We start from the raw sequence: 115,343 nt of genomic DNA, 5'->3' as shown, positions 1-115,343 counted from the left end.
TGCTTTCACGGGCAATGATGCGTGCACCAATAGCCGCCTGAATCGGCACCTCAAACTGCTGGCGCGGGATGAGTTCACGGAGCTTGCCGGTCATCATGACACCGTAGGCGTAAGCCTTCTCGCGGTGGGTGATGGCGGAGAATGCGTCCACTTGCTCACCCTGAAGCAGGATGTCGACCTTGACCAGATCGGCGACCTGATCGCCGTCGGCCTTCCAATCAAGGGAACCGTAGCCCCGAGTCTTGGACTTCAAGATGTCAAAGAAGTCGAAAACAATCTCAGCCAGCGGCAGGCGGTAGCGGATCTCGACGCGATCCTCGGAAAGGTAGTCCATGCCGCCAAGGATTCCTCGGCGGGTCTGGCATAGCTCCATGATGGCGCCAACAAACTCGGTGGGAGCCAGGATGGTTGCCGCAACCATGGGCTCGCGTACTTCGGCAATCTTGCCCGAGGGGTATTCACTGGGGTTGGTAACGTGCACAACCTTTTTGTCTTCCAAAGTGACCTCGTACTCCACGTTGGGAGCTGTGGAGATCAAGTCCAGGTTGTGTTCGCGTTCCAGACGTTCACGGGTGATTTCCAGGTGCAGCAGACCCAAGAAGCCAACACGGAAGCCGAAGCCCAAGGCTGCGGAGGTCTCGGGTTCGTAAATGAGTGCAGCGTCGTTGAGCATGAGCTTCTCGAGCGCATCACGGAGCACCGGGTAATCGGTGCCGTCCATCGGGTACAGGCCGGAGAAGACCATGGGCTTGGCGTCGTGGTAACCGGCCAATGCCTCGGTGGCCGGCTTGTTGAAGGTGGTGACGGTATCGCCCACCTTGGACAGTCGAACGTCCTTCACACCCGTGATGAGGTAACCCACCTCGCCAACGCCCAGGCCGGAGGAGGGCTTGGGCTCCGGGGAGCTGACACCAATTTCCAGCAGCTCGTGGGTAGCGCGGGTGGACATCATCTGAATTTTTTCGCGCGGGCTCAGGCTGCCGTCAATAACTCGGACGTAGGTGACCACGCCGCGGTACGTGTCATAGACGGAGTCAAAGATCATGGCGCGGGCCGGGGCGTTGGGGTCACCCTTGGGAGCCGGCAGATCACGGACAATCTGATCCAACAGCTCTTCAACGCCCGCACCGGTCTTACCGGAAACCATCAGCACATCTTCGGGCTTGCCGCCGATGAGGTTAGCGAGCTCGGCAGCATACTTCTCGGGCTGCGCGGCCGGGAGATCAATCTTGTTCAACACCGGGATGATGGTCAAGTTGTTTTCCATGGCGAGGTACAAGTTCGCCAGGGTCTGCGCTTCAATGCCCTGAGCGGCGTCAACCAGCAGGATGGCACCTTCACAGGCGGCCAGGGAACGGGAAACTTCATACGTGAAGTCAACGTGGCCCGGGGTGTCGATCATGTTCAGGCAGTATGCCGTGCCATCAACTTCCCATGGGATACGAACAGCCTGGGACTTGATGGTGATGCCGCGTTCGCGCTCAATGTCCATGCGGTCAAGGTACTGTGCCTTCATGTCACGCTGCTGAACCACTCCGGTGAGCTGGAGCATCCTATCGGCCAGGGTGGACTTGCCGTGGTCGATGTGGGCGATGATGCAGAAGTTCCTGATGATCGCCGGATCGGTCTGGGCGGGCACCGGGGCAGTGCGGGCCATGGGTGACACTAGGGTTCCTTACTGTTGCATGAACGCAGGGATTGCGGCTGATGCGCCGAACCGTGCAGGGTTGTGACCGCGCGTTGCACGGGCGGACACTCATTGCCATCAAGTCTCCCACGTTTACCGCGCCACGAGAGAACGCACCACATATAAGCACCCTCCTATTCGTTACCCTAGAAACCATGGCATCGACTTCCGAGCACATTTTCAAGTTCCTCCGGTCTCTGGCGGGCGCACTCTTCAGCCCTGGGAAAACCTCCCAGCCAAGGAATAACGCACCCAAAACCAGGCCCGGCAACAAACCCTCTGGGTCCAAACCCTCGGCTTCCTCCAGCGGCAGGCCAGCGTCCCGCTCCACAAACCGTCCGACGTCGGGTACCCCCACCAGCGGGCTCAGCGCACCCTATCCGGGAGACTTCCGCGGCACGGCGACTGTGGCGTATTCCCCCAAGCCCGACGGCGCGGCGGACCCTGGCGAAATTGTGTGGACGTTGGTGCCGTATGAGGAAGACCACAGCCAAGGCAAGGACCGCCCCGTGCTCATTGTGGGCAAAACAGGGAAATATCTGCTGGCACTGATGATGACCAGCAAAGATCACAGCGATGATCATCGCGGCGACAACGACTACATCGACATTGGCACGGGCTCCTGGGACAAACAAGGCCGTGACAGTGAAGTGAAACTGGACCGGGTTCTGCAGGTCTCCGCCGCGGACCTGCGCCGTGAAGGAGCTGTTCTCGATAAGAAGCGTTTCGGCGCCGTGGCCACCGGCCTACAACGGCGACACGGCTGGAAGTAGTCCGAACCAGGGCCGCGCCGCTGATCTGATAAACTTTTGACTGTGTGTATCCGTGCAGGTCGGCGGATGCAACAGCTTGGCCCGACGTTCACCATAATTCGAGCATCCCCACGCCGCTGTCGACGGCCAAGCTACGCCCTCTACGACCGAATTTACGTATCAAAAGAGAGTTATACATCGTGGCTAATATCAAGTCTCAGAAGAAGCGCATCCTGACCAACGAGAAGTCGCGTCAGCGCAACCTCGCCGTTCGTTCAGGCGTCAAGACTGCTGTCCGTGCAGTAAACGTGGCAGTAATCGCAGGCGACAAGGATGCAGCAGTAGCCGCACTGGTGAATGCCGGCCGCAAGCTGGACAAGGCTGTCAGCAAGGGCGTCTTGCACGCCAACAACGCTGCCAACCGCAAGTCAGGTCTCGCTGCGAAGGTTAACGCCCTCTAAGCTAAGCTGACCCGCTTCGCAACTCAAATGAAGGACCCTCGCCATTATGGCGAGGGTCCTTCATTGTTTAATTGGCCCTGGCGTGGGCTTGCGGGCCAAGTACTCATTGGCCCCGGTGTCAGTGCAAGAATCCTGGATGGCCTGGCGCCGGGGGCATGACAGTGGTAATTGAGCTGAGGTAAGCCACCTCGGTTTTGAAGTCGATCAGGAACTTGGCAGCCATATCCAGTGAAAGATCGCTACGCACCACAATGCGTTGCACCGTCAGTGACGCCAAACCGTCGGGCATCGGGTAGGCAGGGACAATCCAGCCCTGGGTGCGGAGCCGGTCTGCAAGATGATAGAGATCCCAGTTAGCGGTGTAGCCGGTTTTCAGCGACCAGGCAAAGACGGGGATGTCGGTGCCGTCATTCCACAACTCGAACGGCCCCAGTGCAGCAATCGAGCGCGAGAGCATCACTGCAACATCTTGGGATCCTTGCTGCATCTCGGTGTAGCCATCCACACCCAACCGCAAGAACATGTAGTACTGCAACAACACTTGGGCCCCAGGCCGTGAGAAGTTAAGCGCAAAGGTGGGCATGTCTCCGCCCAAATAGCTCACCCGCATGATGAGATCTTCCGGCAACCACTTCTCATCCCGCCAGACCACCCAACCCAGACCGGGGTATACCCCGCCGTATTTATGGCCCGACGTCGAAATCGAGTGCACCCGCCCCAACCGGAAATCCCATTCTAGATCGGGTTGCAGGAAGGGTGCGATCATGGCCCCCGAAGCCCCATCCACGTGAATCGGAATATCCAAGCCGGTGGTTTGTTCAATCTCGTCGAGTTTTGCTGCGATCTCGCGCACCGGTTCGTACATGCCGGTGTAAGTCACTCCCATAATGGCGACAACCCCGATGGTGTTCTCATCGATGTAATTCTCGAGGTCATGCCCGTCAAGCACGCGGTGTTCTTCGCTAATGGGGACCAGACGCATCTCAACGTCCCAATAATTGCAGAATTTCTCCCAGCAGACCTGTACGGCGCTGGACATCACTAAGTTAGGTTTCTGGGTGCTTTTTCCAGCGGCACGGCGCTGGTGCTGCCAACGCCGTTTGAAGGCAAGCCCACCCAACATGCAGGCTTCGCTGGATCCCGTTGTTGAGGTACCGATCGCCGAAGTCACATCTGGAGCATTCCAGAGCCCGGCAAGGATCTTCCAGCAGTGGTCCTCGACCGCCGCAGTGGAGGGGTACTCATCTTTGTCGATCATGTTCCTATCGAACGTCTCGGCATAGAGCCGATTCGCGTGATCGTCCATCCATGTTGTCACGAAGGTGGCAAGGTTGAGCCGTGGATTTCCGTCTAGGAGCGCTTCGTCGTGCACCAGTTGATAAGCAGTCTCAGGCAACAAGGAGCCGACCCCCAGCCGGTTACGCACGGCAGCAGTGGCGCGTGGTCCACGGTCAAAAACGGGCGTCAATTCATTGTCAATCATTGAGTCCCGTTCCTAGGTTGAAGCTTCACCCACCACGCCGCCAAGTTCCGACTGCCATTGGCAGGAAACGGGTTGAATGGTCCTTTAGGTCAGTGTGTCAGAGCGGACACGCGCTCCACAAGACCCGCCTCCACTTCAGCGACTCCACGGCCAAGCCGTGCCCTCCCCAGTGCTGGGTACCACGGATTTCCTCCTACGGGTTAGTGGTTTAGCGCCTAGCTGCCGTGGCAATCACAATCACGGCGCGTTCCACCGCGTACACCGGATCCTTCGCCTCACCCTTAACCTGCGCGTCGGCTTCGGCCAGCACCTTGATGGCAGTCACCAGCGCCGGTCCACTCCAATGTCCGGCATCGCGGCGTGCCGAATCAACCTGCCAAGGGCTCATCCCGAGCTGCCCGGCGAGCTGGGCGGAACTGCCACGGAGCGAAAATACCTTGGCGACCTGCCGAACCTTCATGGCCAGCGCTCCCACCAGAGGCACCGGGTCAACACCTGTGGCGAGGGCATGTCTGAGAGTGGACAGTGCCACGGGGGCGTTGCCGGCGAGGGCAGCATCCGCCACGCGGAAGGCTGTGGCTTCCACACGACCACCGTAGTACTTGTCGACGTCGTCGGTGCTGACCATGCCAGTGGTGTCAGCGATCAGCTGCGAACAGGCTGCCGCCAATTCCGAAAGGCTAGCGCCAACGGCTGCGACCAGGGCCCGGACGGCCTGCGCATCGATTCTGCGCTTGTTCAGTGAGAACTCTGCGCTGACAAATTGTGACTTCTCCGCATCTTTCTTCAACGGCAAGCATTCAATGCGAGGAGCACCGAGCGCCTTCAAGGCGTCCAGGAGCTTCTTCCCGCGGGTACCACCGCTGTGCACCAACAGCAGTGTGACATCCGGGGCAGGGTCCTTGATGTAGGCCAGCACATCCTGCAGGAAATCGTCATTCATGGTCGCCAAGGCCGTGGCTTCAATGAGCTTAGGTTCGCTAAAGAGGGACGGGCTCGCCACCATCCCCAACTGCCCTGCCGTGTACTGGGCAGCGTCGATAGAGGTAAGTTCAATAGCCGGGTCCTGTGCCCGCAACTTCCGGCGAACATCGTCGGTGGCTCGGCTGGCGATGAAGTCCTCAGGACCAAAGAGCAGCACCACGGGAGCCAAGGGAACATCCCGCCAATCGGAGCCTCCGGAAGGCCGCTGGGAAGTTCTGGGTGCGGGGCTCACTGAAGGCTTCCTGTCCATGCATTATTCACACCATCTACTGTGCCACTGACCGCTGTGATTCCCAAGCGGTGCGGCGGCGCCCAACTCACATGCCGCTGCACGGCAGGATTCGCCTCAGAGCGTTTGAGCGTCACTGCAGCCCGCCGGCCCTGGCGTCCCCTCTTCATAGTTGCAGTACCGCCGCGCTCCACCATGCTGTTGTTCCGGCAGCCAGAACCACCGCGATCATAAACCAGTGATCTCGCCAACCGGCCGGTAACAACGAACGCAATTTTAGCGCCACGGTCATGGCGCGTTGCCGCTCCACCATGACAAACAGAGCCGCGAGCAGCGCGGCATTCAACAGCGACATCAGCACCACCCCCTGCACCCCGGAAGGCCAGGGCAGACTCGCAGCTGGCAGCGTCGACATGGTGCGAGCCACCGCCGCCACCCACCAGGCACCTGCCCCGCTGATTGCCGCACACACCGCAGCCAGCGGCGGGATCACAGCGGCCACCACCATGCCGAGTGTGCCCACAGTGGTCACGAGAGCCACGACTGGGGCCGCCAACATATTGGCCGGAATGGTGTAGGGCGTCAGTCTGGCTTGCAGCAGCACAATGACAGGGGCGCAGAACAGCTGAGCAGCGAGGGGAATGGCAATTGCCTGTGCGAGCCACAGCGGCAGCATGACAGCCAGCCACTGTACGCAACGTTGGCCCACCAAGTGCAGCCCCAACGTGGCCAGAACCGAGAGAATGAAGGCGTAATCTGAGGCGAGCCAGGGATCACCGAGCAACAGCACCACGACGGAAAGTGACAGGAGAGCCCCCACTCGTTTGGGGCGGCCACCCAACACGGCCATGGCGCCAATGATCCCCATGACAGCAGCTCGCAAGACGCTGGGGTCCGGGCCAACCACCATAACAAATCCCAGCAGCCCTGCACCCGAGGCGGCAAAGGCAATGCCACGCGGCACGCGCAGCGACCGCAGCCCCAGCATGAGCGATGCCAAAACCAGCGTACAGTTCGCGCCACTGACGGCAGTTAAATGTGTGAGACCAACAGTTTTCATGGCCCCATCAAGACTTTTGTCCATGCCGGCACGGTCACCCATAACCATCCCGGGCAGGAGCCCGGCTGTGTCGCTGGAGCCTTTGTCCCACACTTCATGGACGGCGGAGATCCAGGACGTGCGAATGGCTGCGACCGCCGCTTGCGAACCTCCCTCGGCGGCTTTCACGGCCTGCGGAACAGTGGACGGCCGAAGAAGTCCGGCAACTGAATCGCGCTCACCGGCAGGGACAATGATGCCTGCGGTGACAGCCCTGTCGCCTGCTTGCAGGCTCGCCCACGCCATGGACGCCACAACCCGGACGGGCAGTCTGCCAGCCATGAGCTGCCCCTTGGCGCTGGCCGTGAGCACCACCGCATCGAAGGCCACCCGCTGCGGACCGTTTTCCATGCCCAGTGGCCGGGGTGAGTTCTTCAGGCTCAAGGTGAGCACCATGTCCTGGCCCCGCGCCATGGCCTGCTCAAGAGGCGACTCCGCAGTACTCCACGAGCGCAGGGCCACCGATGCCAGCACCGCCACAATGCAGACCGTGGTGAGCACTAGCGTGGGAGCAGCTGCCAGCAGCAGAGCGGACGCACTGCCACAACGGCTGACTCTGCACCTGCCGGGGCGGTTACGGCCTGTCCATCCACCGGGAGATTGCTGGCCAGCTCGCAGCCCAAAGCTGCGCCGTATCCTGACCACCGAGAATCCTGCCAACAAAACTGCAACGAGCAACACCGCACAGCCAACAAGCATCTCCCCCGGCAAGACCACGGCTACGGCTGCTGCGGCCCAGGTCCCAACCACTGCTGGCAGAAGCCGGGCGTCAGGCCTGCGATGCACAGCGACCTCTGCTTGGCCGACTTGCGCCTCGGCAATCCGTCGGCGCAAATCCGCAAGGTGTAGCCGCAAGCGCAGGTGAAGTGGTTTGGGCGCCGCGGGCTCTACCTCACCCACGGCTGCTCTGGCGAAACGAGCCCAGCGCGGTTCCCGGACTCTCATGACACTGTTACCAGATCACGGAGACTCGCCATCATTTTCGCCCCAATTCCGGACACTGCATCCAGGGCGTCCACCGAAGCAAAGGGCCCGTGATCGGTGCGCCAGGTAACGATCCGTTCGGCCAATACCGGGCCCACCCCCGGAAGCGCGTCCAGCTCTGCTGCCGATGCGGTGTTGAGATTGAGCAGCCCGTTCCCAGGGTGAGAATTCGCCGCTGATCCGGGCACGGAATCCGGCGCTAACACGGCACCGGGATGCGGCACCATCTTTGCGGCCTCTTCCTTGGTGGGCACAAACACCTGCAGACCGTCGGCCAAGGGGGCCGCCAGATTCAAGGCGGCCAATTCCGCCGCGGGCAAGGCTCCCCCCGCCGCGTTCACAGCGTCAAAGACTCGGCTGCCCGGTCCTACTCTGTACACTCCCGGGTTCTTGACCGCTCCTGCCACGTGCACCACAAGCACTCCCTGAGTTACTGTGGCGCTGGATGGCAAAGCCCCATTGGCTGGCGGAGTAGGCGCTCCTGGTGAGGACATCTCCGGCGGATCGGGGCTACCGTGGCCAGACGGTTGGGTTCCAGCGGAGGCCTCCAGTGGCGGAACTGCCACCTTGCCGCCTGTTTCGATGGCAAGTTGCGCCGACGCATTCTGGACTCCCGCCGATTCAATCCATAAGACACCCAATGCGGCAGCCACCATAGCTAGGACCACCACCAAGGACCGCACCGGAACAACCCATCGGGGCCCCAGCCAGCTGGCTGGGCCACGGCGGCCGGCAGCGCTAGGGCGGGCAGCACTGGCGACAACGCTCTGCGCACCACCTGGGCCGCCGTCGAACCTTCCGGGGCTATCAGCACCACCGCCACTGCGGGCGCTTCCACCTAAGGATTCCCACCGCTGATTTGCTGCATTGCGCTCTTTCATGGCCCAACCGTAGGCCTCATAGCACCCGCAAGCACGGCCGTTAGGGCCTTCTGTGGCGAGTCAGAGCTCCGGGTCCGGCTGTGGAGGAACAACCGCATCTGAAACCACTACCACCAGCACGCCCAGACCCGCGTGAGCAGCCAGGACGGCAGGCAGCCGGGTCAAGGTGGCATCTGCTAGTCCCGGCGCGCCGGCTTCCAAGGCCCGACCGAGGGCCCGGGCCTGGTCCGCGTTGCCGAAGTGGTGCAGGCTGATCCTTGTCCCGGCGGCCCCCCGAGCCGTAATGTCGGCCGCGGCCAAAGCCTGAAGCCGGGCGATGGCTTTGGCTGCCGTGCGCACCTTTTCGAGCGGGACGATGGCACCATCCTTGATCCCGAGGATGGGTTTGATGTCCAGGACTGTCCCAAACCAGGACGAGGCAAGGCTGATGCGTCCACCCCGGCGCAATTGCTCAAGGCTTGGCACATAGAAGTAGACGGCTGTGGCCGCAAAGGCCGTGGTGGCTGCGGCAATAACGGCTGGGGCATCATCGCCACGCAGCGACGATTCCACTGCAGCCTGGACTCCCCTGCCCTGCCCCATACCCACCGTTGCAGAGTCCACCACGTGCACGGGGATCGGGGACCGGTCTGCCGCCAGCTGGGCTGCTTCCAGTGTTCCCGAGAGTTTCTTTGACAGGTGTAGCGAAACGATCTGCGCGAATCCGGCATCGGCCGCAGCCTTGTAGGCGCGTTCAAACTGGCCAGGAGACGGTCGCGAAGTTTTGATGGGTTTGCCGGATGCCAGCGCCAGCGATATGTGAACTTCCAGTTCCGCATCATCATCGGAATACACGTTCTCGCCGATAATGACCGGGATGGGCACCACGGTGAGCACCCCGGAGTCGGCAATTTCGCCAATCCATTCCGGCGGGAGTGCTGCCGCGGAATCGGTGACAATGGCGACGCTGGGCGCAGGCGGGGCTACCGGCTCTGGCGAAAGCCCAGTTTTTTTAGGGTTTAAGGGGTTGCTGGGCTTGGGGCGTATTCGGCCAACCTGATTCCTTAGCCAGTTCAGAGCAGTCGGTGTGTCATTCACTGCAGTCATCCCCTTCACGAATGCACCTTCAAAAAAGCATGCCGGCCGACAACACAAAAGTGCCCTGCCCCGGTGAGGGCGAGGGCACTTTTACGCTGTGATGCTAAGCGCAGTGACTCTTCGCTAATTAGGCAGGAACAATATTGACCAGCTTAGGCGCACGCACGATCACAGTGCGGATGCCACGGCCATCAAGTGCTTTTTGAACGGCGGCAGAGCCCAAAGCCAGTTCACGCAACTCCTCTTCGGTGATGTCCGGGGACACCTCGAGACGGTCCTTGACCTTGCCTTGGATCTGAACGATCGCGGTGATGCTCTGTTCCACCAGCAATGCCTCATCGACGGCAGGGAAGCCCGCGTTGGCAACCGAGGCCGGGTGGCCCAAGGTGTCCCACATGTCTTCTGCCGTGTACGGCGCAAACAGGCTCAGGACAATGGCCACTGCCTCGGCAGCTTCACGCACCGCAGGATCGGAAGCGCCGGCACCGGAGTCAATGACCTTACGGGTCGCATTGACCAATTCCATGAGCTTGGCGACCACAACGTTGAACTTGTGGCCTTCCAGCAAGACCTTGGTGTCGTGAACCGTGCGGTGCGTCAGGGAACGCAGTGCGGCGTCGCCGCTGGTGGCCGGGGCGCCCGGTTCACTGGCTACATCGCGGGCCAGACGCCATGCGCGGGCCAGGAACTTGGCCGAGCCGGACGGCGAAACATCCGCCCAGTCGACGTCGTCCTCGGGAGGCCCAGCAAAGACCATGGTGAGGCGAATGGCATCCACCCCGTACTTATCCAACTGCTGCCCCAGATCAACACCGTTGCCAAGGGACTTGCTCATGGCCTTGCCGCCGTTGAGTACCTGGCCCTGGTTCAGCAGCGCGCTGAAGGGTTCGGTGGCTTCGAGCAGGCCCAGATCGTGGATGACCTTGGTGAAGAAGCGGGCGTAGAGCAGGTGCAAAATAGCGTGCTCAACGCCACCCACGTACTGGCCTACGGGCATCCAGTCGTTGACCTTGGCCGGATCGAACGGGCCCTCGGTGTAGTCCGGCGAGGTGAAGCGCAGGAAGTACCAGGATGAGTCCACGAACGTGTCCATGGTGTCGGTGTCGCGCTTTGCGGGCTTGCCACAGGAGGGGCACTCAACATTGACCCAGTCCGCGGCGGCAGCCAACGGTGAGGTGCCCTTCGGGGACAGATCCTCGCCGCGCAGATTATCCGGCAGGCGGACGGGCAGCTGATCGTCTGGAACCGGGACCTCGCCACAGTCGGCACAGTGAATGATCGGGATGGGTGTGCCCCAGAAACGCTGCCGGGACAGCAGCCAGTCACGCAGGCGGAAGTTGATGAACTTCTCGCCCGTGCCCAACTTTTCCAGAACTTCAATCGCGGCAGGGATTCCCTCGGCCTTGGACAGGCCGTTCAACTCGCCGGAGTTGATGAGCGTGCCTTCGCCTGTGGAGGCGATGCCGGTCTCGGCGGGATCTTCCATGCCGGTGTCCAGCACTGCGCGGATGGGCAGGTCGAAGGCCTTGGCGAAATCGAGGTCGCGCTGATCGTGAGCAGGCACGGCCATAATGGCGCCGGTGCCGTAATCGGCCAGCACGTAATCGGCGGCCCAGACGGGCAGCTTCTCACCGGTCAGCGGGTTGACGGCGTAACGGCCGGTGAAGATACCCGACTTGGGGCGGTCGGTGGACTGGCGTTCAATGTCGCTCAGAGCCTTGACCTGCTCGCGGTAATCGCTCAGCGCTTCAGCGTGCTCGGCAGTCACCAGCTCCAGTGCCAGGGGCGCGTCGGCGGCGACCACGAAGAACGTTGCTCCGTACAGGGTGTCCGGACGGGTGGTGAAGACTGTCAGTTCCTGCTGTGCCTTCTCTTCTCCAGCTGCTTCAATCACGAACGTGACGTGGGCGCCTTCGGAGCGGCCAATCCAGTTCTTCTGCATGGCCAGCACGCGGTCCGGCCAGTGGCCCTTGAGTGCGTCCATGTCGTCCAGCAGGCGGTCGGCGTAGTCGGTGATCTTGAAGTACCACTGGTTCAGGGACTTCTTGGTGACAATGGTGCCGCAGCGTTCGCAGGCGCCGTTGACAACCTGTTCATTGGCCAGCACTGTCTGGTCCGTGGGGCACCAGTTCACGGGTGAGTTTTTGCGGTATGCCAGGCCCTTCTCGTGGAAGCGCTTGAACAGCCACTGCGTCCACCGGTAGTACTCGGGGTCTGAGGTCTGCAAACGGCGTGACCAGTCCACGGAAATGGCGTAGCGCTTGAACGACTCCGCCTGCGTGTCAATGTTGGCGTACGTCCACTCGCTGGGGTGCGCATTGCGCTTGATGGCAGCATTCTCAGCGGGCAAGCCGAAGGAGTCCCAGCCAATCGGGTGCAGCACGTCGTAGCCCAGCTGGCGCCAGTAACGCGAGACAACGTCTCCCATGGCAAACGCCTCGGCGTGGCCCATGTGCAAGTCGCCCGAGGGGTACGGGAACATGTCCAAGACGTAGCGGCGTTCTTTCGAGCCGTCGTCGAGGGGGGTGAAGACCTTGAGCTCGTCCCAGATGGCCGGCCATTTGGCTTCCATCGAGGCGAAACTGTAGACGCCTTCTTCGCTGTTCTCTTCAGTCTGAGACTGCACGCTCACGTACCCTGCCTTTTCAATCATTGTTGGCTTCTTGATCCTTCTGACCGTTTACACACAAAAGCCCCTCGACATGGCAAGGGGCGCACCGCTTTATAAATTGCGGCTAAATAAGAAGGAGAAATGTATGCACCCCTTTACTTTACCGCACTTAAAAAACTAAGTACCAAGGCTGAAACGTGGTGTTCGACGCCGGACTGCTCCCCTATGCGCCGAACCCGCCGTGGGTTTTGTGCATGTTGTCCACTGGCGCCGAACTCATGTCCAGTTGTGCGCAGCACAGAAGTTAAAAGCACGACGGCGGGACACCACAGTTACGTGGCGCCCCGCCGTCAAGCATTTAATGCCGTTGCCCCGTATTAGAGGACGTCCTCGTCAACCCAGTCCATGGACTTGGTGACGGCCTTCTTCCAGAGGCGCATCTGGCGATCGCGCTCAGCGGCCTCCATCTGCGGTTCCCAACGCTTGTCCTCGGACCAGTTGTTGGACAACTCGCCCAGGTCCTTCCAGAAGCCCACGGCCAGACCGGCTGCATACGCTGCACCCAAGGCTGTGGTTTCGGTGACCTTAGGACGGATAACCGGGACACCGAGGATGTCAGCCTGGAACTGCATGAGCGCGTCATTGGCGACCATGCCGCCGTCGACCTTGAGCTCAGTTAGGTCAACACCGGAGTCGGCGTTGACGGCGTCCAGCACCTCGCGGGTCTGGAACGCAGTGGCTTCCAAGGCGGCCCGGGCAATGTGGTTCTTATTCACAAAGCGGGTCAGACCCACGATGGCACCGCGGGCATCCGCACGCCAGTACGGTGCAAACAGGCCCGAGAATGCGGGGACGATGTAGACGCCACCGTTGTTCTCGACCGCTGCGGCCAGCTCCTCAACTTCGGGAGCGGACTTAATCATGCCGATGTTGTCGCGCAACCACTGGATGAGTGAACCGGTGACGGCTATGGAGCCTTCCAACGCGTAGTGCGGAGCGGCGTCGCCAAGCTTGTAACCGAGGGTGGTCAGCAGCCCGTTCTTCGAGTGGACAATTTCTTCACCCGTGTTGAAGATCAGGAAGCAGCCGGTGCCATAGGTGTTCTTGGCTTCGCCCTGGTTGAATGCAGCCTGACCGAACGTTGCAGCCTGCTGGTCACCCAAGATGCCGGCAACGGGAACTTCGCGCAGCAGCTGGCTGCCGTGCACGTGGCCGTAGACCTCGGAGGAGGACTTGATCTCCGGCATCATGGACTTCGGCACACCGAAGATGCCCAGGATTTCTTCGTCCCATGTGAGGCTTTCCAGATCCATGAACATGGTGCGCGAGGCATTGGTGACATCGGTGATGTGCACGCCGCCATCGGTTCCACCGGTCAGGTTCCAGGTCACCCAGGAATCGGTGTTACCAAAGAGCAGATCGCCAGCTTCCGCCTTTTCACGGGCACCTTCGACGTTGTCCAGAATCCATTTAATTTTGGTTCCGGAGAAGTACGTGGCCAGCGGCAGGCCGACCTTGGCCTTGAAGCGCTCCACGCCACCATCTGCGGCCAGTTCATCCACAATGCTCTGCGTGCGGGTATCCTGCCACACGATGGCGTTGTAGACCGGCACACCGGTGTTCTTGTCCCAGACCACGGCTGTTTCACGCTGGTTGGTGATGCCCACGCCCACAATATCGTGGCGTGTCAGGTTGGCCTGGGCCAGCGCGGTGCCAATCACCTCGCGGGTGTTGTTCCAGATCTCGGTTGCGTTGTGCTCAACCCAGCCAGCCTTCGGGAAAATCTGCTCATGCTCCAGCTGTCCGGTGGAGACAATGTTGCCGTCATGGTCAAACACGATGGCGCGGCTGCTGGTGGTTCCCTGGTCAATGGCAATTACATACTGAGACATCTTTGTTTCCTTTTCTTTGGCACTTTCTTTGGCACTTCAGAAGCGAGCAGAAGTTAAGCGACGGCAGCAATCAGATCAGGCATCCATTGGCTCATCAGACCAGCCAAGGCACCACCAAGAAGGGGACCAACAACCGGAACCCACGCGTAGCTCCAGTCGCTGGAACCCTTGCCCTTGATGGGCAACAAAGCATGTGCAATACGCGGGCCAAGGTCACGGGCCGGGTTGATGGCGTAACCGGTGGGCCCACCAAGTGAGGCACCAATACCTACAACGAGCAGTGCTACGGGCAGCGGGCCAAGTGCGGCCGGACCATTGGAAAAGTGCAAGATCACGAAGACCAGGACAAAGGTGCCGATGACTTCAGTGACGACATTCCAGCCATAGCTGCGAATGGCCGGGCCAGTGGAGAATACGCCCAGCTTGGTAGCTGCATCGGGTTCGCCATCGAAGTGCTGCTTGTATGCCAACCAGCACACCACGGCACCGATAATGGCACCCACCATTTCCGCACCAAAGTACGTCATGGTTGACGCGAAGTTCACGGCCACGCCGGGTGCGTACTCGGCCTTGCCGTTGGCCAGCAGACCCACTGTCACTGCAGGGTTCAGGTGTGCACCCGATTTAGCGGCAACGAAGACACCGGCAAAGACTGCCAAGCCCCAGCCCCAGTTGACCAGTAGAAAACCGCCGGAATTGCCTTTGGTTCCCTTGAGTGCGACGTTTGCAACAACACCACAACCCAACAGAGTGAGCAGCATTGTTCCCATCACCTCGGACAGGAACACTATTCCAAGAGACATCTTTGACTCCAATTGGTTAGTTTTTACGAGAAGGGCCAGCCATTTTGGCTGGCCCTCTTGAGCCCCCTTCGCCCCCCTAGGGCTTAGGCAATCAAGCTTTGTACCTGGACGCCATGGAAGCGTGCCAGAATATCTACGCTGTGGCCGATCTCTTGCGCCACCTTTGCCTCATTCCATCCCAGCAACCCTGCCAGCACAGCAGCGGTCTCGGCCAGCAGCTCACTGGTGACCAGGCCTCGGAAGGCCAGGGAGGTGCGGCGGATCATGACGTCGATGAGGTGTCCGATTTGTTCGTTCTCCACCATGAAGGCAACCTCACGGTCGCTGAGTTCATTGGTTGAATCGAACACCGTGTCTTTTCCTTCGGCAAGGTAGGCCATGACGGTCTCGGCGCGCGTTCCGTAGCGGGTCAGCAGGACCCCAGCCCGGGCGGCGTCGACCGTTCCGCTCGTGTGTGAGGAAATCCAGGCTTCGATGCCGGCATTGGTGGCGGGGAAGTTCACGCCGCCACCAATGGCCAGCTTGGCCGTGGACGTCTTGCGGGGTGCGCCCAAGATCGCCAGCACGTCGTTCGTCATGTGCTCAGACAAGGCGCGGAATGTGGTCCACTTGCCGCCAACCAGGCTCAGCACAGGAACGGAGGCCCCGGCAATGGTGCGTTCGGCGCGCTCAATCCTGTAGTCGCGGGAAACGAATCCCGGAGCCGTTGCGTCGTGGCGCGGCAACGGGCGAACACCGGCGAAGCTGTAAACAATCTCGTCGCGGGTCACCAAGATGTTGGGGAAAACATGGCCAACGAGGTCGAAGAAGTAGTCAATCTCTTCCTCGGTGCAGACCGCATCTTGGGTCATGTCAGCGTTGACGTCGGTGGTGCCAACCAGAACCCTGTCACCCATGGGGTAAATCAGGACGATCCGCCCATCGGTGTGTTCGAAGAAGATTTCGCGGCCGTTGCACGCTGCCAGCAGCCCGGGGTGATCCAAGACGATATGTGAGCCCTTGGTGCCGCCCATGAACTGGGTGGCTGCCCCCATGACGCTATTTGTCATATCCACCCAGGCGCCTGTGGTGTTGACAATGACGTCGGCCTTGAACGTGAACGTCTCACCCGTGAGCTGATCGGTGAGTTCAACGCCGTCGTCCGTGACGGCAGTAGCGGCCAGGTAGTTGGTGGCACGAGCCTTGGCATCGGCGGCGGTGACGGACTGCGCGGCACCAGCCAAGCCGGCCTTCTCGCCGTCCTGGAGGACATCCAAGGTCAGACGCTCCGGGTTGTGCACGGAAGCATCGTAGTACGTGGCTGCGTATTTGAGATTCGAGGGCAGCTGGGGCAACTCGGCAAGCGCCTTCTTGCGACCCTTGAAATCGTGGCGCGGAACAGTACCGCCGTCTCGTGAGAAGGCATCGTAGAGGGTCAGGCCGACCTTGATCAAGAACGCGCCGCGCTCCTGTGGCTTTCCCTGCTTGTGTGTCAGGAACCGCATGGGGGCGCTGAGGATGCCGGAGAAGGTGCTGAAGATGGGGATGGTGGTCTGCAGCGGCTTGACGTAATGGGGGGCGATCTTCAGCAGCCCGTTGCGCTCAACGACCGATTCCTTGACGAGGCGGAACTCGCCATTTTCAAGGTAGCGGATGCCGCCGTGGATCATGTGGGAGGACGCCCCGGAGGCGCCTTGGCAGTAGTCGCCGCGCTCTACGAGTGCCACATCCACGCCCTGAAGGGCCAAGTCACGGAACGTTCCAACACCGTTGATGCCACCACCAATGATCAAAACACTGGCGCGCGGGCGCTCCTTCAGGGCCTCAACTTGAGCTCGCACAACCGTTGGGTTTTGGTCCGCTGAATTGTTCTTGCCTGCGTTGCCTAGGAGTCCCACGACGACCTCTTTCGAGTCCAGATTAATTGCGCTCTATGCGCTTCTTCCCTTTATTGTTGGAGCAAGTGGAAATTTTAGTCAACATGTTTGCACGAACGTGCAGAAAGGGTCAATGAACCGTGAGTTCCAAGCGAACAAAACAGCAAGATGCCCTCCGAGCTGCACAAATGTACTACTTGCAGGATCAGACCATGGATGCCATTGCCAGGGAGCTCCGGACCTCCCGGTCCACGGTGTCCAGACTGCTCTCAATGGCCCGTGACAGCGGCCTGGTACAGATTCAAATCAAGACACCATCGGATCGGGCACCGGAATTGGAACGCGCCATCCGCAAGCGCTACCAAGTAGAGGTCCATGTTGTTCCGGTCTCCGACATGCTTAGTGAAGTTGAAGTCCTCGACAGGGTCAGCATGCAGGCCGCACGCACCATTGGCCCGCTGGTGGACTCCAATGCCGTGATCGGCGTGGCCTGGGGCTCCACTGTCAGCACCGTCAGCCGCCACCTGACCCGCAAGACAACCCACGGCAGCACCATTGTCCAACTCAACGGGGCAGGCAACACCCAAACTTCCGGCATTACCTACGCCTCAGAGATCATCCGCCGCTTTGGCACGGCGTACGGAGCCAAGGTGGAGCAGTTTCCCGTGCCAGCCTTCTTTGACCACGCCGAGACCAAGAACCTGATGTGGCAGGAACGCAGCGTCCGGCGCATCCTTGACCTGCAGGAACGAATGACCATTGCCATATTCGGTGTCGGCTCCATGGATGCCGAAATCCCCAGCCACGTCTACAGCGGCGGCTACCTCGATTCCACCGATCTCGATGCCCTAGAAGCCAGCGGTGTGGCAGGAGATGTGGCCACTGTCTTCTTCCGCTCGGACGGAAGTGACGACGGCATTGTGCTCAACTCTCGCTCCAGCGGTCCGGACCTAAAAAGCCTTCGCAAGATCCGGCGTCGTATCTGTGTCGTCTCTGGCACCAAGAAAATCACGGGACTGCGCGGCGCACTCGCCGCTGGCCTGGTCACGGATCTGATTCTGGATGAAACCACGGCGCGGGAACTGGTGGAATTGTCCAGCCCCTCCAGCGACCCGATTTTTGGCTTCCTCAATGGCTTGGACGGGCTCTAACCTCAGACTGGGTAAAGTTGTTGGTATGCAACGCTCCCCCAAATACACGCTCAACAACGGTGTCGACATTGATGTGCTCGGCTACGGCGTCTACAAAGTTCCCTCCGCGGACTGCGCAGACCTGGTCTCCACCGCCCTGGACACCGGCTACCGGACCGTGGATACCGCCGCCCTGTACGGCAATGAGGAAGGCGTGGGCACCGCGATCCGCAACGCCGTCGCCGCTGGCACGCCGCGCACGGACTTGTTCGTCACCTCCAAGGTTTGGAACACCGAGCACGGCTACGATTCCACGTTGGCTGCCTTTGACGCCAGCATGGAGCGCTTGGGGCTGGACTTTGTGGACATGTTCCTCATTCATTGGCCGTGCCCCGAGAAGAACTTGTTCATCCCCACCTACAAGGCGTTGGAATCCCTCTATCACGAGGGCCGCGTGCGTGCCATCGGTGTCAGCAACTTCGAGCCGGAGCATCTGGAACAGCTCCTGGATGCCACCGACGTGGTGCCAGCCGTGAACCAGATTGAGCTCCATCCGTGGCTGGCCCAGCACAGCTTGCGCGCCCTTCACGCGGAGCTCGGCATCGCCACTCAGGCGTGGAGCCCCTTGGCCCGCGGCGCACTGTTGAGCGATCCAGTGCTGCTCGCGCTGGCGGCGGAGACCGGCAAATCGGTGGCTCAGCTGGTGCTGCGCTGGCATGTCCAGTCCGGTCATTTGGTGATCCCCAAGGCCAGCTCGGCAGCCCGAATCGCTGAAAACCTGAACGTTTTCGACTTTTCACTCTCTGATACGCAGTTCACTGCCATCGATGGCTTGGATCAGGACCGCCGTTCTGGCTCAAATCCGAATGTTGTGAACTGACATGTCTGCCAAGAACAGTACGACGGCGCCCACCTCACCCATCGCTGTTGATGTGGCGGACCGGGTCAGTGCCCATGTCCTGAATGTTGCGGGCACCCCTGTTCATTACTGGGAGTACGCCGCCACCGAGCCGTCCGCTGTCAGCCGGACCATTGTCATGGTGCATGGTTTCCGTGGCGACCACCATGGGCTTGAGCGTGTGGTGGAGTTACTGCCGGAGCACCGGATCATCATGGCGGACCTTCCTGGTTTTGGAATCTCCCCAGCGTTTGCTTCCGGCCAGCATGATATTCCCGGATATGTGGCGTTCCTTGCCTCTTTCCTGGACGCGCTGGATCTTGGACCGGACACCGTCCTGTTGGGACATTCCTTTGGGTCTATTGTGGTCAGCCACTTTGTGGCCGCTCACCCGGACCGGGTCTATCCGCTCATCTTGGTGAACCCGATCGCCTCCCCCGCTTTAGAGGGGCCCAAGGGCATCATGACCAAGCTCGCGGTCTTTTATTACTGGGCATCGGCCAAGCTCCCGGCGCCGCTGGGCAATACCCTCTTGCGCAGCAAGCTCATTGTGCACGTCATGAGTGTGACCATGGCCAAGACGCGGGACAAGGCGTTGCTGGCTTTCATCCATGGGCAACACCACGCGTATTTCAGCGGCTTTGCCAATCGGGACATGCTGCTGGAGTCATTTCAAGCCTCCGTCAGTGGCACCGTGCGTGAAGTGGCTACTGCTCTCACGCTCCCCACCTTGCTGATTGCCGGAGCACAGGATGAAATCGCCACCCTTCCCAACCAGCACAAACTGCTGGAGATCCTCCCCCAGGGCGAACTTCTCGTCATTGACGGGGTGGGCCACCTCATTCACTACGAAACACCCCAGCCGGCAGCAATCGCCATCACAGCATTTCTTGAAAGGCACCCCGCCCCTTGAGCACCCCCACCGCGGCCAACACGCCAGAATCGTCCGGCTATCAGGGCACGTCAGCTAAACCCAAGATCGTCATGGATGCCCGCTTCACGCGCATGGATCACCACGACGGGATCAGCCGTTACGGCGCAAGCCTCATGGCCGCCGTCGCACCTTATGCGCAGGTAACGATGCTCATCCATGACGAACGCCAACTGGCACTGCTGCCGGATTTGCCGTGGGTGAAGATCAATTCGCCGCTGAGCCCGTTGGAGCTGTTCGTGTCCCGGCACGTCAATAAACTGGGAGCCGATCTGGTGTTTTGCCCCATGCAAACCATGGGCAGCTGGGGACGGAAATACCCCCTCGTCCTGACGCTGCATGACCTGATTTACTACGAGCACCCGGCACCTCCCGGATTTCTACCGGCGCCGGTGCGCGTGCTGTGGCGGCTGTACCACAAGGCGTATTGGCCGCAGCGGATGCTGTTGAATCGCGCTAACGTGGTGGCCACCATCAGCAACACCACGCTTTCACTGATGCGCCAGCACAAACTCACCAAGCGGCCGGTGCGGATCATTGGCAACGCTCCGCAGGGCGAGAGGACGCCGCGGGATCCTGGGGTGACACCGGAGAAAACGCTGACCTACATGGGCTCGTTCATGCCCTATAAGAACGTCGAAACGCTAATCCGTGGCATGGCCGAACTGCCTGATTTCACGCTTAACCTACTCAGCCGGATCACGCCTGAGCGGCGCGCGGAGTTGGCGGCGCTGGTGCCTGCGGGTGCGTCGGTGGTGTTCCATAACGGCGTAACCGATGCCGAATATGATGAGCTGCTGCTGCGCACTACGGCCCTTGTCACACTGTCCAAAGCCGAAGGCTACGGACTACCGTTGGTGGAGGCCATGGCACTGGGAACACCCGTGGTGGTGGCTGATACCGCGATTTTCCGCGAAGTGGGCGGTAAGGCAGCACAGTATGTGCCAGCCGATTCAGCGCACGACTTTGCCGTTGCCGTGCGCTCCTTGGCTGACCCCGCTGAATGGGCTGCTTGTTCGAGCGCGTCCGTGGCCCAGGCGGCCACGTTCAGTTGGGATTCCTCCGCCCAGGAACTGCTTGCCATTGCGCAGGAGCTGAGCCCGCCACGATGACACCACCGCTGATCCGGATCCATAAGAAGCCCCGTTTCGGCTTTCCTTGGCTGGCTCTTCTGCTGGGAATCGGAACAGTTTTCTTTACTGTCCAGGGCTACCAAGCAATCACCGCAACTCCCACCGCCCAGCTCGAGATTGTGGTTGAAGGCCAGCACGGTCTCAACATTTCCCAGGCGAGTGTGAACGCAGTTGTGGGCGAAGGCATCAAAACCTGGCAGCCGATGCGAATACTCGTCACACCCCGGATTCTGAGCCACGACGAGAAGAAGGGCCGCCAGGACCTAGGCGCTGACGTCATCTTGTCGACCATCATCGACGACGACCCGACTACGAGCATCAATAATCGCCGGTTTGCAGGCGTTGGGATCTATCCTGCCAGCGGCGACAATGGCAAAGACCTGCACAACACCTTAGAGATCCGCAACGCCTTCATGGACAACGTGGGCCTTGGTCACGGCCCCAAAGCGGTGGCTGCGGCGGCACAGCGTGCGGCCGAGGTTCTCGATAAAGGGCCTCTTCAATCCCCTCTGTTCTGGCTCATGGGAGTGGTCATCGGTTTTGGCTTAACGATCATTGCCTTGGCATTCTCACTCTCCCGGCGTCAACGGCGTGAATTGATCTTCCGCAGGCTGACCAAAGCCCAGCGGAAACTGGCAAAGGTGGTCCTTGAACTGGAGGCGCTGGAGGTGAGCTATCTCGCCACCCCCATGGAGCAGCGCACGGCTGGGTTTACCTCATCGTGGCGCGTGGTTCGGGACGCATCGCTGCAGCTGGCCCGAACAGAAAACGCTGTCATCGATGCGGTCTACAGCGCCAAATCCGCGCTGCAGCCTGCCACGGCCAGCCTCGTCGCATCTTTCGAAGCCGAAGCCGCGCGTTTGGTGGTTCAAGCAAATGCCCTCATGTCCGCGGGCGCCGTCTTGGGAACTCTTTCAGGACGCCAGCGTGTCTTGGACCGTTTGGCGGCCCCCATGATCTTCGCTACCAGGGAGCTGCTGGCCCGGCTGAGCACACGGTCGCCAGGTGCCGTCGCCGAAAAACGCGTGCGCCGCCTCAATGACGCGCTGGAATCGCTGCTGCGTATTCTCACCAACGATCATGGAAACCCCGAAACCATTCAGGCCTGGCGGTCAGCGGAGAACGAGCTGGAAAAGAGTGCACTGGCCGTGGACCGGTCACTCCGCCGGCATCGAACGGCACGTGTCTGGATGCCTGAGCCTGATAAGAAAATTGACGAGTACTCGGCCTTGCGGTCAGGGTTGGGGCTCTCGCCCACAGGTTCAAAACGAACCTTAACAGCCCTGCGAGATGCCAACGCTGCGGCCCACGCACTGTGCGGACCCTTGCCCGGGACCACGGAATTACCTGTGCCGGCTCCACGAGAATTCAGTTGGCTGATGCTTGTTCCGAAGCCTTCCACCCTACTGTGGGCTGCCAGGAGCACCCCCTGGCTTTTCCGAGGTGTTGGAATTGTGCTAGTCGCAGTCATCGCCAGTGCAGTAGTTGTTGGAAACTTGCCGTCACGGAACAGCAACGAGCTCAACGGCAAACTGCCTCTGCATTCCCTGGTTTTCGACGGGGAAACCACTGGCTTGGACGAAGCTCAAATACGCCGGCATTTTGACGACAAGTTCACGCAGCAAGTGGACATCACCGTTGCAGTCCGCAGCGCTACTGACTATTTGGGTATCCAGCAGGAAATACTGGCAGGCGATTCCGCCTTCGTTCAGAACCAGGACCCCCAAGTCTTGGTGGATGCCTTGTGGCGGGTGAAGGCAGAATTCCCGCAACTTCTGGAGCAGTCAACGGCAGAGCTCGGGGAGAACCATGTCATCATTCCGGTATGGAAGTTGGGCGAGGACCACTTTTCCATCCCGACGCCGATAACTGGTGCCGTGGCAGAGGGAGAATTCAATAGCCTGGGCAACAAGACTTGGGACCACGGCAGTTACTACTTCTCCGGCATTGGTGACATTACCGTGGCGCGGACCATCGAGAATCTAGCTCTGGGGATCCAAGACAATGGTTATCTGCAACCGGCAGTAAATGCCTTCTGGCTCTTTGTATTGCTGGCCTTGACTATTGCCTTGGGCAGCGTCACCTTAATCATGGCGATCAGCTACGGCGGAGTCATGTCCACGAAGCTTGGACGTTTTGGCCGCAATTCAGCAACGCTGCGACATGTGCGCACCCAACTCAATGAGCTCGCCTTGGGATTGGATGATTCGCGGCTAAACGCCGTGGCAATGCTCGGTTCGGGATCGGCGGCCACATCTGCCGAATCTGATCAGCGTATTTTTGAAGGCGCACTGGCCATGGCGTGGCGTATGGCCGATGACCTGGCCGCACGTTCTCTGTCACAGCGCCTTGGTGAGGAGTATGTGGCCGACGTCAAGAAACTCGAACTCCTGGTGAAGATGCTGTCCATTCGCGACACTGACGTCAACCGGCGTACAAGGGCCCTGCTTGATGCAACACTTGGTCGAAATCCAACCAAGTAGGCAACCAATGAAGCGGGTTAGCTTGCTGATTTTTTGGTGGTTTTGTTGATGAGGTTTTTGAGCCATTTGGGGTACTCAGGCCGCTCGGGTTCGGTATTCAGCGGTGGCCGGTACCTGCCACCAGGGGTGATCCAACCGATCCGCCCATCCGGGGTAGCTTGCGGTGTCCAGCCACGGAGCTTGATCCCGTGCCGTTCAGGCTCATCGATACACCGCCGGCGCCCACGCCGGTTCTTATCATCCTTGAAGTGCTTCATCAGGTGATGGCGTTTACACGCCGGGCGAAGATTCGCCATCACCGAGGCCCCACCAAATTCAAAAGCCCGTAAATGATCCAACTCCGTATCCAACACCGGATGAGGACAATTCGGTACATAACAACACCCAGCAAGGCCCTGCAAGACCGCTCGTTCCGCCGCCCGCAAAATATAGCGTTGCGGCTCCAACGGCAACGCCTCCCCCGTGATCGGATCAGTCAAGACCCGCAAGAACGAAGAACAATTCTTCAACAACTTCCTCGCCACGTCCTCCGGAATAGGACCACTCTGAGGCCCCACCAACTCTGCTGGTTCATCCGTGATCCCCAACAACCCCAAGAACGGGACCTTGACCAACACCAACGCATCCGGCAGCGGCGGATCAACCATCACACCATGAGCCGCCAACTCCACTAACTGCCGCTCATAATCCGCCTGCGGATCCTCGACCAACCCATCCACCACATCACCCACCAACCCAGAACCATCCCCCACCAACCCGACCACATCAACAGCATCAACCGGGTCAATAAGGTCAGCCGGGTCAATAAGGTTTCGACCATCTGAATCCACAGGATCAGCAGGATCATCATCGCTGGTGAAATAGAGGGCGGTGGCAGCAGCCGCGGAAACTATTCCTGCGGCGGGGGCGTGGGCGGTGGCAGCATCCGCGGAAACTATTCCTGCGGTGGGATCGGTTGCGGGGGCGGCAGGGCTGGTGGTGGGCAGTGGTGTCCCCTCACCACCGCCCCTGCTAGACAAGACTCCCCCAGCCGCAACACCACCGGGTGAAGCACCACTGGGTGAGGTACCGCTAGTAGGAGTTGGTCTTGTGGCCCAGACAGGAACGTCGTCCAGGTCAAGAACACTGCCACCCATACCCCCGGTGGCATCAGACGTGATAACGACACCAGTACTGGTGCCAGTGGTGTCAGAAGTTATGTCGACATCAGGATTTGTGGCGGTATCAGCTAGGGGCGCATGCTTACCGAAGCAAGGCGGTACATCAGGCTCAGGATCTTTTCCGTCGCGGCGCACCGTGGCTCGGAAAGCAGACCCCTGCCCACCCAACCCGCCAACAACACCAGACCCGGACCCAGCTCCAGCCCCACAATCAACACCAGTGCTCTGGCTGGTTGAATTCCCGGCACCAGTGCTCGTGCCACCCTTCGCGCCCCGTTCTGCGCGCCGGTCAGATGACATTCCGGTGCCCGTGCTCGTGCCAGCCCTGGTTCCGGGGTTGGTTTCTGGGTTGGCCGGGTTGTTGGTGGGCAGGGTAGCTTCGGCGTCGTTGAGTAACTGTGTGGCAGATTCCGGAAGGTTTTGGCCCAGTAGCAGGATCGCGGCAACATCGGCCCGTAACTGCGCCAGTGTCCTATGCTCACGACAATCCTGACCCGTCCCAGCAGCATCAGCCACAGCTTGAGCACGGACCCCATCAGCTTTAATCGCCCGCGCCAATCGAGTACACCGCGTATAAATCCCGGAGGCACTCACCGCCGGCATGTGCAACCCCAACCACGCCATCCCATCAGCACCCAGCGAACACACCAACTTCCGCTTCGCGAACGCTTCCTTAACCCGGACCGGGATACTCTCCGGAAACATCTTCTCCCGCGCCCGACGAGCCTTACCCAGAAACGAAAACGCTGTGGTCCCCGGCGCGAGAAACAACAACCGCCCTTCCAACACCGCCACATCGGCGGCCGTGGCACTACCCATAGACCCTAAAGTCGCGATCTCATCATTAATACTCACCGCATGCCGCCAAGAAAGCTCCCCCGCTTCCAGAGCATCCAACACCGCGGGACGTTCACTCAGCAACACCACACTGTGCTCCAGCAACGACGCCGCGCTCGGCTCAGGAATCCCCAACGCGAACGCGACCTCTGTAGCCAACCCCGCCGAGGCAACCCCACGCTGAAACCCATCTAAAGCCCACACAGATGCCTCAACCGCAGCCGCACCCACAACCCTAGCCACCAACCGTGCCTTACACCCCGCCACAGCATCCTCAAGACGCTTCAACTCCACCAACGCCGCAACCCCAGCATCACGAACCCCCTCAGCAACAGACAGCACCGACGGTGACTCCACAACCAGCCCCAATTCCGACCCCGGCTCCGGGAGCGGGTACAACGCCAGTGCCGGCAACCCCACCAGCTCAGCATTGTCAGACCCAAAAGGTTCAATAGAAGGAAGAGTAATCCCAGCCAGCAGCGACGCTACATCCTGTGTAGCCTCACCGCCCCGGTCCCCGGGGAACACCTCCCGAATACTCATACAACAAGCCTAAACCCACCGATATACAACCGCAATACTTACTAGAAAGTAACTTCTAATAAGTGTGGTATGAAAGTGCTTAGAGCAGGTGTTGCGTGGTGTTTTAGAGAACGTCCAAACCATCGCATCGCACCTGGACGGGCGAGCCCATCCTGCGGGCAGCGTTGGACGCTTTCAACGCCCGCATACTGGCCGTGACGGTCGCCGCCATGGAGTACGGAAAGAGCAAGATGGTCCGGTAATCGGGGGCATCCTCAGCATCGGCACCACCAGCGCTCGAAGCACTCAGGTGCGCGGCCGCAACGGGCGCGGGTCCGATGCGGCGCACAGCATCCGGCAACTTCAATGCAGCCACAAAAGCCTCCACATCGCTTTCTTGCCCCGTCAACGAGGCCAGCCTCATGGCCGGCGGCAACCCGAGTTGATGACGCAGCGCGAACTCTCGTTCTGCGTGCCCAGCGGGATCCCAGCGCACCAGCGCAGCCACTTCAGGAGACTCATCTGCGGTGACAACCACGATTCCGCCGTCCTTGGCGGAGCGGACCAGGGCGGCCGCGTTCATCCACCGACGCAGCGTTTCCTCGCCCGCACGCAACGACTCCCGCCGAAGCATGGAATCACCATCGAGTAACAGCGCAGCCGCGTAGCCGTGTGGAGCCACCGGCTCGGCCCCAATGGTGGCCACCACAATGGCCGGTTTATCCGGAACCATAGTTTTAATGTTGTCCCCAGAGGAGGAAATAACAGGCACCGATGGGAATGCCCGGCCCAGCTCCTCGGCAGTGCGCAAGGCACCTACCGAGATAGCCCGCAGCTGATTGAACCCGCAGGTGTTGCAGCTGAAAGCGTTCTCGGGCTGCCCACACCACTTGCAGGTCACCGCGACGGAGGCTGAACCAGCTGCACGGCTCTGCATGAGCGGGCCGGTGCAGTGCTGGCAACGGGCCACTTCACGGCAGCGCTGACAGGCAAGTGCCGGCGCATATCCGGTCCGGGCCACCTGAACCAGCACCGGCCCAAACTTCAGAGCCGCTTTAGCCGTCTCCCAAGCCCGGTGAGGTAGACGCGCCATGGCCGCCGCAGGATCGCGCTCTTGCTCGAAGGAGTCTGAGGTGCTGATGACCCTGGCCGTGGCCTTACGAACCTCAGGGCGGGCGGCGACAAGGTCCTGCGCCCAGCCAGTCGCAACGAGACGTTGCGACTCGCTACTTCTGCTGTGCCCGGCCATCAAGACCGCAGCATCTTCAATACCTGAGCGAAGTAGGAGTACATCGCGGCTGTGCTGGTAAGGGGCGCGGCGTTCAACGTGGAGCTCATCGCCGTCATCCCAACAACAAACCAGGCCCAGATCCGCCACTGGTGCATAGGCAGCCGAGCGCGTGCCAATCACAATCTTTACGTCACCTGACAGGACGCGGAGGAAGTTGGCATAGCGGAGACTAGGACCGTCGTCGGCCGTTAGCTTGACGAAACTGCCCTCTGGTAGCACCTGGGCGAAGGCGTGGTCCAACAGTTCAAGGTCCCGCAGGTCCGGTACCACCACGATGGCTCCCCGACCCGAGAGCTGACAATAGGCCACCACCTGAGCAAGCTGCCGGTGCCACGACACGGGGCCGAATCCGTGCAGGGTCCCTAAAACGGCCTTGGGGGAATCCCCCATGGCAAGCCGGGTCAGGAAGTCCTCTGCATGCGGGTAATCACCGAACAGAGAATGACCCGGCTTGGCAGCAGCAGGTGGCTCTAGGAGAGGTTCCAGATGGGGATCGTGAGCCACGGCTCCCCCGATTCGGCTAGCCCCAGAGTCTGCGCCAGCCCCTGCGGCCACTGTCAAAGCAGCATCAGCCGCCCGTTCGGCAGCCTTCTTCAGGTACACCTTCTCCAGGCTGGCCACCCGGGGAGGAACGGCAACACGAAGCACATCTGCAACCGTGCCGCAGTAACGGGCCGCCACCTGATGTGCCAGTTCCAGCACCTGCGGAGCCAGCACGGGAACAGCGGAATACACGCGGCTGAGCGGAACTAAGCGCTCGCTCTCGGATACTGCCACGCGAGCCACGAGGAAACCATTGAGGTCTTGGCCGGAGAATTTAACGCGCACCCGCACGCCCGGCTGCGCCTCGGCGTCGAGCTCTAAGGGAACGGAGTAGTCAAAGATCCGGTCAAGGTGCGGTAGTGGAGAGTCAATGACAACGTGTGCCACGGGCAGAACAGGGGCCAGCACCACGCCGCTATGCGGATCAGCCACGCGCTCCTTGGCCACAAAGCCACTGAGCAGGCTCAGCTGCACGCCCTCGCCTGGGCCATCATGGTGAGCTGAATCAGCCATGGCATCCTCCTGCGATTGGTGCGGCAAACCCGCCTGGCTAAACCGCAAGGGCTCACCCGAGTGGGTTTACCCCTGGGGGCTTGAAAGTTCGGCCGGAAAATTCGGCCTAAAACAAGCTAAGCACAGGCCACTGACAAAGTAGTCGGCGGGCTGTGCTCAGCTGTGGATAACAGAAACGATTAGGCGTTGAAGTAGGCCTTCAAAGCATCGACGCGATCGAGGTTTTCCCAGGTGAAATCGGGGTCGTCGCGGCCGAAGTGACCGTGGGCGGCCGTCTTGGCGTAGATGGGACGCTTGAGGTCAAGGCTGTCGATGATGGCCATGGGGCGCAGATCAAAGATGGCCGCAATGGCATCCTCGATGCGGCGCGGATCCACGGTTTCGGTGCCGAAGGTCTCAACGTAGACACCCACCGGGCGGGCCACGCCAATGGCATAACCGACCTGGATTTCCGCGCGTGAGGCCAGTCCTGCAGCCACCACATTCTTGGCAACCCAGCGCATGGCGTAGGCGGCCGAACGGTCAACCTTTGACGGGTCCTTGCCGGAGAATGCGCCGCCACCGTGACGGGCCATTCCGCCATAGGTGTCAACGATGATCTTGCGACCGGTCAAACCGGCATCGCCCACAGGACCGCCCACCACGAACGGGCCGGCCGGGTTCAGGTACGTCTTCAGGCCGGAAACATCCAGACCGGAGGCTTCCATGACCGGAGCAATAACAAATTCAGCCAGATCGGCGCGCAGCTTATCCAGCATGGTGCCTTCGGCGTGCTGACTGGAGATGACAACGGTGTCTACAGAGACGGGCTTTTCGCCGTCATACCCGATGGTCACCTGAGTCTTGCCATCCGGGCGCAGGTATTCCAGCAAACCGGACTTGCGCACATCGGTGAGGCGCTCGGAGAGCCGGTGTGCCAAGAAGATCGGAGTGGGCATATAGGAGGCGGTCTCATTGCTGGCGTAGCCGAACATGAGGCCCTGATCGCCGGCACCCTGGGAGTCGTACTTGTCCACGGCGGTGCCTTCGCGGACCTCCAGAGCGTTGAAAACGCCGTCGGAGATGTCCTGCGATTGCTGACCGATCGAGACGGACACGCCGCAGCGGGCGCCGTCGAAGCCGTTGGCTGAGGAATCGTAGCCAATGTCCAAGATGGTGTTGCGGACAATGGCCGGGATTTCCACATAGGCGTTGGTGGTCACCTCGCCAGCCACATGGACCAGGCCGGTGGTGGCCATGGTCTCAACGGCGACGCGGGAGTCCGGGTCTTCGGCCAGTAGCGCGTCAAGAATGGCGTCGCTGATCTGGTCGCAAATTTTATCGGGGTGGCCTGCCGTCACGGATTCGGACGTAAATAGGCGCAGGGGGTTCACTGAAGTCACTGTTCTACTTTACTTTGGGATAGCGCGCCACCCATTGCTGTGAGACACGGTTTGTCATACATATTGTGTTGCTGGTGCGCTTTTAGCTTCGCCCGAGCCGTTGTGCAATGACACGCACGACGGCGTCTGCCACCTCACGCTTGCTGCCCCCGGACTGCACGGGGGTGGCACCGTCAAGAGCCAAAATCTCCACGTGGTTGGTGTCCTGACCGAAGACCCGCTCGCTGCCGGAATCTCCCGGCCCAACTTCGTTGACAACCAGCAAATCGCAGCCCTTGCGGCGCAGTTTCGCCTCAGCGTAGCTGCGCGCATCGGCTTCATCGTCACCTGTTTCTGCGGCGAATCCAACGATGAGCTGTTGTTGGTTCTGCGCGGATCTGTGGGCCACGAGTTCAACCAAAATATCCGGGTTGCGGACCAAAGTGATGACGGGGTCCTCGACGTTGTCACGCTTTTTGATCTTGCCGGAGGAGACGTTCGCGGGGCGGAAGTCCGCCACGGCAGCGGCCATGATGACCACGTCGGCAGAAGCCGCCGCGGCCAGCGTTGCCTTCCGCAATTCAAGCGCCGTCTCAATCGGTTGCAGCTTGGCACCCGCGGGAGGGGCCACTTCCAAATGCGCGTGGATCAAGGTGACGGTAGCGCCTGCGGCCAAGGCTGCTTGCGCCAGAGCCACACCCTGCTTGCCCGAAGACTTATTGCCCAGGAAACGTACGGGATCCAAAGGTTCGCGTGTTCCACCGGCAGTGATCAGGACATGCATTCCGGAAAGCAGGCCATCTGGAACAGGAACGAGGACCGGACCAGGGAGAAAATGCTCAGCTTCACTGGCAGTGATGCCATCGTCGGAAGACTCAGAATCAGTAGATGAGGCAGCGGATGCCTCAACCAGAGTCCCGGTCCCCGACTGATCTTCAGCGCTAGGTACGGTTTCAGCGGATCCCGAAGACCCGGCGTCGTTCTGTGCCTTAGGACTTTGCTGAGCCGAAGAAACTGCCGGGGTGTCGCCGTCAAGCAACGCCATGGCGGCGGCAAAAATCGCTTCCGGCTCGGGCAGCCGGCCAGGACCGGAGTCCACGCCGGTCAGGCGCCCAACGGCAGGGTCCAAAACGTGCACGCCACGAGAGCGCAGCGAGGCAACATTGGCTTGCGTTGAAGCATGCGCCCACATCTCTGTATGCATGGCCGGGGCAAAAAGCACCGGGCCGCGGGCCATCAGCAACGTGGTGGTCAACAGATCGTTGGCGTGTCCACCAGCGGCCTTCGCCAAAAGATCGGCGGTGGCCGGGGCCACCACGATCAAATCGGCCTCATGGCCGATCCTCACGTGGTTGACCTGATCCACGGCGTCAAAAACATTGTTGGTGGCGGGTCGCCCGCTCAGAGCCTCCCAGGTGGCAACACCCACAAAATTCGTGGATGCGTCGGTGGGAATGACTGTGACCTGGTGGCCGGCCTCGGTAAAGAGGCGCAGCAGCAAGGCCGCCTTGTAGGCGGCGATGCCGCCGCCTACGCCCAGGACAATGTTCAAGGTAGACACAGTGGGTTTGATCGAGCTGCCGTTACGCGGTCTCGACGGGGGTGGAAACCAACAGGCCCTCGTCGATTTCACGGAAAGCGATGGAGAGGGACTTCTCGTTCAGCTTGGTGTCTACCAGCGGGCCGACGTACTCGAACAGGCCCTCGTGGAGCTGAGCGTAGTAAGCGTTGATCTGGCGTGCGCGCTTGGCACCAAAGATGACCAGTCCGTACTTCGAATCGGCAGCTTCAAGCAGCGAATCGATCGAGGGATTGATGATGCCTTCGGGTTGTGTAGTCAATTACTTCTCCAAAAAATCGAAAGGGTGTCTTGCAGATCCAACAATGTAGACGTTTAACGGCCCACGTTGCTGGCTCAAGCAGTGTGGTGAGGGGTGAGCCCCATCAGTTCAACAAGCGCGGCTGCAGCCCGGCTGACATCGTCATTGACAATGACGTAATCAAATTCCGGGGCGGCAGCAAGTTCCAGTTTAGCGGTTTCCAAGCGGCGGTGCTGTTCCTCGGCCGTTTCTGTGCCGCGTCCCACCAATCGGCGGACCAATTCGTCCCAATTGGGAGGGCCCAGGAACACAAAATCAGCCTCAGGCATGGCTTCTTTGACCTGGCGTGCGCCCTGCAAATCAATTTCCAACAGCACCGATTTTCCATCGGCCACAGCAGCCTGGACGGTGCTGCGCAAGGTGCCGTAGCGGTTGACGCCGTGAACAACCGCCCACTCGAGGAGTTCGCCGTCGGCCACGAGGGAATCAAATTCCTCCGCTGATCGGAAGAAGTAGTGCACGCCTTCTTCTTCGCCCGGACGGGCCGGACGGGTGGTGGCTGAAACGGACAGCCACACATCCGGGTAGTTGTCCCGGATGAACGTTGAGACAGTGCCCTTGCCGACGGCGGTGGGCCCGGCCAGAACCGTCACACCGCTGCGCGGCTTGGTGCGGACGGTACTTTCAGACGGCACAGCTGGGACGGCTGGCACGGCTGGCACGGAAACGTCGCTCATGACTTTTTCCCAAGGTAGCTAATCAAGGCTCGGCGTTGGTGCACGCCCAAGCCACGCACCCTGCGCGTTGGGGCTATCCCCAGCTCGCTCATGATCACAGTTGCACGTACCTTTCCAATGCCCGGAAGGGCTTCCAATAAATCGCTAACTCTAAGTCTGTCCAAGGCAGGCTCGGCCGCGGCCGCATCAAGCACGTCTGCCACACTGGCCTGCCCTGTTTTTAAATCTAGTTTTATCTGGGACCTGACCGCCCGGGCTGCAATGGCCTTAATCCGCGCTTCTGCGCGCTGTTCATGCGAGAGGTGCGGCAAGTTCACGAAAAAGCTCCCTGATGACGGATATCCCCGGCGCGGATGGCGAAACAGTAATAGTTCCGAACTTATCCGCACCGGGGATGCAAATCAATCCGCTGGCGCACTTGACGCAGCCTGAGCGGGAGTTACAGCTTGGCGTGCCGGTGTTACTTTAGCCCGGCCAGCGTTTGTGTGGTAGCTGCCCGCAGCGCCGCAATATCCGGCCCGGCCGCGAGGATACCCCTGCTGGAAGTGCCCAGTACGACAGGATAGGCAGCCCCGAAGGTGAGCTGCATGTCCGCCCCCGTGGCACCTTGCGCACCAAGGCCCGGAGCCAGAATGGGCCCGTGCAGCGCGGCCAGATCAATGCCCAGCTCACTCAGAGCACTACCCACGGTGGCGCCAACAACCAGTCCAACCGAACCCAAAGCCTGTTCGGCATAACGGCGATTCTCCTGCGCGGCCGCTTCGACAATGCGCTTGGCCACCGACTCGCTTCCGCCTACATGCTGAACAGAAGCGCCCTCAGGGTTGGACGTCAATGCGAGAACAAACACACCCCGACCATTGGCTGCCGCAAGATCCAGCGCCGGGCGCAGCGACTCAAAACCCAGGTACGGGCTCAAGGTCACAGAATCGGCAGCAAGAGCAGATCCATCGCGCAGCCAAGCATCGGCATAGCCGGCCATGGTGGAGCCAATGTCTCCGCGCTTGGCATCAGCAATGGTCAGCACATCGGCCTCGAGCGCGGCCGCCAACAGTTCTTCAAGAACTGCGAGGCCGGCAGAACCGTGGCGCTCATAGAGTGCCACCTGCGGCTTGATGGCCGCAGCGAGAGGGGCAACAGCTTCCAGAACTGTCGCAGAAAACGTGCGCAGGCCCTGCACAGAATCAGCCAGGCCCCAGGCCGCCAGCAGTCCCGGGTGCGGGTCGATACCCACACACAGCGGACCACGGGCAGCCATCGCACCGGCTAGTCGGGCACCGAAAGGTGCCCTCCCGCCGTCGTGCTTCACAGCACTGCTGTTGACATTGTTAGGCATTCTGAGCTGCCTGACCTGCTGCCAAAACCTTGGCGTGTTCCTGCAGGCTGGTGACGTCCCACTCGTAGGTGCGCAGTGCTTCCATGGCCTGGACAGCCACGTTGAACTCGGCCACCGTGGTGATGCACGGCTTGCCAATGGAGACGGCAGCCGCACGGATTTCGTAGCCGTCACCGCGTGCCTGGCCACCGCTGGGGGTGTTGAAGATCATGGCGATCTCACCGTTGTTGATCAAGTCAACAATGGTGCCTTCACCCGTTTCCGAGGTGCCTTCACCAATCTTGCGCACGATGGTGGACTCGATGCCGTTGCGGCGCAGGACGTCCGCGGTGCCTCCGGTGGAGACGATCTCGTAGCCCAGATCAGCAAGGCGCTTGACGGCCATGATGATGGAGCGCTTGTCACGGTTGGCCACCGAGACGAAGATCTTGCCTTCGATCGGCAAGGCGCCGTTGGCGGCCGCCTGGCTCTTGGCAAAGGCAGTGTCGAAGTGCTTGTCGATGCCCATGACTTCGCCGGTGGAGCGCATTTCCGGGCCCAGCAGGGAGTCAACAACGTGACCCTCCGGGGTGCGGAAACGGTTGAACGGCATAACAGCTTCCTTGACAGCAACCGGGGCGGAGTCCGGCAGGGTGCCGCCGTCGCCAATTTCCGGCAGGATGTGGTGGACGCTGCGCAAGTGAGCGATGGACACGCCAACACCAATCAGCGCGGCGGCCTTGGCCATCTGCACACCGGTTGCCTTGGAAACGAACGGGACGGTGCGTGAGGCACGCGGGTTGGCCTCAAGAACGTAGAGGATGTCAGCGGCCAGCGCGAACTGAATGTTGATCAGGCCGCGGACACCCACACCTTCGGCGATGGCGCGGGTTGCCTTCCGGACCCGCTCCTGCACGTCCTTGCCCAAGGTGATGGGAGGCAGCACACAGGCGGAGTCACCGGAGTGAATGCCGGCCTCTTCAATGTGCTCCATGATGCCGCCAAGGTACATGTCCTTGCCGTCGAAGAGTGCGTCGACGTCAATTTCAATGGCATCTTCCAAGAACCGGTCAATCAAGACCGGGTGGGCCTCGGTGATTTCAGTGGCGTTCTTGATGTAGCGGGACAGGTTGGCCTCGTCGTAGACGATCTCCATGCCGCGGCCACCCAAAACGTAGGACGGGCGGACCAGCACGGGGTAGCCAATTTCATCGGCGATCTTCTTGGCGTCATTGAAGGACACGGCCGTGCCGTTCTTCGGCGCAATCAAACCGGCATTGTCCAGCACACGCGAGAACATGCCGCGGTGCTCGGCCAAATCGATGGCTTCCGGGGAGGTACCCAAGATGGGCACACCGGCGTCGGCCAGTTCTTGAGCAAGCTTCAGCGGAGTCTGGCCGCCCAGTTGGACGAACACGCCCAAAACGCCGCCGGTGCGCTCTTCCGCGGCAATGACCTCCAGCACGTCTTCCAGCGTCAACGGCTCAAAGTACAAGCGGGTGGAGACGTCGTAATCTGTGGAGACGGTTTCCGGGTTGCAGTTGACCATGACGGTCTCGTAGCCGGCCTTGCGCAGTGCCATGGAAGCGTGCACGCAGGAGTAATCAAACTCGATGCCCTGACCAATACGGTTCGGGCCCGAGCCGAGAATGATGACTGACGGCTTTTCGTGCAGCGCAATCTCGTCCTCTTCGTCGTAGGAAGAGTAGTGGTACGGGGTGTAGGCGTTGAACTCGGCCGCACAGGTATCAACCGTCTTGTACACGGGGCGGATGCTCAGGGCCTGGCGCACACCGCGGACAACAGCCTCGGAGTTGTTGGTCAAGGCACCGATTTGGGCGTCGGAGAAGCCGTGGCGCTTGGCCAGCTTGAGCATTTCCGGCGTCAGGGCGGTGGACTTGCGGATGGTTGCCGCCACCTCGTTGAGCAGCACCAGCTGATCCAGGTACCAGGGGTCAATGCCGGTGGCTGCGTACAATTCTTCGATGGTACCGCCGCCAAGCAGGGCGCGCTGGACCTGGGCGAGGCGATCGGTGGTGGGGCGCTTGGCGGCCTCGATCAGATCGGGGACATCCAAAGCATTGACCGAGGAGAAGTCCAGGCTGGCGCCCTTTTGCTCCAAGGAACGCAAGGCCTTTTGCAGGGCCTCGGTGAAGTTACGACCAATGGCCATCGCCTCGCCAACACTCTTCATGGTGGTGGTCAGCGTGGGGTCCGCTGCCGGGAACTTCTCAAACGCGAAGCGCGGAACCTTGACAACCACGTAGTCCAGGCTGGGCTCAAAGGAGGCCGGCGTCTTCTGCGTGATGTCGTTCGGGATCTCATCCAGGGTGTAGCCAAGGGACAGCTTCGTGGCGATCTTGGCAATGGCGAAGCCGGTTGCCTTCGACGCCAATGCCGAGGACCGTGACACGCGCGGGTTCATCTCAATGACGACGACGCGGCCGGTGTCGGGCTCAATAGCGAACTGGATGTTGCAACCACCGGTGTCAACGCCAACCTCGCGGATGACGGCGATCGAGATGTCACGCAGGTTCTGGTATTCACGGTCCGTCAGCGTCATGGCCGGGGCCACCGTGATGGAGTCACCCGTGTGAACACCTACCGGGTCAAAGTTTTCGATGGAGCAAACAACCACGACATTGTCGTTCTTGTCGCGCATCATCTCCAGCTCGTATTCCTTCCAGCCGAGGATGCTCTCTTCAAGCAGAACCTCGGTGGTGGGGCTGTACTGCAGGCCCTGGCCCACAATGCGCTCCAGGTCCGACGGCGTGTACGCGAGGCCGGAGCCCAGCCCACCCATGGTGAATGAGGGGCGCACAACCATGGGGTAACCCAGGTCTTCGGCGGCGACGTACGCCTCTTCCATGGTGTGGATGATGTGACTGCGTGCTGATTCAGCACCGCAACGCTCAACGACGCCCTTGAACTTTTCGCGGTCCTCGCCGAGCTCGATGGCTGCGATGTTCGCACCGATCAGCTCGACGTTGTACTTGGCCAGCACACCGTTCTTGTCCAACGCGATGGCGGCGTTCAACGCGGTCTGGCCACCCAGTGTGGGCAAGATGGCGTCGGGACGTTCCTTGGCGATGATCTTCTCGATGACCTCCGGGGTGATCGGCTCAACGTAGGTGGCGTCGGCGAACTCGGGATCGGTCATGATGGTGGCCGGGTTGGAGTTGACCAGGATGACCCGCAGGCCCTCCTCCTTCAGAACACGCAGCGCCTGGGTGCCGGAGTAATCAAACTCGGCAGCCTGGCCAATCACGATCGGGCCGGAGCCAATGACCAAGACTGATTTGAGATCTTCCCTCTTTGGCATTACTTGTTTTCCTGGCTCTGTGCGGTCTTGCTGGCGGTCATAAGAGTGATGAACCTGTCGAACAGGTAGGCGGCGTCATGCGGACCCGCCGCGGCTTCCGGGTGGTACTGCACCGAGAAGGCGGGGATGTCCAGGCAGGAGAGCCCTTCAACAACCTGATCGTTGAGGCTGATGTGGCTGACCTCAACGCGGCCGAAGCGCTCTTCGGGGGCCTGCGTGGGTCCATCCAGCGGGGCATCAACGGCGAAGCCGTGGTTCTGGCTGGTGATTTCCACCTTGCCGGTGCTGCGGTCCATGACGGGCTGGTTGATGCCGCGGTGGCCGTAACGCAGCTTGTAGGTGCCGTAACCCAGGGCACGGCCCAGGATCTGGTTGCCGAAGCAGATACCGAAGTACGGCACGCCGGCGTCCAGGAAGCTGCGGACGAAAGTAACCTGGCGGTCGGCCGTGGCGGGGTCGCCGGGGCCGTTGGAGATGAAAACACCATCGGGGTTCAGCGCGGAGGCTTCTTCGAAGGTGGTGGCTGCCGGCAACACGTGCACACGCACGCCGCGCTCGGCGAAGCGGGTGGGCGTCATGGCCTTGATACCCAGATCCAGGGCTGCGATGGTGAACAGCGGCTCACCCTCCCACCCGTGGGCGGAAGGTTCGACGACGTATGCTTCCTTGACGCTGACCTCTTCAGCCAGGCGCAAGCCTGCCATGGACGGCTGCGCCAAAACCTGAGCTAGCAGCTCAGCTTCGGGAGCAGATGCGTCGGCGCCGGAGAAGATCCCGGCCTTCATGGCGCCACGCTCGCGCAGGTGGCGGGTGATGGCACGGGTGTCCACACCCTGGATGCCCACGATCCCCTGGGTGGTGAGCTCGTCGTCGAGCGTTCCCTCGCTGCGCCAGTTTGACGGGCGGCGGGCGGCGTCACGAACAACGTAACCGGCGGCCCAGATCCGAGTGGATTCATTATCAGCCTTGTTCACACCGGTGTTACCGATGTGCGGTGCCGTCTGAACGATCAGCTGACGGGCGTATGAAGGATCCGTCAAGGTTTCCTGGTAACCGGTCATGCCGGTGGTGAAGACTGCCTCGCCCAGGGCCGTGCCCTGCGCTCCGTAGCTGGTGCCACGGAAAGTGCGGCCGTCTTCCAAGACCAAAAGTGCCTGTGCAGGCATAGTTGCATCACTCATTCTCAATTGTTCTTTCCGTTGCTATGTGTGTCGCTGTCATTAGGCGGCAATGCCTGCGATCCCTGCAGTTCCTGCAATGCGAGTATTAATGGACGCTTGGCGCCTGCCTCGGTGGTCCGGAATCCGGTATCCACCGCAGCGTCTGCTAGTTGCCAGCTGATAACAACCAGCCCATCCTTCTCTACAAATTTACCGGCCATTCCGGCTTTGGTATCCACTTCGGTGAGCGCGTCTTGGGCGATGAAGAGGTTTTGGCCACCTTTTCGCTCAATCACCACACCCTCAGGGTGCACATGGACCACAGCCGGGGTGCGGATCCCCAGGCTTTGGACGGCCACTCGATCAAGCCAATCGCCGGCCGAGGTGGTGACCACGTATTGGCCCGGAACGCTGATGATGGCCTCACCCAGATCATCCGGCACTTCTGGCAAGTGTGCCAGCGTGCCTTGACGCTTGAGCTTGTTCCGCCATCCCCAGGCCATCAGCCCGAAGATGATCAGCATGGGTACGCCCGCGGAGATGACGATGAGGACTTCCTTGCTCACTGCTGCGTCACCGCCCGGTAAGGGGTGTTCAGCTTGCCATCCAAAACAGTGGGGTGGCCGTGGAAGAACGTGGCAACAACCTTGCCGGGCAGGACCAGACCGGCAAACGGTGAGTTGCGGCCCTTGGTAGCCATGGCATACGGGTCAACGTTCCAGCGCGCGGCAGGGTCAACCAGCACAATATTTGCCGGCTCCCCTACTTCCAGCGGACGGCCCTGATCAGCCACTTGGCCAATCTGGGCCGGGGTGGTGGAGGTGACGCGAGCAAAGTCAGCCCACGTCATCAAGCCGGTTTCAATCATGGTTTCCTGCACTACCGACAGGGCCGTTTCCAGTCCTGTCATGCCCATAGCCGCAGCAGCCCATTCACATTCCTTGGCTTCGCTGGGGTGCGGGGCGTGATCGGTGCCCACAATGTCAATGGTGCCGTCGGCAAGAGCCGCACGCAGGGCGTGGACATCAGCGTCGGCGCGCAAGGGCGGGTTGACCTTGTAGACCGGGTTGTAGCTGCGAACCAGTTCTTCAGTCAGCAGCAAGTGGTGCGGAGTGACCTCGGCCGTGACGGAAATGCCGCGTTCCTTGGCCCAGCGGATGATCTCCACGGAACCGGCTGTGGACACGTGGCAGACGTGCAGGCGTGAGCCCACATGCTGGGCCAGCAGGACGTCACGGGCAATAATGGACTCTTCGGCCACGGCCGGCCAGCCGGTCAGGCCAAGATCTGCCGAGACCACGCCTTCGTTCATCTGGGCGCCTTCGGTGAGGCGAGGTTCCTGCGCGTGCTGGGCGATCACGCCGTCGAATGCCTTGACGTATTCCAGGGCGCGGCGCATCAGGACTGGGTCACTGACGCAGATGCCATCATCGGAGAATACCCGGACGCGGGCACGGGAATCTGCCATGGCGCCAAGCTCAGCCAGCTGGGTGCCGGCCAAGCCTACTGTCACGGCACCAACGGGGCGTACATCAACCCAGCCGGACTCGCGCCCCAGAGTGTGAACCTGCTCCACCACTCCGGCGGTATCGGCCACCGGTGAGCTGTTGGCCATGGCATGGACGGCGGTGAAGCCACCCAAGGCGGCGGCACGAGTACCGGTTTCAACGGTTTCGGCATCTTCGCGGCCGGGCTCGCGCAAGTGGGTGTGCAGGTCAACCATGCCGGGCAGGGCTACCAGCGCACTGGCATCGATCACGGTGGCATCGCCCACCACATCGGCGGTGAGGTTCTCCCCCACGGCGGCAATAACGCCATCGCGCACCAAAATGTCCGCGGTCTCTTCGCCCAACAAAGACGCTGAACGAATCAAGTAACTTACGGAAGTCATGAAGGGTCCTTTACTGAAGGCAGAGTTGAGGGGACGGCGATTTTAGCGGGTGTTTCGCGCATTTCCCCGGAAAGCAGGAGGTACAAGGCAGCCATGCGCACCGAGACACCGTTGCGGACCTGAGCCAGCACGGTGGAACGGGGCGAATCGGCGGCGGCGGAGGAAATCTCCAGGCCGCGGTTCATGGGGCCGGGGTGCATGATGATGGTGTCCTTGAGGTTCAGGGCATCCAGTTTGGCGAGACGGGCGTCGTCGAACCCCCATCGGCGGGCGTATTCACGCGTGGAAGGGAAGAACGACGCGTTCATGCGCTCGGCCTGCACACGCAGCATCATGACGGCGTCAACACCCTTTTCCAGGGCGGCATCGAGATCGTAGCTGACCTCGCAAGGCCAATGTTCGACGCCGACCGGCAGCAAGGTGGGCGGCGCCACCAAGGTCACGTGGGCACCAAGGGTACGCAACAGCCAGACGTTGGATCGGGCCACGCGCGAGTGCAGCACGTCTCCGACGATCAGCACGCGCATGCCGGCTAGATCGGCTCCCACCGAGGCCTTGCCCTGAATCTTTGACCAGTGGGCGCGCATGGTGAAGGCGTCCAGCAGTGCTTGCGTGGGGTGGGCGTGGGTGCCGTCGCCAGCGTTGATGACGGCAGCGTCAATCCAGCCGGAGTTGGCCAACTGCGCGGGGGCACCGGAGGCCCAGTGCCTGATGACCACGGCGTCGGCGCTCATGGCTTCAAGGGTCTGGGCGGTGTCTTTGAGGGATTCGCCCTTGGATACCGAGGAGCCTTTGGCACTGAAGTTGATGACATCTGCGGAGAGGCGCTTGGCGGCAGCCTCGAAGGAGATGCGCGTACGGGTGGAGTCTTCGAAGAAGAGGTTCACCACGGTGCGTCCGCGAAGGGCCGGGAGCTTCTTGATTTCACGTTGGCCCACGGCACTCATTTCCTGGGCGGTGTCCAGGATTGCAATAGTATTTTCGAGGCTCAGCTGCTCTGTAGACAGGAGGTGCTTCATGCGCCAACCTCAATCACAACTTCATCGTTAGCAGCAATGCCGCCGTCAATTTCAACGAGGTGTACACGCACTTTTTCGCTCGAGGAGGTGGGCAGGTTCTTGCCGACGTGGTCTGCCCGGATGGGTAGTTCACGGTGTCCGCGGTCAACCAGAACGGCAAGGCGCACAGCGCGGGGACGGCCCAGGTCCACCAAGGCATCCAGGGCGGCCCGGATGGTTCGTCCGGAATACAACACATCATCGACCAGCACAATGGTTTTCCCATCGATGCCTGAGACGGGCAGTTGAGTGCGTTGGGGAGCTCGGGTGGGCTGGTGGGCCAGATCGTCACGGAACATGGTGACATCGAGTTGGCCAACAATAGCGGCTGGATCCACGGTGGGATCGGTGGCGGCCAATTTGGCGGCCAGACGCTGAGCCAGCGGGAAGCCGCGGCGCGGAATGCCAAGGAGCAGCAGGTCCGACAAGCCTTTGTTGGCTTCTAAGATTTCATAGGCGATACGAGTCAGCGCCCGTTCTATGTCCGCGGCACTTAGTACTACACGGGACACAGTTACAGGAGCAGAGCTTTGCTCATTACCCTGCGATGATGCAGAGGAAGTAGTCATTCTCGCGTCCCCTTTCCCCGCCTCACAGGACGGAATTAAAAGGTTGATTGCGTACACCTCAAACTACCACAGCAGCCGCATCCTCCCGGGCCTGAGTGCGGGAGCGGCCGGCCGGTGACTGGCCGGGCAGGACCGGTAAGAGGCTGTTGCGCGCGGCATCTTTGAGCGGGCAAGCTATGGCCCTACGCTTGAGAGCATGAGCGAACCCGGCCACTGGCAAAACCCCGCTGCAGGCGCACCGCAGCAGCAACCGTACTATGCCCAAGCACCCCTGCCCCAGGTCGCGGCCCCGCGGACTGCCTTGGACTACGCGCCGGACTATTGGGCGCACCCAGCCCCCGGCCCGGCGAAAATAAAAACCCGCGGAACGGCCGTGAAGGTGACCAACATCATCTTGCTCTGTGTCCTTGCGTTGGTAACACTGGTGACCTTGGCGTTCTTCGCCGTTTCCATTGGTGCCAACGTCTTTTTGATCTGTGGGGCGATGGCCCTGATTCCGCTGGCCATTTGCATCGCCACGTTGATGTGGATTGACCGGTGGGAACCGGAACCCAAGACGGCGTTGATCCTCGGCTTTTGTTGGGGCGCCGGGATGGCTGTCATCACCACACTGGTGATTGGCAGCTGGGTACAGCCTCTGCTCATGACCACGAACCCCACGGCCGACGCCGACATGGTGGGTGCGGTTATCCAGGCACCACTCGTGGAGGAACTGTGCAAGGGAGCAGGAGTGCTGCTGCTGTTCTTCCTGCGCCGGCGCACCTTTGATGGACCCATTGACGGTGTGGTGTATGCGGGCATGATCGCCGCAGGTTTCGCCTTCACGGAAAACATCCTCTACTTTGGCCAGGCACTATCCGAGTCCGACGGTGCTGTGGGCGGGCTGGTGGGCATCTTCATCATGCGCGGGCTGATGTCCCCCTTTGCCCATGTCATGTTCACCGCAACCCTGGGTGTCTGCGTTGGCTATGCGGCCCGCAACGGTGGCACGCTGATGGTCTTGGGCGCCTGGGTAGTGGGCCTGGTTCCCGCCATGCTGCTGCACGGACTGTGGAATGGAACTGCGTTTCTGGGCGGAAACTTCTTCGTGGCCTATGTGGTGCTGCAGGTCCCCCTGTTCATCCTGAGCATTGTCGGCATCATCTTGCTGCGTCGTTCCGAAGCGAAACTGACCAGAAAGCGCCTTTCCGACTACGTCCCGTCCGGCTGGTTCACCCAGCAGGAGGTGCCGATGCTCGCTACGGGTTCGGGCCGCCGTCGTGCCTTGACATGGTCCAAAACCTTTGCCGCCGGACCCATCATGAAGGAATTCATCCGCTTGGCCACGCGGTTGGCCTTCACCAGGCAACGACTCCTGGTCGATGCCCGAGGCAGAGCTGGGAGCACCGCAGCCAACCGGTTCAGTGCCGGCCAAGAGTTGGAGATGGCGCTGTTGAACAAGATCACAGGCGTCCGAACAGAGCTGCTGGGCCGCCATTCGCACGCCGTGTGGCAGGCGCAGAACGTACAAGCTCAACAGCTTCAGGCGCAACAGCTGCATGCTCAACAGTTGCAGGCGCAGAACAACTGGCACCAGCCCCGCTAACGCCGCAGCTGGGTGAGGGGCCGGCCCCTCCCGGAATAGCCCCTCCCCGAAAAGCTGGGTTAAGCACAATGACCCGCAGCTCGGGCTCGGGTACATCGCATATTCGCGGTGTACCCGAGCCTAGGCTGCGGGTCATTTGCTTAGGAGCTAAGCGCTTAAGCCAAGAGTGTCGGCTTGATCTGCTGGAGACGTCCCAGCAGACCGTTGATGAACTGAGGCGATTCATCTGTGGAGAGAATCTTGGCCAGCTCAACGGCTTCGCTCACGGCAACGCCGTCGGGGACGTCGTCGTTGTAGAGCAGTTCCCAGGTGCCAATGCGCAGGATAATCCTGTCCACGGCCGGCATACGCTCAAGCGTCCAGCCCTGAGAGTACGTCTGCAGGAATTCGTCAATGCTCTCAGCCATAGCCGTGACGCCTTCGACCACTTCAACCGTGTAGAGGTTGATGATCTGGTCTGCGATTTCACGCCGGGCCGTCAAGGCGGACATGGCGCTAACTTCACGCTGCTCAGCCTCGAACAAGATGTCCAAGGCGCGGCGACGCGCCTTGCTACGTGCCGAATTCGGTTTGCCCGAGGGATTGTTGTCTTTAGTGCTTGCCACTACTCGCTGACACGTCCCAAGTAGCTGCCGTCGCGAGTGTCAACCTTGACCAGGGTGTTGTTGTCAACGAACAACGGAACCTGGATCTCCAAGCCGGTCTCAACGGTTGCGGGCTTGGTGCCAGCAGAGGAGCGGTCGCCCTGCAGGCCGGGCTCGGTGTACGTGATGCGCAGCTGTACCGACGGCGGCAGCTCGATGTAGAGCGGGTTGCCTTCGTGCAAAGCGATAGTCACGTTCAGGTTTTCCAACATGAAATTGGAGGCTTCGCCAACCGTCTTCGCCAGCACAGTGATCTGGTCGTAGTTGTCATTGTCCATGAATACGTAGTCTTCGCCGTCCTGGTACAGGTACTGGAAGTCGGAGCGATCAACAGTGGCGGTTTCAATCTTCAAGCCAGCGTTGAAGGTCTTATCGACTACCTTGCCGGAGAGAATGTTGCGCATCTTGGTGCGAACGAATGCGCCACCCTTGCCCGGCTTGACGTGCTGGAACTCAATGACGTTCCACAATTGGCCCTCAAGCTTGAGAACGGTTCCGTTCTTAATGTCGTTAGTCGTTGCCACAGTTGCCTCTTAGCGTATAAGTATTATCAAAAATCCATTGTCAATACTACCGCATGCCCAGACATCGCGCCGCATGATTCCGCCCACTATGAGAAGTACGACGCCGGCCTGCCGCCAGTGAGGTGATAGAGCGTTCGCGAATATTGCCCAAAAGGTGATCGAGCGTTGCCGAAAACACCCCAAAAGGTGATCGAGCGTTCGCGAATATTGCCCGAAAGGTGATGAAGCGTTGTAGGACTGGGCCCACGGGAGTGGGGAGCTTAGGAGCGTTCGGCTAGATCCAGTGCCCGCTTGAGGGAGACCGTGGCTGAGTAGATGGCCGAGGCGTCGGATCCCGAGGCTACCCGCAACTCCAGCGCGGTGGCGAACGTCTTGGCAGCCGTTTCAAATGCGCCGCTGCTGAAATGCACCTTGCCCAGCTGCTGGAACACCCACGGTTCCATGGGAGTGCCGGCAACTTCGGGCAGCAGGGCGCGAAGGATCCGCTCGGCCCTGTCGTAGTGTTTGCTGGCGCGCAGAATCTCGGCGTCCAGAACCTGCAGGCGCACCGAGCCCGGATCGCTCAGGCGCGCGTCGGCCGCCGCATCGGCAGCCTCGGCAATCAGCCCTCGAGCCAGCAGCACAAATACCGCATCCGCAGCGTCATTGGATTCCGCCAGGGCCTGCGTGCACGATTCTTCGTCCACCACCTCGGGTATCAGCGTCATGGGGTTGACGGCGGTGCCCGGGAATCCGGCGGAGGGCCAATCTTTCAATCCCATGTCAGGACGCTATTTCTTGGTAGGCGGCAAAGAGCAGGGATTGGTCGGGAACGTCGAGGATGCCGGGGCGGCCAATGCCGTCGAGCACCACAAAGCGCAGCAGATCGCCACGGGACTTCTTGTCCCGCTTCATGCCATCCAGCAGTGCCTGCCAGCGGTCGCGCCGGTAACTCAGGGGCAGACCCAGCAAGTCAAGGATGGTGCGGTGCCGGTCAGCATCCGCATCGCTGAGGCGTCCCACGCTGCGGGCCAGTTCGGCCGCAAACATCATGCCGACGGCAACAGCGGCACCATGACGCCAGGAATACCGTTCCGTGAGCTCAATGGCGTGCCCCAGGGTGTGTCCGTAGTTCAAGATTTCCCGCAGGCCGGTTTCCTTCAGATCCTCGGAGACAACCTTGGCCTTGACGCTGATGGAGCGTTCAATGAGTTCACGGAGCACGTCTGAGCGCGGATCCGTCACAGCTTCCGGGTTAGCTTCGACCAGATCGAGGATAGCGGGGTCTGCAATGAAACCGCACTTGACCACCTCAGCCATGCCGGAGATGAGTTCATTGCGCGGCAGCGTGTCCAGGGTGTCCAGATCGACCAGGACACCTGCCGGCGGGTAGAACGTGCCCACCAGGTTCTTGCCCTCGGCGGTGTTGATACCGTTCTTGCCACCTACGGCGGCGTCCACCATGCCCAGCAGTGAGGTGGGCATGGTGACGAGCTTGACCCCGCGCAGCCACGTTGCTGCCACGAAACCGGCGACGTCTGTTACGGCGCCACCGCCCACAGCCACCACGGCGTCGGAACGGGTGAAATCATTCTTACCCAGCACTTCCCAGCAGAAGGAAGCCACCTGAATGTGCTTACCTTCTTCGGCGTCGGGGATCTCGGCCGTGAGTGCCGTGAAGCCTGCGGCCTCCAGCTCGTCACGTACGGCGTCACCTGTCATGCGCAGCGCACGGGGGTGGATCACCAAAACCTTTTTGACCCGCTCACCTAGGAGTTCCGGAAGGTGGGCCAGCAGTCCACGGCCCACTACGACGTCGTAGTTGTCCTGCGGCAAGACGCCGGTGACCTTGATGACAGTGTTCGGTGCTGCGGGAGTGTTCTGAATATTCACGGTTTAAGAATTCTCTTTCCTTGATTCTGTTTCCAGCAGGTGGATCAGCCGCTCAACAAGCTGCGGCACATTGGAGTCGCCAACATCAAGAGTGATGTCGGCCAGTCTGGCGTATACGGGGCCGCGGACGGCCGCGAGGCGTTCCCACGTGGCAACGGGATCCGCCGCCAGGAGGGGCCGGCCGGTACTGCGGGTAATGCGCTCCCGGACGGTGTCCAGTTCTGCGCGCAGGAAAACTACTGTGGTGCGGGCCAGCAACTGTTGGGTTCCGGAGTCCAGGACGGCGCCGCCGCCCAAGGACAGGACCACGGGTGCCGGGGCCGGCGCGTCCAGGACATCGGCGATGGCCTTGGCTTCCAGCTGCCGGAAATGATGCTCACCTTTGGCGGCAAAAATCCGCGGAATGGTCCCGTGTTTGGCCACAATCTTGTGATCGGAGTCCACGAAGCTCAGGCCCAGCACGCGGGCAAGTTCGGCACCAATGACCGACTTGCCCACGGCCATGGGCCCAATCATGACAATGGGACGTTGGGGCGTAAAGTCCGGCACCCCAACCGGATCCCGGCCCCTAATCATCAGCGGCCTTGAGTATCCAGATTGGCAGGAATGGCTGCCAGGTAGCTGTCCATGTTCCGTTTGGTCTCCGTGATGGAGTCCCCGCCAAACTTCTCGACGAGAGCTTCGGCCAGAACCAGAGCCGTCATGGCTTCAGCCACCACGCCCGCCGCCGGAACGGCACAGACGTCAGAGCGCTGGTGGTGTGCCTTGGCGGGTTCACCCGTGGCCACGTCAATGGTCTTCAGGGCGCGCGGCACGGTGGCGATGGGCTTCATGGCAGCGCGGACCCGCAGGACGTCGCCCATGCTCATGCCACCCTCGATCCCGCCTGCGCGGTTGGAGGTGCGGATGATGCGCCCGGAATCATCGCGGACAATTTCATCGTGTGCGGCCGATCCGCGGCGGGCTGCCGTAGCAAAGCCGTCGCCTACTTCCACACCCTTGATGGCCTGGATGCCCATCAGGGCACCGGCCAGGCGGGAGTCCAGACGGCGGTCCCAATGAACGTAGCTTCCCAGTCCGGGAGGCAGGTTGTAGGCGAGCACCTCAACCACACCGCCGAGCGTTTCACCCTGCTTCTGGGCGGCGTCCACCTCTTCCACCATGGCGGCGGAGGTGGCTGCGTCAAAGCAGCGCAGCGGATCGGCGTCCAGGGCAACAACATCGGCAAGGACCGGCAGCGCCGCGGTTTCCGGTGACGCTACGCCGGCAATTTGCACGGTGTGGCTGACCAGCTCCACGCCAACGGCGGCCAGCATCTGTGCAGCAACCGCACCAAGGGCCACCCGGGTGGCGGTTTCGCGGGCACTGGCACGTTCCAGTACGGGGCGGGCCTCATCGAAGGCGTACTTCTGCATCCCGGTGAAATCAGCATGCCCGGGGCGCGGGCGCGTCAACGGCGCGTTACGGGCCTGGCCGTCAAGCTCAGCGGCATCCACGGGGTCAGCAGACATGATCTGCTCCCACTTGGGCCACTCGGAGTTGGCGATCTGGATGGCGACGGGGCCACCCTGAGTCAGACCGTGGCGGACACCGCCCAAAATGGTGACCACGTCCTGCTCAAACTTCATGCGGGCGCCGCGGCCATAGCCTAGACGACGGCGCGCAAGGGCGTCCCGGATGTGGGCGCTCGTGAGCTCCACACCGGCGGGGACGCCTTCAATAATTCCAACAAGAGCCGGGCCATGTGATTCTCCGGCGGTCAACCAACGCAACATACTCTCTATCCTGCCATGTTCTGCTCATGGGAATCGCGCCTGTGGACGCCAATTGCGTCGCACATCACATTGATGACGTCCCTGACTTGCACTGTGTCCAGTTCGCCGAACCCTCCGGCCGCTGAAAACAGCTTGACTTGTTCAACACCTTGATACAAAAGCATTTCGATTCCAGCCACAACAGTTCCGCCGGCTCCCTCCCATGCCTGACCCAAGGCGCTGGGCCACGGATCATAGGCAACATCCAGCAACAGCGCGCCCGCAACGTCGTTTCCGGCGGCCGCAAACTCTTCTGCGAGGGCGTCGGCTCCGTGGGGCGGCAGCGTGGAGATGACTACGTCATAGCCGGCAAGTTTTGCTGCTGCACCGTCAAAAGATTCAAGCACGACGGCGGCACCGAGAGTCGCCGCCACCTCGAGAGTCCCAGCGGACTTCTCCAAGTTACGGACAAACACCGTGATCTCCACGGCTTGAAGATGCGCCAGTGCGGCAATGGCTGAGACCGCGGTCCCACCGCCACCCAAGATGGCTGCCCGGGGCCGCTCCCCCACGCCTGCGTGGCGCAGAGAGTTATAGATCCCAGCCACGTCGGTGTTGTCCCCCAAAAGGTGAGCATGTCCGGCGTCGTCCGTGGTGATCACAATGGTGTTCACGGCCCCCAAGGCCGCCGCCACGGGTGTCAGGGTGTCCATGAGGTCCACGGCCGCATTCTTCAGCGGCATGGTCACGGACAGCCCGAACCAGCTGCCATGGGCACGCACCTGATCCAGGAAAGCGGCCAACTGCGGCACCTGCAGATCATAGGCGGTGTAGGCGAATGGTGCACCCAGCACCGTGTACGCGGCGTTATGCATGGCCGGCGACTGCGAGTGCCCAATCGGGTGCCCCAGAACCGCTCCCCGACGAATATCAGGCAGCGGTTCCGGTAGGGGAAGAGAGCGCACTTAGTCGCACGCCCCTGCATTGGCATCGCACCAGGCAACATACTTGGCGACGTTGACTTGGTGTTCGGCAAAGGTAGCCGCGTACAGCGTCTCGCCGGTCTTCAGGTTGACAGTCACCCAGAAGTAGTACGGGTTCTTCTCCGGGTGGGCAGCGGCAATAATGGCTTTCACGGCCGGTGAACCAATGGGACCCACAGGAAGCCCCGGGTTAGCGAAGGTGTTGTACAGATTAGACGTATCAGCCTTCTGCGCGGCGGTGATGTTGTAGGTTTTCAACCCCAACCCGTAGGCGACGGTTGCATCGGATTCCAAGCGTCCCCCGGTTTCACCGTTGGGGTTGTTGATGCGGTTTTCAATGGCGCCGGAAATCTTGGCGTAGTTCGCCTCATTGCCTTCAAATTCAATGATGCTGGCAACCGTCAGGATGCGGAACTGCTCCACGGGATCGGTGACGCCGGTTTCGGTGAGCGCCTTCATGGTTTTCCCGACCATTTCGCTCAGGATTTGTTTGGCATCGTATTCCAGCGGGAAGCGGTACTCCCCCGGAGCCAGGTAGCCTTCCAGGTTTTTAGCCTTGGCAGGGAGCCCGAACAGTGCCGGCTGGTTGGCCAGTTTTGTGAACTCGGCCACGGGGATTCCGGTGCTCTTGGCCAGTTCGGCCAGGACTTCGTTGATGCGCAGGTTCTGCGGCACGGCGGCATAGTGCACCTTGGAATCGCTGACAGCCAGCAAGATGGCAACAGCGTCAGAAGCCTTCATTTGATTCTTCATGGTGAAGTCGCCTGGCTGCAAGGAAGCCGAGCCATCCGCGGCGCTGAGCGCGTCGAGGAAGGACTGCTCACTGGCTACCACGTCATTGGCTTTGAGATCGCTGGCCACAGTGCGTCCCGTGGCACCTGCCGGCACCACAATCTTCACAGTTCCGGTACCGGGACCCGGATAGTCGGGCACGGAGAATCCGCCCAGCATGGGCTTTACAGCTTGGACGGCAAAGAACACGACAGCACCAAACAGGACCAAGATGACCAGGAAGACAGCCGTGCGACGGCGCTTACGAACCCGTTTGGAGACCCTGCTGTTGCGGCGCGAGGGCAGAGGGGCCGCTTCGGCTTCTACGTGCTCAGCTTCTACGTGCTCTGCGTCGACATGTTCGAAGGACGGGTGCTGCCCATGCTCCTCGTAGTGTTCATAATCTGAATGACCCGTGTAGGCGGTGTCTTCACTGCCGTCGGGCCAGTACGTTTCGCCAGCGGCTTGCTCATCGTCGTACTGCGCGGGCTCACTAGACTGCTGACCGAACTGCGCATCGGAGCTGCGGCGCCCTGACCGGTCCCGGAAAAGATCACTCATGGCGCCTCATGCATGTCGACGGGCGCATTACTAGAGCTGATAATGGTTAATCCCTCTTCGTCTTCAGGTGAATCGGCAGTCCCCACAACGCCTGATTTGACTGCGCGCACGAGCTCCCCGACATCGGAATTGCGCGCTTTTTGCATATCTAAGGCATGCTGCAATATTTCAACGGCCGCCACTTGATCTACTACTTTACGGTGTTCACGGCTATCCAGACCAGCTTGGCGCAGCGCTTGATGGGCACTAACAGTGGTCAAGCGCTCGTCCACAAGCCGCACCGGGACATTCTGACCCGCGGCCGCCAGCATATTTGCAAGATGCTGGGCATAGCCACGAGCCATGTGCGCCGAGGCCTTTTCCTCACCCTTCATGGTGCGAGGCAGGCCCACAAAGATTTGCTGTGCGCCGCGGGTGGTGGCCTCTTTGACCACCACTTTAATGTCACTGTTCTTCTTTGTGTCCCGGCTCAGGGTCTTCACGGGTGTGGCCAGAATTCCGTCGGGGTCACAGCTTGCCAACCCCACCCGAACCATCCCTACATCCACACCAAGTTTGACCCCTTGCGGGTAATTCTGCTCCGTCACAAAAACCCTAGGATCGATTCGCCACGGCATCGCTGACGGCAGCCAGTGCGGCGCCGATAGCGTTGACGTCCTGGCCGCCGCCCTGAGCCATGTCCGGCTTACCACCGCCGCCACCACCCAAGATGCCCGAGGCCAGCTTGACCAGGTTGCCGGCCTTGACGCCTGCCTCGCGGGCGGCCTCGTTGGTGACCACCAAGATGATGGGGCGGCCATTGCTGGCACCTGCCACGGCAATGGTCGACGGCGCTGAGCCGAGACGATCGCGCAGGTCAAGGGCCAGCCCGCGCAGATCATCAGCACTGCTGACTTCACCGGCATCGTGAGCAATCACCCGAACTCCGTTGGCGTCCACAGCGGAGCCCACCAGTGTGGCCGCGGCGGCGCTGAGCTGTTCCTTGCGGAGCTGCTCCAACTGCTTTTCCGCATTCTTGAGCTTCAATAGGGTTGCGGAGACGCGTTCCGCCAGCAAATTGGAGGGAACCTTGAGCATGTCGGTCAGCGAGCTGACCAGGGCGCGCTCGGCGGCCAAATGGCGGAAGGAATCCAGACCAACAAAGGCTTCAACACGGCGGTTTCCGGAACCAACTGACTGCTCACCGAGCAGGGTCAGGGAGCCGATGCGAGAGGTGCTTGCCACATGGGTGCCACCGCAGAGCTCACGGGACCAGGCGCCGTCGATCTCTACAACGCGCACCTCGGAACCGTAGTTCTCGCCGAACAGTGCCATTGCGCCTAGGGCCTTGGCGGCGTCCAGGTCCATGACCTTGGTGTCCACGCGGTAGTTGTTGCGGATGGCGATGTTGGCCACTTCTTCAATTTCCGAGCGCGTTGCCGTGCTCAGGCCTTCTCCCCAGGCAAAGTCAAAGCGCAGGTAGCCGGCTTTGTTGTAGGAGCCACGCTGGGTGGCTTCCGGGCCGAGGATCTGGTGCAGGGCGGCGTGCACAATGTGCGTACCGGTGTGCGCCTGTTCGGCGGCGTGGCGGCGTTCCCGGTCCACGGCGGCACGCACCAAGGCGTCGGCTGGCAGTTCGCCTTCGCGCACAATGGCCTTGTGGACGCTCAGGCCCTTGATGGGCTTCTGAACATCCAGCACCTCGACAACGAAGCCGTCACCGGTGATGAGGCCGGTATCTGCACTCTGGCCACCTGCCTCAGCGTAAAACGGGGTGGCGTCCAGAACTAGCGAGATTTCATCGCCGGTTGAGGCGTGCTGCACCGAGACGCCGTTAGCCAGGATGGAGCGCACACGGCCCTCACCTTCCAGCTCGGTGTAACCGGTAAACACCGTCTCGCCCTGAGCCAGCAGCTCGTGGAAGACGGAAAGGTCGGCGTGGCCGCTCTTCTTGGACTTGGCATCCTTCTGGGCACGCTGGCGCTGCTCGAGCATGAGGGCACGGAAGCCGGCCTCATCCACGGCCAGCCCAGCTTCGCCAGCCATTTCCAGGGTCAGATCGATCGGGAAACCGTAGGTGTCATGCAACGCGAACGCCTCAGTGGCAGAGAGGTTGCTGTTGGCAGCCTTGGATTCCTTGACGGCTTCTTCCAAACGGGCGGTGCCGCTGGCGATGGTGCGCAGGAAGGATTTCTCTTCGGCGTAAGCAATACGTGAGATCCGGGCGAAGTCAGTCTCAACCTCGGGGTAAGCGCCCTTCATGGCGTCACGGGACACTGGCAGCAGCTCCGGCAACACAGCGGTTTCCACACCGAGGAGGCGCATGGAGCGCACGGCACGGCGGATCAGGCGGCGCAGCACATAGCCGCGGCCTTCGTTGGAGGGGGTGACGCCGTCGGAAATCAACATCAAGGCTGAACGGATGTGGTCGGCGACAACGCGCATGCGGACATCGTCAATGTGGTGCGGATCTGCCGGGTCCTCGGTGGAGGTGTACTCCTTGCCGGACAGCTCTGCGGCCTTGTCCAGGACGGGGCGGACCTGATCGGTCTCGTACATGTTCTCCACGCCTTGGAGAATCATGGCCAAACGCTCCAGGCCCAGGCCCGTGTCGATGTTCTTGTTGGGCAGCTCGCCTACCACGTCAAAGTCAACCTTGGAGGTGACGTTGTCAATCTGGTACTGCATGAACACGAGGTTCCAGATTTCAATGTAACGGGTTTCATCGGCGATGGGCCCGCCCTCAACACCGTACTCGGCGCCGCGGTCATAGAAGATCTCCGAGCACGGGCCGGCCGGGCCGGGCTGGCCCGTGGACCAGTAGTTGTCTTCCTTGCCAATGCGCTGGATGCGCTCCTCGGGGAAGCCCACTTTGTCGCGCCAGATTTCCAGGGCCTCGTCGTCTTCCTCGTACACCGTGACCCACAGCCGATCGGCTGGGAGGCCGAAGCCGCCGTCGGCTATTGAGCTTGTCAGCAGTTCCCAGGCGTAGGGAATGGCGGTTTCCTTGAAGTAATCTCCAAAGGAGAAGTTACCGCACATCTGGAAGAACGTGCCGTGCCGGACCGTCTTGCCCACTTCTTCAATGTCGCCGGTGCGGATGCACTTTTGCACGCTGGTGGCGCGCTTGAACGGCGGCACCTCGCGGGCTGTCAGGTAGGGAATGAAGGGAACCATGCCTGCCACCGTGAAGAGCAGTGACGGGTCGGAGGACACCAGTGAGGCCGAGGGCACGGGGGTGTGTGACTTGCTGGCGAAAAAATCTACCCAGCGGCGTGCAATGTCGTGCGATTTCATTAGCCTGGTGGCTCCTTCATAGTTCTATCGGGCAAAAAACTTTGATTCGCTGGCGTTGGACGCGCAGCGCGGGGTGGCCGGGCACCTGCCGGCCAGTTGGTGCATCAGCTGTGGATCAGCGGCGGGTGGTGGCGGAGGGATCCGTGTCCACACCGAGGGCGATCCGCAAGTCACTTTCACGTTCATTCATGTTCTCACGGAGAGCATCGGCGAAGTCGTGAACGGCGTCGCTCATTGCCCCTACTGCACGGTTGAGACCTGCTGGTCCCAGCGCGCCCTTGGCTGCTGTGATTTTTCGGGCTGCGATGACGCCAACGGTGATGCCGACGCCGAGCCAAAAGATTTTCTTCATGGGTGTTTGTCCTTGGAAGGGCTTCGCTTAGCGGCTGCGCCGTGCGCGCGTGGGTTTCCCGCGGCCGGCAAAGGCTTGGCGGACGCCGTAGGAGAAGGCGGCAACCTTGATCAATGGTGAACCGATGGTTGCGGCCACGAGAGCGGAGAGCGCCGAGATGTTGGCGGTGGCGTCGGAGACGTTATTGGAAATCCCATCCACCTTGCCCAGCTGGGTGTTGGTGGTGGCAACCGTGGCGGTGACCTCATCGATGAGCGGCGTGGTGCCGTCACCAATCTGTTTGATGGTCACGCGAATCTCATCAAACACCTTGCCCAATTTGAGGATGGGCACTGCCAGCAGCGCCACTAGGATGGCAAAGACTCCTGCCGCTATCAGTCCTGCAATGTCGCCACCGCTCATATGCGTGCCGCCTCAATTCGTTGACTCGTCTGTGACTCGTTTGGCCGATGCGCTCTGGCCGGGGCCGGAAACAACATCTTTCCCCAAAGTACCTTAGTCCAAAAGTGGGCTTGGGTGGGTACAAAACAGCCCGCGGCGGAGGCCACGGGCTGTTTTGTGTTTCAAGCTGCGAATGAATCGAGCTCTACTCAATGCTAAGAAGATTTAGCGTGAGTAGAATTCAACAACCAGCTGCTCTTCACAGGTTACGGGAACCTCGACACGCTTGGGCTTGCGAACCAGGCGAGCCTGCAGGCTCTCCAACTTCACATCCAAGTAAGCCGGGACGGCGGGGAGCACGTCGCGGTGAGCGCCGGCTGCAGCGAGCTGCAACGGAACCATGGTCTGGCTGCGCGGGTGCACGTGGATCAGCTGACCCTCGGCAACGCGGAACGACGGGCGGTCCACGCGGGCGCCGTCAACCATGATGTGGCGGTGAACAACCAGCTGGCGAGCCTGAGCGGTGGTGCGGGCGAAGCCTGCACGCAGAACCAAGGCGTCCAAACGGCTTTCCAAGATCTCAACCAGGTTCTCACCGGTCATGCCCTTGGTGCGCTTGGCTTCTTCGAAGGCACGGGTCAGCTGTGCTTCGCGGATACCGTACTGGGCGCGCAGACGCTGCTTTTCGCGCAAGCGTACGGCGTAGTCGCTGTCCTGCTTCTTGCGGGCGCGGCCGTGCTCACCGGGGCCGTACGGGCGGCGCTCGAGGTACTTAGCTGCCTTCGGGGTCAGAGCAATGCCGAGGGCTCGCGAAAGGCGAGCCTGACGGCGGGCACGTGTGTTGTTAGCCACTTGTGTCCTTCCAATATTTGCAATAAGTATTTGTCTGGCCTCCATTGTGGAGAGCTGGGGCTACTGCGGCCCTTCGCTACAGCACCTGGGCATGGACAACATTTCCTTGAAAAGGCCATGAGCACTGTAAATACACGGCAAAAAGCCGTACAAACCGTACGTGGATGTTGTGCATGGAGCCAGAGCTTGCCAGTGCGGGTTTAACTCTACCACTTCAGGGCAGGACAGACGTCGAGACGAGTTCCTTGAGCGCTGGGCTCAGCCCTGCTTCTGGGCCTTTGCCGTCAGCTCTTTTTGGGTGGGGTGCTACTTGACGAGCCGCGAATGATCTCCCGCAACCTGGTGAGTCGTGGACCCAGATCGCGTTCATGCCCGTTGGCCGTTGGCGTGTAGTAGTTCTTTCCCACCAGGTCATCCGGCGGGTATTGCTGCGTGGCGATGGAGTGCGGGGCATCGTGGGCGTAAATGTAGCCCTTGCCGTGTCCCAGTCCGGCGGAACCGGCATAGTGGGCGTCGCGCAGCGGCGCCGGCACCATGGTGCCCTTGCCGGCTCGCACATCGGCGATAGCTGCGTTAATGCCGTTGTAGGAGGCATTGGACTTTGGCGCCGTGGCCACATGCACCACGGCCTCGGCCAGGATGATCCGGGCCTCCGGCATGCCGATCAACGCCACAGCCTGGGCGGCAGCCACAGCAGTTTGCAAAGCTGTGGGATCGGCCATTCCCACGTCCTCGGCAGCAGAAATCATGATGCGGCGGCTGATGAAGCGAGGGTCCTCCCCCGCCTCCAGCATCCGGGCAAGGTAATGCAAAGCGGCGTCAACGTCTGAGCCGCGTACGGATTTAATAAAGGCACTGATGATGTCATAGTGCTGATCACCCGCCCTGTCATAGCGCACGGCGGCCGCGTCTATGGCGCGTTCGGCTATGGCCAAATCAATCACCACGGGTTCATCCCCGGCATCCGTTGCCAGCTCCGACAACGCCACGCCAGCAGCAGCCTCGAGGGTGGTCAGGCCGCGGCGGGCGTCGCCAGCGGCCAGCCGAACCAGATGGTCCAGGGCGTCATCGGTCACGGTCACGAGCTTGTCCAGCCCTCGCGGATCTTCCACGGCCCGTTCCAGCAGGTCCTGGATATCGGCGTTGGTCAGTGGCTGGAGCGTGAGCAAGATGGAGCGGGAGAGCAGCGGCGCCACCACGGAGAAGGACGGGTTCTCCGTGGTGGCAGCGATCAGCACCACCCAGCGGTTCTCCACGCCCGGCAGCAACGCATCTTGCTGTGCCTTGTTGAAGCGGTGGATCTCATCGAGGAACAACACGGTGGTGCGCCCGTGCAGATCCCTGTCATTCAGCGCCTGATCCATGACCCGGCGCACGTCCTTGACCCCAGCGGTGATGGCGGAGAGTTCAACAAACTTCCGCCCCGGACCACGGGCAATGACATGGGCTAGCGTGGTTTTCCCTGTTCCCGGAGGGCCCCACAACATGACGGAGGCAGGCCCTGCCGCTCCCCCGGCGCTGCCGCCGGCGGCCAACATTTGCAACGGCGAGCCAGGACCCAGCAGGTGCTGTTGGCCCACCACTTCATCGAGGCTGCGGGGCCGCATGCGCACGGCTAGAGGGCTGCGTGGGCGCGACGCCGGCTCGGCACTGCCGCCGCCAAAGGACCCGCCGCCCAAGGCGAGGGTGCCGTCGTCGTCCGCGTCATCGTCCCCGCGAAGGGCACTAAAGAGGTCACTCACTCTCCTAGGCTATCCCCGGTAGTCTGGCAGCGTGAACTCAGCCCAACGCACTGCCCATGTCCACGCCGACCGCTTGAGCGGGTGGGTGGATCGCTTCGCCGCTTCCCACCGGGGATTGGCGTCCACCACAGACACGGACGACGGCGTGCTGCTGGCCATGCGCGACGGCGCCACCGCACTGCTCTGCGCACCGTGGCCCGACGATGGCAGGCCCGGCCGAGGCGCCGGGAGCCTGGAACGTCTGGTCTCACTCGCGGCTCAGGAACGCCGCTTGGCTCTTGTGCTGGTGCGGCGCGGCGGCTACGCGGTGGGTATTGCCGTGGGCGGGAAACTGGTGGCACACAAGGTTGGTACGGCGGGCTCGCGTTCTCGCGGCGCCGATTCTGGGGCGGCCATGGTGCAGCGTGCGGCTGCCGAGGCCGCGAAGGTTTTTTCGGGCCAGAGCTTTGAATATTTGGCCACGGGCGGGGACAAGCCTTTGGTTGAATCGGTCCTGGCGACGCCTACGCTCCGGGATGTTGCTCAACGCTCGCGGTTGGCCCCGCTGGCCGTGGCGGACCCCAACATGGCCGTACTGACCAAGGCCGCCGGCGATTTTTGCGCCGTCCGGATCACCATCACCGATCCCGCGGGGAGCTGACTGCGGCGAATTTCCAGCGGACGTAGTGGTGTCACGGACCTGTGCAGCCCATGTCTCAGCAGGCTCCCAAGGCTCGGCGCAGCGGCGCTTGGCGGTAGTGGTAGCGGCCCTGTTCGGTGAATCCGGCACGAGCGTAAAGCTCCTGGGCACCTGAGTTGGCAGCTGTCACCATGAGCCAGTAGCTGTGCAAGCCCCTGTCCGCACCGGCCGTTGTCAGGGCACCCAGAATTTCCGTGGCGATGCCGCGGCGGCGAGCTTGGGGATGGACGGCCATGGAGTACACCCCACCCCAACCTTCGGAGCCTGCTACGTTCGGCATGGCGAGGCGACCTGTGCCGACAGCAACACCCTGATCATCATGGGCCGTGGCATACAGCGCCGGTGCGGCGATAAGAATGCTGTGCGCTATAGCCATTTCCTGCGGTCCGCCGCGGCCGTCAACGCTCCACCACAGTTCCAACCAGTCCTGCGTGGGGGCATCGCTCATGGTGATGGTGCTCTTTGCCGGTAGCGGATTTGTGGCCTCGACTGCTGAGGCGCGTGCAGCCGTGGGTCCTGCCGTGGCGGTCATGATGAGTGTCTGCGACTGCTTGCTATAGGACTGCTGATCGAGCAACGCTTCCAGACCCGCATTTTCAGCACGGTGGCTCAGCTGAAAAATCACCGGTTGGCGGCGGTCGGCGTACCAACGCGTCGTGGACCGCAGCGCAGCTGCACTATCGCTGGGCGCTGACACGGGCCACACCGAGTTGGCTCGTTGAGTGACACCGCCGGCAGAGCGCAGGTGCCAACCGTCCAGGTCTTCTGCATCCGGGGCCGGCCACGCAGCGTTCATGAGCTGCTCCAAATGGTCAAGGTGTCCGGCTGCCGCAATTGTCATGGCAACAGCTTAACGGCAACTGAGCCCCAGCCCTCCGCTCTACCCTGCGCTCTAACTCTGGGCTCTACCCTGGGGCGGGGCACGCCCATGGCGAGGACCCGTAGGATCTCATACACGAGACTCCGCGTTCCCGGAAGGAAGCACAATGAACGATTCAACGCACTTCATTTCTCCCACAGCCATCGCCGAACACGTCAGCCGATCACAGGTCCTGTCCCCTGACATTCGCCCCCTGTGGGATGGCGCTCGGCTGAGCGGGCCAGCCTATACGGTCCGGTGCGCCCCCGGCGATAATCTGATGCTCCATGCGGCGATCCACCGGGCCCCGGCCGGGTCGGTGCTCGTGGTCGATGGCGGTGATGCTTCCCACGCGATCGCAGGAGGCAACGTCTGTGCTGTGGCGCACCGGCGCGGGATCGCCGGCTTGATAGTTGACGGCGCCATCCGTGACGTGCAGGAAATCCGTGATCTGGGATTTCCGGTCTTTGCCCGTGCCGTAGTGCCTAAACCTGGCCTGAAAGCCATAGTCCTGCCGTTGCAGCAACCCGTAAACTGCGGCGGAGTCCTGGTGCATGCTGGCGACTTCCTCGTAGCGGATGAGGAAGGGATCGTTGCCGTGCCGGCGAAAATCCTCGAATCAGTGCTTAAGGCCGTCTCTGACAAGGCTCAGGCAGAACAAGCCCAAACACTTGATGAATGGGAAGCGGAACACGATGAGAAGATCACCTCGATCCTCCGAGCAGCCGGAGTGGATTGGTAGCACGCAACACCTCCGTGCGCAAGCTGCCAGAAGGTCAGAGCATCATGTGTGCCAGTTCCGTTGCGAAGCCTTGGCCTTGGCCTTGGGCGTCAAAAACAAAACGATATCCCAGGTTCCAAAAGATGTCCTGCTTGGCGGAGGAGCCACCGTACCCGATGATGCTCTGATCACTGGGATTCTTGACCACCCACGGACCCAGCTCATCACGGTCCCACACGTCATCACGGTCCCACACGGCAATAAACTGGCTCACGATCACCTGGGTCTGTTCCATAGCGTCATGCCGCAGGCTGGGGAAGTGTCTCCAGCCTGCGGGGATCGCTGTAGATCTGGTGCAAGCCCTCGGCGTCTTCGGTACATGGCCGGTGCTGAACACTGCGCCCTCGCAAGCCATCGCTTGGGTGAGGGATCCGCCGTCGTTCGTGAAAAACAAAATGCCTGCCTCCCCGCTAACGGGAAGGCAGGCATTTTAGACACACACAAAACTACTTGGCGTCGGTGTCGCCCTTGGCTTCGGGGTCAGCTTTCTTGGCCTCCGGCTTGAAGTCAACGCCGGCTTCCTTGCGCTGCTGTGCCGTGATCGGGGCCGGAGCCTCAGTCATGGGATCGTAACCGCCGCCGGACTTCGGGAACGCAATGACGTCGCGGATGGAGTCAACACCGGCCAGCAATGACACGGCACGGTCCCAGCCAATGGCGATGCCACCATGCGGCGGGGCGCCGAACTTGAAGCCGTCCAGCAAGAAGCCGAACTTCTCGTCGGCCTCGGCCTCGGAGATGCCCATGACACCGAAGACGCGCTCCTGCACATCGCGGCGGTGGATACGGATGGAACCGCCGCCAATTTCGTTACCGTTGCAGACAATGTCGTAGGCGTAAGCCAAGGCCTCGCCCGGATCGGTGTCGAAGGTGTCCATGAACTCAGGCTTGGGTGAGGTGAACGCGTGGTGCACGGCCGTCCAGGCGCTGTGTCCCAGGGCCACATCGCCGGAGCCAACGGCAACGCTGGTGGGCTCGAACATGGGAGCGTCAACAACCCACACGAACGCCCAATCCTTCGGGTTGATCAGGCCGGTGCGGTGACCGATCTCAACACGAGCGGCACCCAGCAGTGCACGGGAAGGGGCAACCTCGCCGGCGGCGAAGAAGATGGCGTCGCCGGTCTTGGCGCCAACAGCTTCGGCCAGGCCGGCACGCTCGGTGTCGGTCAAGTTCTTGGCAACCGGGCCGGTGAGCTCGCCCTCTTCCTTGATCAGGACATAGGCCAGGCCCTTGGCGCCGCGCTGCTTGGCCCATTCCTGCCAAGCGTCCAGCTGGCGGCGAGGCTGGGAGGCTCCGCCGGGCATGACAACGGCGCCCACGTAGGGAGCCTTGAAGACGCCGAAGTCGGTGTCCTTGAAGAATTCGGTCAGGTCGCTCAGTTCCAGGCCGAAGCGCAGATCCGGCTTGTCGGAGCCGAAGCGGGCCATGGCGTCGCGGTACGTCATGCGCTGGATCGGCATCGGGATCTCAACGTCGATCAGCTTCCACAACTCGGCGACAACCTTTTCGCCCAAGGCGATGATGTCATCCTGGTCAACGAAGCTGGCTTCGATGTCGAGCTGGGTGAACTCGGGCTGGCGGTCCGCACGGAAATCTTCGTCGCGGTAGCAGCGGGCTATCTGGTAGTACTTCTCGAAGCCACCCACCTGCAGGAGTTGCTTGAACAACTGCGGGGACTGCGGCAGTGCGTACCAGGAACCGGGAGCCAGACGTGCCGGCACCACGAAGTCGCGGGCACCCTCAGGGGTGGAGCGGGTCAGTGTGGGGGTTTCAATCTCGATGTAACCCTGATCGTGCAGCAAGTTGCGGGCAACACGGTTGGCTTCGGAGCGCAGGCGCATGTTGCGCTGCATGCCCGGGCGGCGCAGGTCCAGGTAGCGGTGCTTCAGGCGTGCTTCCTCACCCACCTCAACATGGTCATCCACCTGGAACGGCAACGGGGCCGCTTCGTTCAGGACGATAACCTCATCGGCCATGACTTCGATCTCACCTGTGGCGAGAGCCGCGTTTTCGTTGCCTTCCGGGCGGCGAGAGACCGTTCCGGTGATCTGCAAAACAAATTCGTTACGCAATGCGTGGAAGATTTCTTCCTCACGCACCACAATCTGTGCCACACCGGATGCGTCACGCAGGTCCAAGAAAGCCACTCCGCCGTGATCACGGCGACGGGCAACCCAGCCCGAAAGCGTGACGGTTTGGCCAATATGTTCAGCCCGCAAGGAGCCTAGGTCATGTGTGCGCAGCACAACATTCCTTTCAATGGTGGTTAACAGCCCGCGATTCCGGGCCGCACAAGTGTTTGATATGAAGTTTACCGGTGATTGAGTATCCCCGTGGTCGAGTGGGCTCTGCCACCCAGTGGTCCTGCATCGATCCGTGAGAAATGGCTGTTATCCGCCCACCATAACGACCACTTCTCACGGATCGATGCAGCGAAGCCGAGAATCGAGCCTTACGCCACGATGATCTGCGGGGTCAGGTCGATGGCGGGCGGCATCCACGTGGCGGGGTCCGCTTCGACCTGGTCGCCGGAGCGAATGTCCTTGACCTGGTGCGCACCGGACTCGTCGGTGAACCAGACATAGGGAATGCCGCGCTTGTCCGCGTACTTGATCTGCTTGCCGAACTTATCCGCCTTGGCGGCAACTTCCGTGGAGATTCCGCGGGCGCGCAGGGCAGTTGCCACATCCTGGGCATCTCCCCAGCTGTCCTCATCAACCAAGGTCACCAGCACGGCCGTGGGGACGGAGCGTGAGGCCTTGGCGAATTCCTGGCTGAGGATCCGTGCCACGAGGCGGGTGACGCCAATGGACAGCCCAACACCGGGGAACTTGCGGTTGCCCTTGGAGGCCAAGGCGTCGTAGCGACCGCCGGAGCAGATGGAACCCAACTGCTCATGGCCCACCAGCACAGTCTCGTAAACAGTGCCCGTGTAGTAATCCAAACCACGGGCAATGGAGAGATCTGCCACAACGGAGCCGGGTGCACTCTTGACGGCCGCAGAAATGACCTGCTCGAGCTCGTTCAGGCCCTCTTCCATGAGCTCGTCGGTGACGCCCAGTGCGCGCACAGCAGCCACGAAGGAAGTGTCTTCCGTGCGGATGGAGGCCAGAGCCAGAGCCTTGGCAGCCTGCTCATCGGTAGCACCGAGCTCATTCTTGAGCAGTTCGGCAACCCGTTCCGCGCCAATCTTCTCCAGCTTGTCGATGCTGCGCAGCACACCAGCGGTATCGGTCAGGCCGATGCCGCGGTAGAAACCCTCGGCCAGCTTGCGGTTGTTGATGCGCAGCTTGAAGGCGGGGATCGGCAGGGCCGAGAGCGCCTCGGCGATGACCAGCGCAAGTTCCACGTCATAGCGGAAGGGCAGGACGCCGTCGGCCACTACATCAATGTCCGCCTGCGTGAATTCGCGGGCGCGGCCCTCCTGGGGACGCTCGCCGCGCCACACCTTCTGGATCTGGTACCGGCGGAACGGGAAGGACAGGTAGCCGGCGTTTTCCACAACGTAGCGGGCAAAGGGCACCGTCAGATCGAAGTGCAGGGCCAGCGCGTTGGGATCGTCCTTGGAGGCCACGGCGGTGTTTCCGTCGTCGTCCTGCAGCCGGGAGAGCCCGTACACTTCCTTGTCGATCTCCCCCTTGCGCAGAAGATGGCCAACGGTTTCTACAGCCCGCGTTTCAATGGAGCTGAATCCGTGCAGCTCGAAGGTGCGGCGCAAAGTGTCCAGCACATGCGCCTCCACCAGGCGCTCCTCGGGAAGCCACTCGGGAAAACCGGACAAGGAGGCGTTGCGTGCCATGGGTGTTGCTCTCCTAACATGCACCGGGTCCACAAAGTTGCTCGCAGGACCCGGCGGGGCGGGTAAACGTAACGGTGCGCCGCGGCCATGTCATGCTCACCAGTGGGCGTGCATTACATGGGTAAACTGGCACCGGCTGCCATTTTATAAGGTTTGGCAGCACACCCCTAACCTACCCGGCCGCGACAGCGCCGCGTGAACAGAGAAGTTCCATTTGAAGGAAGAGGCACCGTTGGTCAACAGCAACAAGTCCACCCGCGAAACCAAGGCCCGTGTGGCGCGCATGGAGGCCAACCAGGCTTTCCAACGGGAACAGGTCCTGCGGCGTAAGCGTGACAACCTCATCGCCTTCATCGCGATCGGCGTCGCCGTGGTCCTGGCCATTGTGCTGGCCTTGACGGTGTTCACTCCTCAGACGGACGACGTCGTAGCTGACCCGGGTGCCTCCGCGAACAGTTCCGCTCCTGCTGCTAGCGCAACGGAAGCGCCAACGGCTGCGGCCACCGAGGCTGCCCCGGCACAGACCAACAGCCCCACGGTTCCCAAGGCAGACACCGCCACAGGCAAAACATTCACCGGCACCTTGACGCTCAATGGCAAGCCGCTAGGTGTGGAGCTTGACGGTACCAAGGCTCCGCAGGCCGCCGCCGTGTTCAAGTCTCTGGCCGACTCCGGCTTCATGAAGGGCAAAAGCTGCCACCGCCTCACCAACTCGCCCAACTTCGGCCTGATCCAGTGCGGCTCGCTTAAGGGCGACGGCGCAGGCGATCCCAGCTACCAGTGGGGTCCGGTAGAAAACACCCCGGCGGACGGCGTGTACCCGGCCGGAACCATCGCTGTAGCGCGCGCTAACACCACCTACAGCAACGGCACCCAGTTCTTCATTACCTATGAAGACACCAACTTGCCTCAGACCGACGGTGGCTACACGATCGTCGGAAAGGTCACCAGCGGCCTTGACGTTGTCACCGCCATTGCTAAGGACGGGATCACCGGAGGAGCATCTGACGGTGCACCCAACACCAAGGTGACGATAGACTCGTTCAAGCTCAACTAGTTTTCATCAGGCCTTCCCTGATGCGGCACAGCCGCGCATCTCAGGGAAAAGCACCACAGCGGTCCTGGCCAGATTCGTTTGTTCCATCTGCCAGCATCCATCAAGCGAAAGACTTTTAGCGGTGACACACAGTCAAGAATCCGACGAAACACTTGCCTCAACAACAGAGCTTCCCGTAACGGAAAATGCCACTGTAGAAAGCACGACGGCGGCAACTCCCGCCCCTGCTCCGGCAGCCGTTCCGGCTCCCTCACCTTCCCCGGCCGCATTTGCCGCGCGCCCCAAGGCACCGGCTGCGCCAGCAGTTTCAGCCCCCGTGCCCGCCCCGGCAGCTCCCGCCGTCAACTTGGCCGAAGCCGCCAAGTTTGGCCGCGCCGAAGAAGACGGCCACGTCTTCTTGCTCTTGGACGGAGAAGAGTTCCCTGTTGGCCAGTACCCCGGCGCCACGCAGGACGAGGCCCTGAGCTACTTTGTGCGCAAGTTTGATGACATCCTGGCCCAGGTTGTTCTGCTCGAGCAGCGTGTTGAGGCCAAGGCCCCCACCACGGATATGAACAAAACCGTGACCCACCTGCGCGAGCAGTTGGGAGAGCGCACCTCCGTGGGCGACGTCAACGCAGCTCTTGCTCGTTTAGTCACCCTTGAAGAGAACATCAAGGCACTGGCTGCGCAGGAGCGCTCGGCACACGACTCGGCTCGCGCCGTCGAACTTGCCGCCCGTGAAGCGATTGTGGCCGAGGCCGAGACCATTTCTGCCGAGGATCCCGCCACCATTCAGTGGAAGATCAGCAGCGCACGCATGAACGAGCTGTTCGAGCAGTGGAAGAACGCCCAGAAGTCGGGAATGCGTCTGGGCCGTGCCACGGAAGAAGGCCTGTGGAAGCGTTTCCGCAGCGCCCGGACAGTCTTTGACCGCCACCGCCGCGCGTACTTCTCACAGCTGGACAGCACCAACGCGACAGCCAAGAGCACCAAAGAAGCGTTGATCGCCGCTGCTGAGGAACTGGCCACCTCCACCGACTGGGGCTTTGCTGCAGGCGAGTACCGCCGCCTCATGGACCAGTGGAAGAGCTCCCCGCGGGCCAGCCGCAAGGACGACGACGCACTCTGGGCACGCTTCCGCGGTGCGCAGGATAAGTTCTTTGCCGCCCGCCAGGCCACCAACAACGCCTTGGATGAGGAGTTCGGTGCCAACTTGGTCGTCAAGGAAGCGCTGATCACCGAAGCTCAGGCACTGCTGCCGATCAAGGACCTCAACGCCGCCAAGAAGGCGCTGCAGTCCATCCGTGACCGCTGGGAAGAAGCCGGCAAGGTGCCGCGCAATGACATGGCGCGTGTTGAGGCTGGCCTGCGCAAGGTTGAAGAAGCTGTCCGCTCCGCTGAGGACGACAACTGGCGCCGCAGCGATCCCGAAGCCAAGGCTCGCACCAGCAGCGCGCTGAGCCAGCTCGAAGCCACCATTGCAGGGCTGAAGGACGATCTGGCTGCCGCGCAGAAGGCCGGGGATGCCCGCAAGGTCGCCAAGGCCACCGAGGCGTTGGCCGCCCGTGAGCTGTGGCTGGAGCAAATCCAGAAGGCCGCTGCGGATTTCTCCTGATCTTGAGCTCCTGCGGGCATAATCCGCGAGCAGTTTGAGACGGTTTTCACGGTTTTACAAGGCCCCCGGGCTAGGTTGTCCACAGCCTAGCCAGGGGGTCTTTTTCTTCGCCGCAAGGCGGTGCACGCTTGAGGGATGACAATCCCAACAAACCCAACAAACCCAACAGACCCATCAAACTCAGCCAATGCACAGATCGAGACGCTTCTGGCGCCGGGAACTCTCTTCATCTTTTCCGAGTTGTCAGCCATGGCCATGGACGGGGTGCTCAGCCACGTTTTTGGTCAGGTTTTCCGGCCATCCTCGCTTCCTGAAACCCCTGCCGTCCGGGCGGCGGCGCTGGCACACCACATCCCTGCCTTTCTGAGCCACCGGGCAGTGTTGAGCCAGCTCACTGCGGCGTGGGTGTACGGTTGCGCTCCACCGCCGGGCGAGATTGCCCTGCTGGTGGAAAATGATGGCAACAGTGCCTCGCTGCCGCGCCGCAGCGGCTGCTCGGTGCGGCAGGTCCAGCTGGATGCACACTGCGTGCTCGCACTAGAGACCACGAGGCTGACCGACGGTTTGCGCACAGCGTTGGATGTGGCCCGGAGTGCACCGGAAGCGCTGGCTCGCCCTGTCGTGGCTGCCCTCGCCGGGGAGCCTGCCCTGGGGTGTCCGCTCGAGCGTATTCTCCGCGCCCTCTCAGAAGCACCGCACGTCCCCGGCAAAATCCGCGGTCAGGCCCTTGTGCAGTCAATGCTCCCAGACCCCGGGGGCCGCTCCCTCGAGGAGGGCATGTTCCTCGACCTCGAGGGCACGGCCCTGGACCCCGCAGAGCAGACCGCCATGCTCCAAGCGTTCCTGGCCCCGCTCCTAGCTCCGCCGCCAGCGGAGCCGGAACTCTAGGAGGAACAAGCGCTGGGCGCCACCAGATCTAGGCGCGGCGCTGGGAACCGGTGGCCCGGTAGACGTCGTACACGCCGTCGATGCGTCGCACCGCGTTCAGGACGTGGTCCAGGTACTTGGGGTCACCCATTTCGAACGCGAACTTGGAGATGGCAACACGGTTGGTGCTGGTGTTGACGCTGGCGGCCAGAATGTTCACATGATTTTCCGCCAAGACTCGGGTCACGTCGGAGAGCAGGCTCTTGCGGTCCAGTGCTTCAACTTGAATTTCCACCAGGAAAACTCCCGATTGTGTGGGGGCCCAATCAACCTCGACCAGCTTGTCCGGCTCATGTTTGAGGTGCAGGAGGTTGGGGCAGTCACGGCGATGCACAGAAATACCCGAGCCCTTGGTAACAAAACCTGAGATGGGATCCGGCGGCACCGGAGTGCAGCACCTGGCCAGTTTCACCAGGACATCGTCCACGCCGTGGACGATCACTCCGGAGTTTGAAATCCTTGACCGGGCGTTGGAAACACGAGTTTCCAACGGCGGGGCAACTTCTTCAACATCTGCCACACCCATGACGTCGCGGAGGCGCTCCACCACTGATTGGGCGGAGGTATACCCGTCCCCCACGGCTGCGTAGAGACCAGCTATGTCTTGATAGTGGAAGTGCTCGGTGACGGCCATGAGGGCGTCATGGGTCATCATTTTCTGCAGGGGCAGGTTCGCCTTCCGCATAGCCTTCGTGAGGAGTTCCTTGCCCTTTTCAATGGACTCGTCGCGGCGTTCCTTGGTGAACCACTGACGGATCTTATTCCTGGCCCGGGGGCTCTTGACGAAGTTCTGCCAGTCCTGGCTGGGACCGGCACCTTCGGCCTTGTTGGTAAAGATCTCCACGGTGTCGCTGTTGGAAAGTTCACTGTTCAGTGGCACAAGTTTTCCGTTGACGCGGGCGCCAATGGTCCGGTGCCCCACCTCGGTGTGCACGGAGTAGGCGAAGTCCACAGGGGTTGCCCCGGCTGGCAGTGCCACCACCTTGCCCTTGGGTGTGAACACGTACACTTCTTTGGCGTTCATTTCAAAGCGCATGGAGTCCAAGAACTCGCCCGGGTCCACTGTCTCGCGCTGCCAGTCCATGAGGGAACGCAGCCAGCTCATATCGTCCTGATTGGTGCCAGCTGGTGCCTTGTTGCCGCTCTTGTACATCCAGTGCGCCGCTACGCCATATTCGGCCCGCTGGTGCATTTCTCGGGTCCGGATCTGAATTTCCACGAGCTTGCCGCCGGGACCCAGCACCGTGGTGTGCAGTGACTGGTACATGTTGAATTTGGGCAGCGCGATGTAATCCTTGAAGCGTCCCACCAAGGGCGTCCAGAGTGAATGGACCTCGCCCAGCATGGCGTAACAGTCTCCCACTGTCTCCACCAAGACACGAACCCCAATGAGGTCGTTAATGTCATCGAATTCTTTTTTGCGAACCACCATCTTTTGATAGATGGAGTAGTAGTGCTTGGGCCGGCCGCTGATTTCACCCTTGATCTTGGTGACACGCAGAACGTCAAGCAGTTCACGGCGGATCAACCCGAGCTTCTTTTCACGCTCGGGTGAGCGGTCCTGGACCATGCGCACAATTTCCTCGTACACCTTCGGGTACAAGGCAGCGAAGGAGAGCTCCTCCAATTCCCACTTCATGGCATTCATGCCAAGGCGGTGGGCTAGCGGAGCAAAAATATCGAGGGTTTCCCGGGCCTTCTTACTCGATGACTGGGCTGAGACAAAACGCCAGGTACGCGCGTTATGTAGCCTGTCAGCCAGCTTGATGACCAGGACCCTGATGTCCTTGGACATGGCAATGACCATCTTGCGCAGCGTTTCAGCTTGCGCGGCCTCGCCGTAATCAACCTTGTCCAATTTGGTGACGCCGTCCACCAGCAGAGTGATTTCCTTGCCGAAGTCACGTTCCAGCTCAGCCAGGGTGTAGGGCGTGTCTTCCACCGTGTCATGCAGCAGTGCTGCGGCCAGGGTGCTGCCGCTGAGGCCCATTTCAGCCAAGATGGTGGCCACGGCAACAGGGTGGGTGATGTAGGGATCTCCACTCTTGCGCTTTTGGCCGTCGTGGTACTTTTCGGCAATGACGAAGGCGCGCTGGAGCAGGTCCAGGTCTTCTTTGGGGTTCTTGGCGCGCACAATGCGCAACAAAGGCTCCAGGATGGGTGAGTAGCTTTCCGTGGACCAGCCGGTGAGGCGGGCTAGGCGTGACCTAGTGCGTTCACGGCGACCTGGAAAGGTGGGCCGAATATCTGCAGGCCGCTGACCGGAACCTTCACCGGTGGGCTGCGCTTTCACGCCGGAATCTGTCGCTAGCTCATGCGAGGGCGATTCATCGTTCAACGCATTACCTCCCTCACACACGTACGTCCTGTGCGCCCCTGCGCCGGGGCATTAACCCAGTCTAAGGTGCCCAGCAGAGCAATGTTGACCAAAACAGGGCCGGGGTCGAATGCGTAGCATTCGACCCCGGCCCTGTTGGGGGCCGCAGAGACTTCAGTGGCGGATCCCTAAGCCGTAGCGGACACGGCAACTGCGTCATTGGCGCGGCGCTGTTGCACCTTTTTGGCCTGTTTGGCCAGAGCGGGTTCACGCTCGCGCAGCCATGAGTACATGGGAGCAGCCACGAAGATCGTGGAGAAGGTGCTCACAATAATTCCGATAAACAAGGCCAGCGAGAGGTCGCGCAGGGTACCGGCACCGAGCAGGAGTGCACCGATGAACAGAATGGATGCCACAGGCAGCACCGCTACCATCATGGTATTGATGGATCGCACCAGAGTCTGGTTCACTGCGAGGTTGACCTCTTCGGCAAACGTCCGGCGCTCAGACTTGGTGATGTCTTGCGTGTTTTCTCGAATCTTGTCAAACACCACCACCGTGTCATATAGCGAATAGCTCAAGATTGTCAGGAAGCCAATGATGGCCGACGGCGTGACCTCGAAACCGGACACGGCGTAGATACCAGCGGTGACAGCCATAACCACCAGCAGGCCCACCATGGCCGCAATGGACATGCGCCAGGTCCTAAAGTAAAGAGCCATCAAGACGGTGGCCAACAGGACAAACACGATGAAGCCGATGATGGCCTGACGGGAGACGTCCTGTCCCCAGCTGGGGCCAACAAAGGTGGAGGTGATGTGGTCCTCAGTGACACCATAAGCAGACTTCAGGGCATCCTTGACGGCCAGAGTCTGGTCGTCGCTGAGCCTGTCAGTCTGCACCTGCATGGTGTCGCCGGCCACGTTGGTGACAACTGCCGCCGTACCCGGGGCAGCCTTGGCAACAGCCGCTTGACCGATGGCAACATCAGTGCTCGTCACCTGCGAAATGGTGAACTGGGAACCGCCCCGGAAATCAATGCCGAAGTTGAACCCGCCACCCAACAGAGGGAACAAGATGGAAAGCAAAACCAAGACGCCAGCAATGCTGAACCAAATCTTGCGTTTTCCAACGAACTCGTAAGACCGCTCACCGGTGTACAGCTCATTGCCGAAAGTAGCGAAACTCTTCATTATTTGCTCTCCTTCGAGGCACTGGACTCGGACTTTGCGGCCCCGGCGCCCTTGCTGCCAACCATTTCTGCTTCCTTGGCAGCCAACCGCCGCTCAGCGATGGTTTGGCGGCGTTCGGCTTCGCCAGCGGCGCGGACGTTCTTGCCCTTGACCACGGCTGCGGTTTCTTCCGGAGTACGGAATCGCCCGGCGCCCCGGTACAGCGGAATGGCGCCAAGCTGCTTCGGATCAAGACCTGAGAAGCTGTGTCCTTCGCCGAAGAATTTGGTGCGTGCCAGCAACTGCAGCGTGGGGTGGGTGAACATGAAGACCACAATAAGGTCGGCCACCGCTGTCAGACCAAGAGTAAAAGCGAAGCCCTTGACGCTGCCAACAGAGACAAAATACAGGACCAAGGAAGCGAGAACGTTCACGGCCTTTGACGCAAGGATGGTCCGCTTGGCGCGCTCCCAACCGTTTTCCACGGCGGCAACAAGTCCTCGACCGTCTCGCAACTCATCTCTGACGCGTTCGAAGTACACAATGAACGAGTCAGCGGTCTGGCCAATGGCCACGATGATACCCGCCACGCCAGCAAGGGACAGACGGTAGTTTTCCGCCCAGCCCAGCAGCACGATCGCCAAGTAGGTCAGAACACCTGCAATGACCAAGGAGAAAATGGTGACCAGACCAAGCGCGCGGTACTGGAACAGTGAATAGATGACCACGAGGCCAAGACCAATCAAACCGGCCAAAAGACCCATTTCCAGCTGCTGCAGACCAAGGGTCGCCGAGATCTGAACTTCGCTCTGAATCTCGAAGCTGATGGGTAGCGAACCGAACTTGAGCTGGTCGGACAGAGCCTTGGCGCTGGCTTCGGTGAAGTTACCAGTGATGGATGACTGACCGTCAGTGATGACCGCTTGAGAAGCAGGCGCTGAAACGATGCTGTCATCAAGGACAATGGCAAAACGTGCCTGAGGATCGTTCGGATTTGCCAAGTACTTTGCATACAAGCGCTGAGTTACTGTCTTGAACGCATCAGCACCCTGCGGCTTCTCCAAGGTCAGCTGAACTGACCACTGGTTGGTTGTGGCACCTTGAGCACCGGACTGCAGGCCGTAGGAAGCGGTCTTGATCCACTTGCCGGGAACTTCCACCGGACCGAGGATGTACTTGAAACCGGTATCGGGTTCACAGCTGACAATCGGCTTGTTCGCATCCGACGTGGTAGGGCGTTCCGTCAGCGGGGCAATACAGCTGGTAGCTTCAAATTGCTTCATGAGCGCCGCATCAACCCAGTTGGGATCGCTGGCGTTAAGCGGTGCGGCCGTGGGAACCGGCAGCTTATCCGCGGCAGTCCGCTCAGCTTCCGGGACGGCACCGGTGGGAGCCTGAGTCGCGGCAATGACAGGGCGGAAGTTCATGTTGGCAGAAGCCTTGATGAGGTTACGCTCCTCATCCGTGGGCTTACCCGGCATGCTTACAACAACGTTGCGCCCGCCTTCCGTGGAGATCTGGGCTTCAGAGACACCCGAACCGTCCACACGCTGGCGAATAATGGACACAGCCTGGTCCAATTGTTCAGCGGCGATATTGCTAGTTCCTTCAACCTTGGGCGCCAGAATCATCTGGGTACCGCCCTCAAGGTCAAGGCCGAGCTTTGGCGCCCAAGTGGTGGCCCCGGCGAGGACGCCGCCACCTACTGCCAGGGTGCATGCAATAATGAGCGCCGCAAGCCACAGAAGAGTTCTGCGAGCTGTTGACGCCGGACCTGTTCGTGCCATCAAGGGATCCTTCTATTGGTCACGGGATTGTGAACATGGCAATGCTGCTGCGCCAAGGAAGTCCTTTGCACAGCAGCCGCCAACCCGGATAAGGCTAGTTGTCTTTGTTGTCTTTGTTGTTCAGACGTTCCAAGGAGTCTTCTACGGACTCAGGAGCATCGGGGGCCTTGTCAAGGTTCAAGGTCAATGACGATGCATCATCGGGAACAATGGCCTCAACCGCATCCGCAGGCTCAATGATCTTGGCAACAGTCTGGCTGTGCACGGTTGCCGTGGTTCCGGGGGAGATTTCCATGAGGATCTTGTTCTCCTCAGTATCAATGGAAAGAACCTTGCCGAAAAGGCCAAAGTTGGTCATGATCTCAACACCCGGGGCCAGCTTGGAACGCTTTTCAGCAGCCGCAGCCTTGGCCTTCTTTTGCTTGCGCATCATCATGAAGATGAGCAGTCCAAACATGACGAACAAGAGAATACTCATCGGGTCCATGAGAACCCCCGAGGGTGGAGTTGTTGGTCAGATTACTACTCAAGGCCACAGCTGGATTTCCATTCTTTGAAGTTCAAGGTCAAGTCAGCTCGAAACAAACGTGCCGGACGTCATAACAGTCTAGAGGGTAAAGCTGGACGTGGGATGAGAATCAACCCAGAACCGCGCATATTTACACACATTGCGCGCAAAAAACCTCAAATGACGCTTTTGTGCCGCTACATATACCGCTCTGAGCGGAATTCAAAACTGTCGACGACGGCACTTCCCTCATGCACTACCCCAAACGACTATGCCTCAAACCTCAGTGCCTCAAACGTCGTTGTCATCCCCGTCAAAGGGGATCATGGCAGCGGCAACGGCGTTGCCGGGCATTTTCAGCCCAAGGTGAGCCCATGCCGCCGGCATGGCGATGCGTCCGCGGGGGTTCTGCCCAACAGACCTTCACGCACCAGGAAGGGTTCTGCCACCGTCTCCACGGTTTCAGGCTCCTCCCCCACGGCGATGGCTAGCGTGGACAAACCTACGGGCCCGCCGTTGAACTTATTGACCAGAGCTTCAAGAACAGAACGGTCCAAGCGGTCCAGACCGCGGGCGTCCACCTCATACATGTCCAGAGCCGCTGAAGCGGTGCGGGCATCAATGGATTCGATGCCATGGACCAGCGCCCAGTCACGGACTCTGCGCAGCAGCCTGTTGGCGATGCGTGGTGTGCCACGGGAGCGCCCGGCAATTTCTGCGAAACCGGCGCTGGTGAGCTTTAAATCCAACATTCCAGCGGAACGGCGCAACACCAGTTCAAGTTCGGCAACCGAGTAGAACTCCAGATGCCCGGTGAATCCAAAACGGTCGCGCAGCGGACCCGGCAACAGACCGGCGCGGGTGGTAGCACCAACTAGGGTGAACGATGGCAACTCCAAGGGAATGGCCGTGGCTCCGGCACCCTTGCCGACAATGATGTCCACACGGAAATCTTCCATGGCCATGTACAGCATTTCCTCGGCGGGGCGAGACATGCGGTGAATTTCATCCAAGAACAGCACCTCGCCCTCGGTGAGCGAGGACAAGATGGCGGCGAGGTCCCCAGCGTGCTGAATGGCCGGGCCCGAACTGATGCGCAAGGGCGCGTTCATTTCGGCGGCAACAATCATGGCGAGAGTGGTTTTACCTAGGCCGGGAGGGCCTGACATCAGTACGTGATCGGCGCTGCGTCCACGAATTTTCGAGGCAGCCAGCACCAGCGACAGCTGTTTGCGGACACGTTCCTGACCCACAAAATCGTCAAGGTTTTTGGGTCGCAAGGCCGCTTCGAGTTCGCGTTCTTCGGGCTCCGCCACGGGTGCAGCCAGTTCACTGGCGGCACCGCGGCCGGCGCTGGCGTTAGTGTTGCCGCCAGCCTCGCCAATACTGATCTGACCCGGCAGGAGCGGGATTGAATTATCCATGGCAGCCATGTTCTAGCGCACACCGCTCTTGGCTCTGGTGTGGTCCTGACCGAGCCAGCGCAGGGTTGCCCGCAGCACGGCCGGCACGTTGGCGCCTTGTGCCAGTTCAGGCTCGGCAGCTACGGCGGCATCAATAGCCTTGAGCGCATCACGTTCATTCCAGCCCAAGCTGGTCATGGCGGCCACAACCTGATCCTTCCATTCCATCGCGGCAGCTGCGGCAGGGGCAGCGGCCACGGCCTCCCCTGTCGGTTTGAGCTTGCCCTTGAGCTCCAGGACAATGCGTCCGGCAACCTTGGGACCCACGCCCGGGACCTTTGTAAAGACCTTGCCATCGCCGGTGTCCACACCGATCCTGATGCTCTCCGGTTCCAGCACGGACAGAATGGCAAGCGCCAAGCGAGGTCCAATGCCACTGACGGTCAACAGCGTGTCGAAGACCTCCCGCTCACCGGCGTCGGCAAAGCCAAAAAGTGTCATGGAATCTTCGCGCACAATCATGGCAGTGGTGAGGGTTGCCTCCTCCCCCAGCCGCAATCCGCCCAAGGTTTTGGGTGTGGCATGCACCAGCATGCCAATACCATTGACGTCGATAACGGCCTGAGCCAAGGAAAGCGAAGCCACCGGCCCACGGACAAAACTGATCATTGCTTGCGTCTCCTGACAAAAACCGGACCGACTGGCCACGTTCATTATTACCCATTGTATCGAACATACGTACTAAACATCTAGCGCCACTTGGCGTTAGGCTTTTCCTTGTTCTTCTTCACTTGAGACTTAGCCTCGGCATCACGCCAAAGCTGCTGGGCCGCCGTCGTACCTGCAGAGTCCTTACCCACGGAGTTCCCGCTGCGCCAGGCGTGCGCAATGGCCAGCGCCAAGGCGTCCGCAGCATCGGCGGGCCGGGGAGGTTCAGACAGGCGCAGCAGCCGGGTAACCATCGCCGTGACATGCTCTTTGTCGGCGCGGCCATTGCCGGTGACAGCGGCCTTCACTTCCGACGGCGTGTGCATGGCCACCGGGATCCCGCGCCGGGCCGCAGAGACCATGACCACCCCGGATACCTGGGCCACACCCATCACGGTGCTGAGGTTGGTTTGGGCAAAGACGCGTTCAATGGCCAAAACATCGGGCTTAAACGCGTCCAGCCACTGGTCCACCGCTTCCGCGATCACCAGCAGCCGGGCGTCAAGGCTCAATTCATGCGAGCTTCCCACCACACCGACCCCGACAAGGGTGGCCTGGCGGTTGGGGGCGACGTCAACAACGCCGAGCCCGCACCGGGTCAAGCCCGGGTCAACTCCTAGAACACGCAGTTCCTAGTCCTCGTCAAGCGCGGCGAGAACCTCTGCGCTCATGTCTGCGTTGGAGTAAATGTTCTGAACGTCGTCCAGATCTTCCAGAGCGTCGTAGAGCTTCATGAACTTGCGGGCGTTCTCGACATCGAGTTCAACCTGCATGGACGGGACAAAGCCAGCCTCATCGGACTCATACTCAATGCCGGCCTCGGTCAGGGCTGCGCGGATGGCCGGCAGGTCCTGAGGATCGGAGATCACTTCAAAGCTTTCGCCCTGGTCCTTGACCTCTTCAGCACCGGCGTCCAGGACGGCCATGAGCAGATCATCTTCGGTCAAATCATTCTTGGGCAGACCCACAATGCCCTTGCGGGTGAACATGTAGGCAACGGAACCGGGATCGCCCATGTTGCCGCCGTTGCGACCCACGGCCAAACGCACCTCGGAGGCTGCACGGTTCTTGTTGTCGGTCAGACATTCAATCAAGATCGCTGAACCGGCCGGGCCGTAGCCTTCGTACATGATGGTCTGGTAATCGACGGCTTCACCGAGCAGGCCGGCACCGCGCTTGATGGCGCGGTCAATGTTGTCAGCGGGAACCGAGGTCTTCTTAGCCTTGGAGACGGCAAGTTCCAGCGCCGGGTTGCCTTGGAGGTCGGCTCCGCCACCGCGGGCAGCAACTTCGATGGTCTTGATGAGCTTGGCAAACGACTTCGCCCGACGGCTGTCGAGAATTGCCTTCTTATGCTTGGTGGTTGCCCATTTGGAGTGGCCTGACATAGTTACGCTTCTCCTCTAATCATTCGAATAAATAGCTCATGGATGCGGCGCTCCCCCGTCACTTCCGGATGGAAGGAGGTGGCCAGCAAATGCCGTGAACGAACGGCGACAGCACGAACTTCTGAATCAATCCTATCGTTTTGCGCAGCGTCCGGCAGAGTTACGCTGGCGAGCACCTGCACCCCGTCCCCCACACGCTCCACCCACGGCGCCCGAATAAAGACGGCATGCAGCGGCGATTCGGGCTGGCCAGCCGGAGCCAAGCCCGTGAAGTCGAGCTCCGTTTCAAAGGAGTCAACTTGGCGGCCAAAGGCGTTGCGGCGCACCGTGATGTCCAGTCCGCCCAGTGTCTGCTGCGGGTTACCTGCCATATCCGTGGCGGGGTCGGCGATGTCATGGGCCAGCATGATCATCCCGGCGCAACTGCCGTACACGGGCAGTCCCGCGGCAATCCGTTCACGGAGCGGATCGCGCATCTCGAAGATCCGGGTGAGCTTGTCAATAGTGGTTGACTCCCCGCCTGGAATGATCAAACCGTCGACGGCGGCCAACTCGCCAGGGCGGCGCACGGCAACAGCCTTGCCGCCGCACGCTTCGATGGCGCGGGCATGTTCGCGAACATCTCCCTGCAGCGCCAGAATTCCTACGGTGGGCCCGTTTACTGTGTTTATGGTGGAGTCAAAAGTCACGTCCCCATCATATGTGGGCGCTATCTCACACTTTTAACTTCCCTCACGCGCCGGGCTGGGTGGGCAACAAGTCCGACGCAAGCAAGTAGCATTGACCGCAGGACTGACGTACTAAAGATGAGGTAAGTAAGTATGTGCGGAATCGCCGGTTACTACGGTTATGGGGACGATGAATCCCTGTTGCAGGAGATGAATGCCTGCATGGTGCATCGAGGCCCCGATGGTGAGGGCATCTACACGCAGGGCAACGTAGGACTGGCGCATCGACGCCTCTCCATCATTGACGTGGCCCATGGCCAGGAACCCATGTTCAGCGCTGACGGTGAAACCGTACTGGTGTACAACGGCGAGGTTTATAACTACCTTGAGCTGCGTGCCGAGCTGGAGGCGCTGGGACGCACCTTCTCCACGAAGTCGGACACCGAAGTTGTCCTGCAGTCTTACGAAGAGTGGGGAGATGCCGCCTTTGATAAGTTCAACGGCATGTTCGGCTTCGCCATCCATGACCGGAAGAACAACCGTCTGGTGCTGGCCCGGGATCACTTCGGCATCAAGCCGCTGTACTACGCCACTGCCGGCACCGCTGAGGCGCCCACACTGCTGTTCGGCTCGGAGATCAAGCCGCTGCTGGCCTCCAACAAGATCACCGCCAAGGTCGATGAGCGGATCTTGTACCGCTACTTGCAGTTCCGGATCCACGACGACGAAGCCAACACGTTCTTCGCCGGCGTACAGAAGCTCATGCCCGGCGAGAAGCTGGTGGTAAACACCGTGGACACGGCAGCCGGACCGGCCGGAACCGCCACCATCAGCTCGTACACGCGGTTCAAGGAAGAACTGGCCGAACTGGCCAAAATTGAAACCCCGTATTCCCAGGCCGTCATTGACGAATACCGGGAACGCTTCACGGAAGGTGTCCGTCTGCGTCTGCAGTCTGAAGTCCCCGTGGGTACCGCCTTGTCAGGCGGACTGGACTCGTCCGCCGTCGTTGTTACCATCAACAAATTGATGCAGGAGAACGCCGCAGCCACCGATTCCCTCGGAGCCAAGCAGCAGACGTTCTCAGCGATTTTCCCCAACTCCATCAACGACGAGGAAAAGTACGCAGACGCCGTACTGGCCCGTTGTGAAGGCAACGTCATCAGCCACAAGATTCTGCCCCAGCCGGGCGAATTTGTGGATGACCTGGAAGACTTTATCCGCACCATGGAGGAGCCCATCATCTCCTCGGGCCCCTACGCCCAGTACCAGGTGATGCGCGAAGCGTCCAAGCACGTGAGCGTTCTGCTCGATGGCCAGGGTGCCGACGAGATGATGGCCGGCTACATCCCGTACTACTTCGCGTACCTGCGTCAGCTGAAGAAGAACGGTCAGAACGCCAAGCTGGCCAAGGAATTGGTCTCCAGCTCGGACATCTTGTTCCGTCTGGCACGTTTCCGGATCCAGAGCAAGCTCAGCTTCAAGAAGGAAGTTGGCGTTTCGGCGCTGTTGAACAAGAAGTTCACAGCCAAGTACAAGGCTGAGAAGTTCTCCAACATCCCGGATAACTTGAAGCTGCGCCTGATCGATGACCTGTTCCATAAGTCCTTGCCGGCGGTGTTGCGCTACGAGGACAAGAACACCATGCGCTTCTCCCTCGAGGGCCGTGTGCCGTTCCTGGACAAGGAAGTGGTGAAGTTCCTCTTCAGCCTTGATGACGAATCCATCATCAAGGGCGGCTGGAACAAGCGCATCCTGCGTGATGCCACGCGCGAGCTGCTGCCGGAAATGATCAGCAACCGCCGCAACAAGATTGGTTTTACCACCCCGGAAGCGGAGTGGTTTGGGCACATGAAGGAAAAGATCTACGAGATCTTCCTCTCCACCTCCTTCGGCAACCGCCCGTACTGGAACCAGGATGCTGTCATTTACGCGTTCGAGGAGCTCCTCAGCGGCAAGAGCGGCGGTTCCACCATGGTGTTCTGGCGCCTGATCAACACCGAGCTGTGGCTGCGCGAATTCTTTGACGTGCCCGAGGTCAAGGCCGGCATCATTGGTAAGAGCGATTACATTCCCAATGCCGACAAGCAGCTGGACATCACGGTTCCCGATGGTGCCGGCACGTTCCGTCGCTACCCGCTGCGCACCGATGTTTTCTACAAGGAAACAGACTTTGACCCGGAGGTCATGAAGTTCGTCAAGCGCTTCTTTGACGGCCTGCCTGCCGCTGGCGGGGACCATGGCGCCGCCACCTCGGACACCCCGTGGTACCTGTTCCTCTCGGAAAAGATTGTGGCCATGACCCAGGGCCGGTCCATTCCGGTCTGGGACATCAAGGTCAGCAACGCGGCCCGGTTCTTCTCCAAGTTCGTCACCCGCAACCCCGGTGGCATTGGCTTGGCCAGCCCCTGGTCCATGCAGTTGGCCATCGATGAGGTGGGCCTGCCCAAGATCATGTACGCCTCAGCTCGCTCCGTTGTGGGCAAGCTGCAGGGCAAGTCGGGCGTGTTCTATGAAGTGGTAGGCCACAACATCAACGCGATCGACGGCGCAGCCGGCTACCAGGTGGGCACCTCCACTCACTCGGTGAAGTACGCACCGATTGACCCTGACGGCGTTGCAGCCCGCCTGAGCGCCCTGGTCCGCGCCACGGTTCCGGCCGAATATGCGGCAACATTTGCCGGAACTGCCATCATGGACGCCAATGATCTGGGCGTAGTGGCCTTGGGTCACGACACGGCGCTGTCCAAGACGGTTTTGGAGAACATCTTCCGCGACAACCCGCAGGGCCAGACCACGGAGACCACTCCCATGTCCCTCGTGTTCACACAGAAGTAAGCCACCGAAACCCAAGCGGCACCTTTCCAAGGACGACGGCGAAACTCTCGTTTCGCCGTCGTCCTTGGGTTAAACCATGAAAGAGTCAAAGCATGACCGAGGAAAACTCACCCAAGCCGTTCTTGCAGGCCAGCACGCTGGAGTGCCAGCTGCCGGACTTTGCCGCCATCGACGTGTCGCATTACCTGCCCGCGTTCGAGGCCGGTTTTGCGCAACAGTTGGCACAGATCGCTGCCATTACGGACGACCGCGCCGCGGCAACGTTTGAGAACACCGTGCTGGCTATGGAACGTAGCGGAGCGATTCTGACGCGCGTTCAGAACGTGTTTTTCAACATTGCCAGCTCCCATGGGACAGCTGATGTTCAGGCGTTGGAGGCGACGCTAGCCCCGCTGCTCGCCGAGCATGAGGACACGGTGCTGCTCAATACTGCCTTGTATGAGCGCATGCTCGCCGTACCTTCTGCGGATTTGGACGCCGAATCGGTGCGGTTACTCGATGAGTACCGCAAGTCCTTCACGCGCGCCGGCGTTGCGCTGAATGCGGCATCACAGGAGCGTTTGCGCGAACTCAATGGCCAGCTTTCCTCCCTCAGCACCGAATTTTCACAGAAGGTCACGCAGGCCGGCAACGATGCCGCCCTGCATGTTCTGGAGGTAGCCGAGCTCCACGGGCTCAGCGCCGATGATCTGGCGACGGCGGCTGCCGCAGCCCGCGCAGCCGGTCACCCGGACGGTTACCTGCTGACCCTGATTTTGCCCACGGCACAGCCTGCCCTTGAGGTGCTGACGAACAGGGAGACCCGCCGGAAGCTCCATCACGCGTCGGTGAGCCGGGGCAGTGGTTCGGTGGATTCAAACGTGCTGGGCTTGGCCGCCGCCACGGCATCGCTGCGGGCAGAGAAGGCCGCATTGCTTGGTTTCGCCTCAGAGGCGGAGCGTTCCCTTGAACCGCAGACTGCCCCTTCCTTGGCGGCCGTGCAAGCCATGCTCTCCCCCATCACCTCCGCGGCTGTGCGCAATGCCCGTGTTGAGGAAGCCAAGCTGGCAGCCGTGGCCGGGCACCCCATCGAGGCGTGGGACTGGGCGTTTTACTCCGAGCAGGTTCGGCGGGATGAGTACGGTGTAGATCTTGCAGCGCTGCGTCCCTGGTTTGAGCTTGACTCAGTGCTGGAGAACGGCGTCTTCTATGCAGCCACCCAGCTCTACGGCGTGACTTTTACCCTACGCAGCGATCTCGTCGGGTACCATCCTGAGGTCCGGATTTGGGAAGTCAATAATGCCGACGGCTCCACGGTGGGATTGTTCCTGGGCGACTTCTTTACGCGTGAAACCAAGCGTGGCGGAGCCTGGATGAACTCCTTCGTGGAGCAGTCATTCCTTGAAGGCACCCATGCCGTGGTGGTCAATAACCTCAACATTCCCAAGCCTCCCGCCGGGGAGCCAACATTGTTGACCTTTGACGAGGTGGTGACGTGCTTCCACGAGTTCGGCCACGCCTTGCACGGACTGTTCTCCTCTGTGCGCTACCCAAGGTTCTCCGGCACCAACGTTCCGCGTGACTTTGTGGAATACCCGTCACAGGTGAATGAGATGTGGATTCTGTGGCCAGAGGTGCTTGCCAACTACGCCAAGCATTACCGCACCGGTGAACCGCTGCCTGCGGGGACGGCGGAGAAGCTCGAGGCCGCGGCGCTATGGGGCCAGGGGTTCGCCACCACCGAATACCTGGGCGCTACATTATTGGATTTGGCATGGCATGAGCTCTCCCCGGGCGCCCCCGTGGATGATCCACGGGCTTTCGAGGCCGCAGCTTTGACAGCTGCCGGCGTGGATCTTGCCGCTGTACCGCCGCGCTACCGGACAGGTTACTTCAACCACATCTTCGCGGGCGGTTACGCAGCCGGCTACTACTCCTATATTTGGTCCGAGGTGCTCGACGCCGATACCGTGGCCTGGTTTAAAGCCAATGGCGGGCTCAACCGTTCCAACGGTGAACACTTCCGCACCACGTTGCTCCGCCGCGGTTTCTCCGTTGACCCATTGCAGGCTTTCAGGGACTTTGCTGGCCGCGATGCCGATACCGCTCCCCTGCTGGCACGCCGAGGGTTGGTTTAGTCCCATGGTGACACTTGCAGATTGCCAACGAACACAGCACGCCTGGTTCCGTGCCCTGGCCGAGGCCACGGGCGGTCGGGCTTTTTCCACGCATCGCATGGACTGGGTGTGGCTTCCGGAAACCCGTGAAATGTTGTGCATGTTCCCTCAGGAAATTACCGACGCCGGCCTGCAGCCGGCCTTGGCCGAGGCCGAACGTCGCGGCGCCACCGCAGTAGGTATTTGGATGAACGCGGCCGTGCGGGAGGGGATCTTGCCGGCGTACCGTTTTGAGCGTGGCTGGCAGCCCTGGTGGATGACCCGCGCCCTCGATGTAGAAAGCGTAGTGGCAGCCAGTGAGGTATCCGATGGCCGAGTGGAGTTGACCTGTCTCGCGGACGATCAAGTGTGGCTGGCTACTGCCCGCGACGAGGAGAACTGGGCGGGACGCTCTTACGGGTTTTTGCCGCCGAACCAACTGGGTGGAAAACACCTGGCGGGCATCTTTGACATGGTGGTGGATCCCGACCATCGCCGTACCGGGCTCGGTACTGCCCTGCTCAATGCATTGTCCGAGGCGGCGTTCAACGCTGGGGCTGAGCATTTGCTGCTCAACGCAACGCCGGACGGTCAACGGCTTTACCGCAACCGCGGCTTCGAGCTCATTGGCAAAGGCCAGACGTGGTGGTTCCACCCGCCGCAGTAGCCCCTTCCGACGCCGCACCACTTTACGGCCGTTTATGAGCAACGCTGCACCACTTTATGGCTCTTTCCCAACGCTCGCGCAGCTGGCTAGCCGTTAGTTGCGGCGCTTAGCTGCCAGGTTTCCTCCAGAGTGGCGGCGGCAAAGGGTCCCCGGGGCGCAGCCGTCGGAACGCCGATGACATTGGACAGGGCGTGGAGTGCGCCGATGGCGTGAGGCAAGCCAGCCAGGGCGTGCGCAATGGCCTGCAACCGCGCCAAGCTGGCACCCTGCGGCGCCCCTGCCTGGGCGAGTCGCCACACCTTGATGTACTCACCCGGCAGCATCCCGGCCAGGCCACTGTGCCAGGCATCAACATCTGGGCGTTCGTCCAGCAACTGCACATCGGCGCTGAGTCCAATGGAAAAGTTCGGCCCGACGGCCGCCCTGAGCTCGCCAACGCGGCCCGCGACATCCTCGCGCCGCATGGTGTCCTTAACCGCGCGTAGGTGGGTATTGCTTGCCAAATAGGCAAGGGTTACGGGGCTGACATCAAATTGCGTCTGCAGCGGTTTGTTGTAAAAGCAGATCGGCAAGGTCGTTGCTTCAGAGACTGCCAGGAATAGCGCACGAACTTCCGTATCCGAAAGCGGCAAATAAGAAAACGGGGCTAGCAGTACACCGGAGGCTCCAGCACTCTCAGCATCCTGCGCCAGACGTACCACCTCGAGTGTGGACGGGGCGCTCACCGCCGCATACACGGGCATGGTTGATTCCCGCAAACCTTCCGAGGTACCTACCATGGCTGCTGACTCCACGGCAGTTTGCACCACTGCTTGCCGTTCACCCCTGTCAAAAGTCACCCCCGCACCAGAAGTGGCGAGCACGCACACCCCTGATATGCCCGCGAAAGACGCGTTGCGCACGAGGTGAGCGAGAGACGCTAAGTCGAGTTCGTCGTCGTCCCTCAGGGGCGTGATGGGGTAGGCCAGAAGGCCGGCGAAGGGCAGCGTCATGGTGTCAATCTTGGCTGGGAGGAGCCAGGAACACAAACGGTTGAGGGAGAACAGAATCTCCCTCAACCGTTTGCACGCCAGCGACGCCGTAAAGTGGTGCGGCGTCGCGAAAAACACGCCGTAAAGTGGTGCGGCGTTGGAGGGGTTACCAGCCGCGCTCGGCCAGGCGGTGCGGCTCGGGGATGTCGGCCACGTTGATGCCCACCATGGCTTCGCCGAGCCCACGGGAGACATTGGCAATCACGGAGGGATCGTCGAAGAACGTGGTGGCCTTGACCACGGCTGCCGCGCGCTGGGCCGGGTTACCGGACTTGAAGATACCGGAGCCAACAAATACGCCGTCGGCGCCAAGCTGCATCATCATGGCAGCGTCAGCCGGGGTAGCGATGCCACCAGCGGTGAAGAGCACAACGGGGAGCTTGCCGGCCTCGGCAACTTCCTTCACGAGCTCGTACGGCGCCTGCAATTCCTTGGCGGCAACATACAGTTCGTCCTTGGGCAGTGCTGCCAGCTGGGCGATCTGCGTGCGGATCTTGCGCATGTGGCCCGTGGCGTTGGAGACATCGCCGGTGCCGGCTTCACCCTTGGAACGGATCATGGCAGCACCCTCATTGATGCGGCGCAGGGCCTCACCGAGGTTGGTGGCGCCACAGACGAAGGGAACCTTGAAGTTCCACTTATCAATGTGGTGCTCGTAATCTGCCGGGGTCAGCACCTCGGACTCATCCACGAAGTCCACGCCGAGGGACTCCAAAACCTGTGCCTCAACGAAGTGGCCAATACGGGCCTTGGCCATGACGGGGATAGACACCGCGGCGATGATGGCGTCAATCATGTCCGGATCGCTGGCGCGTGAGACGCCACCCTGTGCACGAATATCGGCGGGGACCCGCTCGAGTGCCATGACGGCTACGGCGCCGGCATCTTCGGCGATCTTGGCCTGCTCAACGTTGACCACGTCCATGATGACGCCGCCCTTGAGCATGTCGGCCATGCCGCGCTTGACCCGGCTGCTGCCGGTCACAGGTGTTACCTCAGGTGTAGACACAAAAAACCCCTCTGGGAAGGAACGGAAATAGTTCACGAACCCGCAAACGTGACATGCTTCACGGGTGCGGCCAGTCTATTCCGGCCCCCAGAGGGGATAAAAACAAGTGTTACTGTCCGTGCGACGCAACCGCGTCCATGGCCTGACGCCGGACGGTTCCCATCCTCTGGAACACCGTCACCAGGCTGGCGATGGCTAGCAGGACAAGGACGACGGCGAGCACGGCTTCGGGGATCCCGAGGCCTACCAGCCCGGTCGCCACCAGGACCACCACGAGCCGGTCTGAGCGCTCGGCAATGCCCACATTGGCGGTCATCCCCAACCCTTCGGCACGGGCCTTGGCGTAGGAGACGATGGAGCCCAGCACCAGGCACGTCAGCGCCATGGCTGCGATGAAGTGGTTGTTACCACCGGTGTAGAACCAAACCACGATGCCGGCAAAGACCGCCCCGTCACCTACCCGGTCAAGGGTGGAATCCAGAAACGCTCCCCAGTTGCCTTTGCGCCCAATCATCCTGGCCATGAGCCCGTCAACGATGTCGGAGAACACAAAGACGGTGATGACCACGGTCCCCCAGAACAGCTGGCCGAGCGGATAGCCGATCAAAGCGCCCGCAGCAACACCCAAGGTGCCAATGATGGTCACGGCGTCGGGTGAGACCTTCAGCCGCACCAGCAGTGACGCGATGGGGGTGAAGATAGCGGCGAAAAGTGCCCGAGCATACTTGTTGAGCATTACTGTCCTAGGTCCGTGTTATTCCAGGCATCAGCCACTTGCGCGCGGACATCACCGAGGGTTTGGGTGATGGCCTTGGTGCCGGCAATGATGGGCAGGAAGTTTACGTCCCCGCCCCATCGCGGAATAATATGCTGATGCAAGTGCGCGGAAATACCGGCACCGCCTGTGACACCCTGGTTCATGCCCAGGTTAAACCCTGAGGGGTTTGAGACTGCGCGCAGCACCCGCATCGCCTTCTGCGAGAGGGCCGCGAATTCCGCCGTCTCCTCGAGGGTCAGGTCCGTGTAGTCGGGTACGTGCCGGTAGGGGCACACCAAGATATGCCCCGGGTTGTACGGAAACAGATTCAAGATCACAAAAGCAAGCTCGCCGCGGTGCACAATGAGCGATTCTTCATCGCTGCGTTCGGGCGCCTCGCAGAACGGGCAGTCATGTTTACCGGTGACCTGCTCCTGCCCGCCTTTGACATAGGCGAGCCGGTGGGGCGTCCAGAGTCGTTGGAAGGCGTCCGGAACCCCGGGGAGTTCAAAATCATCGACAACAACGGGCTGTGACGCCCCACCTAGTTCACTCACGCCGTACGGTTCCGAACTGCTTCAACAATGCGGCGGACGGCCTCTTCAACGGCCACGCCATTGTCCTGGCTGCCGTCACGGAAGCGGAAGGACACTGCGTTGGCATCGGCGTCGTCACCGCCGGCGATCAGCACGAACGGGATCTTGTCCTTGCTGGCCGTACGGATCTTCTTCGGGAAGCGGTCGCTGGAGATGTCCACCTCGGCACGGATGCCAGCCTTCTTCAGCTGCGCGACGACGTCGAACATGTAATCGTTGAACGCCTCAGCCACGGGGATGGCCACGACCTGGACCGGGGACAGCCACGCCGGGAAAGCGCCGGCGTAGTGCTCGGTCAGCACGCCCATGAAACGCTCCACGGAGCCGAACAATGCGCGGTGGATCATCACAGGGCGCTGGCGTGTGCCATCGGCAGCCTGGAATTCAAGCTCAAAACGCTCGGGCAGGTTGAAGTCCAGCTGGATGGTGGACATCTGCCAGGTGCGGCCCAGCGCATCCTTGGCCTGCACGGAGATCTTGGGACCGTAGAACGCTGCGCCACCGGGGTCGGCGACCAGTTTCAGACCGGATTCAGTGGCAACTTCTTCCAGGGTGCGGGTAGCTTCTTCCCAGACGTCATCGTCACCGACAAACTTTTCCGGATCCTTGGTGGAAAGTTCCAGGTAGAAGTCCTCCAGTCCGTAGTCCTTCAGAAGAGACAGCACAAAGTTCAGCGTCTCGGTGAGCTCCTCCTTCATCTGATCTTTGGTGCAATAGATGTGAGCGTCGTCCTGGGTCATGCCGCGCACACGTGTCAGACCATGAACCACGCCGGACTTCTCGTAGCGGTACACCGAACCGAATTCGAACAGGCGCAACGGCAGTTCACGGTAGGAGCGTCCGCGGGAGCGGAAGACCAGGTTGTGCATGGGGCAGTTCATGGGCTTGAGGTAGTAATCCTGGCCGGGCTTGCGCACCGTGCCGTCCTCGTTCAGCTCAGCATCAACATGCATGGGAGGGAACATGCCATCGCGGTACCAGTCAAGGTGCCCGGAGACCTCATACAGGTTGGCCTTGGTGATGTGCGGGGTGTACACAAAGTCGTAGCCGGCCTCCACATGGCGCTGGCGGGAGTAATCTTCCATCTCCTTGCGGATGATGCCGCCCTTGGGGTGGAAGATCGGCAGACCCGAGCCCAACTCGTCGGGGAAGGAGAACAGGTCCAGTTCCACACCGAGCTTGCGGTGATCGCGGCGCTCGGCTTCGGCAATGCGTTCCTGGTACGCCTTCAGGGCGTCCTTGGTGGGCCATGCCGTGCCGTAGATGCGCTGCAGCTGCTGGTTTTTCTGGTTTCCCAGCCAGTAGGCGGCGGAGGTGCGGGTCAGTGCGAAGGCGTTGGAGATCAGCTTCGTGTTGGGCAGGTGCGGGCCGCGGCACAGATCGCACCAGATTTCTTCCCCGCTCTTGCGATCAATGTTGGAGTAGATGGTGATGTCTCCGGCACCAACCTCGACGTTGACGCCTTCGGCGGCGTCAGCCACGTCGTCGTTCTTCTTGCCCAACAGCTCCAGCTTGTACGGCTCATTGGCCATGGCCACGCGGGCCTCGTCCTCGGAGACAACGCGGCGAGCGAACTTCTGGTTCTGGTTGACGATCTTGAGCATCATCTTCTCAAGGGTCTTCAGGTCTTCGGGCGTGAAGGGCTCGGCCACATCAAAATCGAAGTAGAAACCGTCGGTGATGTACGGGCCAATGCCGAGCTTGGCGTCCGGGCGCAACGCTTGCACGGCCTGAGCCATAACATGGGCGGTGGAGTGACGGAGCACATCCAGACCGTCGGGGGAATCAATGGTGACCGATTCCACAGCGGCGCCGTCTTCCAATACGGCGGCAAGATCCTTCAAAACTTCATCGACGCGCATGACAACAACGTCGCGGCGTTCAAAGAACAGCTCCGCTCCGGTGGTGCCTGTGGCCACCGTAGTCGTCTCGCCGTCGACATTAATGGTGATCTGTGAATCCACTGGCACTGGTAACTCCTTGTTTGTCATGTATGGCCCCATATCCAAGCAACATACGGGGGTTGCTGTGGGCCTCTTCGATGGTATCGGTTTGCCGGGGCAGCAACCAACCCGGGCTTCTCCTCGGCAGGGGAACCCAACCGTCCTGCCTGGGTTTCTGATCAGCCCCGGGCCAGCATGGTCACACCCAGTACCACCATGACCGCAGCTGTCCCAGCATCCAGCAATTGCCACGCCTGCGGTTTGGCAAATATGGGGCGCAACACTGCTGCGCCGTACCCCAGCGCCGTGAACCAGAGCAGACTGGCGCCAAAGGCCCCTAGCCCAAAACCCCAGCGCATCTGTCCGTGGACGCTGGCCAGGGAACCCAGGAGCAGCACGGTGTCCAGATACACGTGGGGATTCAGCCACGTCACAGCCAACACCGCGAGCAGAACAGCCTTTGTGGTGAGGGCAGTTCCGCGGCTGGGATGCAGTCCGCCCCTGGCCCGCAGACAACGCCTTCCCGCCAGGGCGGCGTAGACAAAGAGGTATCCGGCCCCGCCAAACCGGGCTGCGGCTTCCATTGCTGGCACAGCCCGCAGCACTTGGCCAACCCCTGCAACGCCCACTGCAATGAGGACCACATCACTGAGCAGGCACACCAAGACCACCAGGCCAACGTGGTCGCCGTGGAGCCCCTGCCGCAGCACAAACGCACTCTGCGCACCGATCGCTATGATCAGTGCCAGCCCTGTGCCCAACCCTGCAAGTGCTGCTGCCAAGAACTCAGTGGTCTGCATCTGCCGGCTTCCGTGTAACGGCTGCGGTCCGTCAGCTGAGGCCAATTGGAGACTGCGCCAGCACCGGAGATGGTTGAGACCTTAACTCATACCTCAGTATGCATGTCCCGGCCGTGCTTGGCATCAGTGCTGGCACCGATTTATGCCAAAATTTTCGGCGGGTCGCTAGCCGGTCACCAAGGGCACGCGCGGCAGTGGCAGCGAGGCTGTGTCCTGCAGGTCCCAGGCCTCCAGCGCCTGCACCGTGATGCCGCGCGGTCCCGTGCGCCGGGTCAGCCCCCGGATCAGCAGCATCCGGGTGCCAAAGAGTAAGGGGCCTGACTTCTCCTGCGCCTCGGTAAAGAAGGTGCTGTCCACGCAGCCTGTGCCGTCGTCAATGCTGATGAACACCACCCGCTTGCCACCCCTCATGGGCGGGGTTTGGGTGGCCACCCGCACCCCGGCCACCAACACTTCGCTGTTATTGCGCAGTCCCAGGAGCGCCTCTGCGCGGCTCACGCCGAGGCGGTCCAGCAGCGGAGCATAACTTTCCATGAGGTGGCCGCTGACATCCAGGGACAGCAAGTCCAGCTCCGTGGCCACGGTTTCGGCCAGCCCGGCCTCGGGGTGTTCGGCTGCGAGCGCAGCCAGTTCTATATCCTCCATGGGTAGTGCCAGCTGCCCGAGGAGAGGTTCTTTGCGTTTGCTTCCATGGTGCGCTGGCAGGCTGTTGACGTGGGCTACCAGGTCTGCGCGGTTAGCCGTGTTTGAGGTGTGGCTTTTGGCTTGGTGGTGCAGTGAGTCCAGGGCGCCCAGCTGGGCGAGCCGCTTCAGGGTTGGCCGGCTGAGTCTGGCCCGGTCGCGCAGCTCCGCCAAGGAGTTGTAGGGCTGGCCGGCCAAGATGCGTTTCAGTTCCGTGGCGGAGAGTCCGTAGACCCCGGCGAGGCTCAGCCGGACGCCCGTCTTCCTTGGGCTCCCGTCCCCTGCATCCGTGCGTTCGGCGTGGTACTCGCCGGCGCTGGCGTTGATGTCCAGGGGCAGGATGGGGATGCCCATGCGCCGAGCTTCGGCAACGAGTAGGCGGCGCGGGTACATGCCAGGATCGTGTTCCCAGAGTCCTGCCATGAATTCTGCCGGGTGATGAGCCTTGAGCCAGGCCGATTGGTAGGTGGGTACGGCAAAGGCTGCCCCATGGGCTTTGCAGAACCCGAAGCTCCCAAAGGCGGCCAGGGTCCCCCACACCTCCTCAATGACGGCGGTGGTGTAACCCTTTGCCGTTGCCTTGTCTCTAAAGTACTTCTCCATGGCCGGTTCGACGGCGGGGTTCCCCAGCCCGCGCCGGAATTCGTCGGCTCGGGACAGGGTGCAGCCAGTCATGGTGGCGAAGGTGCGCAGTACCTGTTCATGAAACACCGTCACCCCGTGTGTTTCCGACAAGGCCGGGATGAGGTCCGGGTGGGCGTAGTGCGGTTTGGCGAACCCTGCCCGGCTTTCCAGAAAGGGCTTGACCATGTTGGATTTCATGGGCCCGGGGCGGAACAGGGAAATGTCAATGACGAGGTCGCTGAACTCGGTGGGGGCCATCTTGCCTACTAGCTCCCGCTGACCCGGCGATTCAATCTGGAAGCACCCCAGCGTGTGGGTGCTGCGGATCAGCTCAAAGGTGGGTTCGTCGTCGAGCGGTACGGCGTCAAGGTCAATGGCCCCGCCCTCCCCTATGAACGGCGCATCCGCAGCGTGACCGCCGTCGGCCGCTACAGACTCACGTGAGGGGTGCAACTTGATGATCTCCCGCACCGCATGGGCCATGGCGCTCTGCATGCGCACGCCTAGGACATCGAGCTTGAGCATGCCCATGGCGTCCATGTCGTGCTTGTCGAACTGACTCATGGGAAGGCCCATGCCGCTGGGCTGCACGGGGGTGCGGTTCAGCAGGGTGGAATCACCAAGGATCACTCCGCACGGATGCATGGAGATGTGTCGAGGCAAGCTATCCAGCCGTTGCGTAATATCCACCAGGAGGTCCAACTGTGGTGCGGGCCCATCATCACCATCAGTGGCATAACGGGACTGGTTCACATGGGCTGCCAGCTCACGCAGTTCCGGCTTTTCCTCCAGCGCCTCCCGGAAGGAGCCGGCGGAGAAACGCCACAGCTGCTTGGCGATCTGATCAATCTCACCCTTCTCAACACCTAACGCCAGGCCCGCATCCCGCACGGCGCCCCGAGCCCGGTAACTGTTTTGCATACTCATCAGGGTCACCCGCTTGGCTCCGAAGCGCTCAAAGATGGCCCGGTACACGTTGTGCCGCTGTGCGCTTTCCACGTCCAGGTCAATATCGGGCAGGGTAGCCCTGTCATTGGAGAGGAACCGTTCAAAGAGGAGATCGTTGGCCAGAGGGTCCACCGCGCTGATCCCGAGTAAGTAATTGACTAACGACGACGCACCGGAGCCTCGTGCGGCTCGGCGCACCCCCATGGTGCGGATCATTTCCGAGACCTCGGCCACGGTGAGAAAGTACGATTCAAAGCCAAGATTCGAGATGGTGGCCAGCTCTACTGACAACCTGTCCTTTGCTTTTTCCAGCTTGCTGCCCGAAAAGCTGGAAAAGCGTTGGAGCAGAGCTGACTCCGTGCGCTGTTGCAATTCCTGGCGGGCGGGTTGCAACAGGCCAAGCACATCGCTTTCCGGGGTGCGTGGCTGCTTCCAGCCCAGATCCGTTGGTGGATCCAGCCGGCACTTATCCGCCAGCTGTGCCGTGTTGGCCCAGAGTTGCTGGAGCCCGGAGGTGCCGTAGCCTCCGTAGTCCGCAATGTCCCGCAGCACTTTCTCCATCTCGGAGGAACTTTTCAACCATGCCTGCCCCGTGGGTTGCAGGTCAGCCAGTTGATCCAGGGGGGCAATGTTTCTGGCGGCATCCAGGACATCAGCCACAGGCGCGTCCTCGGGTCCTGCATAGCGGACGGCGTTACTCAACACCGCCGGCACATCAAATTCATGCGCCAACTTCACCATGCGCACAGCGTGGGTGGTGCTCAGCGGTGCTGCGGGGGTGTTTAAGTGGCTGGTAATTTCCGCCACGAGGGAACCCGCGGGCATGGCTTCGCGCCACTGCATGAATTTGCTCCGGGGAAGCAAATATCTGCGACTCTCCATGGCCCGGCCCACAGGAGAATGCGGACCAAGTAGCACTGTCAGCACAGGATGCCCGGACGCTGGGTCAACGACGCCCTGGGCCAGCTGCGCCAGGGTCAGTCCCACAGGCCGCTTGGGCTGATTGTGCGCCAGAGAGATCAGCCGGCACAACGCCCCATAGCCTGCGCCAGGATGCCCAGCGGCCCCGCCATGGGCCAAAACCACAACCCTTCCGGCGACTACCGGGCCGCGCTCTCCTTCTTCCACAACAGCTAGATCAACCCCGAGGATCGGATCAATACCGGCGGCCATGCACGCCTTCACATGCTTGATTGCCCCATACAGCCCGTCCCTGTCGGTGATGGCCAGGGCATCGGCGCCGTCAGCTGCGGCCGCTTGAGCCAAATCTTCGGGCCATGACACACCGTAGTGGGCGCTGAAGGCCGTGGCGGCATGCAAGTGAATGAAGTTACGCACTGTCTTCACGCTCCACAGCGTCTACCTCCAACGGTTCCGTCTCCTGAAACTGTTCCGGGCACTCGGTTTCCTGGACTTCTGGCTCAGCGGATTCGGGCTCAGCTTCGGTGAATTCGCGCTCCACCCGGGGGTGAACCTTAATGACTCGCCAGCGCAGGCTGGGCCGGTACAGCAGCACGTCCATGGTTAAGATCCCGGGTTCGCCCTCACGAACCACCTGCAAGCGCCAGATTTGAGTGTCCACATACCCCACGCCTTCGCCCGGGCGCAGGCTCGTATGGTCCTGCCACCACGGGCGGCGCTGATACCAGCTCTGGGGTTTAGCAACAATCTCGTGGCACAGCCCGCGCCACCACATCCGCACAGGCTCCCCTTCAGGGGAACATTCCATGGTGACGGACTCAGTAAAGGTGCCCATGTGCGCACTCCAATCTCCACCCGACAAGGACAACCATGAGCACTCTTCAGGGCAGACACAATTTATTAGAACATATATTCGAACCTGATTTCAGTGTACGCTCAATTTCACGCGGCACCCATCCGCCACCTTGGGAAAAAACGCAAGAGCGGGCACAAAAGCTGTGCACAAAACGTTATGTAGATGGCTGAGAACGCCTCTTGCGTCTAGCATGGCCTTATGGCGACCGGCTGAGTCCTACCCGCAGGCGCCACCACAACTTAAAGGAGCGTTCCATGACTGACATGGTCACCCTCATCGCCAAAACCACACCACTTGAACGGGAGCTCAAAACAGCATCCCGCACAGTGCAGGAAACCGACATCACCCGTCTCGGCGAACTCTATTTCACCGCTTACGACACAGGCGTTGCTGCCGAGTCACTGGAAGCCGCCATGGCTGACATGCGGGCATCGTACGCCGGCAAATACGGCGAGTTGCTCCCCGATGCTTCCCACGTTGCCTTGGATGAGGACGGCAAGATTGTCGCCGCCGTGCTCGTCGTGGAGCATGCCCTGGGCAATGACACCCCGGATGCCCCCTTCATCATTGAGCTGATCACCGACCGCGAGCACCGCCGTCGCGGCTTGGCGGAGGATTTGGTCTTGGCCACGCTGGACACCCTGTTCAACAATGGCCACAAGGACGTTGCCCTGCGGGTTGAAGCCAACAACTCCGCAGCCCTGGCCCTGTACCTCTCACTAGATTTCCACCGCTGGTCCCCCGAAGAAGAAGAAGACTAAAAGGGCTTCCGTGGAGCAGCGGCTGAACTTCATTACCTTAGGTGTCAGGGATGTTACGCGCTCACGGGAGTTTTATCTCACACGGCTTGGCTGGACGGCGCATAACGAAGTCCCCGGCCAAGTCATCTTCTTGCAGGTCAACCACGGGCTGATCCTTTCCCTGTGGGACCGCGCCGCCATGGCCGCCGAGCTCGGCGTTGAGCCCTCCGACGGCGTCCCTGCCCTCACACTGAGTCACAACGTTGCTAGCCCAGCTGAGGTTGACGCGGTCCTGGCGCAGGCACGCGAGGCCGGTGCCGCCGTCGACCATCCCGCAGTTCACCAGGAATGGGGCGGCTACAGCGGATATTTTGCCGATCCGGACGGCTTCCGCTGGGAAGTTGCCTACAATCCCACCTGGAACGTGAACGACGCCGGACACGTCACCGTTTAGCGGTACGTCACCCCGGCACCGACAACAGCCAGGGAACCGGCAGCCAGGAAGCACTACACCGCGATGGCCTCGATGAGCTCGGGGCCATTGTTGCGTACATTGCCCACGGCTGCGCTGACAGGATCAAGGACCCATTCCGCGGCTAGTGTCCACGCTTCTGCGAGCGCAGCCTCCAGCAGCGCAGCGGGCGCCTTGTTCTCCGGATCCAGCCACTTAGCCAACGCTTCTGTGCCCAGGGGTACGGGCAGGCGGTCGTGCAGGGTGGCCAGCTCCCCCTCCGCCGGGGAGGCCATGGTGAGGATGGTGGTGCTCAGGAGCCACTGATCGGGTGCCCCTTCCGGTTTGGCCGGGTCCTTCCACCACTCATACAGACCTGCAAAAACAATCAGGGAACCATCCGGGGAATGGACAAAGTAGGGCTGCTTACTCAAGCCGTCCGGAGACTTTTTCCATTCGTAATAACCCTGTACGGGCACCCCGCAGCGCCGGGCCTTGACGGCCGCACGGAATGTGGGCTTTTCCAGGACAGTCTCACTGCGGGCATTGAAGGCGCGCACGCCCACGGCGGGATCCTTGGCCCAGCCCGGGACCAGCCCCCACTTAGCCACATGAACCTGCCGGTGGAGGGCACCTTCAATGAGACGCTCCAGCACAATTGGCACATCCGCGGTGGGGGCAACATTGAACGAGGCTCGCAGTTCCAGCGAGTTCTCCGCTTCCGCTTCCAGCTCCGCTACTAGGTCTCCCACGGCCCGGGCAATGACATAACGTCCACACATGTCATCCATGGTGGCACAGGAATCCCGGAATATCCCCTGTGCCCGGTAGCGTTGTCAAGAAGTATCAACCGCAATCTTTCCCTCAAGGAGCATCCACCGTGGATTTCACCCCCGAACCCGGCGCCATCACCATGTTCTCCACCACCTGGTGTGGCTACTGCAAACGTCTGAAGAAGCAGCTGGACGCCTCAGGCATTGGCTACACGGAGATCAACATCGAGGATGTTCCCGGCACTGCCGAGCTCGTGGAGAGCCTCAACAACGGCAACCAGACAGTGCCCACTGTGTTGTTCCCGGATGGCTCCGCAGCCACCAACCCCTCGCTCAAGGATGTCCTGGCCAAGCTGGGCGTCTAAGCAGCATCAGCGAGGCGACAATTTTTAGGCGTAGAGCCAACCCGCCGACTCCTTAGCAGAGCTCCTTAAACACCAAATCCGTGTAGCCTTTCAGAAACCCCCATGGATGTTCCGAAGTGGAACATGGTGCTTAAGGAGCTCTTTATGGTTAACAAGACTGTTCACAAGGTCAAGGGCGCAGTGGTGCTGAGCAAGAACGCACCCGTCACCATCGAAACCATTCTGGTGCCGGATCCCGGCCCGGGCGAGGCCCTGGTTGACATCTTGACCAGTGGCGTTTGCCACACCGATCTGCACTACAAGCAGGGCGGCATCAATGATGACTTCCCGTTCTTGCTCGGTCACGAAGCCACCGGCATTGTCAGTGCTGTGGGCGCTGGCGTCACCAACGTAGTCCCCGGAGACAGGGTCATCCTGAACTGGCGTGCCGTATGCGGTAACTGCCGCGCCTGCGCCAAGGGCCAGGCCCAGTACTGCTTCAACACCGCCAACGCCACGCAGAAGATGACGCTGGAGGACGGCACAGTACTCTCCCCCGCGCTGGGCATTGGCGCGTTCATTGAAAAGACACTCGTTGCTGCAGGCCAGTGCACCAAGGTCGACGCCGATGTAGACCCCGCCGCTGTGGGCCTGCTCGGCTGCGGTGTCATGGCCGGCATTGGCGCAGCCATCAACACCGGTGGCGTCAAGCGCGGTGACACTGTCGCCGTGATCGGTTGTGGCGGCGTTGGCGCAGCAGCGATTGCCGGTGCGGCACTGGCCGGTGCCACCACCGTGATCGCCGTGGACCGCGATCCCAAGAAGCTGGCAGCAGCGGTAGCCCTGGGCGCAACCCACACAGTGGATGCCTCCACCGAGGATGCGGTTGTAGCTATCCAGAACCACACCGGAGGGTTCGGGGCAGATGTGGTGATTGACGCCGTCGGACGTCCCGAGACCTACAAGCAGGCTTTCTACGCCCGCGATCTGGCCGGCACCGTGGTCCTGGTGGGCGTGCCCACCCCGGAGATGACGCTGGAACTGCCGCTGCTGGACGTGTTTGGTCGCGGCGGTTCGCTGAAGTCCTCCTGGTATGGCGATTGCCTGCCCTCGCGTGATTTCCCGATGCTGGTGGAGCTCTACAAGCAGGGCAAGCTGGACTTGGACGCATTTGTCAGCGAACGCATCACTATCAACGATATTGAAGCCGCATTCGCCAAGATGGGCGAGGGCTCTGTGCTGCGATCGGTGGTGGAATTCGCATGAGCGCGCGCATTGAACGGCTCGTGACCGCCGGAACGTTTTCGCTGGACGGCGGCACCTGGGATGTGGATAACAACGTCTGGATTGTTGGCGACGAGCGTTCCGTGTATGTCATTGATCCCGCGCACGATTCCGCTGCCATCGCCGCAGCTGTGGGCACCCGCACGGTCAAGGCCGTACTACTCACCCACGGACACGACGATCACATCCGCTACGCCCGCGAGTTCGCCACCTTGGTGGAAGCCCCGGTCCTGATGAATACCGCCGATCAGATGCTCTGGGAGGACATCTACCCGGGGACCACTCCGGACGGCGCCATTGTTGACGGTGAGCGTTTCGAGATTGCTGGCACGGTGTTGACCGCACTGCACACCCCGGGGCACTCCCCCGGCTCCACGTGCTTCTACGCGGCGGATCTGGGTACCGTCTTCTCAGGAGACACTCTGTTCAACGGTGGTCCAGGTGCCACGGGACGGTCCTACAGCGACTTCCCCACGATTATCGCCTCGATCACGGAGCGTTTGTTGTCATTGCCGGGCGAGACAGTGGTCAACACCGGTCACGGCGATTCAACCACCATTGCCGCCGAGGCGCCGGGCGTCTTGGCTGCCGGGAAGTAAACCAGAGCCACCCTTGCCAGCTGAGCTGATTCGAAACAGCAGATAACCGGGGTTAGCCCCGCCTCCCCGATTCCAATTGGCAGGTAAACGGGGTGCCGGACCGGTTTACCCCCGTTATCTGCTGTTTGGAATCAGCGCCTCAACCAGGGGCTCTGGGGTTGCTCGGGTAGAGCGGGCAGCTCAGTGGTACACAAGCTCTGTGTGGTGCGCGTACGCTGACAGGACTGCTGCTTCCACGCTGTCCACGGTGAGGCCCGGGCGAAGATCCTCGGCGGCTCCGGCAGTTGCCGGATCCCAGTCCAGGCCCAGCGCCTCATACGTATCGGTCAGGACAGCACGGATCGGTGCTGAATTTTCCACCACGATGACCGAGCTGAACAGCCATGCACCAGCCACAACGCGCTGGGCTGTGCCCACAAGCTTGATGCTGTGGGCCGGGCCGCGTCCGTAAACACTAAACTCTCCGGGGCAATATTCACCCGGAATCTCTCCCACCCCAGCATCCACGCCCAGTGATTTCAGGGCCTGGGTGAAGAGTTCACCAAAGAAGGCAAAGCGTCCCTTGGCGCCGAGAATGGCATCATCCTCGCGCTGAATGTGGTCCACCACCAACGTGCCTTGGTGATAGGCGGCAGCCCGGCCGCCAGCCTTCCGCACTGCCGGCACAAAGCCATGATTGCGGGCTGCTTCTTCGGCAGCCGCGAACCCGGGCAATTTGGCGTCGCGTTGTCCAAAGGCCACGGTGGGTTCGGGACGGTAGAGGCGCAGCATGGCTTCCCGGGTCCCGGTTTTGACCTCACCCAGCAGTTCCAATGCATAGTTGAGGTCTACGTCCGCACGTCGATTGACCAGCTGACGGTGTACTTCCAGAACCGGCGCTAGCAACGCACTCACTGAGCGTGCGGTATAGGTCGGACGGTCAGGATCTGTTCAGAACGCCCAAAGGGGCCCGTCACATCGTGGAGTACCGAGGATGTCAGCCCTACACCGTCGGAACCGAAAGTGACGTGCGTAGCCAGACCCAGCCATTCGCCCACCGGCTCTCGGTAAAGGTGAATGGAAAGATCCACATTGGGGTACATCCACCCGCCCGGTTCCGGTGCCATGCGGGCGGCCACACCGTTTGCACTGTCAACCAAGCCCAGCAGGCGAACCAGCGCGGAGGAGTGCTCTCCGCCGTCGAGCATGGTGTACGGGCTGTGCAGCCAGGCACGGCCGCGGCCTGGTCGGTGATCGGGCAGGGAACGGCCTTCAAGAGTCTTGATGAAGCCGCCGGGCCAGGTACTCATCCCGTCCCACGGAAGCGCTTCCTCCACACTACCTAGGGGTTCGTCCTCATTGGCTTCCACGGCGGTGGTGTCATTCTTCTGCAGTCGCCAAGCCGTGGCGCGCACCGCAGGGCGGCCTTGTGCCAGCAGCTCCACCTGGAGAAGTTCAATGGTCTTGCCAGGGCGCAGCAGCGAGGTTTCAAGGGTGAATTCACCGGCCGGAATCAGCCCGAGGATGTCAAAGTTAATCCGAACCAGGCGCATGTCCGCCCGGTGCTGGAATTGCTCCAGTGCGTGGACCATGAGGCCGGCCACGGGTGCCATGTGCTGCTCATGGGAGTTCCATGCGCCCTGAGCATGAGCAGTTGACTCGTAGCGATTGCCACCGAGGTGGTGATAGTACGATGTGGCCTCTACGGCGGTAAGTGTTGTGGGGTCCTCCATGGCAACGACTCTACCGCCAGCCACTAGCTCCCCCGCAAATCAGAGCCACGCTCTAGGTCGCAGTGCCGGGTTCATGCGGAAAGCGTTAAGCCTTGGCAGTGGAGGGGGCGGTGATTTCCAGGCCCATCACGGGGCAGTCTTCCATAGCGCTTTTGTCCAGCTTGCGGGTGCGCGAGACGCGGAAGAGGTGGATGCTGAGAATCACTGCAGCAACAGTCACGATCAGGATGACCAGGGCCAGCGGTGAGCCGGCGGCTGCAGCAATGGCTGCGTCAAAGGCGGCCAGGCCGATCGTTGCGTAGATGCAGGCCCAGGCAATGGATCCAACCACGGTGGCGGGGATGTAGCGGCGCAATGGCATGCGGCCCAGCCCGGCAGATAGGTTGACTGCAGTCTGAACACCAATGGTCAAGAAGCTCACGCTGACGGCGGGTGCGCCCCAGCGGGCAATGAGCTTTTCTGCCCGCAGCACTCCCGGTGAGTTGAGGTGTTTTTGCAACTTGGTCTTGCGGCCTCCTGCGGCGAGGCCACGGCCTGCCCAGTAGGTGCCATTTGAGCGCAACATGACAATGACAAACAGGATCAAGAAAGCCCACACGAACGGAAGTGACGTGACGCTGTCCATCATGAGTGCGAGCTCCCCGAAAGAAAATAATATAGCCACAGAAACCTGCGCTATTAGTCTTACCTTATCTTATCGACCGCCAAGTGACTAAGCCACTCACCTCTCGGATGACAAAGGACATCCGCGGCATCGCGGGCGCCAGCCCAGCTGGCTTGGTGTTCGGCGTTTGTGAACATCGCTATCCCTGAAATTCACCCCGACAAAAAACACTATGTGAGTTAGTGCACATTAACCCGAAGCCGTACTAGCATCATCACATGACCACAGATGTTCATGACTCCCAGACGTCCGGCCCCTCCACCACAGATCTGCTTGAGGAAACTATTGGCGCCAATTTCCAGAAAATCGCGCTGCAATTTCCAGACCGGGACGCCCTGATCGATATGCCCTCCGGCCGCCGTTGGAGCTACGCAGCACTAAACCACGACGTCGATGCACTGGCCCGCGGCCTCCTCGCCGCCGGTCTGGCCAAGGGAGATCGCGTAGGCATCTGGGCGCCCAACGTACCCGAGTGGGTGCTGCTGCAGTACGCAACTGCCAAGATTGGTGCCATCCTCGTCAACGTCAACCCGGCCTATCGGGTCCACGAGTTGAGATACGCCGTCCAGCAATCGGGCATGGCCATGATTGTGGCCCTGCCCGAATTCAAGGGAACCGATTATCAGTCCATGGTGGAGCAAGTCGGGCCGGAATGCCCCGATTTGAAGGCTGCCATCTACGTTGGCACCCCGTCCTGGGATGCGCTCGTGGCGGGCGGAGAAGCGGTGCCAGCGGACGCCGTCGAACGTGCCATAGCGGCCCTTGAGCCTAGCGACCCCATCAATATTCAATACACCTCCGGCACCACCGGCTACCCCAAGGGCGCCACGCTGAGCCACCGGAACATCCTGAACAACGGCTTTTTCGTCACCGAAACCATCGGCTTCACGGAGCACGACAGACTGTGTATTCCGGTGCCGTTCTACCACTGCTTCGGTATGGTTATGGGCAATTTGGGTGCCACCACGCACGGTGCCGCCATCATCATTCCGGCAGCGGCCTTCGATCCGGCCGCCACGCTGCTCGCCGTGCAGGAGGAGCGCTGCACCGCCCTTTACGGGGTGCCCACCATGTTCATCGCCGAGCAAAACCTGCCCAATTTCACCAGCTACGATCTCTCCACACTGCGCACCGGCATCATGGCCGGCTCGCCCTGCCCGGTGGAAGTTATGAAGCGCTGCATGACCGAGATGCACATGGAGGGCGTCTCGATCGCCTACGGCATGACGGAGACATCGCCGGTATCGATGCAGACTCTCATGGACGACGACGTGGCCCACCGGACCGAGACCGTAGGCCGGGTACACCCTCACCTTGAGGTCAAAATCGTGGATCCCGCCACGGGTGAGAAGGTTCCGCGCGGGACTCCGGGCGAGTTCTGCACGCGCGGCTATTCGGTGATGCTGGGTTACTGGAACGATCCGGAGAAGACGGCCGCCGCGATTGATCCGGAACGGTGGATGCACACCGGCGACCTTGCCGTGATGTATCCCGACGGCTACGTCAACATTGTGGGGCGCATCAAGGACATGGTGATCCGTGGCGGCGAAAATCTGTACCCGCGAGAGATCGAAGAGTTCTTGTATAAACACCCCGACATTGCCGATGTGCAGGTGATCGGGGTGCCCGATGATCGCTACGGCGAGGAACTGTGCGCCTGGCTCCTCATGAAGCCCGGCGCCACACCGTTGGATCAGGCGGCCATTGCCGCCTACTGCGACGGCCACCTCTCCCGGCACAAAATCCCGCGCTATGTCCTGGTGGTCAACGAATTCCCCATGACAGTCACCGGCAAGGTGCGCAAGATGGACATGCGCGAACGCACCATGGAGATTCTGGGGCTAGGGTAGCGCCGTTGCGGTTGGACAGGAACGGGTTGTCGATGCGGCCGGGCCGTTACGATGGAACGGCAGGTCTCGGACTCCGGGGCTTGCCGCACTTTTCAACATGGCAAATCTGGGGGTTCCATGGAAACGCATTCAGTTCCGGCAACGGCGAGGGCACTAGTCCCTTATTTCATCCTGGGGGTGGCTTCGGCAACGATTGGCCTGCTGCCGTGGATCTTGACCGGAATGCGCCTGCCGCTACAGAATCTCTGGGCGAGCGCCACCCTGCCGGACGATATGCCGCTGGTGCTGCTGCCCTTCAGTCAGTATCTACTCACGCTGATCGTCGGGGTGCTGGTGACTGGTTCGGCCATCGCCGGCATCATCTGCCGTCTGAGCAAGCCCCGCCATCCCCGATTCGCGCTCACGGCCGTGGCGATGGGGACGGTCGGTGTCCAGCTCACGGCCACCCTCCAGACTGCCAATACCGTTGGCGACGGGCTCCTGCGCAACTCGGCCGCGGAGCTTTACCTCACGGCATTGCTGTGCGGGACAATTGCCTCGATTTTGATCGGCCTACTGGTCTTGGTGCTCATGGCGAAGGCCCCGGCTCCGGGTGCCGTTGCAGCAAGCAGCATTGCTGCGGTTTGTTGTGGACTCTGGCTGGAGGGGCTGCTCTTCCCCATCGGCTCGCTGACTACCCCGTCCGCTGTGGCGCTAACCCTGGTCCGCTGGTCACCGGCGGTTATTCTCGGCGTTGCGGTGGGGATCGCAGGCCTGAAATCCGTGGGACGGGTGCTCGCCGCGGTGTTCGGCATCCTCATGCTGTGGGTAGCACCCGCGCTCTTCACTGCCATCAGTGTGGGAGGCGGAACACGAGTCCTCGCCTACCAGCCAGCCGCAATGGCACAGTTGGGTGCCGAGGTTTTCCTCAACACGCTCCACCCCACCCTCAGTACCTTGGTGCCGCTCGCCATAGCGGCCGCCATCGCTGTGCTGGTCCAGGCCGTGAGCAAGACCGTGCGGCGCGGCCGGCTCAGCCGCGTCACTCTCAGGTAAGTTCAGCCAACCGTGCGCGTAGCTCCGGCCATGCCTTACCGAAACCCGGGTGCAGCGGGCGTTGGGCAACCTCGCTCGGTTCGACCCATTCCAAGGCAAGGCTCTCGGGATCACTGATGACGGCCTGAAACGGGACCACGGCGTTAACCACCACGGTGGTGTAACGCCAGTAGCCCACGTCGTATACCGAGGTAAACAGCAGCTCCACGCTCTCGCGCGGTACCCCTGCTTCTTCCCACGATTCGCGTAGCGCGCCGTCCACTGCACTTTCACCCTTATGGAGGGCTCCCCCGGGAAGGCCCCACGTACCGCCATGGTGAGACCAGATGGCCCGGTGTTGCAGCAAGACTCCACGTGCGGCGTCGAACACTAGAAGCCCAGCGGAGCCAAACGTTCCCCAGAACTTGCCGGCGTCTCCTTCAACCCAGGCGTCGCCGGAATTGCGGCTGCTACCCAAGTGGCCGGGGCGCACCTTAGCGGCGGCGTCTTCAACAAACCGGGCCTCCGTGAGATTCTGCGCTACTACTGTGCTGTCCTCATCCATGGCTTCAACGCTATCAACAAGTGAGGATCACTTCCGTTGAGATTACAAAACGTGCGACAAATATGACCCGCTTGACAGTAAAGTCATGAACGTCGGCACAATAGAACAACTCCGTTGCCTCTGAACTGAGCCTTGGGCTACTAGTCAGGGCCGGGGAAACGGAGGCCTAAGGTGCAATTCGCGCCAATCTTGGATGCGCAGAAGTTGGCTCGGAAGAATCGGGCGACGTGGGAGCGCGTCAATGGCAAGGTCCAAGAACTTACTGAGACCGGGGGCAGCGTCCAAGGCGTTATCGATCTAGCCCTCACTCGGGCCTTCGATGACTTCTTGGGACCCTTCGCCACACTTTTCGCCCGACTAAAGAATGTCACCCTGGACGAACTGCCAACAGTAGCCGCGGTTCCGGAGCTGTTGGGGCTGGATATCGAGTTAAAGGCAACGGGAATCAAAGCACTGGGCGCCCTGTCAAGTACTCTGGGTGGCGGCGTGGCTGGAATTGCAGCCGGCGGCGCCAGCTTGGCCGGGGTAGCCGCATTCGCGACGGCCTCCACCGGAACAGCTATCAGTACGCTCAGTGGTGCTGCAGCTTCCAGCGCAACCTTGGCGTGGCTCGGCGGAGGATCACTTGCCGCAGGCGGTGGTGGCATGGCAGCAGGAACTCTAGTTTTGGGTGGGATTATTGCGGCGCCGGTAGCCATTGCGTTTCTGAGTTACATCCACATAAAAGGCAAGAAATCGTACCGGGAACAAATGGAAATCAAAGCCCAACTAGATGATTCCGAATGGGACGTGGATATCCAGACTGCCAAGGTCGTTCATGCAGCCAAGCATGTGGACAATACGGCGGCGGTCCTCAACACGCTCACGCATTTGGGCGTGGAGCAATTACAAACGTTCGTAGATCTACTCGATCGTTCCGAAAACTACGCCGCATACACTCCAGCTGAACGTTCTCTGGTCGCCGAACAAGCAGGCCTTGCCACGACGATCGCCGCAGTCATCGCGTGTCCATTGTTGGATCAAGACGGCCGAGTCACTGCTCTTTCACATGACTCTCTCAAGGCTGCAACACTGCTGGCGAATCGGCTCGCGGGATGAATCCCCAGCCGGCCGATGGCCCTGATGCGAAAAACCCGGAGACTCCGGAAAGCCCGCAGACTAGCATCCTAAGTGTTTCCGGTGCCCGCGCCGCTATGTGGGAAGCCACAGGCATGGTGACAGTCTCGGCCCGCGGTCAGCTCTCCCTGCTGCTAGCCGATCGCGAATGGGCCGCGACCATGGCCCGCAGATTCGCCAACGTGGGTGATGGGCAACGACAAGGCCATGTCTTTGAATGGCTTCATGAACTCAGCTTCAATCTGAACGCTGTCGCCAGCAACGCCGATATCCGACTGAAGATGACCGAGCGCATGGGGGCTCCGCATGACCCTGCGGACCTCCGGCTCTTCGATACCGCAGGACGTACGGTGGGAGAATTTCAGGCCAAAGTTGTCAGCAGTACCTCGACTCGGCTGTCTACAACAAAGGGTCTGGCTGCCGAGAAATACGCAGGCATGGGCCTTTTGGTGCCAACGGATCATTTGGAGGGGACCCAGTCCCTGCTCAACTCTCGCTTAGCCATGCCAGAGGGGCCCATTCACCACAGATACCGCGGCGTAAAAGAGAACCTCGACGACCGTGTATCCGGTGGCAGCATCGAATCCCGCAGAGTGACGTTAGCCGAACTCAAGTCCGCAGCTGAGGATCCCGACAAGTATCTGCGTAAACGGATACAGGCAGCCCAGGCACAGCAGTTGGCAGGTGCCACATTTGTTGCTGCCATGGTGGGTGGCATTGTTGACGGCGGCAGCGTGCTCGCTTCGGCGGCAATCCGTGAACGTTCGGTTTCGGAGCTGCCGTGGGCGGAAGCTGCTCGTCGGGCTGCTTCAGGCAGCGTTAGTTCAGCCGCTAAGGCGGTGCTGGGGCAGAGCATCTCGATTGCGTCCCAACACGCTTTGGCCAATGGAGTCGCGCCAGCCATGAGCTCCATCATCGGAGGGACACTTTCTGCTGCCATGGCCCAGTGCACCGTCGAGATCGCCGCCCTTGCCCATGGCACCGCTACCGGTCGGCTCTCAACACTTGATGCGGCTTCCGCCGCAGCCGAATCCATGACGAGAACAACCATGATCTGGGCCTTCGGCGCGATGGGCCAAGTTCTGATTCCCGTTCCGCTGTTGGGCTCTATGATTGGCAGCATGGTGGGCCAGTACGGCGCCGCTATGCTCATCCAGGGAATTCAAATGGCCTTGATCGCCCGTGACGAATCGAAACAATGGGACGCAGGATATGAACAGCTTCTGGTCTGTGTTGAGCAGATCGAACGCGACTCGGCGGCTGAACTTTCCTCGATTGAGGAGCAAGCAAAGGGCAGCGATACCGCGTTCAACCAGTTCATACTCCCCCAGCTGGCAGCCATTTCCCAGACTCTGGGATCATCCAACCCCGATGTCCTCCTAAATCAGCTAGGACATCTCTCAGTTCACTACGGCGGCAAACCGGTCTTCACAACACTCGCAGAGTTCGATGCCTTCATGGATGACCCAATGTTGACCTTGAACCTGCGTTTGAGCTGAAGGGTCCAGTGCTGCGTTGCAGTGTTTCGGGATGAGGACCCGCCGGTTCAACATTCTGCGGCACCGGCGGGTCGAGTGAGACGAAGAGTGACTCTTTAGAACTCAGGCTTGTCCAGGAACGTGGGCCGCACATGCTGATCAGGATAGATGGCCCGGTGCGCTGCGAGATCCCTGATGTTCTTCTGCACCGCCACGACAGCAAACAAACTCATGGCGAACCCAATGCCATAGAAGCCCTTCTCGGACAGCAGCAGCTGCGCGTTCCACAGACCAATCGCCAGCAAGAGCAGCGACGCCAGCAGTGCAAACCAGGCGATCCCCAGATAGATGGAGGTCACGGGAATGTCTTCTGCCTTGTCTCGCACGGCCTTCTGCAATGACACGGCCGCGAAGAGCCCAAACAGGAACACGGCGAGATAGAAACCCTTTTCATTGAGTTCCATCTTGGCATTCCAGAGGCCGATGAAGTAGACCCCCATACCCAGCCCTAAAGCAATCCAGGAGGCCCCGATGAAGGCTCCCGTTGGTTTCCCCAACTGATTCGACTCGCTCATAATAGCCATTCCCCTCTTGGTTGATACATCAGCATAAGTGAAGTATCACCCTTCTACGTTAGTTTGTCCATCATATGGGCAAATTAGCGCGCGTCGTATTGTTACTGGGAACAAGGAGGGTTCCGGCTGGCTTCTGGCAGAAAAAAGATGCGCGCAAGCTGATCCTTGCGGATCGGCTTGCGCGCACACTTTTCGCACTGTTACTTCGGCGACAGGCCTCCGTGACAACTAAGGGCTAGAAGTCCCAGTCGTCATCTTCGGTATTTACAGCCTTGCCGATGACGTAAGAGGAACCCGAACCGGAGAAGAAGTCGTGGTTCTCATCCGAGTTCGGTGAGAGCGCCGACAGGATGGCCGGACTTACATCGGTCACAGCGGCCGGGAACATGGCCTCATAGCCCAGGTTCATGAGCGCCTTATTGGCGTTGTAGTGCAGGAACTTCTTGACGTCCTCGGCCAGGCCAACAGCGTCGTACAGATCGTGCGTGTACTGAACTTCGTTTTCGTAGAGTTCAAACATCAGCTCGAAGGTCCAGGCCTTCAGCTCTTCACGGCGCTCCTCGGAGACCTTTTCCAAGCCCTTCTGGTACTTGTAGCCGATGTAGTAGCCGTGCACGGCCTCATCGCGAATAATCAAACGGATCAAGTCAGCGGTGTTTGTCAGCTTGGCACGTGAGGACCAGTACATGGGCAGGTAAAAGCCCGAGTAGAACAGGAAGGACTCCAGCAGCGTGGAGGCAATCTTGCGCTTGAGCGGATCGTCACCGTAGTAGTAGGACTCAATGATCTGAGCCTTCTTCTGCAGGTTCACGTTCTCCACCGACCAGCGGAAAGCCTCGTCGATTTCCTTCGTGGAGGCCAGCGTGGAGAAGATCGAGGAGTAGCTCTTGGCGTGCACCGATTCCATGAACGCAATGTTCGTGTAGACGGCTTCCTCATGCTGGGTGATGGCGTCAGGGATCAGCGAGACGGCGCCCACCGTACCCTGCAGGGTGTCCAGCAAGGTCAGGCCGGTGAACACACGCATGGTGAGCAGCTGCTCTTCCGGCGTCAATGTAGCCCAGGACTGGACGTCGTTGGACAGCGGCACCTTCTCCGGCAGCCAAAAGTTGTTGCACAGGCGGTTCCAGACTTCAACGTCCTTGTCGTCCTCGATGCGGTTCCAGTTGATGGCCTTCACGTGGCCCGCCAACTTCAGCTTGTCCGGTGTCATCGCTGCTTCTCTCCTTGTAAAAATCTTGGTGGCCGCGCAGGCCTTGTCAATCTTAAGCCAAAGGCACGACGGCGGGGACTCCCCCGTCGTCGCGCTCTTCAGTTTCGGTCAAAATAACCTAATAATTAGAGGTTAGCTTGATACAACGCCTACTACAGTTGGCAGGAGACACAGTTTTCAACTTCCGTCCCTTCCAGCGCGAGCTGGCGAAGGCGGATGTAGTAGATGGTCTTGATGCCCTTGCGCCAGGCGTAAATCTGCGCCTTGTTGATGTCACGCGTGGTGGCGGTGTCCTTGAAGAACAGTGTCAGGGACAGGCCCTGGTCCACGTGCTGCGTGGCGGCGGCGTAGGTGTCGATGACCTTCTCGAAGCCGATCTCGTACGCATCCTTGTAGTACTCAAGGTTGTCGTTGCTCAGGTAGGGGGCCGGGTAGTAAACGCGTCCCAGCTTGCCTTCCTTCCGGATCTCAATCATGGAGGCGATCGGGTGGATCGAGGAGGTGGAGTTGTTGATGTAGCTGATGGATCCTGTGGGCGGGACGGCCTGCAGGTTCTGGTTGTAGATGCCGTGCTCCATGACGGAGGCCTTCAGCGCACGCCAGTCTTCCTGGGTAGGAATGTGGACGCCGTCGAACAGCTCAACTACCTTGGCGGTCTGCGGAACCCACTCGCCGTCGGTGTACTTGTCGAAGAACACACCGCTGGCGTAGGTGGAGTTCTCGAAGCCGGCAAACGTGCTGGCGGTTTCGATCGCCAACAGGTTGGAGGCCCGGATTGCGTGGTACACCACCGTGTAGAAGTAGATGTTGGTGAAGTCCAGGCCCTCTTCGGAACCATAGTGGACGCGCTCACGGGCAAGGTAGCCGTGCAGGTTCATCTGGCCCAGACCAATGGCGTGCGAATCGTCGTTGCCCTTGGCAATGGAGGGAACGCTGGTGATGTTGGACATGTCCGATACCGCGGAAAGCGCTCGGATGGCCGTCTCAATGGTGTTGCCTAGGTTGGGGGAATCCATGGCCTTGGCAATGTTCAGCGAGCCCAGGTTGCAGGAGATGTCCTTGCCAATCTCGTTGTACGAGAGGTCATCGTTGTACGTGGTGGGCGCTGAAACCTGCAGGATCTCCGAGCACAGGTTGCTCATGATGATCTTGCCCTCGATGGGGTTTTCGCGGTTCACCGTGTCTTCAAACATGATGTACGGGTAGCCGGACTCGAACTGGATCTCGGCGAGGGTCTGGAAGAACTCACGCGCCTTGATCTTGGTCTTCTTGATCCGGGAGTCGTCCACCATTTCGTAGTACTTCTCGGTGACCGAAATGTCGGAGAACGGCACGCCGTAGACCTTTTCGACGTCGTACGGGGAGAACAAGTACATGTCCTCATCGCGCTTGGCCAGCTCAAAGGTGATATCCGGGATGACAACGCCCAAGGAAAGGGTCTTGATGCGAACCTTTTCATCAGCGTTCTCGCGCTTGGTGTCCAAGAAGCGGTTGATGTCGGGGTGGTGAGCGTGCAGGTACACAGCTCCTGCACCCTGGCGGGCACCGAGCTGGTTAGCGTAGGAGAAGCTGTCTTCAAGAAGCTTCATCACGGGGATGACGCCGGAGGACTGGTTCTCGATCTGCTTGATCGGCGCGCCAACCTCGCGGATGTTGGTCAGTGCGAAGGCCACGCCACCGCCGCGCTTGGATAGCTGCAGGGCGGAGTTGATGGAGCGGCCAATGGACTCCATGTTGTCTTCGATACGCAGCAGGAAGCAGGAGACGAGCTCGCCGCGCTGTGCCTTGCCGGCGTTCAAGAAGGTGGGGGTGGCGGGCTGGAAGCGGCCGTCGATGATTTCATCGACAATCTTCAAGGCCAGTTCTTCGTTGCCACGGGCCAGGTGCAGGGCGACCATGCACACACGGTCCTCGTAGCGCTCCAGGAAGCGGTTGCCGTCAAAAGTCTTCAGCGTGTAGGACGTGTAGAACTTGAAGGCGCCAAGGAAAGTCTCGAAGCGGAACTTCTTCTTGTAGGCCTGCTGGAACAGTCCGCGGATGAAGTTCATGGAGTACTGGTCCAGCGTCTCGCGCTCGTAGTACTCGTTCTTCACCAGGTATTCGAGCTTTTCTTCCAGGTCGTGGAAGAACACGGTGTTGTTGTTCACGTGCTGCAGGAAGTACTGGCGGGCAGCGGCTTTGTCCGCGTCGAACTGGATTTCACCCTTGGAGTTATACAGGTTGAGCATGGCGTTGAGCTCGTGGTAGCTCATGCCCTCCCATGCCGCGGGCATCTCCTTTGATGCCTTCACAGCAACTTCTTGGTCTGAGACAATCGTGTCCAAAATTCTTCCAATCCTTCGCGAACCCGGTCGACATCCTCAGATGTGCCCATGAGTTCAAAACGGTATAAATGCTGTACGTGGCACTTCTCGGCGACGATGTCCCCGGCGAGGCAATACGTTTCCCCGAAGTTGGTGTTTCCCGCGCCGATGACGCCGCGGATCAACTTCCGGTTTTGTTCCACATTGAGGAACTTGATGACTTGCTTTGGTACTGCCCCCAGCCGATTCTCCCCACCATAGGTGGGCAGGACCAAGACAAATGGCTCTTGGGCCAGGAGGGTTTCTTCGTAGGTAAAAATTGGCAATCGGGCCACGTCACCTCCCAGTTTCATCATGAAACGGTGGGTGTTGTCAGAGGCTGAGGAAAAATAGATCAGCCGGCTGCTGGTGGTTCGAGAAGTTATCTCACCTACTGCGGCTTCTGCTGCAACGGCTGACATGGCCTTCGCTTTCAACTACTTACGTGCGGTTGTGGGGCTGGCCGTTTTACTGACCAGCCACCACGTGTGTGCGTGGTGCACACGGGAACTGATGTTGACTCCGCAGGCACCAGGCCCGCAGGATCACTTAAGCTACGCTGACGCTTTCCATGACAGCATCGCTTTTGACGGCGGCAGCCAGTTCGGCGATCTTGTCCGGGCGGAAGCCTGACCAGTGATCAGCATCGGTGATCACAACAGGTGCCTGCTGGTAACCCAGGCTGAGCACATGCTCGAGCGCTTCCGGATCGGTGGAGATGTCCACGCTCTTGTAGGTGATGCCCTTTTTATCCAAGGCGCGGTAGGTGGCATTGCACTGGACACATGCAGGTTTGGTGTAAACCGTAACGGTCATGATCGAGTTCCCTTTTTTCATAAAACTGTTCTTAAAATTTAGCGTTCATGCCCCGTAGGGCCCGCTCATCGCCTATGGGGCCTAACAGCTTCCGCTACGGCCTGGCCAGTGTTTTTGAGCATCAGCCCAAACTGCTGTATTCGATGATTCAATACTACATCTTGTGCATGCCCCCGCGAAAGACCCCAACATGATGTATTACACCTTTGTCATTTTATGCACCCTTCATCCACAGGCTGTGGAATCTAAATGCGCCAGAACTCAAGGTTTAAGGCGAGCTGTCCACAGGCTGTGGACTACTTAGCCACAAATTAATGTGCGGCGTGTCTAGTTTTGCGGCGTGTCGCCGCTAGTGTTTGACCCCCGTTGGGCGGGGCAGCGTGAGTCGGCTGGTATAGGGCGTCAGATGAGCGACCAACCTGGCAGCCAGCTCCACCTGCAACCACCCGTCACCAGCTGGCCATCGCGTGACCAGCGCCTGCGTCTGCGACTCGGAAGCTGCCCGTCTATGCTTTCCCTATAGCTGTCCACGACTCCCCATATAGCTTTCAAGAAAAACGCCTGTCCGTCAGAAAGAGGCTCCCCCTGTGATCAACCCGCTGCACCTGCGGACCTTGCTCGAAGTTGTCCGCCGCGGTTCCTTTGCCGCCGCGGCCACACGACTGGGGTACACGGCGTCGGCCGTTTCACAGCAGATGGCCACCTTGGAGCGCGACAGTGGGGTGCAACTTTTCCAACGCACCGCCCGCAGTGTGCAGCCAACGGATGCCGCCCTGGTCATGGTGCGGCACGCAACCAAGGTACTGACGGACATTGATGCCCTGCTGGCTGCGAGCGCCAGGACCGAGGCGGGCACGGGTCAGGACCTGCGGCTGGGCATCTTCCCTTCATTGGCTACCCATGTGTTGCCACGGCTGCTGGCCAGCCCGCAATGGCCGGAGCTGGGGATCAACTTGCATGTTTCGGTTGGCGAGCCGCAGCAGACCATTGGCGGTTTGCGGACGGACGGCGAACTTGATGTTGCGTTGGTGTATCAAGTGGGGCAATCTGGGCTGGCGTGGCCGCACAGCCTCAACCGGCAGTGGATCGGCGACGATAACTTCAGGGTGGTGCTGCCCAAGTCGTGGGGTATCCAGCCCGGATCGGTCATGGAGGCCGCTCAACTTTCTGACATGCCGTGGATCATGCATCACCCGGGGACCAGCGATGCTGCGGTGATCGAGCGGCTGTTTGCCAGCTGTAATCTGCATCCGCGCGTGGCTGTTTACAGTGATGATTTCAACGCCAGCCTGCAGCTAGCTGGCGTGGGGCTGGGTGCGGCCCTGGTGCCCGAGCTGGCCTTGCAAGGGCGGGCCGAAAACGTGGTGGTCCTGGATGTTCCGGAGATCCGGCTGGCCCGGAACATCTTTGCCCTGCTCATCAATGACAGCCGCACGGCCCGGGTGGAGCTGTTTGTGGACAAGCTGGCCGGCATCCTCGCCGAGGTGACTGGCACCAGCCATGTGGACCTCAAACAGTAACGGGCACAGGAACTTAAAGGAGTCCTAGAACCTTCCTGCCGGCAGAAACAGCTGAGTGTCATTTCCAGAAGTGACCTGCACGGGCTACGCCGAAGAGTTCGGCAATCTCAACAGTCGTGTGTATACCCGTCCGGCGAGGCGCTGCGAGACGCATCTATCGACTAACAGCCGCTCGCGTTCTGGTTACCGAGTGTCCCCACGTTTGCGAAAGTGATGGCATGGCCCTACCCAGGGGCTGAGAAATTGAGCTCCGCAAGCCGACCCCCTAACGGGACGCTGCAGAAGCCTTTCCGGACAGCACTCTTGAGGGACTGTGCAGCTACTTGAGGCAGAAAAGCACTCCTGCTGGTTCCCCCACCGGACCCTCTGCTGTCAGAATGAGGCCATGAACATTGAGAACTGGTGGCCACTTCTGAAATCTTCGACACGGCAATGGTTGATCGACAATAACGGAGACGTTGTGCCGCCAAGCATTCTGGATCAGATCACGGCCGTGGCGGGGTACCCCACGGCAGAAGCATCATGGGTTGCGGACAATTGTGCAGAGGATTTTTTGCTCTCGGATCAGGCAATTGATTGGATAGAGGAAGCTGCGAACGATGAGGATGCTGGGGGCGAATAGCGAAACCGTATCGGGACCGCTTGTCGCCTGACGTCAAGAAAACGCGCCGCCCCGCAACGCCTTCCCCTGCACTAGAAGGCGTTCTCCTCGATGAATACTTCGACGACGCGCGAGCCGACGAAGGGCGAGCCGGTCACACCATCAACGATCGTCAGTGAGGACTTGCTTCTCCGAGTCGTCGTGTTTGACGAGGAAATGGGGTTCTGGCTTTATCCGCCCGAAGACGCCAGCGGCTTCACGGCCCGTTTGCGTAGCGAATTGCAGGATTTCGTTGCGGAAAGTGGATTCGGCTGGGGAGAGCTTCGTGGATAGGCGCCCGGTCAAGCTTCGGCTTACGGGCATATGAAGTCCGTGCAGACGAGTGCTGAAAATGACACCGAGACTTCTGGAACTTCTAAGACTTCCTGGCCTTCTTCGCCGGTGCCACAAGACGCTTGATGATCTGCTTCTTCACCGCACCGTACGGCGGGTAGATCAGCGAGAGGGTGTCCGGGGACAGCGGCTTATCCAGCACAGCCTTATGGTGGGAGAAGGACTCTACCGAAAGCTGACCGTGGTAGCTTCCCATGCCGCTCTCCCCCACCCCGCCAAACGGCAGACCCGGAATGGACAGATGCGCCACGGGGACTCCGAAGTTCAGTGCACCGGAGGAGGTTTGTTCCATGAAGTCCGCCCGCACGCGTTCATCGCTGCTAAAGACATACAGCGCAAGCGGCTTGTCCCGCTCGTTGATGAAGGCAATGGCCTCCGCCGCGGAACCCACTGTGAGCAACGGCAGCACTGGGCCAAAGATCTCCTCCGCCATCAACTCGGCCGCGGCATCCACATGGAGCACGGTCGGTTCGATGTAGCGCGTAGCCGCGTCCGAGCTCCCCCCACTGACAAGAGCCGATCCGGCGTCGTCCGCAAGATCATGGGCCAAGAGTCCGGTGATCCGGGCAAAGGCGCCGTCATTGACAATCCTGCCGTAGGCCAAGCTGTGCGCCGGCTCCGCGCCGTAAAGGTCCTCGATGGCCAGCGGCAGTTCTTTGGCGAGCTTGGCCAAAGCCGCGTCGGTGCCCAGCACATAATCCGGGGCCACACAGGTCTGCCCAGCGTTCATGAACTTACCCCAGGCGATCCGGCGCGCGGCGGCAATCATGTCCACGGACTCGTCAATGTAGACGGGCGATTTTCCGCCCAGTTCCAACGTCACGGGCGTCAGGTGCTTGGCGGCGGCGGCCATCACAATGCGTCCCACGCGGCCATTGCCGGTGTAGAAGATGTGGTCGAAGTGCTCCTCGAGCAGCATGGTGGTCTCCGGCACGCCACCTTCCACGATGGTCACTGCGCCCTCGAGGTATTCCGGGATCCAGCGGGCCAGTGCCGCCGAGCAGGCAGGTGCCATCTCGCTGGGCTTGCCCACCACAGTGTTGCCGGCTGCGAGCGCACCGATCATGGGAGCCAGCAGCAGCTGGATCGGGTAATTCCACGGTGCAATGACCAGCACGACGCCGAGTGGCTCAAGAACCGTTCTTGCCCGGGCGGGCGCCAGGGCCAGGGGCACAGGAACCTTGCGCGGTTTCAGCCAGCCTTCGAGGTGCTTGAGGGTGTGAGCGATGTCCGAAGTGAGGAAGCCAAGCTCGGTCAGCCATGACTCTGCCGGGTGTTTGCCCAGATCGGCGGCCAAGGCAGCGGTGAACTCGTCCCGGCGTTCAACGAGCATGCTGTTCATGGCTTGCAACTGCTGTATCCGCCACGCCAGGGGCTTGGTGGTTCCGCTCTTGAAGACTGCCCGTGCTGCTGCGACGCTCTCTTGTACACTCATGGCTTTAATCTACCCCTACCCGGAACCCTGACGTTACCCGCCAGTAATGTGTGCTGGGTACCAACAGCACAGCGCCCCTAGCCATTCCGTGTGGAGTGGCCAGGGGCGCAGGTGGGGCTGGTAGGGCTGGTGGCGCTAGTGCGTGTGCGAGACGAGCTGGGCGCGAACTTCCTTCGTGGCCTTGACCAAGTTACGCAGGGACTCTTCGGTCTCGGCGTAGCCGCGGGTCTTCAAGCCGCAGTCCGGGTTGACCCAGAGCTGGCGGGCCGGGACGTGCTTGACGGCGGTGCCGAGCAGTTCGGAGACCTCAGCCTGTCCTGGGACGCGGGGGCTGTGGATGTCGTAGACGCCCGGACCAACACCGCGGCCAAAGCCGTGTGCCTCGAGGTCGTTGACAACGTCCATGCGGGAGCGGGCCGCCTCAATGGAGGTCACATCGGCATCCAGTCCGTCAATGGCGTCGATGATGACCCCAAATTCGGAGTAGCACAGGTGGGTGTGAATCTGGGTGGCGTCGCCCGCGCCGGCAGTGGAAAGGCGGAAGGAGTTGACCGACCAGTCCAGGTAGGCGGCCTGGTCTGCGCGGCGCAGCGGAAGCAGTTCGCGCAGGGCGGGCTCGTCCACCTGGATGATCTTGATACCGGCGGCTTCCAGATCCGCGATCTCATCACGGAGCGCCAGACCCACCTGGTTGGCGGTGTCGCCCAAGGGCTGATCATCGCGGACAAAGCTCCACGCCAGAATGGTGACAGGACCGGTGAGCATGCCCTTCATGGGCTTGTTGGTCAGTGACTGGGCATATTCGGCCCAGGAAACCGTGATGGCCTTCTCGCGGGTCACATCGCCCCAGAGGATGGAAGGACGGGTGCAGCGGCTGCCGTACGACTGAACCCAGCCATGGACAGTCACGTCAAAGCCTTCAAGGTTCTCAGCAAAGTACTGGACCATGTCGTTGCGCTCGGGCTCGCCGTGCACCAACACATCAAAGTCCAGCTCTTCCTGGAGTTCTACGACGCGCTTGATCTCATCCTTCATCAGCGTGGTGTACTCATCAGAGCTGATGGCACCCTTGTTGGCGCGGGCACGGGCCGAGCGGATTTCACCGGTCTGAGGGAAGGAACCGATAGTGGTAGTGGGCAGCGGTGGCAGTGCCAGCGCCGCTTCCTGCGCCGCCTCACGCACCTCATACGCCGAGCGGTTGAAGTCGGCCGGGGTCAGTGCAGCCAAGCGGGCACGCACCTCGGGACGGTTGACACCTGCGGCCACGGCGCGGGAGGCAATGATGGCGGATGCATGCGCAATGGCGTCAGCGGACGACGCCGGGTCCGCCAGGTGCGCGGCGAGCGTCACCACTTCGGTGACCTTCTGATCTGCAAACGCCAACCAGCTGCGCAGTTCCGCCGACAGCTGGGTTTCCTCGGTGACGTCATGCGGGACGTGCTGGGTGGAGGTAGAGGTGGAGACGGTGACCGTGAGGCCGGCAGCCTTCAAGGTATCCAGCCGGGCAGCGGATTCGGCCAGGTCGTTGAGCCAGATATTGTGACCATCCACAACACCTGCAACTACGGTCTTGCCGGCCAGCAGGGCCAGTTCGCTAGCTGCGGGCACGGCCCCCTTGAAGGCGTCAAT

At 60.9% G+C, this 115,343-nt stretch carries 98 protein-coding genes and 1 pseudogene (2 of these 99 cut by a window edge); 28 read left to right on the top strand and 71 right to left on the bottom strand.

What is annotated here, in order from left to right; genetic code table 11:
- Nucleotides 1-1,666, bottom strand: partial view of a translation elongation factor 4 gene (gene lepA / locus AS189_RS10615; RefSeq protein WP_193393477.1) — the 5' portion only. It extends 191 nt beyond the left edge of the window; only the first 1,666 of its 1,857 coding nucleotides appear in the window; the start codon lies at nt 1,664-1,666; the stop codon falls past the left edge of the window.
- Nucleotides 1,667-1,842: 176 nt separating this feature from the next.
- Here lepA and AS189_RS10610 point away from each other — a divergent pair, with 176 nt between their 5' ends.
- The gene (locus tag AS189_RS10610) at nt 1,843-2,460 is read left to right on the top strand and encodes a type II toxin-antitoxin system PemK/MazF family toxin (protein ID WP_062288501.1); all 618 of its coding nucleotides are present in this window, start codon (nt 1,843-1,845) and stop codon (nt 2,458-2,460) included.
- Nucleotides 2,461-2,639: 179 nt separating this feature from the next.
- Nucleotides 2,640-2,900 carry a 30S ribosomal protein S20 gene (gene rpsT / locus AS189_RS10605; RefSeq protein WP_062288498.1) on the top strand — a complete coding sequence of 87 codons (261 nt, stop codon included), beginning with the start codon at nt 2,640-2,642 and terminating at the stop codon, nt 2,898-2,900.
- A gap of 118 nt (nt 2,901-3,018) precedes the next feature.
- Here rpsT and AS189_RS10600 read toward each other — a convergent pair whose 3' ends face one another.
- The 9 genes from AS189_RS10600 to AS189_RS10560 all read right to left on the bottom strand — a co-directional run bounded on the left by AS189_RS10600 (nt 3,019) and on the right by AS189_RS10560 (nt 16,820).
- Nucleotides 3,019-4,383, bottom strand: coding sequence for a glutamate decarboxylase (locus tag AS189_RS10600; RefSeq protein WP_062288495.1), 1,365 nt, complete (start codon nt 4,381-4,383; stop codon nt 3,019-3,021).
- A 208-nt stretch (nt 4,384-4,591) separates the two neighbouring features.
- Entirely contained in the window at nt 4,592-5,599 is a 1,008-nt protein-coding gene (gene holA / locus AS189_RS10595; protein WP_062288492.1) for a DNA polymerase III subunit delta, read from the bottom strand.
- Between the two features lie 163 nt (nt 5,600-5,762).
- Nucleotides 5,763-7,640: a ComEC/Rec2 family competence protein gene (locus tag AS189_RS10590; RefSeq protein WP_062288489.1), complete on the bottom strand. Its 1,878-nt coding sequence runs from the start codon at nt 7,638-7,640 to the stop codon at nt 5,763-5,765.
- On the bottom strand, nt 7,637-8,560 hold the full coding sequence (locus AS189_RS10585; protein WP_062288486.1) for a helix-hairpin-helix domain-containing protein: 924 nt from the start codon (nt 8,558-8,560) through the stop codon (nt 7,637-7,639). The genes AS189_RS10590 and AS189_RS10585 overlap by 4 nt, the downstream gene beginning before the upstream one ends.
- Nucleotides 8,561-8,620: 60 nt before the next feature.
- On the bottom strand, nt 8,621-9,646 hold the full coding sequence (locus tag AS189_RS10580; protein ID WP_129587241.1) for a DegV family protein: 1,026 nt from the start codon (nt 9,644-9,646) through the stop codon (nt 8,621-8,623).
- Nucleotides 9,647-9,764: 118 nt separating this feature from the next.
- Entirely contained in the window at nt 9,765-12,269 is a 2,505-nt protein-coding gene (leuS, locus tag AS189_RS10575; protein WP_424581561.1) for a leucine--tRNA ligase, read from the bottom strand.
- 356 nt (nt 12,270-12,625) lie between these two features.
- Nucleotides 12,626-14,140 carry a glycerol kinase GlpK gene (gene glpK / locus AS189_RS10570; protein ID WP_062288481.1) on the bottom strand — a complete coding sequence of 505 codons (1,515 nt, stop codon included), beginning with the start codon at nt 14,138-14,140 and terminating at the stop codon, nt 12,626-12,628.
- A 53-nt stretch (nt 14,141-14,193) separates the two neighbouring features.
- Nucleotides 14,194-14,943 (bottom strand): MIP/aquaporin family protein, encoded by a 750-nt coding sequence (locus AS189_RS10565; protein WP_062288478.1) that lies wholly within the window; start codon nt 14,941-14,943, stop codon nt 14,194-14,196.
- Nucleotides 14,944-15,026: 83 nt separating this feature from the next.
- Complete coding sequence (locus AS189_RS10560; protein ID WP_082634223.1) at nt 15,027-16,820, bottom strand: glycerol-3-phosphate dehydrogenase/oxidase; 1,794 nt, start codon at nt 16,818-16,820, stop codon at nt 15,027-15,029.
- 167 nt (nt 16,821-16,987) lie between these two features.
- Here AS189_RS10560 and AS189_RS10555 point away from each other — a divergent pair, with 167 nt between their 5' ends.
- The 5 genes from AS189_RS10555 (at nt 16,988) to AS189_RS10535 (ending at nt 23,374) form a co-directional block, all read left to right on the top strand.
- Entirely contained in the window at nt 16,988-17,950 is a 963-nt protein-coding gene (locus AS189_RS10555) for a sugar-binding transcriptional regulator (RefSeq protein WP_062293420.1), read from the top strand.
- Between the two features lie 25 nt (nt 17,951-17,975).
- Nucleotides 17,976-18,809, top strand: coding sequence for an aldo/keto reductase (locus tag AS189_RS10550; RefSeq protein WP_062288475.1), 834 nt, complete (start codon nt 17,976-17,978; stop codon nt 18,807-18,809).
- 1 nt (nt 18,810) lies between these two features.
- Entirely contained in the window at nt 18,811-19,740 is a 930-nt protein-coding gene (locus AS189_RS10545) for an alpha/beta fold hydrolase (RefSeq protein ID WP_062288473.1), read from the top strand.
- 71 nt (nt 19,741-19,811) lie between these two features.
- Nucleotides 19,812-20,870, top strand: coding sequence for a glycosyltransferase family 4 protein (locus AS189_RS10540; protein WP_062293418.1), 1,059 nt, complete (start codon nt 19,812-19,814; stop codon nt 20,868-20,870).
- On the top strand, nt 20,867-23,374 hold the full coding sequence (locus tag AS189_RS10535) for a DUF5129 domain-containing protein (RefSeq protein ID WP_062288471.1): 2,508 nt from the start codon (nt 20,867-20,869) through the stop codon (nt 23,372-23,374). Before AS189_RS10540 ends, AS189_RS10535 begins: the two co-directional genes overlap by 4 nt.
- A gap of 17 nt (nt 23,375-23,391) precedes the next feature.
- Here the strand turns inward: AS189_RS10535 and AS189_RS10530 are convergent, their stop codons facing one another.
- The 14 genes from AS189_RS10530 to pyrR all read right to left on the bottom strand — a co-directional run bounded on the left by AS189_RS10530 (nt 23,392) and on the right by pyrR (nt 41,473).
- Nucleotides 23,392-25,914 (bottom strand): HNH endonuclease signature motif containing protein, encoded by a 2,523-nt coding sequence (locus AS189_RS10530; RefSeq protein WP_129587239.1) that lies wholly within the window; start codon nt 25,912-25,914, stop codon nt 23,392-23,394.
- A 103-nt stretch (nt 25,915-26,017) separates the two neighbouring features.
- Nucleotides 26,018-28,240 (bottom strand): primosomal protein N', encoded by a 2,223-nt coding sequence (locus AS189_RS10525; RefSeq protein WP_062288467.1) that lies wholly within the window; start codon nt 28,238-28,240, stop codon nt 26,018-26,020.
- A gap of 179 nt (nt 28,241-28,419) precedes the next feature.
- Entirely contained in the window at nt 28,420-29,622 is a 1,203-nt protein-coding gene (gene metK, locus AS189_RS10520) for a methionine adenosyltransferase (RefSeq protein ID WP_062288465.1), read from the bottom strand.
- An 82-nt stretch (nt 29,623-29,704) separates the two neighbouring features.
- Entirely contained in the window at nt 29,705-31,153 is a 1,449-nt protein-coding gene (locus AS189_RS10515) for a bifunctional phosphopantothenoylcysteine decarboxylase/phosphopantothenate synthase (protein WP_062293416.1), read from the bottom strand.
- 31 nt (nt 31,154-31,184) lie between these two features.
- Entirely contained in the window at nt 31,185-31,442 is a 258-nt protein-coding gene (gene rpoZ / locus AS189_RS10510) for a DNA-directed RNA polymerase subunit omega (protein ID WP_044575390.1), read from the bottom strand.
- Between the two features lie 74 nt (nt 31,443-31,516).
- Entirely contained in the window at nt 31,517-32,158 is a 642-nt protein-coding gene (gmk, locus tag AS189_RS10505; protein WP_082634222.1) for a guanylate kinase, read from the bottom strand.
- Nucleotides 32,155-32,475, bottom strand: a complete 321-nt coding sequence (mihF, locus tag AS189_RS20735) for an integration host factor, actinobacterial type (RefSeq protein ID WP_062288463.1) — start codon at nt 32,473-32,475, stop codon at nt 32,155-32,157. The genes gmk and mihF overlap by 4 nt, the downstream gene beginning before the upstream one ends.
- Nucleotides 32,476-32,618: 143 nt before the next feature.
- The gene (pyrF, locus tag AS189_RS10495; protein WP_062288461.1) at nt 32,619-33,494 is read right to left on the bottom strand and encodes an orotidine-5'-phosphate decarboxylase; all 876 of its coding nucleotides are present in this window, start codon (nt 33,492-33,494) and stop codon (nt 32,619-32,621) included.
- Nucleotides 33,487-36,795 carry a carbamoyl-phosphate synthase large subunit gene (carB, locus tag AS189_RS10490; RefSeq protein ID WP_062288458.1) on the bottom strand — a complete coding sequence of 1,103 codons (3,309 nt, stop codon included), beginning with the start codon at nt 36,793-36,795 and terminating at the stop codon, nt 33,487-33,489. Before carB ends, pyrF begins: the two co-directional genes overlap by 8 nt.
- Complete coding sequence (gene carA / locus AS189_RS10485) at nt 36,795-37,976, bottom strand: glutamine-hydrolyzing carbamoyl-phosphate synthase small subunit (RefSeq protein ID WP_062288455.1); 1,182 nt, start codon at nt 37,974-37,976, stop codon at nt 36,795-36,797. The genes carB and carA overlap by 1 nt, the downstream gene beginning before the upstream one ends.
- Nucleotides 37,977-37,978: 2 nt before the next feature.
- Nucleotides 37,979-38,521 carry a hypothetical protein gene (locus tag AS189_RS10480; protein ID WP_337589170.1) on the bottom strand — a complete coding sequence of 181 codons (543 nt, stop codon included), beginning with the start codon at nt 38,519-38,521 and terminating at the stop codon, nt 37,979-37,981.
- Nucleotides 38,518-39,846 carry a dihydroorotase gene (locus AS189_RS10475; protein WP_062288452.1) on the bottom strand — a complete coding sequence of 443 codons (1,329 nt, stop codon included), beginning with the start codon at nt 39,844-39,846 and terminating at the stop codon, nt 38,518-38,520. Before AS189_RS10475 ends, AS189_RS10480 begins: the two co-directional genes overlap by 4 nt.
- A complete protein-coding gene (locus tag AS189_RS10470) occupies nt 39,843-40,865 on the bottom strand; it encodes an aspartate carbamoyltransferase catalytic subunit (RefSeq protein ID WP_062288450.1) in 1,023 nt (340 codons plus the stop codon). Before AS189_RS10470 ends, AS189_RS10475 begins: the two co-directional genes overlap by 4 nt.
- Nucleotides 40,862-41,473 (bottom strand): bifunctional pyr operon transcriptional regulator/uracil phosphoribosyltransferase PyrR, encoded by a 612-nt coding sequence (gene pyrR, locus AS189_RS10465; protein WP_062288447.1) that lies wholly within the window; start codon nt 41,471-41,473, stop codon nt 40,862-40,864. Before pyrR ends, AS189_RS10470 begins: the two co-directional genes overlap by 4 nt.
- A 196-nt stretch (nt 41,474-41,669) precedes the next feature.
- On the opposite strand from pyrR, the gene AS189_RS10460 reads away from it, so the two are divergent.
- Nucleotides 41,670-43,058 (top strand): PrsW family intramembrane metalloprotease, encoded by a 1,389-nt coding sequence (locus AS189_RS10460; RefSeq protein ID WP_062288444.1) that lies wholly within the window; start codon nt 41,670-41,672, stop codon nt 43,056-43,058.
- Between the two features lie 155 nt (nt 43,059-43,213).
- On the opposite strand, the gene nusB is transcribed toward AS189_RS10460, so the two are convergent.
- The 14 genes from nusB to AS189_RS10390 all read right to left on the bottom strand — a co-directional run bounded on the left by nusB (nt 43,214) and on the right by AS189_RS10390 (nt 56,770).
- Nucleotides 43,214-43,663, bottom strand: coding sequence for a transcription antitermination factor NusB (gene nusB / locus AS189_RS10455; protein ID WP_062288441.1), 450 nt, complete (start codon nt 43,661-43,663; stop codon nt 43,214-43,216).
- Nucleotides 43,663-44,226, bottom strand: a complete 564-nt coding sequence (gene efp, locus AS189_RS10450; protein ID WP_062288437.1) for an elongation factor P — start codon at nt 44,224-44,226, stop codon at nt 43,663-43,665. The genes nusB and efp overlap by 1 nt, the downstream gene beginning before the upstream one ends.
- A gap of 260 nt (nt 44,227-44,486) precedes the next feature.
- The gene (locus AS189_RS10445; RefSeq protein WP_062288434.1) at nt 44,487-44,987 is read right to left on the bottom strand and encodes a tetratricopeptide repeat protein; all 501 of its coding nucleotides are present in this window, start codon (nt 44,985-44,987) and stop codon (nt 44,487-44,489) included.
- 1 nt (nt 44,988) lies between these two features.
- Nucleotides 44,989-46,092 carry a 3-dehydroquinate synthase gene (gene aroB, locus AS189_RS10440; protein ID WP_062293407.1) on the bottom strand — a complete coding sequence of 368 codons (1,104 nt, stop codon included), beginning with the start codon at nt 46,090-46,092 and terminating at the stop codon, nt 44,989-44,991.
- A gap of 9 nt (nt 46,093-46,101) precedes the next feature.
- On the bottom strand, nt 46,102-46,674 hold the full coding sequence (locus AS189_RS10435; protein ID WP_062288431.1) for a shikimate kinase: 573 nt from the start codon (nt 46,672-46,674) through the stop codon (nt 46,102-46,104).
- Nucleotides 46,674-47,873, bottom strand: coding sequence for a chorismate synthase (gene aroC / locus AS189_RS10430; protein ID WP_062288428.1), 1,200 nt, complete (start codon nt 47,871-47,873; stop codon nt 46,674-46,676). The genes AS189_RS10435 and aroC overlap by 1 nt, the downstream gene beginning before the upstream one ends.
- Before the next feature lie 5 nt (nt 47,874-47,878).
- Entirely contained in the window at nt 47,879-48,817 is a 939-nt protein-coding gene (locus tag AS189_RS10425; RefSeq protein ID WP_237759817.1) for a shikimate dehydrogenase family protein, read from the bottom strand.
- On the bottom strand, nt 48,818-50,167 hold the full coding sequence (mltG, locus tag AS189_RS10420) for an endolytic transglycosylase MltG (protein ID WP_082634221.1): 1,350 nt from the start codon (nt 50,165-50,167) through the stop codon (nt 48,818-48,820).
- The gene (ruvX, locus tag AS189_RS10415) at nt 50,164-50,784 is read right to left on the bottom strand and encodes a Holliday junction resolvase RuvX (protein ID WP_062288421.1); all 621 of its coding nucleotides are present in this window, start codon (nt 50,782-50,784) and stop codon (nt 50,164-50,166) included. Before ruvX ends, mltG begins: the two co-directional genes overlap by 4 nt.
- Entirely contained in the window at nt 50,762-53,443 is a 2,682-nt protein-coding gene (alaS, locus tag AS189_RS10410; protein WP_062288418.1) for an alanine--tRNA ligase, read from the bottom strand. The genes ruvX and alaS overlap by 23 nt, the downstream gene beginning before the upstream one ends.
- Before the next feature lie 115 nt (nt 53,444-53,558).
- Entirely contained in the window at nt 53,559-53,795 is a 237-nt protein-coding gene (locus AS189_RS10405; protein ID WP_062288415.1) for a hypothetical protein, read from the bottom strand.
- A 27-nt stretch (nt 53,796-53,822) separates the two neighbouring features.
- Nucleotides 53,823-54,197, bottom strand: coding sequence for a DUF948 domain-containing protein (locus AS189_RS10400; protein WP_062288412.1), 375 nt, complete (start codon nt 54,195-54,197; stop codon nt 53,823-53,825).
- Between the two features lie 204 nt (nt 54,198-54,401).
- Nucleotides 54,402-55,028, bottom strand: coding sequence for a 30S ribosomal protein S4 (rpsD, locus tag AS189_RS10395; protein ID WP_062288410.1), 627 nt, complete (start codon nt 55,026-55,028; stop codon nt 54,402-54,404).
- Between the two features lie 284 nt (nt 55,029-55,312).
- Complete coding sequence (locus AS189_RS10390; RefSeq protein ID WP_062288408.1) at nt 55,313-56,770, bottom strand: replication-associated recombination protein A; 1,458 nt, start codon at nt 56,768-56,770, stop codon at nt 55,313-55,315.
- Nucleotides 56,771-56,801: 31 nt separating this feature from the next.
- On the opposite strand from AS189_RS10390, the gene AS189_RS10385 reads away from it, so the two are divergent.
- Nucleotides 56,802-57,410, top strand: coding sequence for an acVLRF1 family peptidyl-tRNA hydrolase (locus AS189_RS10385; RefSeq protein WP_062288405.1), 609 nt, complete (start codon nt 56,802-56,804; stop codon nt 57,408-57,410).
- Between the two features lie 55 nt (nt 57,411-57,465).
- Here AS189_RS10385 and AS189_RS10380 read toward each other — a convergent pair whose 3' ends face one another.
- A complete protein-coding gene (locus AS189_RS10380) occupies nt 57,466-58,290 on the bottom strand; it encodes a GNAT family N-acetyltransferase (RefSeq protein WP_062288402.1) in 825 nt (274 codons plus the stop codon).
- Nucleotides 58,291-58,435: 145 nt separating this feature from the next.
- On the opposite strand from AS189_RS10380, the gene AS189_RS10375 reads away from it, so the two are divergent.
- Complete coding sequence (locus tag AS189_RS10375) at nt 58,436-59,050, top strand: RraA family protein (protein ID WP_062288399.1); 615 nt, start codon at nt 58,436-58,438, stop codon at nt 59,048-59,050.
- Nucleotides 59,051-59,084: 34 nt separating this feature from the next.
- Here the strand turns inward: AS189_RS10375 and AS189_RS10370 are convergent, their stop codons facing one another.
- The 3 genes from AS189_RS10370 to hisS form a co-directional block, all read right to left on the bottom strand.
- Nucleotides 59,085-59,324 (bottom strand): hypothetical protein, encoded by a 240-nt coding sequence (locus AS189_RS10370; RefSeq protein ID WP_062288396.1) that lies wholly within the window; start codon nt 59,322-59,324, stop codon nt 59,085-59,087.
- A gap of 211 nt (nt 59,325-59,535) precedes the next feature.
- Entirely contained in the window at nt 59,536-61,338 is a 1,803-nt protein-coding gene (gene aspS, locus AS189_RS10365; RefSeq protein WP_082634220.1) for an aspartate--tRNA ligase, read from the bottom strand.
- A 206-nt stretch (nt 61,339-61,544) separates the two neighbouring features.
- A complete protein-coding gene (hisS, locus tag AS189_RS10360) occupies nt 61,545-62,891 on the bottom strand; it encodes a histidine--tRNA ligase (protein WP_062288390.1) in 1,347 nt (448 codons plus the stop codon).
- Nucleotides 62,892-63,123: 232 nt separating this feature from the next.
- Between hisS and AS189_RS10355 the strand changes: the two genes are divergently transcribed.
- The 3 genes from AS189_RS10355 (at nt 63,124) to AS189_RS10345 (ending at nt 66,433) form a co-directional block, all read left to right on the top strand.
- Nucleotides 63,124-63,948, top strand: a complete 825-nt coding sequence (locus AS189_RS10355; RefSeq protein ID WP_129587401.1) for a peptidylprolyl isomerase — start codon at nt 63,124-63,126, stop codon at nt 63,946-63,948.
- A gap of 121 nt (nt 63,949-64,069) precedes the next feature.
- Nucleotides 64,070-65,545, top strand: a complete 1,476-nt coding sequence (locus AS189_RS10350; protein ID WP_062288387.1) for a DUF349 domain-containing protein — start codon at nt 64,070-64,072, stop codon at nt 65,543-65,545.
- 135 nt (nt 65,546-65,680) lie between these two features.
- Entirely contained in the window at nt 65,681-66,433 is a 753-nt protein-coding gene (locus tag AS189_RS10345) for a hypothetical protein (protein WP_062288383.1), read from the top strand.
- A gap of 28 nt (nt 66,434-66,461) precedes the next feature.
- Here AS189_RS10345 and AS189_RS10340 read toward each other — a convergent pair whose 3' ends face one another.
- The 9 genes and pseudogenes from AS189_RS10340 to pdxT form a co-directional block, all read right to left on the bottom strand.
- On the bottom strand, nt 66,462-68,765 hold the full coding sequence (locus AS189_RS10340; protein WP_062293400.1) for a RelA/SpoT family protein: 2,304 nt from the start codon (nt 68,763-68,765) through the stop codon (nt 66,462-66,464).
- 212 nt (nt 68,766-68,977) lie between these two features.
- A complete protein-coding gene (gene secF, locus AS189_RS10335) occupies nt 68,978-69,982 on the bottom strand; it encodes a protein translocase subunit SecF (RefSeq protein ID WP_062288381.1) in 1,005 nt (334 codons plus the stop codon).
- Entirely contained in the window at nt 69,982-71,748 is a 1,767-nt protein-coding gene (gene secD, locus AS189_RS10330; protein WP_062288379.1) for a protein translocase subunit SecD, read from the bottom strand. Before secD ends, secF begins: the two co-directional genes overlap by 1 nt.
- Before the next feature lie 94 nt (nt 71,749-71,842).
- The gene (yajC, locus tag AS189_RS10325; RefSeq protein WP_082634218.1) at nt 71,843-72,226 is read right to left on the bottom strand and encodes a preprotein translocase subunit YajC; all 384 of its coding nucleotides are present in this window, start codon (nt 72,224-72,226) and stop codon (nt 71,843-71,845) included.
- A 321-nt stretch (nt 72,227-72,547) separates the two neighbouring features.
- Nucleotides 72,548-73,689 (bottom strand): annotated as a pseudogene (ruvB, locus tag AS189_RS10320) (Holliday junction branch migration DNA helicase RuvB).
- A 3-nt stretch (nt 73,690-73,692) separates the two neighbouring features.
- Nucleotides 73,693-74,328 carry a Holliday junction branch migration protein RuvA gene (gene ruvA, locus AS189_RS10315; RefSeq protein WP_062288373.1) on the bottom strand — a complete coding sequence of 212 codons (636 nt, stop codon included), beginning with the start codon at nt 74,326-74,328 and terminating at the stop codon, nt 73,693-73,695.
- A gap of 80 nt (nt 74,329-74,408) precedes the next feature.
- Entirely contained in the window at nt 74,409-74,996 is a 588-nt protein-coding gene (gene ruvC, locus AS189_RS10310; protein ID WP_062288370.1) for a crossover junction endodeoxyribonuclease RuvC, read from the bottom strand.
- A gap of 3 nt (nt 74,997-74,999) precedes the next feature.
- The gene (locus AS189_RS10305) at nt 75,000-75,755 is read right to left on the bottom strand and encodes a YebC/PmpR family DNA-binding transcriptional regulator (protein WP_062288368.1); all 756 of its coding nucleotides are present in this window, start codon (nt 75,753-75,755) and stop codon (nt 75,000-75,002) included.
- A gap of 2 nt (nt 75,756-75,757) precedes the next feature.
- Nucleotides 75,758-76,444 (bottom strand): pyridoxal 5'-phosphate synthase glutaminase subunit PdxT, encoded by a 687-nt coding sequence (gene pdxT / locus AS189_RS10300; protein WP_062288365.1) that lies wholly within the window; start codon nt 76,442-76,444, stop codon nt 75,758-75,760.
- A gap of 132 nt (nt 76,445-76,576) precedes the next feature.
- On the opposite strand from pdxT, the gene asnB reads away from it, so the two are divergent.
- The 3 genes from asnB (at nt 76,577) to AS189_RS10285 (ending at nt 82,063) form a co-directional block, all read left to right on the top strand.
- Nucleotides 76,577-79,261, top strand: a complete 2,685-nt coding sequence (asnB, locus tag AS189_RS10295; RefSeq protein ID WP_062288362.1) for an asparagine synthase (glutamine-hydrolyzing) — start codon at nt 76,577-76,579, stop codon at nt 79,259-79,261.
- A 92-nt stretch (nt 79,262-79,353) separates the two neighbouring features.
- The gene (locus AS189_RS10290; RefSeq protein WP_062288358.1) at nt 79,354-81,378 is read left to right on the top strand and encodes a M3 family metallopeptidase; all 2,025 of its coding nucleotides are present in this window, start codon (nt 79,354-79,356) and stop codon (nt 81,376-81,378) included.
- A 4-nt stretch (nt 81,379-81,382) separates the two neighbouring features.
- Nucleotides 81,383-82,063, top strand: a complete 681-nt coding sequence (locus AS189_RS10285) for a GNAT family N-acetyltransferase (RefSeq protein WP_062288355.1) — start codon at nt 81,383-81,385, stop codon at nt 82,061-82,063.
- A gap of 86 nt (nt 82,064-82,149) precedes the next feature.
- Here AS189_RS10285 and AS189_RS10280 read toward each other — a convergent pair whose 3' ends face one another.
- From AS189_RS10280 to AS189_RS10245, 8 genes are all read right to left on the bottom strand, one after another.
- Entirely contained in the window at nt 82,150-83,055 is a 906-nt protein-coding gene (locus AS189_RS10280) for a dihydrodipicolinate synthase family protein (protein ID WP_160320821.1), read from the bottom strand.
- A 145-nt stretch (nt 83,056-83,200) separates the two neighbouring features.
- The gene (gene pdxS, locus AS189_RS10275; RefSeq protein WP_062293397.1) at nt 83,201-84,103 is read right to left on the bottom strand and encodes a pyridoxal 5'-phosphate synthase lyase subunit PdxS; all 903 of its coding nucleotides are present in this window, start codon (nt 84,101-84,103) and stop codon (nt 83,201-83,203) included.
- A 109-nt stretch (nt 84,104-84,212) separates the two neighbouring features.
- Nucleotides 84,213-84,839 (bottom strand): phosphatidylinositol phosphate synthase, encoded by a 627-nt coding sequence (gene pgsA / locus AS189_RS10270; RefSeq protein ID WP_062288346.1) that lies wholly within the window; start codon nt 84,837-84,839, stop codon nt 84,213-84,215.
- Complete coding sequence (locus tag AS189_RS10265; RefSeq protein ID WP_062288343.1) at nt 84,839-85,417, bottom strand: HIT family protein; 579 nt, start codon at nt 85,415-85,417, stop codon at nt 84,839-84,841. Before AS189_RS10265 ends, pgsA begins: the two co-directional genes overlap by 1 nt.
- Complete coding sequence (gene thrS, locus AS189_RS10260; RefSeq protein ID WP_374953419.1) at nt 85,414-87,420, bottom strand: threonine--tRNA ligase; 2,007 nt, start codon at nt 87,418-87,420, stop codon at nt 85,414-85,416. Before thrS ends, AS189_RS10265 begins: the two co-directional genes overlap by 4 nt.
- Nucleotides 87,421-87,578: 158 nt before the next feature.
- Entirely contained in the window at nt 87,579-88,199 is a 621-nt protein-coding gene (locus tag AS189_RS10255; RefSeq protein ID WP_062288337.1) for a LysE/ArgO family amino acid transporter, read from the bottom strand.
- A 165-nt stretch (nt 88,200-88,364) separates the two neighbouring features.
- Nucleotides 88,365-91,799: a DNA polymerase III subunit alpha gene (locus tag AS189_RS10250; RefSeq protein ID WP_237759815.1), complete on the bottom strand. Its 3,435-nt coding sequence runs from the start codon at nt 91,797-91,799 to the stop codon at nt 88,365-88,367.
- Entirely contained in the window at nt 91,783-92,208 is a 426-nt protein-coding gene (locus AS189_RS10245) for a hypothetical protein (RefSeq protein WP_062288334.1), read from the bottom strand. The genes AS189_RS10250 and AS189_RS10245 overlap by 17 nt, the downstream gene beginning before the upstream one ends.
- Nucleotides 92,209-92,483: 275 nt before the next feature.
- On the opposite strand from AS189_RS10245, the gene AS189_RS10240 reads away from it, so the two are divergent.
- Both AS189_RS10240 and AS189_RS10235 read left to right on the top strand, forming a co-directional pair.
- Entirely contained in the window at nt 92,484-92,990 is a 507-nt protein-coding gene (locus AS189_RS10240; protein ID WP_062288332.1) for a GNAT family N-acetyltransferase, read from the top strand.
- Between the two features lie 10 nt (nt 92,991-93,000).
- The gene (locus AS189_RS10235; RefSeq protein ID WP_062288330.1) at nt 93,001-93,423 is read left to right on the top strand and encodes a VOC family protein; all 423 of its coding nucleotides are present in this window, start codon (nt 93,001-93,003) and stop codon (nt 93,421-93,423) included.
- 53 nt (nt 93,424-93,476) lie between these two features.
- On the opposite strand, the gene AS189_RS10230 is transcribed toward AS189_RS10235, so the two are convergent.
- Nucleotides 93,477-94,202 (bottom strand): SOS response-associated peptidase, encoded by a 726-nt coding sequence (locus AS189_RS10230; RefSeq protein ID WP_082634214.1) that lies wholly within the window; start codon nt 94,200-94,202, stop codon nt 93,477-93,479.
- A 98-nt stretch (nt 94,203-94,300) separates the two neighbouring features.
- On the opposite strand from AS189_RS10230, the gene AS189_RS10225 reads away from it, so the two are divergent.
- The 3 genes from AS189_RS10225 to AS189_RS10215 all read left to right on the top strand — a co-directional run bounded on the left by AS189_RS10225 (nt 94,301) and on the right by AS189_RS10215 (nt 96,420).
- Nucleotides 94,301-94,558: a mycoredoxin gene (locus tag AS189_RS10225; RefSeq protein ID WP_062288327.1), complete on the top strand. Its 258-nt coding sequence runs from the start codon at nt 94,301-94,303 to the stop codon at nt 94,556-94,558.
- A 144-nt stretch (nt 94,559-94,702) separates the two neighbouring features.
- Nucleotides 94,703-95,803 (top strand): S-(hydroxymethyl)mycothiol dehydrogenase, encoded by a 1,101-nt coding sequence (locus AS189_RS10220; RefSeq protein ID WP_062288325.1) that lies wholly within the window; start codon nt 94,703-94,705, stop codon nt 95,801-95,803.
- Nucleotides 95,800-96,420 (top strand): MBL fold metallo-hydrolase, encoded by a 621-nt coding sequence (locus AS189_RS10215; protein WP_062288322.1) that lies wholly within the window; start codon nt 95,800-95,802, stop codon nt 96,418-96,420. The genes AS189_RS10220 and AS189_RS10215 overlap by 4 nt, the downstream gene beginning before the upstream one ends.
- 180 nt (nt 96,421-96,600) lie before the next feature.
- Here the strand turns inward: AS189_RS10215 and AS189_RS10210 are convergent, their stop codons facing one another.
- The 3 genes from AS189_RS10210 to AS189_RS10200 all read right to left on the bottom strand — a co-directional run bounded on the left by AS189_RS10210 (nt 96,601) and on the right by AS189_RS10200 (nt 98,760).
- Entirely contained in the window at nt 96,601-97,314 is a 714-nt protein-coding gene (locus AS189_RS10210) for a lipoate--protein ligase family protein (protein WP_062288319.1), read from the bottom strand.
- Nucleotides 97,311-98,132: a thioesterase family protein gene (locus tag AS189_RS10205; protein WP_062288316.1), complete on the bottom strand. Its 822-nt coding sequence runs from the start codon at nt 98,130-98,132 to the stop codon at nt 97,311-97,313. The genes AS189_RS10210 and AS189_RS10205 overlap by 4 nt, the downstream gene beginning before the upstream one ends.
- An 85-nt stretch (nt 98,133-98,217) precedes the next feature.
- Nucleotides 98,218-98,760, bottom strand: coding sequence for a DedA family protein (locus AS189_RS10200; RefSeq protein WP_237759814.1), 543 nt, complete (start codon nt 98,758-98,760; stop codon nt 98,218-98,220).
- Between the two features lie 254 nt (nt 98,761-99,014).
- Here AS189_RS10200 and AS189_RS10195 point away from each other — a divergent pair, with 254 nt between their 5' ends.
- Nucleotides 99,015-100,646: an AMP-binding protein gene (locus tag AS189_RS10195; protein WP_062288313.1), complete on the top strand. Its 1,632-nt coding sequence runs from the start codon at nt 99,015-99,017 to the stop codon at nt 100,644-100,646.
- Nucleotides 100,647-100,763: 117 nt separating this feature from the next.
- Nucleotides 100,764-101,681 carry a hypothetical protein gene (locus tag AS189_RS10190; protein WP_129587237.1) on the top strand — a complete coding sequence of 306 codons (918 nt, stop codon included), beginning with the start codon at nt 100,764-100,766 and terminating at the stop codon, nt 101,679-101,681.
- On the opposite strand, the gene AS189_RS10185 is transcribed toward AS189_RS10190, so the two are convergent.
- Nucleotides 101,674-102,225, bottom strand: a complete 552-nt coding sequence (locus AS189_RS10185) for an NUDIX domain-containing protein (RefSeq protein WP_082634213.1) — start codon at nt 102,223-102,225, stop codon at nt 101,674-101,676. The two genes, AS189_RS10190 and AS189_RS10185, sit on opposite strands and share 8 nt — an antisense overlap.
- A gap of 171 nt (nt 102,226-102,396) precedes the next feature.
- Between AS189_RS10185 and AS189_RS10180 the strand changes: the two genes are divergently transcribed.
- Nucleotides 102,397-103,323 (top strand): hypothetical protein, encoded by a 927-nt coding sequence (locus AS189_RS10180; RefSeq protein WP_062288307.1) that lies wholly within the window; start codon nt 102,397-102,399, stop codon nt 103,321-103,323.
- The gene (locus tag AS189_RS10175) at nt 103,320-104,840 is read left to right on the top strand and encodes a hypothetical protein (protein ID WP_062288304.1); all 1,521 of its coding nucleotides are present in this window, start codon (nt 103,320-103,322) and stop codon (nt 104,838-104,840) included. The genes AS189_RS10180 and AS189_RS10175 overlap by 4 nt, the downstream gene beginning before the upstream one ends.
- A gap of 95 nt (nt 104,841-104,935) precedes the next feature.
- On the opposite strand, the gene yiaA is transcribed toward AS189_RS10175, so the two are convergent.
- The 5 genes from yiaA to nrdH form a co-directional block, all read right to left on the bottom strand.
- Nucleotides 104,936-105,394 (bottom strand): inner membrane protein YiaA, encoded by a 459-nt coding sequence (yiaA, locus tag AS189_RS10170; protein ID WP_237759813.1) that lies wholly within the window; start codon nt 105,392-105,394, stop codon nt 104,936-104,938.
- Between the two features lie 235 nt (nt 105,395-105,629).
- Nucleotides 105,630-106,607 carry a class 1b ribonucleoside-diphosphate reductase subunit beta gene (nrdF, locus tag AS189_RS10165; protein ID WP_062288299.1) on the bottom strand — a complete coding sequence of 326 codons (978 nt, stop codon included), beginning with the start codon at nt 106,605-106,607 and terminating at the stop codon, nt 105,630-105,632.
- 152 nt (nt 106,608-106,759) lie between these two features.
- Nucleotides 106,760-108,880, bottom strand: a complete 2,121-nt coding sequence (gene nrdE / locus AS189_RS10160) for a class 1b ribonucleoside-diphosphate reductase subunit alpha (protein WP_062293384.1) — start codon at nt 108,878-108,880, stop codon at nt 106,760-106,762.
- A 14-nt stretch (nt 108,881-108,894) separates the two neighbouring features.
- Nucleotides 108,895-109,371, bottom strand: coding sequence for a class Ib ribonucleoside-diphosphate reductase assembly flavoprotein NrdI (gene nrdI / locus AS189_RS10155; protein WP_062288296.1), 477 nt, complete (start codon nt 109,369-109,371; stop codon nt 108,895-108,897).
- A gap of 127 nt (nt 109,372-109,498) precedes the next feature.
- Complete coding sequence (gene nrdH / locus AS189_RS10150; protein WP_062288293.1) at nt 109,499-109,765, bottom strand: glutaredoxin-like protein NrdH; 267 nt, start codon at nt 109,763-109,765, stop codon at nt 109,499-109,501.
- Nucleotides 109,766-110,352: 587 nt separating this feature from the next.
- Between nrdH and AS189_RS10145 the strand changes: the two genes are divergently transcribed.
- From AS189_RS10145 to AS189_RS10135, 3 genes are all read left to right on the top strand, one after another.
- The gene (locus AS189_RS10145; RefSeq protein WP_062288290.1) at nt 110,353-111,285 is read left to right on the top strand and encodes a LysR family transcriptional regulator; all 933 of its coding nucleotides are present in this window, start codon (nt 110,353-110,355) and stop codon (nt 111,283-111,285) included.
- A gap of 385 nt (nt 111,286-111,670) precedes the next feature.
- Complete coding sequence (locus AS189_RS10140; protein WP_062288287.1) at nt 111,671-111,907, top strand: hypothetical protein; 237 nt, start codon at nt 111,671-111,673, stop codon at nt 111,905-111,907.
- Nucleotides 111,908-111,997: 90 nt separating this feature from the next.
- Nucleotides 111,998-112,219, top strand: a complete 222-nt coding sequence (locus AS189_RS10135; protein WP_062288283.1) for a hypothetical protein — start codon at nt 111,998-112,000, stop codon at nt 112,217-112,219.
- An 82-nt stretch (nt 112,220-112,301) separates the two neighbouring features.
- Here AS189_RS10135 and AS189_RS10130 read toward each other — a convergent pair whose 3' ends face one another.
- The gene (locus AS189_RS10130) at nt 112,302-113,714 is read right to left on the bottom strand and encodes an aldehyde dehydrogenase family protein (protein ID WP_062288280.1); all 1,413 of its coding nucleotides are present in this window, start codon (nt 113,712-113,714) and stop codon (nt 112,302-112,304) included.
- 135 nt (nt 113,715-113,849) lie between these two features.
- Nucleotides 113,850-115,343, bottom strand: partial view of a 5-methyltetrahydropteroyltriglutamate--homocysteine S-methyltransferase gene (metE, locus tag AS189_RS10125; protein ID WP_062288277.1) — the 3' portion only. The gene runs 834 nt beyond the window's last position; 1,494 of the gene's 2,328 nt are visible here — the last part of the coding sequence; the start codon falls outside the window, past its right edge; the stop codon is at nt 113,850-113,852.

The organism is Arthrobacter alpinus (assembly GCF_001445575.1).
Lineage (GTDB): Bacteria > Actinomycetota > Actinomycetes > Actinomycetales > Micrococcaceae > Specibacter > Specibacter alpinus_C.
The sequence above is the reverse complement of the archived record's forward strand: the minus strand, read 5'-3'. Positions and strand labels throughout refer to the sequence as shown.

What these genes read in the sequence shown, in the direction of transcription:
- AS189_RS10610 (WP_062288501.1), top strand. Translation starts at nt 1,843, where the DNA reads ATGGCATCGACTTCCGAGCACATTTTCAAGTTCCTCCGGTCTCTGGCG.
- AS189_RS10600 (WP_062288495.1), bottom strand. Translation starts at nt 4,383, where the DNA reads ATGATTGACAATGAATTGACGCCCGTTTTTGACCGTGGACCACGCGCC.
- AS189_RS10590 (WP_062288489.1), bottom strand. Translation starts at nt 7,640, where the DNA reads ATGAGAGTCCGGGAACCGCGCTGGGCTCGTTTCGCCAGAGCAGCCGTG.
- AS189_RS10585 (WP_062288486.1), bottom strand. Translation starts at nt 8,560, where the DNA reads ATGAAAGAGCGCAATGCAGCAAATCAGCGGTGGGAATCCTTAGGTGGA.
- AS189_RS10580 (WP_129587241.1), bottom strand. Translation starts at nt 9,646, where the DNA reads ATGACTGCAGTGAATGACACACCGACTGCTCTGAACTGGCTAAGGAAT.
- glpK (WP_062288481.1), bottom strand. Translation starts at nt 14,140, where the DNA reads ATGTCTCAGTATGTAATTGCCATTGACCAGGGAACCACCAGCAGCCGC.
- AS189_RS10565 (WP_062288478.1), bottom strand. Translation starts at nt 14,943, where the DNA reads ATGTCTCTTGGAATAGTGTTCCTGTCCGAGGTGATGGGAACAATGCTG.
- AS189_RS10555 (WP_062293420.1), top strand. Translation starts at nt 16,988, where the DNA reads ATGTACTACTTGCAGGATCAGACCATGGATGCCATTGCCAGGGAGCTC.
- AS189_RS10550 (WP_062288475.1), top strand. Translation starts at nt 17,976, where the DNA reads ATGCAACGCTCCCCCAAATACACGCTCAACAACGGTGTCGACATTGAT.
- AS189_RS10545 (WP_062288473.1), top strand. Translation starts at nt 18,811, where the DNA reads ATGTCTGCCAAGAACAGTACGACGGCGCCCACCTCACCCATCGCTGTT.
- AS189_RS10540 (WP_062293418.1), top strand. Translation starts at nt 19,812, where the DNA reads ATGGATGCCCGCTTCACGCGCATGGATCACCACGACGGGATCAGCCGT.
- AS189_RS10535 (WP_062288471.1), top strand. Translation starts at nt 20,867, where the DNA reads ATGACACCACCGCTGATCCGGATCCATAAGAAGCCCCGTTTCGGCTTT.
- AS189_RS10530 (WP_129587239.1), bottom strand. Translation starts at nt 25,914, where the DNA reads ATGAGTATTCGGGAGGTGTTCCCCGGGGACCGGGGCGGTGAGGCTACA.
- AS189_RS10525 (WP_062288467.1), bottom strand. Translation starts at nt 28,240, where the DNA reads ATGGCTGATTCAGCTCACCATGATGGCCCAGGCGAGGGCGTGCAGCTG.
- gmk (WP_082634222.1), bottom strand. Translation starts at nt 32,158, where the DNA reads ATGAGCGACGTTTCCGTGCCAGCCGTGCCAGCCGTCCCAGCTGTGCCG.
- pyrF (WP_062288461.1), bottom strand. Translation starts at nt 33,494, where the DNA reads ATGCCTAACAATGTCAACAGCAGTGCTGTGAAGCACGACGGCGGGAGG.
- carB (WP_062288458.1), bottom strand. Translation starts at nt 36,795, where the DNA reads ATGCCAAAGAGGGAAGATCTCAAATCAGTCTTGGTCATTGGCTCCGGC.
- carA (WP_062288455.1), bottom strand. Translation starts at nt 37,976, where the DNA reads ATGAGTGATGCAACTATGCCTGCACAGGCACTTTTGGTCTTGGAAGAC.
- AS189_RS10475 (WP_062288452.1), bottom strand. Translation starts at nt 39,846, where the DNA reads ATGACTTCCGTAAGTTACTTGATTCGTTCAGCGTCTTTGTTGGGCGAA.
- AS189_RS10470 (WP_062288450.1), bottom strand. Translation starts at nt 40,865, where the DNA reads ATGAAGCACCTCCTGTCTACAGAGCAGCTGAGCCTCGAAAATACTATT.
- pyrR (WP_062288447.1), bottom strand. Translation starts at nt 41,473, where the DNA reads ATGACTACTTCCTCTGCATCATCGCAGGGTAATGAGCAAAGCTCTGCT.
- AS189_RS10460 (WP_062288444.1), top strand. Translation starts at nt 41,670, where the DNA reads ATGAGCGAACCCGGCCACTGGCAAAACCCCGCTGCAGGCGCACCGCAG.
- AS189_RS10445 (WP_062288434.1), bottom strand. Translation starts at nt 44,987, where the DNA reads ATGGGATTGAAAGATTGGCCCTCCGCCGGATTCCCGGGCACCGCCGTC.
- AS189_RS10435 (WP_062288431.1), bottom strand. Translation starts at nt 46,674, where the DNA reads ATGATTAGGGGCCGGGATCCGGTTGGGGTGCCGGACTTTACGCCCCAA.
- aroC (WP_062288428.1), bottom strand. Translation starts at nt 47,873, where the DNA reads ATGTTGCGTTGGTTGACCGCCGGAGAATCACATGGCCCGGCTCTTGTT.
- mltG (WP_082634221.1), bottom strand. Translation starts at nt 50,167, where the DNA reads ATGAGTGATCTTTTCCGGGACCGGTCAGGGCGCCGCAGCTCCGATGCG.
- ruvX (WP_062288421.1), bottom strand. Translation starts at nt 50,784, where the DNA reads ATGCCGTGGCGAATCGATCCTAGGGTTTTTGTGACGGAGCAGAATTAC.
- alaS (WP_062288418.1), bottom strand. Translation starts at nt 53,443, where the DNA reads ATGAAATCGCACGACATTGCACGCCGCTGGGTAGATTTTTTCGCCAGC.
- AS189_RS10405 (WP_062288415.1), bottom strand. Translation starts at nt 53,795, where the DNA reads ATGAAGAAAATCTTTTGGCTCGGCGTCGGCATCACCGTTGGCGTCATC.
- AS189_RS10400 (WP_062288412.1), bottom strand. Translation starts at nt 54,197, where the DNA reads ATGAGCGGTGGCGACATTGCAGGACTGATAGCGGCAGGAGTCTTTGCC.
- AS189_RS10380 (WP_062288402.1), bottom strand. Translation starts at nt 58,290, where the DNA reads ATGACAATTGCGGCAGCCGGACACCTTGACCATTTGGAGCAGCTCATG.
- AS189_RS10375 (WP_062288399.1), top strand. Translation starts at nt 58,436, where the DNA reads ATGAACGATTCAACGCACTTCATTTCTCCCACAGCCATCGCCGAACAC.
- AS189_RS10370 (WP_062288396.1), bottom strand. Translation starts at nt 59,324, where the DNA reads ATGGAACAGACCCAGGTGATCGTGAGCCAGTTTATTGCCGTGTGGGAC.
- hisS (WP_062288390.1), bottom strand. Translation starts at nt 62,891, where the DNA reads ATGGCACGCAACGCCTCCTTGTCCGGTTTTCCCGAGTGGCTTCCCGAG.
- AS189_RS10345 (WP_062288383.1), top strand. Translation starts at nt 65,681, where the DNA reads ATGACAATCCCAACAAACCCAACAAACCCAACAGACCCATCAAACTCA.
- secF (WP_062288381.1), bottom strand. Translation starts at nt 69,982, where the DNA reads ATGAAGAGTTTCGCTACTTTCGGCAATGAGCTGTACACCGGTGAGCGG.
- secD (WP_062288379.1), bottom strand. Translation starts at nt 71,748, where the DNA reads ATGGCACGAACAGGTCCGGCGTCAACAGCTCGCAGAACTCTTCTGTGG.
- yajC (WP_082634218.1), bottom strand. Translation starts at nt 72,226, where the DNA reads ATGAGTATTCTCTTGTTCGTCATGTTTGGACTGCTCATCTTCATGATG.
- ruvA (WP_062288373.1), bottom strand. Translation starts at nt 74,328, where the DNA reads ATGATCAGTTTTGTCCGTGGGCCGGTGGCTTCGCTTTCCTTGGCTCAG.
- AS189_RS10305 (WP_062288368.1), bottom strand. Translation starts at nt 75,755, where the DNA reads ATGTCAGGCCACTCCAAATGGGCAACCACCAAGCATAAGAAGGCAATT.
- asnB (WP_062288362.1), top strand. Translation starts at nt 76,577, where the DNA reads ATGTGCGGAATCGCCGGTTACTACGGTTATGGGGACGATGAATCCCTG.
- AS189_RS10290 (WP_062288358.1), top strand. Translation starts at nt 79,354, where the DNA reads ATGACCGAGGAAAACTCACCCAAGCCGTTCTTGCAGGCCAGCACGCTG.
- AS189_RS10285 (WP_062288355.1), top strand. Translation starts at nt 81,383, where the DNA reads ATGGTGACACTTGCAGATTGCCAACGAACACAGCACGCCTGGTTCCGT.
- AS189_RS10280 (WP_160320821.1), bottom strand. Translation starts at nt 83,055, where the DNA reads ATGACGCTGCCCTTCGCCGGCCTTCTGGCCTACCCCATCACGCCCCTG.
- pgsA (WP_062288346.1), bottom strand. Translation starts at nt 84,839, where the DNA reads ATGCTCAACAAGTATGCTCGGGCACTTTTCGCCGCTATCTTCACCCCC.
- AS189_RS10255 (WP_062288337.1), bottom strand. Translation starts at nt 88,199, where the DNA reads ATGCAGACCACTGAGTTCTTGGCAGCAGCACTTGCAGGGTTGGGCACA.
- AS189_RS10245 (WP_062288334.1), bottom strand. Translation starts at nt 92,208, where the DNA reads ATGGGCACCTTTACTGAGTCCGTCACCATGGAATGTTCCCCTGAAGGG.
- AS189_RS10240 (WP_062288332.1), top strand. Translation starts at nt 92,484, where the DNA reads ATGACTGACATGGTCACCCTCATCGCCAAAACCACACCACTTGAACGG.
- AS189_RS10230 (WP_082634214.1), bottom strand. Translation starts at nt 94,202, where the DNA reads ATGTGTGGACGTTATGTCATTGCCCGGGCCGTGGGAGACCTAGTAGCG.
- AS189_RS10220 (WP_062288325.1), top strand. Translation starts at nt 94,703, where the DNA reads ATGGTTAACAAGACTGTTCACAAGGTCAAGGGCGCAGTGGTGCTGAGC.
- AS189_RS10215 (WP_062288322.1), top strand. Translation starts at nt 95,800, where the DNA reads ATGAGCGCGCGCATTGAACGGCTCGTGACCGCCGGAACGTTTTCGCTG.
- AS189_RS10205 (WP_062288316.1), bottom strand. Translation starts at nt 98,132, where the DNA reads ATGGAGGACCCCACAACACTTACCGCCGTAGAGGCCACATCGTACTAT.
- AS189_RS10200 (WP_237759814.1), bottom strand. Translation starts at nt 98,760, where the DNA reads ATGATGGACAGCGTCACGTCACTTCCGTTCGTGTGGGCTTTCTTGATC.
- AS189_RS10195 (WP_062288313.1), top strand. Translation starts at nt 99,015, where the DNA reads ATGACCACAGATGTTCATGACTCCCAGACGTCCGGCCCCTCCACCACA.
- AS189_RS10190 (WP_129587237.1), top strand. Translation starts at nt 100,764, where the DNA reads ATGGAAACGCATTCAGTTCCGGCAACGGCGAGGGCACTAGTCCCTTAT.
- AS189_RS10185 (WP_082634213.1), bottom strand. Translation starts at nt 102,225, where the DNA reads ATGGATGAGGACAGCACAGTAGTAGCGCAGAATCTCACGGAGGCCCGG.
- AS189_RS10175 (WP_062288304.1), top strand. Translation starts at nt 103,320, where the DNA reads ATGAATCCCCAGCCGGCCGATGGCCCTGATGCGAAAAACCCGGAGACT.
- yiaA (WP_237759813.1), bottom strand. Translation starts at nt 105,394, where the DNA reads ATGAGCGAGTCGAATCAGTTGGGGAAACCAACGGGAGCCTTCATCGGG.
- nrdF (WP_062288299.1), bottom strand. Translation starts at nt 106,607, where the DNA reads ATGACACCGGACAAGCTGAAGTTGGCGGGCCACGTGAAGGCCATCAAC.
- nrdE (WP_062293384.1), bottom strand. Translation starts at nt 108,880, where the DNA reads ATGCCCGCGGCATGGGAGGGCATGAGCTACCACGAGCTCAACGCCATG.
- nrdI (WP_062288296.1), bottom strand. Translation starts at nt 109,371, where the DNA reads ATGTCAGCCGTTGCAGCAGAAGCCGCAGTAGGTGAGATAACTTCTCGA.
- nrdH (WP_062288293.1), bottom strand. Translation starts at nt 109,765, where the DNA reads ATGACCGTTACGGTTTACACCAAACCTGCATGTGTCCAGTGCAATGCC.
- AS189_RS10140 (WP_062288287.1), top strand. Translation starts at nt 111,671, where the DNA reads ATGAACATTGAGAACTGGTGGCCACTTCTGAAATCTTCGACACGGCAA.
- AS189_RS10135 (WP_062288283.1), top strand. Translation starts at nt 111,998, where the DNA reads ATGAATACTTCGACGACGCGCGAGCCGACGAAGGGCGAGCCGGTCACA.
- AS189_RS10130 (WP_062288280.1), bottom strand. Translation starts at nt 113,714, where the DNA reads ATGAGTGTACAAGAGAGCGTCGCAGCAGCACGGGCAGTCTTCAAGAGC.